General features: G+C 58.8%; 109 protein-coding genes, 2 tRNA genes and 1 riboswitch (1 of these 112 running past the window's edge). Of the genes, 41 read left to right on the forward strand and 70 right to left on the reverse strand.

The genetic code is table 11. From position 1 onward, the window contains the following. Positions 1-229: 229 nt before the first annotated feature. Positions 230-1,180: a helix-turn-helix domain-containing protein gene (locus ACXAH3_RS12015; protein WP_474862332.1), complete on the reverse strand. Its 951-nt coding sequence runs from the start codon at positions 1,178-1,180 to the stop codon at positions 230-232. 127 nt (positions 1,181-1,307) lie between these two features. Here ACXAH3_RS12015 and ACXAH3_RS12020 point away from each other — a divergent pair, with 127 nt between their 5' ends. Further along, entirely contained in the window at positions 1,308-2,204 is an 897-nt protein-coding gene (locus tag ACXAH3_RS12020; RefSeq protein ID WP_474862333.1) for an alpha/beta hydrolase, read from the forward strand. 45 nt (positions 2,205-2,249) lie between these two features. Continuing rightward, the gene (locus ACXAH3_RS12025) at positions 2,250-3,035 is read left to right on the forward strand and encodes an SDR family NAD(P)-dependent oxidoreductase (RefSeq protein ID WP_474862334.1); all 786 of its coding nucleotides are present in this window, start codon (positions 2,250-2,252) and stop codon (positions 3,033-3,035) included. Positions 3,036-4,370: 1,335 nt separating this feature from the next. On the opposite strand, the gene ACXAH3_RS12030 is transcribed toward ACXAH3_RS12025, so the two are convergent. From ACXAH3_RS12030 to ACXAH3_RS12075, 10 genes are all read right to left on the reverse strand, one after another. Continuing rightward, positions 4,371-4,724 (reverse strand): DoxX family protein, encoded by a 354-nt coding sequence (locus tag ACXAH3_RS12030; protein WP_474862335.1) that lies wholly within the window; start codon positions 4,722-4,724, stop codon positions 4,371-4,373. After that, positions 4,721-5,188 (reverse strand): peptide-methionine (R)-S-oxide reductase MsrB, encoded by a 468-nt coding sequence (msrB, locus tag ACXAH3_RS12035; RefSeq protein ID WP_474862336.1) that lies wholly within the window; start codon positions 5,186-5,188, stop codon positions 4,721-4,723. Before msrB ends, ACXAH3_RS12030 begins: the two co-directional genes overlap by 4 nt. A gap of 76 nt (positions 5,189-5,264) precedes the next feature. Beyond that, positions 5,265-5,816 carry a fasciclin domain-containing protein gene (locus tag ACXAH3_RS12040; RefSeq protein WP_474862337.1) on the reverse strand — a complete coding sequence of 184 codons (552 nt, stop codon included), beginning with the start codon at positions 5,814-5,816 and terminating at the stop codon, positions 5,265-5,267. A 74-nt stretch (positions 5,817-5,890) separates the two neighbouring features. After that, complete coding sequence (locus ACXAH3_RS12045) at positions 5,891-6,595, reverse strand: anti-sigma factor (RefSeq protein WP_474862338.1); 705 nt, start codon at positions 6,593-6,595, stop codon at positions 5,891-5,893. Further along, a complete protein-coding gene (locus ACXAH3_RS12050; protein WP_474862339.1) occupies positions 6,592-7,134 on the reverse strand; it encodes a sigma-70 family RNA polymerase sigma factor in 543 nt (180 codons plus the stop codon). Before ACXAH3_RS12050 ends, ACXAH3_RS12045 begins: the two co-directional genes overlap by 4 nt. A 130-nt stretch (positions 7,135-7,264) precedes the next feature. After that, positions 7,265-8,116: a DUF4394 domain-containing protein gene (locus tag ACXAH3_RS12055; RefSeq protein WP_474862340.1), complete on the reverse strand. Its 852-nt coding sequence runs from the start codon at positions 8,114-8,116 to the stop codon at positions 7,265-7,267. A gap of 600 nt (positions 8,117-8,716) precedes the next feature. Beyond that, positions 8,717-10,150, reverse strand: a complete 1,434-nt coding sequence (terL, locus tag ACXAH3_RS12060) for a phage terminase large subunit (RefSeq protein ID WP_474862341.1) — start codon at positions 10,148-10,150, stop codon at positions 8,717-8,719. Beyond that, a complete protein-coding gene (locus tag ACXAH3_RS12065; protein WP_474862342.1) occupies positions 10,128-10,517 on the reverse strand; it encodes a DUF5681 domain-containing protein in 390 nt (129 codons plus the stop codon). The genes terL and ACXAH3_RS12065 overlap by 23 nt, the downstream gene beginning before the upstream one ends. Beyond that, positions 10,510-11,865: a site-specific DNA-methyltransferase gene (locus ACXAH3_RS12070; RefSeq protein ID WP_474862343.1), complete on the reverse strand. Its 1,356-nt coding sequence runs from the start codon at positions 11,863-11,865 to the stop codon at positions 10,510-10,512. The genes ACXAH3_RS12065 and ACXAH3_RS12070 overlap by 8 nt, the downstream gene beginning before the upstream one ends. Next, positions 11,862-12,497 (reverse strand): hypothetical protein, encoded by a 636-nt coding sequence (locus ACXAH3_RS12075; RefSeq protein ID WP_474862344.1) that lies wholly within the window; start codon positions 12,495-12,497, stop codon positions 11,862-11,864. The genes ACXAH3_RS12070 and ACXAH3_RS12075 overlap by 4 nt, the downstream gene beginning before the upstream one ends. 203 nt (positions 12,498-12,700) lie before the next feature. Between ACXAH3_RS12075 and ACXAH3_RS12080 the strand changes: the two genes are divergently transcribed. Together ACXAH3_RS12080 and ACXAH3_RS12085 are read left to right on the forward strand one after the other, a co-directional pair. After that, positions 12,701-13,120, forward strand: coding sequence for a DUF2924 domain-containing protein (locus ACXAH3_RS12080; RefSeq protein ID WP_474862345.1), 420 nt, complete (start codon positions 12,701-12,703; stop codon positions 13,118-13,120). Continuing rightward, positions 13,117-14,787, forward strand: coding sequence for a recombinase family protein (locus ACXAH3_RS12085; protein WP_474862346.1), 1,671 nt, complete (start codon positions 13,117-13,119; stop codon positions 14,785-14,787). Before ACXAH3_RS12080 ends, ACXAH3_RS12085 begins: the two co-directional genes overlap by 4 nt. A gap of 327 nt (positions 14,788-15,114) precedes the next feature. Here the strand turns inward: ACXAH3_RS12085 and ACXAH3_RS12090 are convergent. After that, positions 15,115-15,204, reverse strand: a tRNA-Ser gene (locus tag ACXAH3_RS12090). Between the two features lie 193 nt (positions 15,205-15,397). Between ACXAH3_RS12090 and ACXAH3_RS12095 the strand changes: the two genes are divergently transcribed. Beyond that, positions 15,398-17,287 (forward strand): cation:proton antiporter domain-containing protein, encoded by a 1,890-nt coding sequence (locus ACXAH3_RS12095; protein WP_474862771.1) that lies wholly within the window; start codon positions 15,398-15,400, stop codon positions 17,285-17,287. 38 nt (positions 17,288-17,325) lie between these two features. Here the strand turns inward: ACXAH3_RS12095 and ACXAH3_RS12100 are convergent. Continuing rightward, a tRNA-Leu gene (locus ACXAH3_RS12100) sits at positions 17,326-17,412 on the reverse strand. A gap of 124 nt (positions 17,413-17,536) precedes the next feature. Between ACXAH3_RS12100 and lipB the strand changes: the two genes are divergently transcribed. The 3 genes from lipB (at position 17,537) to ACXAH3_RS12115 (ending at position 20,701) form a co-directional block, all read left to right on the forward strand. Continuing rightward, the gene (gene lipB / locus ACXAH3_RS12105) at positions 17,537-18,220 is read left to right on the forward strand and encodes a lipoyl(octanoyl) transferase LipB (RefSeq protein ID WP_474862772.1); all 684 of its coding nucleotides are present in this window, start codon (positions 17,537-17,539) and stop codon (positions 18,218-18,220) included. 114 nt (positions 18,221-18,334) lie between these two features. Then, positions 18,335-18,832 (forward strand): c-type cytochrome, encoded by a 498-nt coding sequence (locus ACXAH3_RS12110; protein ID WP_474862347.1) that lies wholly within the window; start codon positions 18,335-18,337, stop codon positions 18,830-18,832. A 195-nt stretch (positions 18,833-19,027) separates the two neighbouring features. Beyond that, the gene (locus ACXAH3_RS12115; protein ID WP_474862348.1) at positions 19,028-20,701 is read left to right on the forward strand and encodes a cytochrome c oxidase subunit I; all 1,674 of its coding nucleotides are present in this window, start codon (positions 19,028-19,030) and stop codon (positions 20,699-20,701) included. 67 nt (positions 20,702-20,768) lie between these two features. On the opposite strand, the gene ACXAH3_RS12120 is transcribed toward ACXAH3_RS12115, so the two are convergent. After that, positions 20,769-21,119: a hypothetical protein gene (locus ACXAH3_RS12120; protein WP_474862349.1), complete on the reverse strand. Its 351-nt coding sequence runs from the start codon at positions 21,117-21,119 to the stop codon at positions 20,769-20,771. Between the two features lie 137 nt (positions 21,120-21,256). Between ACXAH3_RS12120 and ACXAH3_RS12125 the strand changes: the two genes are divergently transcribed. Continuing rightward, positions 21,257-21,760, forward strand: a complete 504-nt coding sequence (locus ACXAH3_RS12125) for a DUF2244 domain-containing protein (RefSeq protein WP_474862350.1) — start codon at positions 21,257-21,259, stop codon at positions 21,758-21,760. A gap of 49 nt (positions 21,761-21,809) precedes the next feature. Here the strand turns inward: ACXAH3_RS12125 and ACXAH3_RS12130 are convergent, their stop codons facing one another. Continuing rightward, on the reverse strand, positions 21,810-22,268 hold the full coding sequence (locus ACXAH3_RS12130) for a GatB/YqeY domain-containing protein (protein WP_474862351.1): 459 nt from the start codon (positions 22,266-22,268) through the stop codon (positions 21,810-21,812). A 189-nt stretch (positions 22,269-22,457) separates the two neighbouring features. Here ACXAH3_RS12130 and carA point away from each other — a divergent pair, with 189 nt between their 5' ends. Together carA and ACXAH3_RS12140 are read left to right on the forward strand one after the other, a co-directional pair. Further along, entirely contained in the window at positions 22,458-23,630 is a 1,173-nt protein-coding gene (gene carA, locus ACXAH3_RS12135; RefSeq protein WP_474862352.1) for a glutamine-hydrolyzing carbamoyl-phosphate synthase small subunit, read from the forward strand. A gap of 124 nt (positions 23,631-23,754) precedes the next feature. Further along, positions 23,755-25,761 (forward strand): glycosyltransferase family 2 protein, encoded by a 2,007-nt coding sequence (locus ACXAH3_RS12140; RefSeq protein WP_474862353.1) that lies wholly within the window; start codon positions 23,755-23,757, stop codon positions 25,759-25,761. Here the strand turns inward: ACXAH3_RS12140 and ACXAH3_RS12145 are convergent. Continuing rightward, positions 25,733-26,377: a GntR family transcriptional regulator gene (locus tag ACXAH3_RS12145; protein ID WP_474862354.1), complete on the reverse strand. Its 645-nt coding sequence runs from the start codon at positions 26,375-26,377 to the stop codon at positions 25,733-25,735. The two genes, ACXAH3_RS12140 and ACXAH3_RS12145, sit on opposite strands and share 29 nt — an antisense overlap. Positions 26,378-26,527: 150 nt before the next feature. Here ACXAH3_RS12145 and ACXAH3_RS12150 point away from each other — a divergent pair, with 150 nt between their 5' ends. The 3 genes from ACXAH3_RS12150 to ACXAH3_RS12160 all read left to right on the forward strand — a co-directional run bounded on the left by ACXAH3_RS12150 (position 26,528) and on the right by ACXAH3_RS12160 (position 28,702). Beyond that, positions 26,528-27,211 (forward strand): pyrimidine 5'-nucleotidase, encoded by a 684-nt coding sequence (locus tag ACXAH3_RS12150; protein WP_474862355.1) that lies wholly within the window; start codon positions 26,528-26,530, stop codon positions 27,209-27,211. Then, positions 27,208-28,407: an FAD-dependent monooxygenase gene (locus ACXAH3_RS12155; RefSeq protein WP_474862356.1), complete on the forward strand. Its 1,200-nt coding sequence runs from the start codon at positions 27,208-27,210 to the stop codon at positions 28,405-28,407. The genes ACXAH3_RS12150 and ACXAH3_RS12155 overlap by 4 nt, the downstream gene beginning before the upstream one ends. 94 nt (positions 28,408-28,501) lie before the next feature. Next, on the forward strand, positions 28,502-28,702 hold the full coding sequence (locus tag ACXAH3_RS12160; RefSeq protein WP_474862357.1) for a hypothetical protein: 201 nt from the start codon (positions 28,502-28,504) through the stop codon (positions 28,700-28,702). Between the two features lie 52 nt (positions 28,703-28,754). Here ACXAH3_RS12160 and ACXAH3_RS12165 read toward each other — a convergent pair whose 3' ends face one another. Genes ACXAH3_RS12165 through ACXAH3_RS12175 form a run of 3 tightly spaced genes read right to left on the reverse strand, consistent with a single transcriptional unit; the run spans position 28,755 to position 30,850 of the window. Continuing rightward, complete coding sequence (locus ACXAH3_RS12165) at positions 28,755-29,882, reverse strand: aminotransferase class V-fold PLP-dependent enzyme (RefSeq protein ID WP_474862358.1); 1,128 nt, start codon at positions 29,880-29,882, stop codon at positions 28,755-28,757. A gap of 60 nt (positions 29,883-29,942) precedes the next feature. After that, on the reverse strand, positions 29,943-30,398 hold the full coding sequence (locus tag ACXAH3_RS12170) for an Lrp/AsnC family transcriptional regulator (RefSeq protein WP_474862359.1): 456 nt from the start codon (positions 30,396-30,398) through the stop codon (positions 29,943-29,945). Then, on the reverse strand, positions 30,395-30,850 hold the full coding sequence (locus ACXAH3_RS12175; protein ID WP_474862360.1) for an Lrp/AsnC family transcriptional regulator: 456 nt from the start codon (positions 30,848-30,850) through the stop codon (positions 30,395-30,397). Before ACXAH3_RS12175 ends, ACXAH3_RS12170 begins: the two co-directional genes overlap by 4 nt. A 139-nt stretch (positions 30,851-30,989) precedes the next feature. Here ACXAH3_RS12175 and ilvC point away from each other — a divergent pair, with 139 nt between their 5' ends. Next, positions 30,990-32,012: a ketol-acid reductoisomerase gene (gene ilvC, locus ACXAH3_RS12180; RefSeq protein ID WP_259774025.1), complete on the forward strand. Its 1,023-nt coding sequence runs from the start codon at positions 30,990-30,992 to the stop codon at positions 32,010-32,012. Positions 32,013-32,107: 95 nt separating this feature from the next. Then, entirely contained in the window at positions 32,108-33,010 is a 903-nt protein-coding gene (locus ACXAH3_RS12185; protein WP_474862361.1) for a DMT family transporter, read from the forward strand. Here the strand turns inward: ACXAH3_RS12185 and glmM are convergent. The 8 genes from glmM to ACXAH3_RS12225 all read right to left on the reverse strand — a co-directional run bounded on the left by glmM (position 33,007) and on the right by ACXAH3_RS12225 (position 43,378). After that, positions 33,007-34,353, reverse strand: a complete 1,347-nt coding sequence (glmM, locus tag ACXAH3_RS12190) for a phosphoglucosamine mutase (protein WP_474862362.1) — start codon at positions 34,351-34,353, stop codon at positions 33,007-33,009. The two genes, ACXAH3_RS12185 and glmM, sit on opposite strands and share 4 nt — an antisense overlap. A gap of 15 nt (positions 34,354-34,368) precedes the next feature. Then, the gene (gene folP / locus ACXAH3_RS12195; protein ID WP_474862364.1) at positions 34,369-35,373 is read right to left on the reverse strand and encodes a dihydropteroate synthase; all 1,005 of its coding nucleotides are present in this window, start codon (positions 35,371-35,373) and stop codon (positions 34,369-34,371) included. Further along, positions 35,370-36,269, reverse strand: a complete 900-nt coding sequence (locus ACXAH3_RS12200; RefSeq protein ID WP_474862365.1) for a dihydroneopterin aldolase — start codon at positions 36,267-36,269, stop codon at positions 35,370-35,372. The genes folP and ACXAH3_RS12200 overlap by 4 nt, the downstream gene beginning before the upstream one ends. A gap of 89 nt (positions 36,270-36,358) precedes the next feature. Next, complete coding sequence (locus ACXAH3_RS12205) at positions 36,359-37,015, reverse strand: cell wall hydrolase (protein ID WP_474862366.1); 657 nt, start codon at positions 37,013-37,015, stop codon at positions 36,359-36,361. 71 nt (positions 37,016-37,086) lie between these two features. Then, entirely contained in the window at positions 37,087-39,645 is a 2,559-nt protein-coding gene (ppdK, locus tag ACXAH3_RS12210; RefSeq protein WP_474862367.1) for a pyruvate, phosphate dikinase, read from the reverse strand. Positions 39,646-39,738: 93 nt separating this feature from the next. Further along, on the reverse strand, positions 39,739-41,964 hold the full coding sequence (gene glyS / locus ACXAH3_RS12215) for a glycine--tRNA ligase subunit beta (RefSeq protein WP_474862368.1): 2,226 nt from the start codon (positions 41,962-41,964) through the stop codon (positions 39,739-39,741). Between the two features lie 5 nt (positions 41,965-41,969). Next, positions 41,970-42,407: a DUF6446 family protein gene (locus tag ACXAH3_RS12220; protein WP_474862369.1), complete on the reverse strand. Its 438-nt coding sequence runs from the start codon at positions 42,405-42,407 to the stop codon at positions 41,970-41,972. Positions 42,408-42,433: 26 nt separating this feature from the next. Beyond that, positions 42,434-43,378 (reverse strand): glycine--tRNA ligase subunit alpha, encoded by a 945-nt coding sequence (locus tag ACXAH3_RS12225; protein ID WP_474862370.1) that lies wholly within the window; start codon positions 43,376-43,378, stop codon positions 42,434-42,436. Positions 43,379-43,592: 214 nt separating this feature from the next. Here ACXAH3_RS12225 and ACXAH3_RS12230 point away from each other — a divergent pair, with 214 nt between their 5' ends. Continuing rightward, positions 43,593-45,428 carry a trypsin-like peptidase domain-containing protein gene (locus tag ACXAH3_RS12230; protein ID WP_474862371.1) on the forward strand — a complete coding sequence of 612 codons (1,836 nt, stop codon included), beginning with the start codon at positions 43,593-43,595 and terminating at the stop codon, positions 45,426-45,428. Positions 45,429-45,492: 64 nt separating this feature from the next. Here the strand turns inward: ACXAH3_RS12230 and ACXAH3_RS12235 are convergent, their stop codons facing one another. The 4 genes from ACXAH3_RS12235 to ACXAH3_RS12250 form a co-directional block, all read right to left on the reverse strand. Next, the gene (locus ACXAH3_RS12235) at positions 45,493-46,941 is read right to left on the reverse strand and encodes a TrkH family potassium uptake protein (RefSeq protein WP_474862372.1); all 1,449 of its coding nucleotides are present in this window, start codon (positions 46,939-46,941) and stop codon (positions 45,493-45,495) included. Positions 46,942-46,999: 58 nt separating this feature from the next. Next, positions 47,000-47,227, reverse strand: a complete 228-nt coding sequence (locus tag ACXAH3_RS12240; protein WP_474862373.1) for a DUF1127 domain-containing protein — start codon at positions 47,225-47,227, stop codon at positions 47,000-47,002. A gap of 106 nt (positions 47,228-47,333) precedes the next feature. Continuing rightward, positions 47,334-48,440, reverse strand: a complete 1,107-nt coding sequence (folE2, locus tag ACXAH3_RS12245; RefSeq protein WP_474862374.1) for a GTP cyclohydrolase FolE2 — start codon at positions 48,438-48,440, stop codon at positions 47,334-47,336. A gap of 85 nt (positions 48,441-48,525) precedes the next feature. Continuing rightward, on the reverse strand, positions 48,526-49,704 hold the full coding sequence (locus tag ACXAH3_RS12250; protein ID WP_474862375.1) for an aminotransferase class I/II-fold pyridoxal phosphate-dependent enzyme: 1,179 nt from the start codon (positions 49,702-49,704) through the stop codon (positions 48,526-48,528). 65 nt (positions 49,705-49,769) lie between these two features. Next, a riboswitch (SAM riboswitch) is annotated at positions 49,770-49,848 on the reverse strand. Positions 49,849-49,969: 121 nt separating this feature from the next. Here ACXAH3_RS12250 and ACXAH3_RS12255 point away from each other — a divergent pair. Continuing rightward, complete coding sequence (locus tag ACXAH3_RS12255) at positions 49,970-50,671, forward strand: glutathione S-transferase N-terminal domain-containing protein (RefSeq protein WP_474862376.1); 702 nt, start codon at positions 49,970-49,972, stop codon at positions 50,669-50,671. Positions 50,672-50,691: 20 nt separating this feature from the next. Here ACXAH3_RS12255 and ACXAH3_RS12260 read toward each other — a convergent pair whose 3' ends face one another. From ACXAH3_RS12260 to ACXAH3_RS12280, 5 genes are all read right to left on the reverse strand, one after another. Further along, positions 50,692-51,294, reverse strand: coding sequence for an inner membrane-spanning protein YciB (locus ACXAH3_RS12260; protein WP_474862377.1), 603 nt, complete (start codon positions 51,292-51,294; stop codon positions 50,692-50,694). Between the two features lie 10 nt (positions 51,295-51,304). Continuing rightward, complete coding sequence (locus ACXAH3_RS12265) at positions 51,305-52,207, reverse strand: EamA family transporter (RefSeq protein WP_474862378.1); 903 nt, start codon at positions 52,205-52,207, stop codon at positions 51,305-51,307. Between the two features lie 5 nt (positions 52,208-52,212). Next, on the reverse strand, positions 52,213-53,508 hold the full coding sequence (ftsY, locus tag ACXAH3_RS12270; RefSeq protein WP_474862379.1) for a signal recognition particle-docking protein FtsY: 1,296 nt from the start codon (positions 53,506-53,508) through the stop codon (positions 52,213-52,215). 74 nt (positions 53,509-53,582) lie between these two features. Then, on the reverse strand, positions 53,583-54,221 hold the full coding sequence (locus ACXAH3_RS12275; protein ID WP_474862380.1) for a lysoplasmalogenase: 639 nt from the start codon (positions 54,219-54,221) through the stop codon (positions 53,583-53,585). A 118-nt stretch (positions 54,222-54,339) separates the two neighbouring features. Then, a complete protein-coding gene (locus ACXAH3_RS12280; RefSeq protein WP_474862381.1) occupies positions 54,340-56,025 on the reverse strand; it encodes an NAD(P)H-dependent oxidoreductase subunit E in 1,686 nt (561 codons plus the stop codon). Positions 56,026-56,168: 143 nt separating this feature from the next. On the opposite strand from ACXAH3_RS12280, the gene ACXAH3_RS12285 reads away from it, so the two are divergent. The 7 genes from ACXAH3_RS12285 (at position 56,169) to dtd (ending at position 63,376) form a co-directional block, all read left to right on the forward strand. After that, a complete protein-coding gene (locus tag ACXAH3_RS12285) occupies positions 56,169-57,227 on the forward strand; it encodes an alkane 1-monooxygenase (protein ID WP_474862382.1) in 1,059 nt (352 codons plus the stop codon). 275 nt (positions 57,228-57,502) lie between these two features. After that, a complete protein-coding gene (locus ACXAH3_RS12290; protein WP_474862383.1) occupies positions 57,503-58,387 on the forward strand; it encodes a 5-bromo-4-chloroindolyl phosphate hydrolysis family protein in 885 nt (294 codons plus the stop codon). Positions 58,388-58,404: 17 nt separating this feature from the next. Then, positions 58,405-59,598 carry a toxic anion resistance protein gene (locus ACXAH3_RS12295; protein ID WP_474862384.1) on the forward strand — a complete coding sequence of 398 codons (1,194 nt, stop codon included), beginning with the start codon at positions 58,405-58,407 and terminating at the stop codon, positions 59,596-59,598. Between the two features lie 28 nt (positions 59,599-59,626). Continuing rightward, positions 59,627-60,592, forward strand: coding sequence for a DUF2927 domain-containing protein (locus ACXAH3_RS12300; RefSeq protein WP_474862385.1), 966 nt, complete (start codon positions 59,627-59,629; stop codon positions 60,590-60,592). A 29-nt stretch (positions 60,593-60,621) separates the two neighbouring features. Next, positions 60,622-61,737, forward strand: a complete 1,116-nt coding sequence (locus ACXAH3_RS12305; protein ID WP_474862386.1) for an SPFH domain-containing protein — start codon at positions 60,622-60,624, stop codon at positions 61,735-61,737. A gap of 73 nt (positions 61,738-61,810) precedes the next feature. Next, the gene (locus ACXAH3_RS12310) at positions 61,811-62,926 is read left to right on the forward strand and encodes a TFIIB-type zinc ribbon-containing protein (protein ID WP_474862387.1); all 1,116 of its coding nucleotides are present in this window, start codon (positions 61,811-61,813) and stop codon (positions 62,924-62,926) included. A gap of 12 nt (positions 62,927-62,938) precedes the next feature. Then, positions 62,939-63,376: a D-aminoacyl-tRNA deacylase gene (gene dtd / locus ACXAH3_RS12315; protein ID WP_474862388.1), complete on the forward strand. Its 438-nt coding sequence runs from the start codon at positions 62,939-62,941 to the stop codon at positions 63,374-63,376. Between the two features lie 105 nt (positions 63,377-63,481). Here the strand turns inward: dtd and ACXAH3_RS12320 are convergent, their stop codons facing one another. The 8 genes from ACXAH3_RS12320 to ACXAH3_RS12355 form a co-directional block, all read right to left on the reverse strand. Continuing rightward, positions 63,482-64,417, reverse strand: coding sequence for a 2-hydroxyacid dehydrogenase (locus tag ACXAH3_RS12320; protein ID WP_474862389.1), 936 nt, complete (start codon positions 64,415-64,417; stop codon positions 63,482-63,484). Continuing rightward, a complete protein-coding gene (gene rodA / locus ACXAH3_RS12325; protein ID WP_474862390.1) occupies positions 64,414-65,559 on the reverse strand; it encodes a rod shape-determining protein RodA in 1,146 nt (381 codons plus the stop codon). The genes ACXAH3_RS12320 and rodA overlap by 4 nt, the downstream gene beginning before the upstream one ends. Next, positions 65,556-67,511 carry a penicillin-binding protein 2 gene (mrdA, locus tag ACXAH3_RS12330; RefSeq protein ID WP_474862391.1) on the reverse strand — a complete coding sequence of 652 codons (1,956 nt, stop codon included), beginning with the start codon at positions 67,509-67,511 and terminating at the stop codon, positions 65,556-65,558. Before mrdA ends, rodA begins: the two co-directional genes overlap by 4 nt. Beyond that, on the reverse strand, positions 67,508-68,047 hold the full coding sequence (locus ACXAH3_RS12335) for a rod shape-determining protein MreD (RefSeq protein WP_474862392.1): 540 nt from the start codon (positions 68,045-68,047) through the stop codon (positions 67,508-67,510). Before ACXAH3_RS12335 ends, mrdA begins: the two co-directional genes overlap by 4 nt. Further along, positions 68,044-68,985, reverse strand: a complete 942-nt coding sequence (gene mreC / locus ACXAH3_RS12340; protein WP_474862393.1) for a rod shape-determining protein MreC — start codon at positions 68,983-68,985, stop codon at positions 68,044-68,046. The genes ACXAH3_RS12335 and mreC overlap by 4 nt, the downstream gene beginning before the upstream one ends. A 51-nt stretch (positions 68,986-69,036) precedes the next feature. After that, a complete protein-coding gene (locus ACXAH3_RS12345) occupies positions 69,037-70,074 on the reverse strand; it encodes a rod shape-determining protein (protein WP_474862394.1) in 1,038 nt (345 codons plus the stop codon). A 253-nt stretch (positions 70,075-70,327) separates the two neighbouring features. Beyond that, positions 70,328-71,866, reverse strand: coding sequence for a 2-isopropylmalate synthase (locus ACXAH3_RS12350; RefSeq protein ID WP_474862395.1), 1,539 nt, complete (start codon positions 71,864-71,866; stop codon positions 70,328-70,330). A 257-nt stretch (positions 71,867-72,123) separates the two neighbouring features. Then, positions 72,124-73,662, reverse strand: coding sequence for an MORN repeat-containing protein (locus ACXAH3_RS12355; protein ID WP_474862396.1), 1,539 nt, complete (start codon positions 73,660-73,662; stop codon positions 72,124-72,126). Positions 73,663-73,868: 206 nt separating this feature from the next. Between ACXAH3_RS12355 and ACXAH3_RS12360 the strand changes: the two genes are divergently transcribed. After that, on the forward strand, positions 73,869-75,530 hold the full coding sequence (locus ACXAH3_RS12360) for an NAD+ synthase (protein ID WP_474862397.1): 1,662 nt from the start codon (positions 73,869-73,871) through the stop codon (positions 75,528-75,530). Between the two features lie 19 nt (positions 75,531-75,549). Here the strand turns inward: ACXAH3_RS12360 and ACXAH3_RS12365 are convergent, their stop codons facing one another. From ACXAH3_RS12365 to ACXAH3_RS12375, 3 genes are all read right to left on the reverse strand, one after another. After that, a complete protein-coding gene (locus ACXAH3_RS12365) occupies positions 75,550-76,482 on the reverse strand; it encodes an MBL fold metallo-hydrolase (protein WP_474862398.1) in 933 nt (310 codons plus the stop codon). A gap of 109 nt (positions 76,483-76,591) precedes the next feature. Continuing rightward, positions 76,592-77,425, reverse strand: coding sequence for a glycosyltransferase family protein (locus ACXAH3_RS12370; RefSeq protein ID WP_474862399.1), 834 nt, complete (start codon positions 77,423-77,425; stop codon positions 76,592-76,594). Between the two features lie 75 nt (positions 77,426-77,500). Next, complete coding sequence (locus ACXAH3_RS12375) at positions 77,501-77,896, reverse strand: metallopeptidase family protein (protein WP_474862400.1); 396 nt, start codon at positions 77,894-77,896, stop codon at positions 77,501-77,503. Positions 77,897-77,956: 60 nt separating this feature from the next. Between ACXAH3_RS12375 and gltX the strand changes: the two genes are divergently transcribed. Together gltX and ACXAH3_RS12385 are read left to right on the forward strand one after the other, a co-directional pair. Then, complete coding sequence (gltX, locus tag ACXAH3_RS12380; protein WP_474862401.1) at positions 77,957-79,282, forward strand: glutamate--tRNA ligase; 1,326 nt, start codon at positions 77,957-77,959, stop codon at positions 79,280-79,282. A 151-nt stretch (positions 79,283-79,433) separates the two neighbouring features. Then, the gene (locus tag ACXAH3_RS12385) at positions 79,434-80,834 is read left to right on the forward strand and encodes an MATE family efflux transporter (protein WP_474862402.1); all 1,401 of its coding nucleotides are present in this window, start codon (positions 79,434-79,436) and stop codon (positions 80,832-80,834) included. On the opposite strand, the gene ACXAH3_RS12390 is transcribed toward ACXAH3_RS12385, so the two are convergent. Beyond that, on the reverse strand, positions 80,763-81,383 hold the full coding sequence (locus tag ACXAH3_RS12390; RefSeq protein ID WP_474862403.1) for a gamma-glutamylcyclotransferase family protein: 621 nt from the start codon (positions 81,381-81,383) through the stop codon (positions 80,763-80,765). The two genes, ACXAH3_RS12385 and ACXAH3_RS12390, sit on opposite strands and share 72 nt — an antisense overlap. 96 nt (positions 81,384-81,479) lie before the next feature. Here ACXAH3_RS12390 and gcvH point away from each other — a divergent pair, with 96 nt between their 5' ends. Further along, positions 81,480-81,839 (forward strand): glycine cleavage system protein GcvH, encoded by a 360-nt coding sequence (gcvH, locus tag ACXAH3_RS12395; RefSeq protein ID WP_474862404.1) that lies wholly within the window; start codon positions 81,480-81,482, stop codon positions 81,837-81,839. A 58-nt stretch (positions 81,840-81,897) separates the two neighbouring features. On the opposite strand, the gene ACXAH3_RS12400 is transcribed toward gcvH, so the two are convergent. The 3 genes from ACXAH3_RS12400 to ctlX are packed head-to-tail and all read right to left on the reverse strand — an operon-like array spanning position 81,898 to position 84,800. Then, complete coding sequence (locus ACXAH3_RS12400; protein ID WP_474862405.1) at positions 81,898-82,947, reverse strand: ornithine cyclodeaminase; 1,050 nt, start codon at positions 82,945-82,947, stop codon at positions 81,898-81,900. A 9-nt stretch (positions 82,948-82,956) separates the two neighbouring features. Continuing rightward, positions 82,957-83,886: an arginase gene (gene rocF / locus ACXAH3_RS12405; protein ID WP_474862406.1), complete on the reverse strand. Its 930-nt coding sequence runs from the start codon at positions 83,884-83,886 to the stop codon at positions 82,957-82,959. After that, the gene (ctlX, locus tag ACXAH3_RS12410; RefSeq protein ID WP_474862407.1) at positions 83,883-84,800 is read right to left on the reverse strand and encodes a citrulline utilization hydrolase CtlX; all 918 of its coding nucleotides are present in this window, start codon (positions 84,798-84,800) and stop codon (positions 83,883-83,885) included. Before ctlX ends, rocF begins: the two co-directional genes overlap by 4 nt. A gap of 167 nt (positions 84,801-84,967) precedes the next feature. On the opposite strand from ctlX, the gene ACXAH3_RS12415 reads away from it, so the two are divergent. Next, on the forward strand, positions 84,968-85,393 hold the full coding sequence (locus ACXAH3_RS12415; RefSeq protein WP_474862408.1) for an Lrp/AsnC family transcriptional regulator: 426 nt from the start codon (positions 84,968-84,970) through the stop codon (positions 85,391-85,393). 60 nt (positions 85,394-85,453) lie between these two features. After that, positions 85,454-85,894 carry a thioredoxin TrxC gene (gene trxC / locus ACXAH3_RS12420; protein ID WP_474862409.1) on the forward strand — a complete coding sequence of 147 codons (441 nt, stop codon included), beginning with the start codon at positions 85,454-85,456 and terminating at the stop codon, positions 85,892-85,894. Positions 85,895-85,897: 3 nt separating this feature from the next. Here the strand turns inward: trxC and ACXAH3_RS12425 are convergent, their stop codons facing one another. From ACXAH3_RS12425 to ACXAH3_RS12440, 4 genes are read right to left on the reverse strand one after another with little or no spacing between them, the layout of a single operon-like run. Then, a complete protein-coding gene (locus tag ACXAH3_RS12425) occupies positions 85,898-87,193 on the reverse strand; it encodes a GDSL-type esterase/lipase family protein (protein ID WP_474862410.1) in 1,296 nt (431 codons plus the stop codon). 34 nt (positions 87,194-87,227) lie between these two features. Then, positions 87,228-89,063, reverse strand: coding sequence for a carbamoyltransferase family protein (locus tag ACXAH3_RS12430; RefSeq protein WP_474862411.1), 1,836 nt, complete (start codon positions 89,061-89,063; stop codon positions 87,228-87,230). Between the two features lie 7 nt (positions 89,064-89,070). After that, positions 89,071-89,220, reverse strand: coding sequence for a DUF5989 family protein (locus ACXAH3_RS12435; protein WP_240686454.1), 150 nt, complete (start codon positions 89,218-89,220; stop codon positions 89,071-89,073). 32 nt (positions 89,221-89,252) lie between these two features. Next, on the reverse strand, positions 89,253-89,657 hold the full coding sequence (locus ACXAH3_RS12440) for an SxtJ family membrane protein (RefSeq protein ID WP_474862412.1): 405 nt from the start codon (positions 89,655-89,657) through the stop codon (positions 89,253-89,255). Positions 89,658-89,817: 160 nt separating this feature from the next. Here ACXAH3_RS12440 and ACXAH3_RS12445 point away from each other — a divergent pair, with 160 nt between their 5' ends. The 4 genes from ACXAH3_RS12445 (at position 89,818) to ACXAH3_RS12460 (ending at position 94,101) form a co-directional block, all read left to right on the forward strand. Beyond that, the gene (locus ACXAH3_RS12445) at positions 89,818-91,296 is read left to right on the forward strand and encodes a di-heme oxidoreductase family protein (protein WP_474862413.1); all 1,479 of its coding nucleotides are present in this window, start codon (positions 89,818-89,820) and stop codon (positions 91,294-91,296) included. After that, positions 91,296-92,318: an imelysin family protein gene (locus ACXAH3_RS12450; protein ID WP_474862414.1), complete on the forward strand. Its 1,023-nt coding sequence runs from the start codon at positions 91,296-91,298 to the stop codon at positions 92,316-92,318. Before ACXAH3_RS12445 ends, ACXAH3_RS12450 begins: the two co-directional genes overlap by 1 nt. A 3-nt stretch (positions 92,319-92,321) precedes the next feature. Then, positions 92,322-93,404, forward strand: a complete 1,083-nt coding sequence (locus tag ACXAH3_RS12455; RefSeq protein ID WP_474862415.1) for a DUF1513 domain-containing protein — start codon at positions 92,322-92,324, stop codon at positions 93,402-93,404. 106 nt (positions 93,405-93,510) lie between these two features. After that, positions 93,511-94,101, forward strand: a complete 591-nt coding sequence (locus ACXAH3_RS12460; protein ID WP_474862416.1) for a DUF937 domain-containing protein — start codon at positions 93,511-93,513, stop codon at positions 94,099-94,101. A gap of 3 nt (positions 94,102-94,104) precedes the next feature. Here ACXAH3_RS12460 and ACXAH3_RS12465 read toward each other — a convergent pair whose 3' ends face one another. From ACXAH3_RS12465 to ACXAH3_RS12485, 5 genes are all read right to left on the reverse strand, one after another. Next, positions 94,105-94,470: a GFA family protein gene (locus ACXAH3_RS12465; protein ID WP_474862417.1), complete on the reverse strand. Its 366-nt coding sequence runs from the start codon at positions 94,468-94,470 to the stop codon at positions 94,105-94,107. A gap of 78 nt (positions 94,471-94,548) precedes the next feature. Then, positions 94,549-97,053, reverse strand: coding sequence for a GcvT family protein (locus ACXAH3_RS12470; RefSeq protein WP_474862418.1), 2,505 nt, complete (start codon positions 97,051-97,053; stop codon positions 94,549-94,551). Between the two features lie 109 nt (positions 97,054-97,162). After that, complete coding sequence (locus ACXAH3_RS12475) at positions 97,163-97,819, reverse strand: hypothetical protein (protein ID WP_474862419.1); 657 nt, start codon at positions 97,817-97,819, stop codon at positions 97,163-97,165. Next, positions 97,820-98,353, reverse strand: a complete 534-nt coding sequence (locus tag ACXAH3_RS12480) for a hypothetical protein (RefSeq protein WP_474862420.1) — start codon at positions 98,351-98,353, stop codon at positions 97,820-97,822. Positions 98,354-98,359: 6 nt separating this feature from the next. Next, entirely contained in the window at positions 98,360-99,346 is a 987-nt protein-coding gene (locus ACXAH3_RS12485) for a 2-hydroxyacid dehydrogenase (RefSeq protein ID WP_474862421.1), read from the reverse strand. Between the two features lie 134 nt (positions 99,347-99,480). Between ACXAH3_RS12485 and ACXAH3_RS12490 the strand changes: the two genes are divergently transcribed. Continuing rightward, positions 99,481-100,014 (forward strand): SH3 domain-containing protein, encoded by a 534-nt coding sequence (locus tag ACXAH3_RS12490; RefSeq protein WP_474862422.1) that lies wholly within the window; start codon positions 99,481-99,483, stop codon positions 100,012-100,014. Between the two features lie 45 nt (positions 100,015-100,059). Beyond that, positions 100,060-100,971: a cation diffusion facilitator family transporter gene (locus ACXAH3_RS12495; RefSeq protein ID WP_474862423.1), complete on the forward strand. Its 912-nt coding sequence runs from the start codon at positions 100,060-100,062 to the stop codon at positions 100,969-100,971. Here the strand turns inward: ACXAH3_RS12495 and ACXAH3_RS12500 are convergent. The 6 genes from ACXAH3_RS12500 to ACXAH3_RS12525 all read right to left on the reverse strand — a co-directional run bounded on the left by ACXAH3_RS12500 (position 100,968) and on the right by ACXAH3_RS12525 (position 107,054). Next, a complete protein-coding gene (locus ACXAH3_RS12500) occupies positions 100,968-102,986 on the reverse strand; it encodes a M3 family metallopeptidase (RefSeq protein ID WP_474862424.1) in 2,019 nt (672 codons plus the stop codon). The genes ACXAH3_RS12495 and ACXAH3_RS12500 overlap by 4 nt on opposite strands. Positions 102,987-103,093: 107 nt before the next feature. Continuing rightward, positions 103,094-103,333 carry a hypothetical protein gene (locus ACXAH3_RS12505; protein WP_474862425.1) on the reverse strand — a complete coding sequence of 80 codons (240 nt, stop codon included), beginning with the start codon at positions 103,331-103,333 and terminating at the stop codon, positions 103,094-103,096. A 123-nt stretch (positions 103,334-103,456) separates the two neighbouring features. Next, positions 103,457-104,488, reverse strand: coding sequence for a HesA/MoeB/ThiF family protein (locus tag ACXAH3_RS12510; RefSeq protein WP_474862426.1), 1,032 nt, complete (start codon positions 104,486-104,488; stop codon positions 103,457-103,459). Between the two features lies 1 nt (position 104,489). Then, positions 104,490-104,954 carry a dUTP diphosphatase gene (dut, locus tag ACXAH3_RS12515; protein WP_474862427.1) on the reverse strand — a complete coding sequence of 155 codons (465 nt, stop codon included), beginning with the start codon at positions 104,952-104,954 and terminating at the stop codon, positions 104,490-104,492. A 48-nt stretch (positions 104,955-105,002) separates the two neighbouring features. Further along, positions 105,003-106,202 carry a bifunctional phosphopantothenoylcysteine decarboxylase/phosphopantothenate--cysteine ligase CoaBC gene (gene coaBC / locus ACXAH3_RS12520; RefSeq protein WP_474862428.1) on the reverse strand — a complete coding sequence of 400 codons (1,200 nt, stop codon included), beginning with the start codon at positions 106,200-106,202 and terminating at the stop codon, positions 105,003-105,005. Positions 106,203-106,268: 66 nt separating this feature from the next. Then, positions 106,269-107,054, reverse strand: a complete 786-nt coding sequence (locus ACXAH3_RS12525; RefSeq protein ID WP_474862429.1) for a ChaN family lipoprotein — start codon at positions 107,052-107,054, stop codon at positions 106,269-106,271. Positions 107,055-107,136: 82 nt separating this feature from the next. On the opposite strand from ACXAH3_RS12525, the gene cobU reads away from it, so the two are divergent. From cobU to ACXAH3_RS12545, 4 genes are all read left to right on the forward strand, one after another. Continuing rightward, complete coding sequence (gene cobU / locus ACXAH3_RS12530; protein WP_474862430.1) at positions 107,137-107,679, forward strand: bifunctional adenosylcobinamide kinase/adenosylcobinamide-phosphate guanylyltransferase; 543 nt, start codon at positions 107,137-107,139, stop codon at positions 107,677-107,679. Continuing rightward, positions 107,676-108,260, forward strand: coding sequence for a histidine phosphatase family protein (locus tag ACXAH3_RS12535; RefSeq protein ID WP_474862431.1), 585 nt, complete (start codon positions 107,676-107,678; stop codon positions 108,258-108,260). Before cobU ends, ACXAH3_RS12535 begins: the two co-directional genes overlap by 4 nt. Before the next feature lie 57 nt (positions 108,261-108,317). Beyond that, positions 108,318-109,007, forward strand: a complete 690-nt coding sequence (locus tag ACXAH3_RS12540) for a glutathione S-transferase (RefSeq protein WP_474862432.1) — start codon at positions 108,318-108,320, stop codon at positions 109,005-109,007. Positions 109,008-109,086: 79 nt separating this feature from the next. Continuing rightward, positions 109,087-110,598 carry a YifB family Mg chelatase-like AAA ATPase gene (locus ACXAH3_RS12545; protein WP_474862433.1) on the forward strand — a complete coding sequence of 504 codons (1,512 nt, stop codon included), beginning with the start codon at positions 109,087-109,089 and terminating at the stop codon, positions 110,596-110,598. Here ACXAH3_RS12545 and ACXAH3_RS12550 read toward each other — a convergent pair. From ACXAH3_RS12550 to rsmI, 4 genes are all read right to left on the reverse strand, one after another. Beyond that, positions 110,586-111,497 carry an alpha/beta hydrolase gene (locus tag ACXAH3_RS12550; protein ID WP_474862434.1) on the reverse strand — a complete coding sequence of 304 codons (912 nt, stop codon included), beginning with the start codon at positions 111,495-111,497 and terminating at the stop codon, positions 110,586-110,588. The two genes, ACXAH3_RS12545 and ACXAH3_RS12550, sit on opposite strands and share 13 nt — an antisense overlap. Next, entirely contained in the window at positions 111,494-112,435 is a 942-nt protein-coding gene (gshB, locus tag ACXAH3_RS12555; RefSeq protein WP_474862435.1) for a glutathione synthase, read from the reverse strand. Before gshB ends, ACXAH3_RS12550 begins: the two co-directional genes overlap by 4 nt. Positions 112,436-112,523: 88 nt before the next feature. Continuing rightward, on the reverse strand, positions 112,524-112,877 hold the full coding sequence (locus ACXAH3_RS12560; protein ID WP_474862436.1) for a YraN family protein: 354 nt from the start codon (positions 112,875-112,877) through the stop codon (positions 112,524-112,526). Beyond that, positions 112,874-113,225 carry the final stretch of a 16S rRNA (cytidine(1402)-2'-O)-methyltransferase gene (gene rsmI / locus ACXAH3_RS12565; RefSeq protein ID WP_474862437.1) on the reverse strand. Its footprint extends 506 nt past the window's final position, so the window shows 352 of its 858 coding nt (coding positions 507-858); its start codon lies beyond the right edge, outside the window; its stop codon occupies positions 112,874-112,876. The genes ACXAH3_RS12560 and rsmI overlap by 4 nt, the downstream gene beginning before the upstream one ends.

The following is a 113,225-nucleotide window of genomic DNA, read 5'->3' on the forward strand; positions in this document are numbered from 1 at the left end:
CACCGCAAGCTTGATGATTTCAGGACTGGTTTTGAAATATTTGAACGGGGAAGGCTTGATCATGCGCCGAGAAATCGCAGATCAGGCTTGGATCGGCAAGTTCCTCTGACAGGCCCCCTACACCCAAGGACAAGGAGGATCAGCAATTGATTCAAGGGATCCATTCCTTGACGAAACGTTCGATATACGCTGTTTTTGCGCCGATGGCGGCGATAATCCTGCGCTTTGCTCAAGTCGGTGTGCTGCCAAGGCTCTGCATTCGGTAGTCTCTAGGCGGCATTCCATAAGCTTCGCGAAAGCAACGGCTGAAGTGCTCGACGCTTGAGAACCCTCTGCTCAGGCAGATTTGCGTGACGGAACAATTGCGCATGTCGAGGTTAACCAGATCGTTTCTGGCGGCCTGCAACCTACGCTCTCGTATGATGGTCGCCACGGTGGTGCCCGAATTTTCAAACGCCCGGTTCAACGCGCGCACCGATAGCCCCATTTCTTCGGCAAGCCCTGTTGGCGACAATGCCGCGTCTTGAAAACGTGCATCTATTATGCGCTCGGCGCGTTCCCGCAAGGCTTGACGCGCTGAGATCATCTGATTGGGTTTGATGCCGCCGACGGCGTTGAGAAGGTCGCGAACAAGCGTCGGTCCAAGTTGCCGAGTGCCAGCATCGGCGAAATCGGTGAGTTGCTCGCTCACGCTCCGAATTCTTTCGGCAAACAGCGTGCCGAACCCTCGCGTTGTTTCCAATCGGCCCGTTGGCAGCATCGATACGTCGGTGAATTCTGCAAGGCCATCTTTGCGCATAAGCAACGTGGACTTTTCGATGGGCTCCAAGACTTCGAATTTGATCGGCCTCGCCGCATCCCAAATCAAAATATCACCGGGATACATCTCGATTGACCAATCGTCTTGCTGAACCCGCTCACGCCCCTTGCGAAGGGCCAATACGCCATAGTGCTCGCCTCCGTCGACCTTGACCATGCTTGAGTCCCGAAACCCGGCACATGGATCGCAGTGGCAGTTCACAAAGGTGACGATACCTGAGTCCAGCGATTGTATCGTTGCAGTCCGAAACCCTGTTTCGGACTTCTCCAGCCGCCAAGGCAAATGCGTGGCACTGAGCGTGTCATGCCAGACATCAAAGCGGTCTTTGTATCGGTATTGATCGGTTGACCATGTCAGCACTGAATTCCTCCCTCACCTGGCACGTGCTCGATTGCCGGGTGTCCCGAATTATCAACGTATCTGTCCTATCCGGTCAAGAACGCTGTTCTGCGGATCGCTAGCATGGCTGTCACGAGGAGGAACAACTATGAAAACAGACATATCATTTGACACTGAAGACGGGACGACGCTTGCGGGCTGGTTTTTCGCGGCAACTGATGCGAGGGGCCCCGCGCCAACTGTCATCATGTGCCACGGCTTCTCAGCCACCAAGGAGATGCACCTTGAGGGCTTTGCCAAGACCTTTCAGGCCGCAGGCATGAACGTGATTGTCTATGACAATCGCAATCTTGGTGACAGCGGTGGTACACCCCGGGGCGACATCGATCCGGAACAACAGATTCGTGATTTCCGCGATGCAATCACCTATGCGCAAAGCCGTGAGGATGTGGACGCAGATCGCATCGGTGCCTGGGGGTCAAGCTACAGCGGCGGGCACGTCTTGGTTGTCGCTGCGCGGGATCGTCGGGTTAAATGCGTCGTTTCGCAAGTCCCGTTGGTTCAAGGGTTGGAAAACGCGCGTCGGCTGGTTCGGTCAGATCTCTGGGCGGGCCTGCGCGCTGGATTTGTCGCGGACCGTCAAGCGCGCCTGCGGGGCGACGCGCCCATGACGATGCCTGTGATTGGCGAAACCTTCGGTGACCCCTGTGCCTTGCCAACCGAGGACAGCCACGCGTTCTTCACTGGGCTTTCTGACGAAAACCGGGGGCGTTGGTCAAACGAGATCACACTGCGCTCGATGGAATTGTTCACAGAATACGAACCGGGCGACGCTATTGCCCGCATTGCGCCGACGCCTTTGATGATCGTTGTCGGGCGTGACGATCACCTGACGCCAGCGGACATGACGCTGGCGGCCTATGATCGAGCCCTGGAACCCAAGAAGCTACTGGTTCTGGAATGCGGACATTTCGAGGCCTATACCGACGCGCCTTTCGAGATCTCGGCGCCGACGCAATGCGACTGGTTCAAGTCACATCTGTGACGATCCACAAATAGAACCAAGTTTAAATATCTGGAGGAGAGAACGATGAAACGACTTGAGGGCAAGGTTGCGATTATTACCGGAGCCAGCGGCGGCATCGGCGCAGCAACAGCAAAGCGATTTGCCGAAGAAGGGGCAAAGGTTGTCCTGGCGGATATCGACGAGGCCAAAGTGAAAGAGGTGGCTGACAACATAGGTGGCGGAGCAATTGGCCTGGGCGTGGATGTAAGCGACAAGCAAAGCATTCAGGCTTTGGTGGATACGGCCTCGGAAGCCTTCGGCGGGGTGGACATAGCGGTGCTGAACGCCGGCATGTTCGGCGAAATGCGGACCGTGACAGACTACCCCGAAGAGCTCTTTGACCGTGTCGTGAACGTCAACATGAAGGGCGTGTGGCACGGGTTACGGGCCGTCGTTCCAGAGATGCGCAAACGTGGCGGGGGCAGCATTGTGATCACCTCCTCCACCCAAGGGCTGTCTGGCTACTATGTTTCCAGCCCCTATACGGCCAGCAAGCATGCCGTGGTCGGGATCATGCGGAACGCCGCAGTCGAACTTGCAAGAGAGAATATTCGCGTCAACACTGTGCATCCCGGCATGACGGACACCCAGATGATGGGCCAATTGCATACGACTGCCAATCCGGACAATCCCGATGCCGTAATGGATGTCTTTGCCCAAGCGGCACCAATCGGTCGCTATGCTGACCCACGTGAGATAGCGAATGCCATGCTCTTTCTTGCAAGCGATGAGTCAAGCTATTGCACAGGAAGTTGCCTCGTCGCCGACGGCGGGCTTTTGGCTTACCACGGCGGCCCTGCTCCTGAGTAACGGAACAAGCGAAGCGGCCTGCGGGCCGCTTCAGATTTTCATGAGTCCAGGCATGCATTGGAGTCACGCCCCGATGACGCCGTCGGTTTTGGAGCGAACATGAATCCAAGCGGTCAGCCGGAACCCGACGCCCCAACTTTTCTCTCAGGTAACCGTAAACCGCCCGACATTGTCCATCGTCTCTCTTGTCAAATCAACTGGCAGCAACGACACGGTCTAGGCACAGTCAAATAGCGCTTCAGTGAACGAGAGGTTGGCTGCTGTTTTAACGCTGTAACACCCGGCAATCTCCGGCGACTTCGCTTCGGGGGGCTACATGGCAACCCATTTTCTATGCGCTTCTGCCTTCCGGCACCCAGAAGTTCCGGCTTCACATTCCAATAAACCGTTGAGCCCATTCAAGCCGACTACGTCGTGTCGGTTAAGCCGCATTGAGACAAGGGATTCCGTGGTCTCCCCCATCAGTCCGCGAACAATTATTGTTAGTTGGCGACGGCAAGCGTGGCGATCGGCCAGTTAGCTCAATGCAGTTTCATCGACCGACAGGGTGGCCTTTTTAGGCTTTCCTAAGATGCTGTTGCAGTGAAGGCAGGGAAGAGTTTGGGTCCAAGTTGTTTGAGTTCGTCCAAAGACATATCAGCAGCAAGGGAGATCGGTGGTAAGTGATCGACACTTCCTGCGTGTTGTCCGCAATAAACGCAGGCTCCCTTTATGCCCGCGTCATCCCGTGGGTAGAGGCGATGAACGCGCTGCATGGCGCGATGCCCGGCAAAAGCACTCTTCGATGCCATTAAATCTTCGTGGGCTGTTGGCTTCTTGCGATGGCTTGCATGAAAGATTGCCTGCTGTTCAGTCGGCCACTCAGGACCGGGATTACCTTTTCAGGCGACCACAACCGCACCGTTCTGCCAAGTCAGGTTTCTGCGCATTCCCGGGGCTCGACCCGAAATAAGCTGCAGATGGAGCGAACGGCAGGAAGGTCCCTCTGCCGACCCCGGACCGTTGAAAATGCTACGGCGAGGATGAAAGGCTGCTTCGGTGCCGCCGCACTGCGGCGGCAGTTGCTCGGCTGAAGGTACGGTTTGGGCCGTACGTGTCGGTCGATCTGGGACGACCGGCGAGGATTCTGCGATCGATCTAATGACAGCAGAGAGCCCTTACTACCAGATGCTGCACTGTGAACCAATGTCCGCTCCCTGAGTCCCGGCCAAAAACGTGACAGAATCAAAGGCAGCTTTGCCGAAGGTTTGTGGCACAAGATTTTTCAGCGCTTCCCGTCTCAGCAACGCCTGTGACAAAAACGACCGGTTTGGCGTATAGGTTTTGGCAAGAGGTTTATGTCTCTTGGTCTGATGCGGCTGCGAGGATCAGGCATCCACCCGCAATCGCCCAGTTCTTGATCATGATCGACATTTGCCATGGGTCAGACGGAACAAAATGAAAGATGCTGGTCACAACGCAATACAGGGCTAGCGTTAGGCTAACTGGTCTTAGATACTTACCTGCGATCAACATACCCGCAGCCGCTGTGTTGAATGCAAGAGCGGGCCAGACGAACCACTCGGGAAGCCCAAACCCTGTTAGAAGCGCTTGTGCAGGGCCTGAATCAACGGCCTTCTGTACAGCGCCTGCGCCAAACAGAATCGCCAGAAGATACCGCCCAGCAATCCATTCGATCCGATTGGTCATGCGGCGGGGTCGAAGGCCAGGCTGAGACCGTTCAGGCAATGGCGTTTGCCTGTCGGCGCTGGCCCGTCGTCGAAGATATGGCCCAGATGGCTGCCGCAGCGGCGGCAATGGACCTCGGTCCGGACCTGAAAGATCAAATTGCGGTCTTCTTTTGTCCCGACGGCATTGGACAGGCTTTCATAGAAGCTGGGCCAGCCTGTGCCACTGTCGAATTTCGCCGCTGAACTGTACAGGGGCAGATCGCAGCCCCGGCAGCGGTAGGTGCCGGCGCGTGTCTCGTCGTTCAGCGGGCTGGTGTAGGCGCGTTCAGTCTCTTCCTCGCGCAGGACGAGGTATTCGTTCTGGCTCAGGCGGTCGCGCCATTCGGCTTCGCTGCGGCAAATCTCGAAGTCGCATGTCGCGGCTTGGAGGGGGCCGGTCAGAACGGCCGCGCCTGTCATCAAAAGGAATGCTCTGCGGGTCATGTGTCACCTGTTGGAAGCGTTTTGGGATGAGCCAGCCGATGGGGCCAGCCGGCTCATCCCTGTCGGTCTGCTCGACTTATTTCGGAACGAGGACGGCATTGACCACGTGAATCACGCCGTTTGACTGATCGACGTCGGCAATGGTCACGCGGCTGGCGTTGCCGTTTTCATCATAGATATAGACGTTGTTGCCCTTCACCTGTGCCGAGAGGGAATCGCCCGAAACGGCGTTGAAGTGATAGAAGCCATCGGACGAGGCGCGGGCCTGACGCGCGATCTTGGCGGCGGACCAGTCACCGGCGACAACATGCGCGGTGAGGACTTTGACCAGCATGTCCTTGTTTTCAGGCTTGAGCAGGGTTTCAACCGTGCCATCGGGCAATGCGGCGAAGGCATCGTTAACAGGGGCGAAGACAGTGAAAGGGCCGGGGCCTTGCAGGGTTTCCACCAGACCGGCGGCTTTCACGGCGGCGACAAGGGTTGTGTGATCGGCCGAGTTTACCGCGTTTTCGACGATGTTCTTGTTCTCGAACATCGGCGCACCGCCAACCATCGGGTTTTCAGCATATGCGGCGGTTGCCATGACGAGCGCGGTTGCAGCGGTGGCCAGTTTGGATGCGATTTTCATAGTTTAGTCCTCTCGTGTTGGGTACGATCATTCGCGGTTACGAGAGAAGCCACGAGGCGCGGCCTAAAAGAGTTTCAGCTGGCCTGAAATAATTTTGCGTCGAAGAATTCGTCCGTCGCCAGAATAGCCCCCGTGGGCGCGCCGGTGGGCGAGCCGCCTTTGGGTTCATCCGAAACGGCCAATACGCCGCCGTCGATCAGGGCCGCGATTTCCGGCGTAATTTCGAACAGGCTTTCGCGATCCGCGGGGATCACGCCAAGCGATACGGGCGCCTCAGCCTGTGCGCCGATCACCCAAAGTTCGAAATCCCGTCCTTCGGCAGCGGCGCCCAGTTCGGGGATGACTTTGAACAAATTGCCGTCCGGGTCGTAGCCTGCTTCGATATGCACAGCGCCATCTTCCGAGATCAGCGTCGCGTGGAGCGTCGGCTCGAATGTCGGGCCATAGAGCATCGGGCTGAAGATGAGGAAGGCCGCGACAGCGGCGGCGGTCAATGCGGGCAAGAGCAGCCGGCCCCAAGCCCATCCGCGCCTTGGGCGGGCGGTGTCGCCATCCAGTTTTGCCAGAAGCATGGTCCGGATCGAAGGCGAGGGAACGTCTTCGGGCAGGTCGGTCGCAAGACCGGCGAACTCTGCTTCCCAGAACAGCACGAGCTTGCGCAGGTCTGCCTCCGTCTGAAGCCGCTTTTCAAAGGCGCGCTCTGCGTCCACGTCCAGCAGGCGCAAGACGTATTCGGCGGCCAGTGCCTCGTCTTCCGGTATGTCCTGATGGTCGCTCATCGCGAAAGGCACTCCTTCAAGGATAACAGGCTGCGGCGCAGCAAGGTTCGCATCGTGTTCAGCGGCACGTCAAAGCGGTCCGCAAGCGCTTGGTAGGTTGCGCCGTCCAGATAGGCGGCGCGCACGGCATCGGCGCGCCCGGCGGGGAGTTCTTCGAAACAGGCGCTGATCCTGCGCTGCTGCGAGGCCGCGATACTTGCCGCTTCGGGTCCGGGCCGCTTTTCAACGAGTTCCCCAACGCTGTCGAGGTCCACGGTCGTGCTCTTTCTGGCGCGTAGCCGGTCGATCGACAGATTTCTTGCAACGGTGATGAGCCAGGTCATCGGAGAATGGCCGGTCACCGCGTATCTGTCAGCCTTGGCCCAAATCCGAAGATACACGTCCTGTAGTGCATCCTCTGCTTCGGTCCTGCTTTTCAAGACACGTAAGCAGACACTGAAAAGTTTCCCGCTTGTCGCATCATAAAGCGCGGCCAATGCGGCGCGGTCGCCAAGCGCGACCTTGCCGATCAACTCTTCGATGTCCTTGCGGTCCGTCATGCGTGGGGTGGGCCGTTCAAATAGCTTCTTTTCCTTGCCTGACTGACAGAAATGGCCCCAGACTGCAATCTCTTGCCGCCGGGGCCACCCTGAATTTATACCACTCAACTCATTACCCAATCGCGGCAGACTATTTGCCGAGCGATGCCGCGAATCCAGTGATGCCACCCATTCCGAGATCGGCTTTCATCGTGGCCGCGCCTGTTTCGAGGTCGATCTGGTAAAGCCCGGCGGTGTCGGCCCCTTCCATTTGCAGGATGGCAAGCGCCATGTTCTCACCTTCCTTGGCCGAGACGATGTCGAAGCCACCCATCGGCGCCAGATCGACGGCTGCGCCATCAACCGTGATCTTGCCAATGGTTTCCAGTGTCCCGGCATTGTTGGCCAGGCTCACCAAGGTGTCGGTTTCCGCGTCGAGCGCATACTGGAAGGTCGCGCCCGCCGTCTTGCCGTTGATGGCGTTGGTATAGGCATTGGCGAAGATCATCGGCGTCGTGCCTGCCATAGAGTCCCCATCGGCATAGGCGAGGTTGGTGAAACGGCGCACGGATCCGGCGCGCTCGTCGTTGTCTCCGAAGCCTTCGGGGAAATAGACGAGGTTGTCGCCCGCCGATGTGACGGCGCGCACAGCGTCAATTTTGTTGTTGAAGTCAAACGCAACCATTTTGCCGTCGCCGATCATCGCATAATCCATGAACTTGGCACCCAGATCGGTCATCTCACCCGACATCTGATCAATCATCGCGATCATGCCATCGGAGAAGCCCAGAAGCTCACCGGTTACCGGACGCCAGGCAATCGCCTTCAGGGGTGATGCCAGGCTGTAGGTCATCACGTCGCCTGGGGCATTCACATCGCTCATCACGACGAGCGTTGCGCCATCATCTGCCAAAGCATAGCCGGAAACCGCTGCGTGGCCTGCCGCAAACGCAGGGCTGGCTGCAAGGGCGATCAGGGATGTCAGAAGCGAATGGGTTTTCATCATTTTTCCTTTCAGGTTGGTCTCAGTGCGCAGCTCTTCGGATGCGCTCTGTCTTCAACCACGAAAGGCAGCGCCAGATAGTTTCAGTGCGATCTAAAGAATTCAGAACTGTTCAGCGATGATACCTGACCCAATGTGCAATCTTGGCCAAAACCCGTACGTTTCTGGCCGGGTCAAAATGGACCGATTCTGACACAGCCTTTTCTTCAAAGCTGACCTTGGCGCGTTAGCTGCGAACGCTCACTTTGTCCGCACATTGGACACCCACGACCGAAGCAATTGAGCAGTTGCAGCGAATGTCTGCAATGTGGGCTGCGACCGCAGCCACTGCTTCATCCAGTGGAGGGCGGGTTTGGGCCGTTCCTGAGAGGCGGTGAGGGCTAGATGCGAACCTTTGTTGCGCGAGCTCCGAGGTCGGCAGAGAACCCATGTCGACCGTTGCAGCAAGGTATTTGAGCGACCGCTTTACTCATTGGTTACGATGAGCCAAGAACACTATCTTATCAAATTACCCTATTTGGACCCATAGGCGCTGACGTCAGACAGAAACGCACCCGGATCACATCCAAACACCTCGGCGATTATGCGTGCCAGTCGCGCTTAGTTGACAAAATCCAGCGTATACCGGCTACGAGTTCTGTCCCAATTTAACATCTGCGACAAGGCATCCGCCTGATCGTCATAGCGGCCATTCGGGAAGGCTAGAAGTTCTGTTTTGAGATCTTCGAGCCACGAGGCGCTTTTCGGCAGCAACACCTGCCCCCCTTCGATCATAGCCGAGCACGCAGACATTCGCACAACCTTGTCTCCCTCCGGCTTAATCGCAATCGGATACACCGCATCATCCCGAATATCCTGAAGGAGACTGGTTCCGGACCCCTTGTCTTCGATTAACACATCGACCTTTTTCCACCGCTTTGCTTTCTCAACAACTCGCCGCTTTAGATCAGGATAGTCGAGCTTTTCGCGAACAACATCGACGATGAAGAATTGATCATCCTTAAGCAGTGCGGTGATGCCGACAGAATAGTCGTTCAACTCTCCAGACTTAGAGGCCGTATCCCAGCTTTGCACAACCTTGGTTCGATAATCGTGAACATCCGGCAAAGCATCATACTGCCCGAACCATGCCCACTTGATCATGTTTCCACCAAGCGGCACTGGTTGTTGCTGATACTGCGCTGAGAAGGCTTGTGCGCCCATGGCGTGTTTCATGCGCTCAAGAACGAAGGCGTCGTCTCTTTCTGGATGTAAAAGCTCCCCGGCTGCTCGGAGATAAGTCTTCCCCCTACCGACCGGGATATTAGCAGGGACCTCAGCGATCGCTGGAAGGTCCAGATGCGTCCACCCCCCTTGTTGCAAAACGTGCCCTGCCAGATCATCCACATGCAGCCGCTGCATGACCAGGATGATAGCGCCGGTTTTCTTGTTATCGAGACGAGAAAGCAGAGTTTCGTCAAACCAACTGTTCACCCGAATGCGCGCGGCCTCGGAATTCGCATCCGACGCCTTCATTGGGTCATCAATGATGATCACTGACCCACCGCGCCCAGTAAGAGATCCCCCGATCGTCGTTGTCAGGCGATTGCCCCCTGACGTGAACCGGGTTTCCGTTTCAGAATCCTTAGAGCGATCTATCTTTGTTGCGGGGAACAGCCGCCGATACCAAGGCGCGGCAACAATTCTGCGAAACGCGCCGGCATGAGCGACAGCTAGATCCGAGGAATAAGAGACACAGACAACCCTTTGCGAAGGATCTCGACCAAGCAACCATGCCGGGAACGCGACCGACGCTGAGTGGGATTTCAAACTGCGCGGTGGCATCGTGATCAGCAACCGCTTCACCTCTCCGGCCGCCACACGCCCAAGTTCATAGGCGATCGCGTCAAAGTGCCAATTGGAACTAAACTCCTGCCCAGCATTTACCTCGGCAAAAGCCCGCTCGATGAACAGGCCAAGATCAGCGCGATAGGCCTCATCCATAATCTGGCGCGGGGTCTTCCCCACAAGATCAGATTGCGGCTTGTTCATCATCAAGATCTCCGCGCATACGTGCCAGTATAGCCAAGTCTTCTGGCTCAAGATCCTGCACCTGCGCCTCGGTTTTTGCTTTGAGCTGCGCCTCTAAATCAATATCCCTCATGAGCTTAAGCAATTCACCGCGCGCACGCGCATCGCCCTTCAGCGCATCATTCATCAGACCCTCAATCATGGCATCAAGCTTGGCGAGCTTGCGTTCACCCTGCCCGGTCTTCACACGAACCTTCTTTGAGATCGCTTTCTGCACCGATCCCGCCAAGGACAGCTGGGACTTGGGCCGCCCCTTGGGGTTGCCTGATTGCCCCTTGCGGAACTGCCCCGCTTTTGGCGGGCGACCATACCCAACCTCATAGTCACTCATTGGTTCCATGCCCTCCTTCTCGTTTCTTGCGCAGCGCATCAAAAGTGTCTCCGGTGCGAAGCAATATGGCCTCATCATGGGCATAGGTCTGCCAGCGGGAGATGATCGTATCGCAATAATGCGGATCGATTTCGATACAGCGCGCACGGCGGTTTGTTTTCTGCGCCGCAATCAACGTGGAACCCGCCCCGGCAAAGGGATCGAGCACGATTTCTCCCGGCGCGCTGCAATCCTTCAAAGCATCCGCAATCATCGCCACCGGCTTTACGGTGGGATGCATCTCTAATTCTTCACGTGCCTGCACCGTCCCCGAAGTCACCCCGGGATAATTCCAAACATTCGTGCGATAGCGCCCATGCTGACCAAGCTCAAAACTGTTAGTATGCCCAGCCTCGCCTTGCTTGAACACAAACACCAGCTCGTGGCGCGATCGATAAAATGTGCCCATCCCGCCGCGGTCCTTGACCCAAACACAGAGGTTTTTAAGCGCTGAATAAACCGCCGTCCCCGCTGACAGGATTTCCGGCATATGGCGCCAATCCATGCAGACAAAATGGATCGACCCATCAACACTGAAGGATTTGAGATGTGCGAAGGCCCGCTGTAAGAACGCCGTAAATTCATCGCGCGACATCTCTCCCGAGGCCATTGCAAATTCACGATGTCTGCCCTGCCCCTTGCCAAGAACATGACCATCAATCGGCACATTATAAGGCGGATCTGTGAAGATCAGTTGCGCGCGCTCATCCCGCAGGAGCATTGAGTAGCTTTTTTCGTCAAGCGCATCTGCACATAGAAGTCGATGCGCCCCCAATTGCCATAGATCACCAGGCTTAGTAAGTGCCGGCTGATCAAAGCGTGTAGGCACCACGGCGTCATCTTCTTCCGCCTCGGTGTCTGCATCCACACCGCCAAGATCCAGAACATCATCTAGCTCGGCGATGCTAAACCCCGTCAGGCCAATCTCGAGCTCCGGGCAAATTTCGATGAGGAATTGAAGCTCGCTCGCCAGCACCTCCTCATCCCACCCCGCATTCAAGGCAAGCTTGTTATCAGCCAGAATATAGGCGCGCTTTTCAGCTTCGCTCAGACTGCCAATCCGAAGGCAAGGCACCTCGCTCCACCCCAATGTTTTTGCCGCAGCGACACGCCCGTGCCCCGCAAGGATCATCCCCGCCTCATCAATCAAAACCGGATTTGTGAAGCCAAATCGCTTAATGCTTTTGGCAAGCTGACGGATTTGCTTGGGCGAGTGCGTGCGCGCGTTGCGCCCATAAGGGATGAGTGCGCTGATAGAGCGCGCCACAGTCTTTTGCTCAAAGGCTTGAGTATCTACCGGCTTGCTCATCGCGCCTCCTCCTCTTTCCGTTTGGCCTCTTCATAAAGCCCATAAAGAAGCAGGGCCCATGAGTAGAGCTTGTCGCTTTCTTTCAGTTCGTCGCTCCTCATGCCTGGCGGGAAAGAGTCAGTCAGATCCTCAGATGCCTTAAACTCTCGTGCTTCAAACCGAGCGATGGCACGCATAACAGCCTCTGGGTCGGTGACATCAAATGGGGGCTCAGGCCGAAGCCCAAGCCGCTCATAGATCGCGGATTTCTCTGAGACTTTACCAAGCTCGTCGCGAATGGCCCCGATCGGCAAGGCGTCCAGCATTTTTTCAGCCATCTGAGTGAGCCACACGGCTCCAAACCCAAGTTGCTCAATAAAACTCAGATTCTCCAAACGGCCCCGCTCAACAATCGCTTGATCACAAAGCTCCTGCCCTTCAGCTTTCCAGCGGCGGCGCAATCTGCTGACGTCTTTCTCGTCAACGTCGCTCACCTCTTTCACCAAGCTGGCAAAAACCGGCTTACTTTGATCAATCCATAACCAGGCGACTTTCCGCAAAACTGCGCGATCCGTCTCCTCAAGCTTCGTTGCACCTTTTGGTCTGCCGCGTGGGCGCTTCTGCGGCTTTATATTCTGCGCATCATTCGTCATGCCAGAAAGTTAATGCGCATGGGCACAGCTGAAAAGGTATTTAAAATACGGTGACATACATAAAATATCAACTCATTGATTTTACTAGAGAGTAACCAAAACAGAACTGGACTATCAGCCCCTGGCAGACCAACATCATCTCAGCCTGACCCAGTTCAGGCTCGCCTCCGTACAAAGCATTTTCTCGCGCTTCAGGAGGCAATATGACCAAACACATCCCACCCAAAACCGCACAAGAGATCACAGCGTTTGATCGCACACAGTGCCAGGCCCTATGGCACCATCTGTTCAAAACAAATATGCCGCGACATCTCAGTCTCCCCATCGCACGCCCAGTACTTGCATTTGAGTTTCAAGCGCGACGATCTCGGGGATTAGACCGTCAAACCAAAACCAGCCTCAAAGCGGCAATGTCGCCCTCCAGCAAGCCCAGCAAGGGCAGACTAGCGCCGGGCACCAACTTGTTACGCGACTGGAATGGCACACAGCACAGGGTCGACGTCACGGAAGATGGGTTCATCTGGCAAGGACAGAGGTTTCGCTCTCTTTCCGCGGTCGCCTATGCCATCACCGGTGCCCGGTGGTCTGGTCCGCGCTTCTTTGGCCTAAAGGCCTCCTCATGACGATACCAAAGTTGCGTTGCGCGATTTACACCCGCAAGTCTTCCGACGACGGGCTTGATCAAGAGTTCAACTCGCTTGATGCCCAATATGAGGCCTGTACGGCATACATTCAGAGCCAAAAGCATGAAGGTTGGCGTTTGATCTCCACACGTTTTGATGATGGCGGCATTTCCGGTGGCACGCTTGCACGGCCTGGGCTTCAAGCCCTTCTAGACGCCGTCGATGCGGGCCATGTCGATCGCATCGTTGTTTACAAGATTGATCGCCTAACCCGGTCGTTATCGGACTTTGCCAAGATCGTTGATCGGCTCGAAGCCGCTGGGGCAAGCTTCGTCTCGGTCACACAAAGCTTCAACACCGCCACTTCCATGGGGCGCCTGACCCTCAATATGCTGCTTTCATTCGCGCAGTTTGAACGGGAAGTGACCGCAGAGCGGATCCGCGACAAGATCGCGGCTTCCAAGGCAAAAGGCCTCTGGATGGGCGGCACGGTGCCCCTCGGATATGAGCCCCACCCGGACAAAACCGTCCGAGGCCTTGTGGTCAATGCTGTCGAGGCCCACACCATAAAGACATTGTTTCAACTTGCCCTTGATCATCCCACCCTTCAACGCGTTGCCGACACCGCTGATGGCCTGGGGCTACGCTCCAAGAAGCGAAGCTACGCATCCGGCCAACGACTTGGCGGCACCCCAATGAGCAAAGGTCAAATACATCACATTCTTACCAACCCGCTCTATGCGGGGAAGATTGCTCACAAGGACAAAATCTATCCCGGCCAACACGAGGCCATCATCGATCAAGATCTTTGGGATCGCGTGCAGGCCAAACTATCGTCCAAGGCGGCCAAACAACGAGGCGCCAAATCTTTCCGCCGGTCCCCTGCCCCCCTCAAAGGCAAGCTTTTTGATGAGACCGGAGATCACCTCACCCCAAGCCATACAAAAAAGAACGGTAGAATTCATCGCTACTATGTTTCCAATCGCCTAATCAGCAAGCGTGATCCCAGTGGATGGCGATTGCCAGCAAAAGCCATCGAGACCGCGGTCGGGGGTGCGATCTCTGCGCGTCTCGCCATGCCTGAGATATCGGGAGCTTTGATCGCGCAGGCAAACCACCAGGACATGCAGCTTGTGTCTGATAGGATCTCGGCTCTTGTTGCTTCTGGGCGCTCCGATCCAATGGCTCTATGCGACCTGATTGAGAGGGTTGATCTGACCAATGAACACATGGCACTCAAATTGAACTCCGATGCCATTGTTGAGGTGATGGGCATTCCCCCCGATCAGATACCTGACGGCGTCATCAACTTCAAAACCCCGCTTAAAGTCGCGCGGCGCGGTGTGGGGCAGAGCATCGTCATCGGTGGATTTACTCCCGCGCCCAATCGGGACTTGCTCACCTGCCTGGCCAAAGCGCACACTTGGACGGCCTTGCTCAAGACCGGTCACACGCTCAACGACATCGCAGCCAAAACGGGTGATGAACCGACCTACATTCGCAAGCGCATTTGCCTCGCGAGCCTATCGCCCAAAATCCAGAAAGCCATCACCTGCGGTGATCATCCGCAAAACTGGACGATCGGAATGTTCATACGCATGTCGCTCCCGCTGGAGTGGGCTGAGCAGGACGCATGTCTTTTGGACAAGCAGACAGCTTCCCTGTAATCCGCAAACCATTCCCTGTTCATTCCCTGATAAGTGAAAAAACTTCCCTGTTTCGCGAAGCAGGGAAATTACGGATTTATCCAACTCTATCAATCCACTAGGAGAGGCACTGATAGCCAATTCCCTGTAGATCTTCCCCCTTTCCCTGTTAAAACCCACATAACAGGGAAAACTGGTCCGCCAAAATAGCGTCAGATAGACGAAGCAAGAAATGGTGGGAATACGCAACGCCAGGCACGTCTATAGCGCGGCGTGACATCGGTAAGTCGCGGGAACAAAAAGGAGAAATCACCTCAAACAGGGCTGGAGGAGTATCCAAGAGGTGGGTGGCGGAGACGAAGGGATTCGAACCCTCGAGACGGTTTCCCGCCTACTCCCTTAGCAGGGGAGCGCCTTCGACCACTCGGCCACGTCTCCGTCGACCCGTTTAGCTTCGTCGTCCGGCAGGGGCAAGGGTCAAATGGCACTTTTAGGTCGGTTTTCCGTACAGACGAATTCTCTATTCGGCGGCCGCTTGCTTGACCTGGCCCACAAGGACGGCTTTTCTGAGGTCGACGCCCAGCGCGAACAGGGCACCGTTTCATTCCTAAAAGTTGATTGCGAGGGCATCATGACGGCTGAATTCATGCTGATTACATTTACTCTGTTTCTGGCAGGGGTGGTTGCCGTTCCCATTGCATCGCGCTTTGGGCTTGGGTCGGTGCTGGGGTACCTGGTGGCTGGCATTCTGATCAGCCCGATCCTGCACTGGGCCGGGGCGGACGTAATCGCGCTTCAGCATTTTGCCGAGTTCGGTGTCGTAATGATGCTGTTCATTGTCGGACTTGAGATGAACCCAAAATCCCTGTGGGAGATGCGCAGCCGGATCTTTGTACTGGGCGGCCTTCAGATTGGTATCACAACCGGCGCGGTGCTGGTGGTGTGCTTGGCCTTTGGACTGCCAATGACGGTTGGGCTTGCGATCGGGTTGGTGCTGGCGCTGTCTTCGACCGCGATTGTGAATCAGACGCTGCGCGAAAAGGGGCTTTTACGGTCAGATGGCGGGCAGGCCAGCTTCTCGGTCCTGTTGATGCAAGACATCGCGGTGATCCCGATGCTGGCACTGATCCCTTTGCTGGCCATGCCCGAACTGTCCGAAGCATTGCTTCATGGAAGCGGACATGGCGACGGGCATGATGACGGACATGGCGGCAGCTTGAACCTGAGCCTTGTCGAGGGGCTGAGCGGCTGGCAGACAGCCCTGGTCACCTTGGCCGCAATTGCGGGTGTCATCTTTATCGGCACCTATCTGACCACGCCTATCTTCCGCTTTGTGGCGCGGGCGCAGCTGCGCGAGCTTTTTGTTACCACGGCGCTGATGATGGTATTGGGCATTGCTCTTCTAATGACGATGGTGGGGCTGTCCCCAGCGCTTGGCACGTTCCTTGCTGGCGTCGTTATGGCGGGCAGCGAATACCGGCACGAGCTGGAAAGCGATATCGACCCGTTCAAGGGCATCTTCTTGGGTGTCTTCTTCATCACCGTGGGCGCAGGCATAAATTTCGACCTGCTTGGCAACAATTTCGCAATGATCGTTGGGCTGACCTTGGGCCTGATTGCGCTGAAAGCCACCGTCCTGATGGTGCTGGGCCGCGCCTTCAAGCTGCAAGGCGGGGACAAGTGGCTGTTCGCCCTTGGTTTGGCACAGGCGGGCGAATTTGGCTTTGTCCTGCTGTCCTTCACCGTCGCCAACGCGGTCATTCCCCAAGATATTGCGGACATGTTGTTGCTGGTCGTCGCCTTGTCGATGCTGCTGACCCCTGCCCTGTTCATACTCTATGACCGCGTGATTGCGCCTCGCTATAGCAACCAAGAAGACCGGGAGGCCGACGAGATCGACGGGGAGGCGCCAATCATCATCGCAGGTCACGGTCGTTTCGGAGGCATTGTGAACCGCGCTCTTCGTGCTGCGGGCCACGAGACAACAACATTGGACTACTCATCCGAGCAGCTTGAGATCCTGCGCCGTTTCCACATCAGCGCACATTTCGGCGACGCAACCCGCCCTGATTTGCTGCACGCAGCAGGAATCGCCGAGGCCAAAATCCTTGTCATCGCCATTGACGACCGGCACGCGGTGACTCAACTGGTCCGCTATATGTCAGAACATCACCCCAACGTGCATGTGATCGCCCGCGCCTATGACCGCAATCACGTTTATGACTTGTGGTCGGTTGGTTGCCGCGACATCATCCGCGAGACCTATGACAGCTCGCTGCGCGCGACACGTTCAGCATTCGAAGCGCTGGGGCATTCTCGTGCAGACGCCGAGGCAATGATCGAACATTTCAATGAAGCAGATCGCGAGGTCATGCTGGATCTAGCTGGGCTTTACGACATCAACATCCCCGCGGTCGAGAACGAAGCCTATATGGCGCGAGTCGACGAAATGATGGAGGAATGGGAAGAGCAACTGCGCGGTCGAATGCAGGACGTCAAAGCGCAAAGCCCTGCGCAATAACCTGCTGCAATTGATTCGGGGGGGGAGGCCAACTGATATGGTGCGGTCGGCGGGACTCGAACCCGCACGAGTGTTACCTCACAGCGACCTCAACGCTGCGCGTCTACCAATTCCGCCACGACCGCATGTCAGGCTAGGTGACGCGCTTCATAGCGAAGGGTCTGGTTGTTGTGAAGACCAAAACCGCGCAGTGAAAAGAATTTCCGCGTGCGTTTTGACATGTGGCCCGTCAGGTGCCACATGACGGTCATGGACAACGCTTTGGATATGCCCCCCGTCACGTGGGAAGTCGCATCAGATCTGGTGGAATACAAAGCCGCCGTGGCGCGTATGGAAGCCCATGCCGACGCCATGGCGCGCGGCGAAGCAGGCGAGCTGATTTGGCTTTTGGAACACCCGCCGCTTTACACCGCGGGCACTTCGGCCAATCCGCGGGATCTGGTCGCCCCTGACCGTTTCCCCGTCTACGAAAGCAAACGCGGCGGGCAGTATACCTATCATGGCCCCGGCCAGCGCGTTGCCTATGTCATGCTTGATGTTGGGAAACGCGGACGCGATGTGCGCGCCTTTGTGGCGGCGCTTGAAGAATGGGTCATCAAAACACTGGCCGAGTTTAACGTCACAGGCGAACGACGCGAAGGCCGCGTCGGCGTCTGGGTCGTGCGCGACGACAAACCTTTGACCGCATTAGGACAGCCCCCCGAAGACAAGATCGCTGCCATCGGTGTGCGCCTGCGCAAATGGATCAGCTTCCACGGGATTTCGATCAACGTAGAACCGGATCTCGAGCATTTTTCGGGCATTGTACCTTGTGGAATTTCCGAGCACGGCGTTACCAGCCTTGTGGATTTGGGACTTCCTGTCACGATGGATGATCTGGATGTGGCTCTGCGTCGTATATTCGATGACGTGTTTGGCGCTAATCATCGCTAGCTCGCGTTAATGAACACCTGCGACATAGGTACCACTTCCATTTGAGGTGAAATTAACGCAGGTTCCCCCGGAATTCGCGCCATCCGGCGCGTGTGATCAAGCAAGAGGACTAATATGAAAACGATTCTCTCATCCGCAGCCATGATCATCGCTCTGTCCGGCACTGCATTTGCCGAAGGCGATGCCGTTAAGGGCGAAAAAGACTTCAAAAAGTGCAAATCCTGTCACACCATCGTTGATGACGCGGGCGAAGTGCTTTTCAAAGGCGGCAAAACCGGCCCCAACCTGTACGGCATCATTGGCCGTCAGGCTGGTTCTGTTGAAGGTTACAAATACGGCAACTCGATCGTAGACGCTGGCGCAGCTGGCCTGGTCTGGGACGCTGACAACCTGGCCAACTATATCAAAGACCCCAAAGCCTTCTTGAAGGAAGCTACCGGCGACAGCAAAGCCAAATCGAAAATGACCTTCAAATGGGGCAAGCCCGAGAACATCATCGCCTTCCTGGCCACCTTCTCGGCTGAAATGCCGGCAGATGCTGCTGAAGGCGAAGCAACCGAGGCCGAAGCTGAAGCGACCGACGCAGCAGCCGAATCGACCACCACGAACTAATTCGCCCGACCAACTGGTCGCGTTATTGCGCTAACGGTGCGTCCCGCATGGAATTTATATCCGCGGGACGCATTTTTTTTGGCATTTCGCTGTAATGCAGCGTTGCCCCTGACCCATCCAGCATATTAAACACAGTTAAAAGCCGGGCGGGGTGACTCCCTGCCCTGTCCTCGTTAACCCCAAAGGGAGGGATATATGGCGGACGCAGCCATCCACGACCATGACCACCACGATGATCGTGGTTTCTTTACCCGGTGGTTCATGTCGACCAACCACAAGGACATCGGTATTCTGTACCTGTTCCTTGCGGGTCTGACCGGCCTGATTTCGGTCAGCTTCACCGTTTACATGCGCCTCGAGCTTATGGAGCCCGGCGTGCAATACATGTGCCTTGAAGGCGCACGTTTCTTCGCAGACTCTGCTGCCGAATGTACGCCCAATGGCCACCTGTGGAACGTGATGATCACCTACCACGGCGTCTTGATGATGTTCTTCGTCGTCATCCCGGCTCTGTTTGGCGGATTTGGCAACTACTTCATGCCGCTGCACATCGGTGCGCCGGACATGGCCTTCCCGCGGATGAACAACCTGTCCTTCTGGCTTTATGCTACTGGTGTTGCACTGGGCGTTGCCTCGTTGCTGGCTCCGGGCGGAAACGACCAGCTTGGCTCGGGCGTTGGCTGGGTTCTGTACCCGCCGCTGTCCACGACCGAGGGCGGATACTCGATGGATCTGGCGATCTTCGCCGTTCACGTCTCGGGTGCGTCGTCGATCCTGGGTGCGATCAACATCATCACCACCTTCCTGAACATGCGTGCCCCCGGCATGACCCTGTTCAAGGTACCTCTGTTTGCTTGGTCGATCTTCGTGACCGCATGGCTGATCCTTCTGTCGCTGCCGGTTCTGGCTGGCGCCATCACCATGCTGCTGATCGACCGTAACTTCGGCGGGACATTCTTTGACCCGTCGGGCGGTGGCGACCCAGTTCTGTACCAGCACATCCTGTGGTTCTTCGGACACCCGGAGGTGTATATCGTGATCCTGCCGGGCTTCGGCCTGATCAGCCACGTTATTGGTACCTTCGCCCGCAAACCAATCTTCGGCTACTTGCCGATGGTTTGGGCGATCATCGCCATCGGCGCCATTGGCTTCGTTGTGTGGGCACACCACATGTACACCGTTGGTATGTCGCTGCAGCAGCAAAGCTACTTCATGCTGGCAACCATGGTTATTGCGGTGCCAACGGGCGTTAAGATCTTCTCGTGGATCGCAACGCTTTGGGGCGGCTCGATCGAGTTCACGACACCCATGCTGTTTGCCTTCGGCTTCCTGTTCCTGTTCACCATCGGCGGCGTGACCGGCGTGGTTCTGTCGCAGGCTGGCGTCGACCGTCTGTATCACGACACCTACTATGTGGTTGCGCACTTCCACTATGTTATGTCGATCGGTGCAGTGATGTGTATCTTTGCAGGCATCTATTACTGGATCGGCAAAATGTCCGGTCGCCAGTATCCCGAGCTTGCAGGCAAGATCCACTTCTGGACCTTCTTCATCGGCGTGAACCTGACCTTCTTCCCGCAGCACTTCCTGGGCCGCCAAGGCATGCCCCGTCGTTACATCGACTACCCGGAAGCGTTTGCTTACTGGAACAAGCTCAGCTCGTATGGCGCGTTCATCTCGTTCGCTTCGTTCGTGTTCTTCATCGGCATCGTGTTCTACACGCTGACACGCGGCAAGCGCGTGACCGAGAACAACTATTGGAACGAATACGCGGATACGCTGGAGTGGACACTGCCCACCCCGCCGCCCGAGCACACCTTTGAAATCCTGCCCAAGCAGGAAGAGTGGGATAAAGGCCACTCGCACTAAGCAAGGTGAGTTAGAAACAGAAAAGGCCCGGTTCTTCCGGGCCTTTTTCTTTTTTCGGGGGGAAGGATCAGGGCAGATCCAGTTGGAAACGTGCCTCTCCCCAGCCATCGGCCAAGGTCTTGGCACGAATCCAAACCGTCGTCACACCGTCCGGTACAACAACCCCCGACAGGTTACGAGTAAAGGGCTGTTCATTCACATGCGGATGCGCAAGCACGCGGGTGCCCAGCACCTCGCCACCCTCGGTCTCGACCCGCCAGCCATCAGCATAGTCGTCCCATCCGGTCTCGGCATGGGTTAGGGTCACGCTGAAGCTCCAGCCCGAGCCACTGCTTTTCGCTGTCGCCCCGTCGATCACGGCGTCATGGGCAAATGCAGGTCCCGCCATCAAGACCGCTCCAAGGATCATCATTCGCATCACTTACTCCTGTTATTGTCCCAACCCTGCCCCGCACCCGGCGCAAAGGCCAATCACATCCAAGAGAGGCCCACGCCCCTTGCCAAGCCTGCCCGCTTTTTGCGATGAATTAACCCGTTCAGAAACAAGGACCCCCGATGCCCTATGAATGGGTTCAACCCGACGGGCCAGACGCCCCCAAAGCCGAGCTTCACCTGTGGCCATACCGGTCCCTGCCCCGGCGTGGATTCGTATGGATCATGGGGATGGGGTTCGGGCTTATGCTACTGCCCCTGTTAGGCGTGGTGGGAACCATGGCCCTGTGGGGATTGCTGCCCTTTGGACTGGCTGCCTTGGGCGCGCTGTGGTTCTTTATCGAGAAAAGCTATAAGGACGGCGAAATCTTGGAAGAGCTACGCATCTGGCAAGATCACATAACCCTGACCCGCCACGGCCCCCGCGGCGACTTTCAGGAATGGGAAGCCAATCCCTTTTGGGTCACCATACAGCTGCACAAATCAGGCGGGCCCGTACCGGATTATGTCACGCTGAAAGGCAATGGCCGCGAGGTTGAACTGGGTGCCTTCCTGTCCGAAGACGAACGCCCAGAGATGCATGATGAGCTGTCGCGGCGATTGCTCGAACTGAAATCTTACCAATAAAAAATGCGAGGCAACGGCCTCGCATTCCATCTGTTCACATTTGGTAGGTTCAACCCAGCTTGGCCTTCACCATCGGGCCCACCTTACCAAAATCCATCTGGCCGGTGTATTTGGCTTTCAACGCGCCCATGACCTTGCCCATATCGCGGATGCTTTCGGCGCCCACTTCTGTGATCGCGGCAGCCACGGCGGCGTCGGCTTCGTCGTCGGACAGCTGTTTGGGCAGGAAATCTTCGATCACCAAGATCTCGCCACGTTCCTTTTCGGCCAATTCCAGACGTCCACCTTCTTCATAGGCACGTGCGCTTTCTTGGCGCTGTTTGACCATTTTGCCCAGAATGGCCAATACATCCGCGTCCGAGACCTGCGTCTCTTCGCTTTTGCCGCGCAGGGCGATGTCTTGATCCTTGATCGCGGCATTGATCAGCCGCAGCGTGGTCAACCGCTCGGCGTCTTTGTTCTTCATGGCCGTTTTCAGGGCGTCATTCACCCGGCTGCGCATGTCCATGGGTCCATCCATATTCTGTGGCATTCACAAAGACGGGTGTTTACCCAAAAGCCGCAGAGCATTCAACCAATCTGTCAGGCTCTAACAAAGTAAAATGACCCTGCCGTGCCTTTTCAGCACAAAGCGGGCCTTGACCCGCCCCGGCCACCCCACTAGGTTCGCGCCAATTTGTCGATCGGGAGTCGCCCAATGTCCGCTGCCACCGCCCTTTCTCAGGAAAATGCCAAACCCACCGCCTGTCTTGTCCTTGCTGACGGCACGATCTTCTACGGTCACGGGTTCGGAGCCACCGGCATCACCACCGCCGAGCTGTGCTTCAACACCGCTATGACCGGGTATCAGGAAATCATGACCGATCCGTCCTATGCAGGTCAGGTTGTCACCTTCACCTTCCCTCATGTGGGCAATGTGGGTGTGAACCCGGAAGATGACGAAACCACCGACCCGGTTGCTGCCGGGATGGTCGTCAAATGGGATCCAACCGAGCCGTCGAACTGGCGCTCTACACAACGCCTTGTTGACTGGCTGGCCAAGACCGGCCGCATCGGCATCGGAGGTGTGGATACACGCCGCCTGACCCGCGCGATCCGCCAACAAGGCGCACCTCATGTGGCGATTGCCCACGACCCTGAAGGTAACTTCGACATCGAGCTTCTGATCGCCGAAGCGCGCGGGTTCTCGGGCCTTGAAGGGCTGGATCTGGCCAAGGAAGTGACCTGCGCGCAGAGCTATAGATGGGACGAGATGCGTTGGGCGTGGCCTGACGGCTATCCCAAGCAAGAAAACCCGCGTCACAAAGTCGTCGCGCTGGACTTCGGTGCCAAGCGCAACATCCTGCGCTGCCTTGCTTCGGCTGGCTGTGACGTCACAGTCCTTCCCGCCACCGCAACGGCGGAAGAGGTTCTGGCCCACAGTCCCGACGGCGTGTTCCTGTCGAACGGTCCCGGCGACCCTGCTGCCACCGGCGAATATGCCGTGCCGATGATCAAGACCATTCTGGACACCACGGATCTGCCTGTCTTCGGCATCTGCCTTGGCCACCAGATGCTGGCCTTGGCCCTTGGCGCCCGGACGATCAAGATGAACCACGGTCACCACGGCGCGAACCACCCGGTCAAGGACAACGACACCGGCAAGGTCGAGATCACGTCGATGAACCACGGATTTGCGGTGGACACGGCCAGCTTGCCGGACGGCGTCGTCGAGACCCATGTATCCCTATTCGACGGGTCGAACTGCGGGATCCGTATGGAAACCCGCCCGGTCTTCTCGGTCCAGTACCACCCTGAAGCCAGCCCCGGTCCGATGGACAGCTATTACCTGTTCGAGCGGTTCTCGGACGCGATGGACGCGCGCGCCTAATCTAGGGCGACGTCTCCAAGACGTGGTAAATCAGCACTTAATGATTGTGATGGCGGGTTAGTTAACCCGCCATTAACCATTCAGCACCCAAGCTCGACTGATCTGACAGTTCAACGAGCATAAAATGCCACCCCCAGATCTACCTATCATCCGCTCGAATGATGCGGCTTCGGTTCAGGCAGGGATCGAAGAACACCGCGCATTCGGATCACATGCGGCCCGCCCGGTCGCACCAGCGCCGCCCAGCGCCGCGCCCTGTGGCCGCAAGCCATTGGGCCAGGTGCTGGTGGAAATGGGTGCCTTGTGGCCTGAAAACCTGTCGATGGCCGTGGCCTTGATGGCGCGCGAGGATGCACGCTTTGGCGACATCCTTTTGGCCAATGGCTGGATCAACAAATCTGACCTCTATGCGGCCTTGGCGCTTCAATACAATTGCGAAATTGCCGACCTGTACGCACACAGGCCTGATGTGCGGCTAATCGACCAGATCGGAGCCGAATTTTGCATTCGCAATGGCATCGTACCATGGAAACGTGCGGGCGGGGCCACCATCGTCATCTGCGCGCGCCCCGATCAGTTTGAAAGCCTGTCCAAGGACTTCCCGGCATCATGGGGCAAATGCTATCTGGCCGTCGCACCCGAGGAAGACATCCACACCGCCCTTGTTTCTCTGCGCCACCGCGCCCTTGCGCAACGTGCTGAAACTCGCGTAGCGGCGGAAGACAGCTGCCGCGATTGGAGCCAAGCCGCAGTGCTAAGGTTCGCTCTGTCCCTCGGGTTGATGCTTTGCGCAACTTTTGTGATCTCAAGCTTTGCTGGTTTCGCAGTATTGGTGAGTTGGGCGGTACTGACACTGATCTTGAACTCGTCCCTCAAGGCCATCGCGGCGTGGCAGTTCTGGCGCAAGAAGCGCGACAACAACGGCGCGTTTGTGTCTGCCCGCACATCAAACGGGTTCTTGAAACTGCCCACTGTGTCGATCCTCGTCCCGCTTTATAAAGAGCGCGAGATCGCGGGCCGCTTGGTCAAACGCCTTGAACGTCTGTCCTATCCGCGCGAACTTTTGGACATCTGTCTGGTGGTCGAGGAAGACGACACCCTAACCCAGCAGACTCTGTCCCACTCGGAACTTCCGCGCTGGATGCGCCAAATCGTGGTGCCGCGCGGGGTCGTAAAGACCAAACCGCGCGCGATGAACTTCGCGCTGGATTTCTGCAAGGGCTCGATCATCGGAGTGTATGACGCCGAAGACGCCCCAGACTCCGATCAAATCCACAAGGTCGTACGCCGATTTTCGGAACGCGGGCTGGACGTGGCCTGTCTGCAAGGCAAACTGGATTTCTATAACGCCCGCACCAATTGGCTCAGCCGTTGTTTCACTGTGGAATACGCGACTTGGTGGGGGCTGGTCCTACCGGGGATCGAGCGGATGGGCTTTGCCATTCCATTGGGCGGCACCACCCTGTTTTTCCGACGCACTGCGCTTGAAGAACTGGGCGGCTGGGACGCCCATAACGTGACCGAGGACGCAGATCTTGGCATCCGGCTGGCCCGTCGCGGGTACCGGACGGAACTGATCGACACCGTGACCGAGGAGGAAGCCAATTGCCGTGTTTGGCCGTGGATCAAGCAGCGTTCGCGCTGGATCAAGGGATACGCGATGACCTATGGCGTGCACATGCGCAACCCGCATCAGCTGCGCAAAGAGCTCGGCTGGTGGAAATTCGCGGGCTTTCAGATCCTGTTTCTGGGCGCGCTATCGCAATTCCTGCTGGCCCCCATCCTGTGGACCTTCTGGGCCTTTCCACTGGGCCTGCCCCACCCCTTGCGCGGGGTCGCGCCGCATAATCTGCTGGTCGTGCTGGGGACTGTCTTCATGGCCGCCGAGTTGTTGACGATCACCGTGGGCGTGCAAGCGGTCAGCAATCCCAAACATCGCTGGCTTCGCTATTGGGTGCCTACACTACACTTCTACTATCCGCTGGCATCCCTTGCGGCGATGAAAGGCTTCTTCGAGATCGTGACCAAGCCGTTCTACTGGGACAAAACCCAGCACGGGAAGTTTGATCAACCAACGACCGAGGACACCCCACCAGCGGCGTTCACTCCCCCAGCGACGAATCCAATTTGATGCGGGTCTCGAACGCCAATGAGATGTGATTTCTAAGGGCGATGCGTGCGGCTTCCTGGTCGCGTGCTTCGATGGCGCTGACAATTGCATCATGTTCGGCAATCGCACCCTCGCTGCGCCCCTCGGCAGCCAGCGATGTTGTCGCCAACAGTGCCATCGAGCGGTGGACCAAATCCAACTGCTGCACCAAATAGCGATTGTGTGATGCCAGATGCAGCTGTTTGTGGAAGCGCCGGTTGGCTCGCGACAAGGCGGCTGGTTTGTCCAGCAACCGCCGGTCCTCCTCCACCATATCCCGCAGCACGCGGATTTCCTCTGGCGCGGCATGCTGTGCGGCCAGCGACGCCGCCAGCCCTTCAAGCTCTGCGCGTACCGCGTAAAGCTCGGCCAATTGGCTGTGATCCAGCGAAGCCACGATCAGGCTGCGCCCGTCGCGCGTTAAAAGAGACTGTGTTTCCAACCGCTGAAGCGCCTCGCGGATCGGGGTACGTGACACGCCAAATCGCTCGGCCAGCTCGTTTTCGACCAGCCGGTCCCCGGGCTTGTACGTGCCTGTATCAATCGCATCGAGGATCATCTCGTACGCGTCGCGTTGTCCCTGTTTACCCTCAGCCACTATTCTATCCTTCTTGGCCTTCTTTAATCCGCACAGATAAGCACGCTGCCTTGAACATGGCAAACACCAACCACGCGTCGCGTCGTCGCAGAACCTGTTTTCGTCGAATAAAGCCTTTAACCCGCCCCAACCGCAGTCTATTTTCCCATCATGGTCGCCGATCTGTTCTCTCATGTCAGTCACTGGGTTTTTGACTTGGACAACACGCTGTATCCCCCGCGGGTTCGGCTGTTTGACCAAATCGAGGTGCGCATGACCAATTGGGTCATGGACGAACTTGGCGTGAATCGGGACGAGGCGGATCGACTGCGCCAGAAATACTGGCGCGAGCACGGCACCACACTGGCCGGGTTGATGCGCGAACATGGGGTCGATCCCGGCCCTTACCTTCATGATGTGCACGATATCTCGTTTGACGCGCTGGAACCCGACCCCGATCTGGCCAACCACATAACCAATCTGCCGGGGCGCAAGATTGTGTATACCAACGGCTCTGCCCCTTATGCCGAACAGGTTTTGTCCGCACGGGGACTGTCGGGACTGTTTGACGCGATCTATGGCGTTGAACATGCCGATTTTCATCCCAAACCCGATCGCGCCGCCTTTGATACGGTTTTTGCCCGCGATGGTGTAAAGCCCGACATTGCCGCCATGTTTGAAGACGACCCGCGCAATCTGGCGGTGCCACATGAACTGGGCATGAAAACTGTGCATGTCGCGCCCGAAGCTGAACACGATCCCGCCGAGCACATTCATCATCACACCGATGATTTGACCGAATTCCTGCGCCACCTGAACGAAGGCAACACGCGTCGTCAAAAGGACATGCCATGACTGAACACCGTGCGGATATCTTCATCTCGGGCGGCGGGATCGCCGGTCAAGTCACGGCAGCAGCTTTCGCGGCGGCTGGCTTCAGCGTGGTCATGGCAGACCCTTTTGTGCCCGTCACCACAGCAGACGAGGAAAAGTCCGACCTCCGCTCGACCGCGTTCCTGCGCCCTGCCCGCCAGCTGTTTGATCGCATCGGGCTTTGGCCCCACCTAAGGGACCACGCCAAACCGCTGGATCAACTGGCGGTGATCGACACGACCGGTTGGCCACCCGAAGTGCGGGACCGTCGTGTGTTCCGCTCGGACGATATGGGCGACGAGCCATTTGGCTGGAACCTGATGAACTGGGTCGTTCGGCGCGAGATCTGGGCCTATCTGCAGAACCAGCCGCTGGTCACACCTTTATACGGCACGGGATTTCGTTCATTGGTACAGCGCACCGGCGAGATCATCTTCACCCTGACAAATGGTGACCGCGTGCGTGCCCGCATGGGGATCGCGGCGGATGGCAAGTTTTCCCCTCTCCGTGAAGCCGCAGGGATCACCGTGTCAACCACCCGCTATGGGCAGAAATCGTTGGCCTTCACGGTCACACATGAACTGCCACACGGCAATATCTCGACCGAGATCTACAACGAAGGCGGGCCGTTCACCATCGTCCCCCTGCCCGACATGGACGGCAAACATGCGTCGGCGATCGTGTGGATGAACCAAGGCCCGCGCGCGGTCGAGTTGATGAACATGGATCTGGCCAGTTTCGAGGACGTGATGTTCCAGCGCTCGACCGGGCTTTTGGGTCGGATGCATCTGGAAGGCAACCGCTCGGTTTGGCCGATCATCACGCAAACGGCAGATCAACTGGTCTCGGGCCGCATCGCCGTTGTGGCCGAAGCCGCTCACGCCTTGCCTCCCATCGGTGCCCAAGGACTGAACACGTCCCTAAATGACGTGATCGCGCTGCTGGAACTGGCCGAAGCCAACCCCAGCACCCTTGGCGATCCCGCGATGATGAAGGCCTATGACGCCGCCCGCATGCCCGACATTGCCCGACGCGCACGCACCATTGACCTGTTCAACCGCGTCACGCGATCCGGCGATGGCGTCCTGCAATCCCTGCGCCTTCTGGGCCTGAAAGCGGTGCATGACGTAGCGCCTATGCGCAAGCGCGTGATGCGTGCCGGGCTTGGACCCGACTGACCCACCTGCGGCGCGCTGTCACATGACCGGTTTGTCGCATATCATACCGTGAACAGATACTGCATGTCTTCCGCACGCGAACAGGAGACATGACATGGCACCAGAACTAACCGCCGAAGAAAAGGCAACAGAAGCGCGCGACGAAAGAATGGCGTGGCTGATCATCATCGCAATCATCGCCGCAATGGGCGTCGGATATTTCACCTTGGGGCTGGCCGGGATCGGGATCGTTGCTGTGGCACTTGTGCCGGTGATCTATCTGTTGCTGATCCTGATGGCGGGCGGCAAGGCCTAAGCCCTACGGCGCGACAGAAACGTTGCGGCGCGCATCGCGCGCACCGCGCAGGTTAAAGAACTTTCTTCAACACGTCCGCAAGCCGGGCCACGCTGGCGTCGACATTATAAAGCTTGTCCAGACCAAAGAGGCCAAGACGGAAGGACGAATAATCATCGCCCTCGTCAACCATCAGCGGCACACCGGCTGCGATTTGCACCCCTTCAGCAGCAAATGATTTACCTGCCTTGATGTCCGGGTCCACGGTATAAGACACGACGACACCTGGCGCTTCGAACCCTTCAGCGGCGACGGATTTGATGCCGTTCTCAGCCAACAGAGCACGCACGCGATTGCCTTGCTCCCACTGTGCGTCACGCAGCTTTTCGAACCCGTAGTCCTTGGTTTCCAACATCGCATCGCGGAAGGCGCGCAGCGCGTCGGTGGGCATGGTCGCGTGATAAGCATGGCCTCCGCCTTCGTACGCTTCCATGATCGACAGCCACTTGCCCAGATCCACCGCGAACGAGGTCGAGGTCGCAGCCTTCGCCAGCTCCCGCGCCGTGTCGTTCATCATGACGATCCCAGCAGATGGCTGCGCCGACCAACCCTTCTGCGGGGCCGAAATCAACACGTCCACGCCGGTCGCTTTCATATCCACCCATGCACAGCCCGAAGCGATGCAGTCCAACACGAAGATGCCGCCAACACCGTGCACAGCGTCCGCCACTGCCGAGATATAATCGTCTGGCAAGATCATGCCCGACGCGGTTTCCACATGCGGAGCGAACACGACATCGGGTTTTTCGTCCCGGATCCTCGCGACGACTTCATCGATAGGAGCAGGCGCAAAGGGCGCATCCGGCGCGTTGCCCACACGGCGGGCTTTCATCACGGCTTCAGCGGATGGGATCGCGCCCATCTCGAAAATCTGGCTCCAGCGGAAGGAAAAGAACCCGTTACGGATGACCATCACACGCTTGCCGGTCGCGAATTGGCGGGCAACAGCCTCCATCGCATAGGTGCCACCACCGGGAACAAGGGCCACAGCATCGGCATTATAGACCTCTTTCAACGTGGCGGAGATGTCGGTCATCACGCCTTGAAAGGCCTTGGACATATGGTTCAGCGACCGGTCGGTAAACACGACCGAAAATTCAAGCATTCCATCTGGGTCAATGTCGGGCAGAAGTGCGGGCATATTTGGTCTCCTTCGCTGTGCCGGAACAAATTGGCCCAGATTGCCCGCAGTGGAAAGAGGTCAAATCGGACCTGGGCGACGTTCTTCGGACAAAAGCACGTTGGCTTCCACGTCCCCCACGCCCGGCATGGTCATGACCCGGCGGCGCAGCACGCGTTCGAAATCGGCAATGTCGCGGGCGACCACACGCAGGCGATAATCATACATGCCCAGCACATGCTCAACTGTCTGCACTTCGGGGATGGCCGACACGGCGCGTTCGAAATCGTCCAGACTGATACGGCCCTTGGTGGCCAGCTTCACGCCCAGAAATACGGTCACGCCGAACCCAAGTGCTTCGCGGTCCAGATCAAGCCGCCGTCCAGCAATCACGCCAATATCGGTCAACCGCTTGATGCGACGCCACGCGGCGGGCTGGCTTAACCCAACTTCGCGCCCTAAGGCCCCGGCAGATTGCGTGGCATCCTCGGCCAGCAGACGCAAAAGCACACGGTCGGTTTCATCAAACTCGATCATAGCGGCAGGCTTTCGTCTGATTTGATCCGGGCAACATGCATCAATGCCTCGATATCCGCGATATGCGGCAGCGCAAGGATCTGATCACGGTAAATACCTTGGTAATGCGGCATATCACGGGCAATCACGGACAGGCGCACATCGACGCGACCTACGAAAGTCTGAATTTCGATCACTTCCCGGATGGCGCGGGCGGCATCGATGAAATCATCAAAGGCGCGCGGCTGTGTCTTGTCGAGCGTGACGCGCAGGCTGACCTCGACCTCATAGCCCAAGGCGCGCCAATTGATCACCGCACGTGGCCCACGCAGAATCTTCTGATCGCGCAGCCGTTCGACCCGGCGCGACAGACGGGCTGCGGACAGACCCACACGGTCTGCCAGTTCCGTCCCGCCGAGAGTCGGGTCCGCCTGCATCTGTCTAAGAATGCGTCTGTCGAGATCATCAAGCATGATTTATTCATTATTCGATCAACTAACGAATAGCTACCCCCAACATTAGCCGTATCTTATACATTTCACATCTCGAACACCGCGCATCCATGCCTATGATGCGATCCAGAATGAAAATCCATGCAACGGAGCACCTGATATGCGCGTTTACTACGATCGCGATTGCGACATTAACCTGATCAAAGACAAAAAAGTTGCCATCCTGGGCTATGGCTCGCAAGGCCACGCCCATGCGCTGAACCTGCGCGACTCGGGTGCCAAGAACCTTGTTGTCGCCCTGCGTGAAGGCTCGGCTTCGGCCAAGAAAGCACAGGCTGAAGGTCTGGAAGTCATGGGCATCGCCGAAGCAGCTGCTTGGTGTGACGTCATCATGTTCACCATGCCCGACGAACTGCAGGCTGAAACCTATAAGAAATACGTACACGACAACATCAAGCCGGGCGCAGCCATCGCATTCGCTCACGGCCTGAACGTTCACTTCGGCCTGATCGAGCCGAAAGAAGGCGTTGACGTGATCATGATGGCCCCGAAAGGCCCGGGTCACACCGTACGCGGCGAATACGTCAAAGGCGGCGGCGTTCCCTGTCTAGTCGCTGTAGACACCGACGCAACCGGCAAAGCGCTGGAAATCGGCCTGTCGTACTGCTCGGCCATTGGTGGCGGCCGCTCGGGCATCATCGAAACCAACTTCCGCGAAGAATGCGAAACCGACCTGTTCGGTGAGCAAGCTGTTCTGTGCGGCGGTATCGTTGAGCTGATCCGTTGCGGTTTCGAGACCCTGGTTGAAGCCGGCTATGCACCGGAAATGGCATACTTCGAGTGTCTGCACGAAACCAAGCTGATCGTTGACCTAATCTATGAAGGCGGCATCGCGAACATGGATTACTCGATCTCGAACACTGCCGAATACGGCCAGTACGTCACCGGCCCGCGCATCCTGCCCTATGAAGCCACAAAGAAAGCCATGAAGGAATCGCTGGAAGACATCCAGACCGGTAAATTCGTGCGTGACTTCATGCTTGAGAACGCTGTTGGTCAGCCGACCATCAAAGCAGCCCGTCGTCACAACGACGAGCACCAGATCGAGGTCGTCGGCAAGAAACTGCGCGACATGATGCCTTGGATCTCGGCCGGTAAGCTGGTTGACCAAGAAAAGAACTAAGACCCAAAGCGGTCACGCGATGGCTTGATTTTCATCGCAACAAAAGATCAAGTGGGGCGTCCGATTTCGGGCGCCCCTTTTCGATGAGATTACCAATGACAGACAATCCCACATCCCGCGACTGGGCGGGCGTTATCACCCTTGGCCTGATCTGGGGTGGTACTTTCATGGTCGTTGCCATCGCGCTTGAAGGTTACGGCCCCGTGACAGTCGCCACGGCACGCACAACGCTTGGGGCAGTCGCATTGATGGGACTTGTCATGGCAACCAGACGCCGCATGCCGAAATGGGATTCTGCCCTGTGGTGGTCGATCGCGATCATCGGCATTCTGTCCACCGCACTGCCGTTCATGCTGCTTAGCTGGGGCCAGCAATATGTGCCGTCCGCCTTTGCTGGGCTGTCGATGGCCGCAATCCCGTTGATGGTGTTGCCACTGGCCCACTTCTTCTCGGACGAGCCGCTAAACGCGCGTAAACTCATCGGGGTAACGCTTGGCTTCTGCGGCGCGTTGGTTTTGATCGGGCCGGGGCTGGCGCAGCTTGGGCAAGGCACAGAGCCCTTGGCGCAACTGGCCTGTCTCGGGGCGGCACTTTGTTACTCTGTGTCGTCGATCCTGACCCGCCGCTGTCCACCAATAGATCCGGTCGTGCTGGCGGCCCTGACCCTTGTGGTTGGCTCGGTCATTCTGTTTCCGATCATGCTGGCAACCGAAGGCTGGCCTGAATGGGAAGGCCCGCGCGCCGGTCTTGCCATCGTTGCCTTGGGGCTTTTACCCACGGCGCTGGCAACATTGTTGCGAGTCTCGATCATCGTCAGCGCGGGTTCGGTCTTTATGACGTTGGTGAACTATCAGGTGCCCGTTTGGTCCATGGTTTTCGGCGCATGGATCCTGTCCGAAGCCCTGCCCCTACGGTTCTTCGCTGCCCTCGCCTTGATCCTGACCGGCCTTGCCATTAGCCAATGGTTCAGCCTGCGGAAAATGCTTCTAGGGCGCTAGGCGGTTGCCGCTTCAACCTCGGCCACGATTCCATCCACGACCTGTGACAGCAGCGCGTCATCCTCGCATTCTGCCATCACGCGGATCAGGGGTTCTGTACCCGATTTTCGGATCAACAGGCGACCTTTGCCGTTCAGCTTAATTTCCGCGTCTGCAATCACTGCCTTGACGCTGTCCACGTCCAACGGCGCCTGCCCAAGCGAATAACGTACATTCTTCAAAAGCTGCGGCACGGTATCAAAGACCTGACACAGCCCGGATGCAGGCTTGCCGGTTTCAACCATACAGGCCAAGAACTGAAGCCCGGCCAGCAGGCCATCGCCGGTGGTCGCATAGTCGGTCATCACGATATGGCCTGACTGCTCGCCGCCCAGATTAAACCCGCCATGGCGCATCGCCTCGACCACGTGGCGGTCGCCGACCTTGGTGCGCAAAAGCTCAAGCCCTTGCCCAGCCATATGACGCTCAAGGCCGAGGTTCGACATCACTGTCGCCACCAGTTTGCCGCCCTTCAGACGATCCTCGGACGCCCAATGCGAGGCAAACAGGGCCATGATCTGATCGCCGTCGGCCACTTGGCCTTTCTCGTCGATGATCATGATGCGGTCGGCATCGCCATCCAGACAGATGCCCAGATCAGCTCCTGTTTCCAGCACCGTACGCGCGGCCAAAGCGGTGTCGGTCGAGCCACACCCCTTGTTGATATTCGTCCCGTCGGGCGCGACGCCCACGGGGATGATATCCGCCCCAAGTTCCCAAAGCGCATCAGGTGCAGCGCGATAGGCTGCCCCGTTTGCACAGTCGATCACGACCTTAATGCCATTCAAACGCTTGTTCTTCGGGAAGGTGGTCTTCAGATATTCGGTATAGCGCTGGCGTGCTTCCTCGATCCGCTTCGCGCGGCCAATGTTCTGAGGCTGCACCGGATCGACGCCTTCGTGCACCAAGCGCTCGATCTCAGCCTCGTCTTTATCCGACAGCTTGAACCCGTCCGGGCCGAAAAACTTGATGCCATTGTCATGAAACGGGTTGTGCGAAGCCGAGATCATGATCCCAAGATCTGCCCGCATCGAATGGGTCATCCGCCCCACCGCCGGCGTCGGCACCGGCCCCAAAAGCAACACGTTCATACCGGTCGAAGTCAGCCCCGCCGTCAGCGCATTTTCCAGCATATAGCCCGACAGGCGCGTGTCCTTGCCGATCACCACCCGGTGACCGTTGGAATGATCCCGGCGGAAGTGACGGCCCGCAGCCGCCCCCAGTTTCAACGCCATTTCCGCTGTCATGGGCCAAGAGTTCGCCAGCCCGCGCACCCCGTCGGTTCCGAAGAGTTTTTCCACCATACTGCCGCCTTGTTCTTACTTTTTCTCGGTCATGGCTGCGTGAAGGCGCAAAGCCTGCCGTGTTTCAAATGTATCATGGACCCGCAAAATCTGCATCCCTTGCGCAATGCCATGCATCGCAACCGCGACGGATCCGGCGACCCGATCCCGGGCCACCTCGGCCTGTCCGATGGTGCCGATGAAACGCTTGCGCGACACACCCAGCAGAACCGGAAGACCCAGATCATGTAGCAGCGACAGGTTGCGCAGCAAAGTCACATTGTGTTCCAAAGTCTTACCAAACCCGATGCCCGGGTCGGTGATAATCCGCTCACGCTTGATGCCTTTTCCTTCCGCGAAGCTAATGCGCTCCTCGAGGTAATCCATCACGTCGAACAGCACATCATCATAGCGCGGGTCATTCTGCATGTCCTCGGGCTGGCCCTGCGAATGCATCAGGCAAACGGGCACATCGCGTTCCGCGACAAGGTCAGCAAGCTCGGCATCGAAGGTGAAGGCGGACACATCGTTCACAATGTCCGCGCCCGCGTCCAACGCGGCCTCGGCAACGCGGGCTTTGCGGGTGTCGATGGAAATGGGCGTGGTCACGCCAGCCGCCCGGATGGCTTCAATCACGGGGGCGGTGCGGCGAATTTCTTCCTGAATATCAACCTCTTCCGCGCCAGGTCGGGTGCTTTCTCCGCCGATGTCCAGAATGTCGGTATCGCCTGCCATCTGACGTGCACGGGTCACGGCAGCCTCGATCGTATCCAGCTCTCCTCCGTCCGAGAAACTGTCAGGTGTCACGTTCAAGATGCCCATCAAACGCGGCTGGTCCAGCGTCAGTCCGCAAAGGGTCGGTCGCTTGGCGGATAGGCGGTCGGCGGTGGCAGCGTCCAGATCGGCGAAGCCGACGGTCATTGCCTCGCCACCGCGCTGGCGCTGCAATGCTTGGTCAAACCAAAGGCTGTCGCTGCCACATAGCGGCTGCCCTGAATACGGACGGCCCGAGCGGGCGATGGGTTGAATGCGCTGGGTCATAGCAGCTCCTCTAACATCACAGATTGAGTTGAGATGCCGGGCAGTTCGCGCGCCTCGCAGCCCACCCACAGGATCTGACACGCCTGCATCTGCTCGGCAAACCAAAGCGTCAAATCAGCAAGATTGGTTGACGGCGGCGCATCCACCGCATCCAAAACCATTTTGGACGGAGCCCAAACACTTTGCTGCCCGTTCTTTAGCCCCCAATCCAGTTCCGTCCGTGTCCCAACTGGCACGACACGAGGGTCAGCAGATGCCAGCGCCCAAGCGGCTTGATCGGCCTGAAGAAGCGCAATATTGCGGGCGGGCCAATTGCCATCCGTCACGGAAATGTCCGCATCGACCACCAGAATGATCGGCGCGCCATCATGTTTCATTTGGTCAAGAAATGGTCCAAGAGCGTCAGTTTTTTGAGCCTGCAATGACAGGAAAGTTAAAATCGGGGCAGGCGCGTCTTGGGCCGAGACTTCAGCCTCGGCACCCGCGCGGTCGCGCACGATCTCGACCCCCAGCTTCCCCGGGCCACGGTCCAGCTTTTCGATCCGCACAAAGACGCGCTGCGGCTGTGGAGCCTGCAAAAGACGTTGCGCGATCCGCTCTGCCAGCGTTTCCAAAAGGTTCAGTCGCTCGGCCTCAAGCTCGGCCATGATGGCTTCGGTGATCGTGTCGTAAGACAAGATGTCGTCCACATCATCCGTGTCCGCGCCTCCGTGATCCGAGACCTCGACCACCACGGAAAAGCTTAGCCGCTGGGTCACTCCCCGTTCGGCTTGAAAAGCTCCGATTTCGACATCAACCACATGATCACGCACAGAAATTCGATCGGCAGGGGCACCCGCAGCCATCGCCCGCGCGCGTGCTTCCAAATCAGAAAATGCCAAGCTGGCCTCGGTCATAGCATGTCCCCTTTATCTTGGCAGGACCATGCCCCGAACCCACCCGGAAACGCCAGCCCAAAGCGACGGATCGATGGGATCAGGCGCCGTTATCCAGGCATCCGATAGAAGCGATGCACGCCGATGGATGCAGTTCTTTGAAACCGGCTGGCCCAACGTGGTGTCACCGCCGTCGTGTGGTAATGCGTGGCCCCAAAGGTCAGATCACGCGGCGCGCCATCAATCATTGCCCGTGCGATGCGACCCAAGCGGTCATGAATTGCACGCTCGTTGATCACTTCTTCGCGGCCATCACAGGTATAGGTAAACTGGCAGGCGTATTTCTTGCCGGTCCCTTGATTGATCACCCCGCAAATCGAGTTCGGAAAACGTGGGTGATCGACCCGATTCAGGATCACCTCGGCCACCGCGAACTGACCTTGAACAGTTTCACCGCGGGCTTCGAAATACAGCGCCTCGGTCAGGCAACTCCATTCGGCATCTTGTTTGGGGGTGGGCTGCGCGGACAACCAAGCGACCGAGTGCTCGAAGCCAGTGGGCGCGGATTTCACCGCCTCTCCTGCTTTCGGCAGCGCAGCAATCGCAGACAGCTTTTCGCCGTCCATCGCGCCAAGGCCGGAATGTTCTTGAAGAAGCGCCGCACCAAAGGGATTCGTTGCGGAATGTGTATCGGACCAAGCCGGCATACATGACCCCGCCACCACGGCCAGAACGGCAAAAAACCGAGTTTTCCACTGAATACCCATCAAACACCACCTCCCAGGCACTTGCGGGGGAGTCTTATGCGATCAACTGCGCGACGTCGAGTCTTGCGCAATCAGGCCGTTTCGGGTTTGGGCGACGTGATCGCCAGATGCGCCGCAGCCAACCGTGCCACCGGAACCCGAAAGGGCGAGCAGGACACATAGTCAAACCCCGCGTCACGGCAGAAGCGGATGCTTTCGGGATTGCCACCGTGCTCGCCACAGATCGACAGGGTCAGATCGGCGCTTTCTTCGCGCCCTCGATCCGCGCCCATTTCAAGAAGCTCGCCCACTCCGTCGGCATCCAGCATGTGGAACGGATCTTCTTCATAGACGCCTTGCGCCACGTATTCGCCCATGAAACGCCCCGCATCATCGCGTGACAGGCCATAGGTCATCTGGGTCAGGTCATTCGTACCAAAGGACATGAAAGACGCGTGTTGGGCGATCTCGCCGGCACGCAGGGCTGCGCGGGGTGTTTCTACCATCACGCCCAAACGATAGGTGAAATCAGCGCTTTGTTCGATCCGCACCGCAGCCGCCACAGCGTCAATACGCGCCTTCACAATCTCGACCTCGCGCTTTGCCGAGACCAGCGGAATCATCACCTCGGGCACCACAGGTGCGCCAGACTTCGAGGCTTCGATGGTGGCTTCAAAGATAGCGCGGGCTTGCATGTCATAGATCTCGGGTACGGTTAAACCGAGGCGCACACCACGCATTCCCAGCATCGGATTGAATTCGCGCAATCCAGCGACCCGGCGCTCGACATCCTTCAGGGGCAGATCCAACGCCTCGGCCAATTCGCGCAATCCCTCGCGCCCGTGCGGAAGGAACTCGTGCAGGGGCGGGTCGAACAGTCGGATGCAGACCGGCTGACCTTGCATGATCTCAAACAGGTCGGTGAAATCCGCGCGTTGCATGGGCAACAGGCGATCAAGTGCAGCCCGACGATCATCGGTGTGATCGGCAAATATCATCTCGCGCATTGCCAGAAGGCGGTCATCGTCAATGAACATATGTTCGGTTCGGCACAGGCCGATGCCTTCTGCGGCAAACATCCGAGCGTTACGTGCATCCGGCGGCGTATCGGCGTTGGCGCGCACGCCAATGTCGCGCAGTTCGTCCGCCCATGTCATCAAGGTTTGGAAGCTTTCGCCCAGTTCCGGCGGCAGCATATCCACTGAACCGACCAGCGCCTCGCCAGCGCTGCCGTCGATGGTGATCACGTCCCCTTCACGCAACACGCGACCATCCGTCGTGCGCAATCTGCCTTTGCGTTTGTCCAAGGTCAGATCACCCGCCCCCACCACACAAGGAAGGCCAAGGCCGCGCGCAATCACGGCGGCGTGGCTGGTGATGCCGCCGCGAATGGTCAGAATACCTTTGGCTGCATGCATTCCGCGAATGTCCTCGGGGCTGGTTTCGCGGCGCACCAGAATGCAGTTTTCGCCCTGCGCCGCCAACGTCTGCGCGGCGCGGGCGTTGAATACGATCTTCCCGGTGGCCGCACCCGGGCTGGCCGCGATGCCACTGGCAAAGTGATCGCGGGTGCCGGCCGGGTCAATCTGAGAGTGCAAAAGCTCGGTCAAGGCGCGGGGCGGGATACGCAGCACCGCGTCGGCCTTTGTGATGATATCATCCTTCGCCAAACTGACCGCAATACGCACATTGGCCCGTTCCGAGCGCGACACACGAACAGCATCCAGAATGAACAGCTCTTCGTTTTCGATGGTGAATTCAATCTCCATCTCTTCGCGCAATCGGACCCGGCACAAGTCGCCGTAGCGCACAAGATCGGCGAAGTTCTGAGGCAACACTTCCTCGATCGACCGACCACGTGAATCTTTCGTCAGATACATGACATCGCGATCTTCCGCATCCGCCAGCGCATCACGCCCTTGGCTTTTGCACAGATACCTTCCGCGAATTTCACGGTGTCCAGTGGTGCCGTTTACAAACTGAATGACGCCAGATCCACAGATCTCTTGCCCGACGCCCAACACCATCTTTTGCACCACGAGCCCAAGCCCTGCATCCGCAGGCGCGCCTTTGGCCTGACGCAAAAGCCGTGCCGTGGTGCCTTCCCACGCCCGCGCCATCGAGCGCAGGATTTCCGCCAGTTGGACCTTGGGGTCTTGCGGGAAATACTCGTCGGTCTCTTCTTCGTAAAGCTCTAGCGCTTCACGCAGCGTGTCCGCTGTGGGGGCCGACAACACGTCAAACTCGTCCGGATCCAGACGACCGACATGCACCGCATAGGATTGAATAAAGCGCAGATACAACGCATTCGCGGCGGTTTCCCCATGGGTCTTGATCAGGCCGGCGTGAACCTTGTCGTTCATACCGATGTTCAGAATGGCCCCCGGCCCGCCCCAATCTGGATCCTCCGAGGACGGACGCACCGACACCAAAGGATCAGAGCCAAACAGCGCCAGCATCGCCGCAAGATCTGGCATCTCGCCCGCCGAAACCCCGTGGACCGCGTCGAAATCCAGCGCGACCGTGCGCGGGACAGGCATGTCCAGTCGGATCAACCGTTGAAGACACTTCGCCCGACCGCCATGACGGTTCGCCTCGATCTGGGCCGAGGGGGTGATTTCCGTGAAACCTAACGCCTGATCTTTCTGCACCGCAGCACCGCCTTTCATCCGCCACCATAGCGCGGATCATCTGTCACACAAGGGTTACATGCGTGCCAAAAAATCAGAAGAGCGGCCCGTCCCCTAGCCTTCGATACGGGACAAATCGGCCACGCCGCCACAGATGGTGCGGATGCGTGACAACAGGTTCAGACGATTGCGTCGGATCACTTGGTTGTCCGAGTTGATCTGCACCGCCTCAAAGAATGCGTCCGTCGGCGCGCGCAGGGCGGCCATTGCGGTCATCGCGGCGGCGAAATCTTCGGCTTCCATCGCGGGGGTGATCGCGGCTTCAGCTGCGTCAAGGGCTGCGAAAAGCGCCTTTTCGCTGTCATCCTCGGCGAACTTCACGTCGGCCCCATACGAGTACTCAACACCGTCTTTTTCTTCGGCCTGTGTCAGGATGTTCGAGGCGCGTTTCACACCTTGGATCAGGTTTTCGCCATCCTCGGTCGACAGGAACGTGGTCAACGCTTCGGCCCGCTTCACCAGCAATGTCAGATCATCATTGCCCGGCATGGCAAGGCAGGCGTCGATCACGTCGTGGCGGACACCTTTGTCACGCAGGTAAACTTTCAAGCGGTCGTGGAAGAACGACAGAAGATCGCGCGATACGTCCGGCAGGCTGTCCTTAACTTCGGACAGATGCTTCGACAGGTCACCGTCGAAATGATCAAGAATGGTGCGGATGGCCGCGCCAAAGACGCCGTGATCCGCAATTTCATTGTCCAGATCGCGCAGAAGGGCAATGCGCACGTCGCCATCTTCATTCAGCGCGATCTGGTGCCGCAGAAGTTGGGCATCAAACAGCTTGTCCAACTCGACCCGCAGGTTGTTGTCCAACACCAAACGGATCACGCCCAGCGCAGCGCGGCGCAATGCAAACGGGTCTTTCGATCCAGTGGGTCTTTCGTCAATCGCCCAGAAGCCGGTCAGTGTGTCCAGCTTGTCGGCCATGGCGACGGCAACCGAAACGGGGGCCGAGGGCACGTCATCTGACGGCCCAAGCGGCGAATAATGTTCAAGTGCTGCATCGGCGACCTCGGTCGGATACTCGGCAGGCGCGGCATAGTATTTGCCCATAAGCCCTTGAAGTTCGGGGAATTCATAAACCATTTCCGACGACAGATCGGCCTTGGCCCAACGGGCAGCCTTTTCCGACAGATCCGCATCTGCGCCGATCGAAGGCGCCAAGGCGCGCGCCATCGCCGCGATGCGGTCGATGCGTTCGGCTTGCGTGCCAAGCTTGTTGTGGAAGGTCACGTTCGCAAGGCTGTTCAGCCAAGGCTGTCCACCCGCCTCGGCCACGCGAATGTCGTTTTCCCAAAAGAACTTGGCGTCTGCCAGTCGGGCGAACAGCACCTTCTGGTTTCCGGCCAGAATGGTCGCACCGTGATCCGCGGTTTCGCGGTTTGCGACGGTGATGAACTTCTCGATCCGGTCCGTTTTCGGGTTCTTCACGGAAAAGAACTTCTGATGCTCGCGCATCGAGGTTTGCAGCACTTCGGGCGGCAGGTGAATGAAGTCATCCGCGATGTCGCCCATCAGGACGACGGGCCACTCGACCAGTCCTGCGACCTCTGCCAGCAGGCCTTTGTCTTCAACGATCTCAAGTCCCTGCGCGAATGCGGCGTTCTGTGCCTCGGCCCAAATGTGATCCGCACGCTCGGCAGGCGACAGGATCACTTTGGCGGCTTTCAGCTTGGCCTCATAATCGGCAAAGCCGGTCACAGCGAACCGTCCCGGTGCCATGAAACGATGGCCTTCGGTTGTGTCACCCGAGGCAATGCCGTCCACGTCCAGCGCTACCACGGTGGCCCCGGCTTCATCCGACAGGATGCACAGGATCGAGTGCAGCGGACGCACCCAGCGCAAGCTGCCTGATCCCCAGCGCATCGACTTGGGCCACGGGAAGTTGCGGATGGCGTTTTCCAGCACTTCGGCGATGATTTCAGCCGCCGGACGGCCCTGTTTTTCGATCGTGGCGAAGTAAACCGCACCCTTGGGGGTGTCGCGTTCTTCCAGCTGATCTCGGGTCACGCCTGCGCCACGCAGGAAGCCCTCGATGGCTTTATCCGGCGCGCCCACTTTCGGGCCTTTACGCTCTTCCCTTGTGTCCGGCGACTGAGCCAACAGGCCTTCGACCGCCAGCGTCAGGCGGCGCGGTGTCGACAGAGCTGCAGCGCCCGCATAGGTCAGGCCAGCTTCGACCAGACCATCCGTCACCAGCTTTTTCAGATCCTCTGCCGCACGCGTCTGCATACGGGCCGGGATTTCTTCGGAAAAGAGTTCAATCAGCAGGTCAGGCATGGTGCTTACTCGCTATATTTTTCGTTCAGCTGATGCCAGGCAAAGCCCCGGCCGTCAGGATAGAAGGCGACAACACGGTCGACCCCATCTTTGATGTTGCGTTCGCCAAGAAAGGCCAGAGCTTCACCGCTTTCGATATCCGCGCCAATTTCAACCGCATCAAAGCAGTCAAACCAACCGGGCGCGGTCAGGGGGGTGGCGTCTTCATAATGCTCGAACGTCTCGGTCACCATGGCAAGGCTCATCGTCGTCGTGAAACAACTACGATAGCGCAAGGGCGAGCTGTCCGCGTCGATGCCCTCGAAGCTGTCATAAATAACAATCTCCGGCTGCCCGGTGACCAAATTGGTCATACGGATGCCATCCTCGGCCGACACTTCGTCGTAAAAAGCATAGAGTTGCAACCAATAGATCGCAACGCCGGCAATAAGGGCAATTCCCACGATGAAACTCCCTACCAAACGGCCGCTCACGCCGCGTCCCCATCAGCGGTCCAGCCACCCGCGCGCGTCTGCACGAAAGCATCGGCGCATAGCTTGGCCAGCGCACGTACACGCCCGATATAGGCTTGACGTTCCGTGACCGAGATCACGCCGCGCGCATCCAGAAGGTTGAACAGGTGGCTTGCCTTGATGCACTGGTCATAGGCCGGGTGTGCCATGATGATACGTTTGCCGGTTTTCGGGTCCACGTGCTCTTGATCTAGGATCGCCTGACACTCGGCCTCGGCTTCCTCGAAATGGCGCAGCAATACATCCGTGTTGGCCGTGTCGAAGTTCCAGCGGGCATATTCTTCTTCAGTTTGCTTGAACACATCGCCATAGGTCAGCGCGATCGGTGCATCCGGCGCGTTAAACGGCATATCCATCACATGATCGACGCCCAGCACATACATGGCCAGACGCTCCAGACCATAGGTCAGCTCGCCCGAGACCGGCTTACAGTCATGGCCGCCAACCTGTTGGAAATAAGTGAACTGGCTGACTTCCATCCCATCGCACCAAACCTCCCAGCCCAGACCCCAAGCGCCCAGCGTCGGGCTTTCCCAGTCGTCTTCCACAAAGCGAATGTCGTGCAGCTCCATGTCGATGCCAATGGCTTCGAGCGACCCCAGATACAGCTCCTGCAGATTGGGCGGGCTTGGTTTGATCAGAACCTGATACTGATAGTAATGCTGCAAGCGGTTCGGGTTCTCGCCATATCGCCCATCCGTCGGACGACGCGACGGCTGCACATAGGCAGCCGCCCAAGGTTGCGAACCCAGCGAACGCAACGTGGTGGCCGGGTGGAACGTGCCTGCACCAACCTCCATGTCATAAGGTTGCATCACCGCGCAGCCCTTTTCGGCCCAGTAGTTCTGAAGCCGCAGGATGATTTCCTGAAAGCTCTGCGGTTTGATCTTGGTCGTGGCCATGGTGCTGCCCTGAACTGGTTTGTACAAAGTCTGCCACTCAATACGGCCTGCCCCCGACAGGGTCAACGCGGGAAACGGGCACAAAGGTTGGGTTTTCCAGCCCCAACCCACCATAAATTTCCGAAAGGCGGCGCGGCGATATTGACCTTGCCTTATGCGGGTGTGTTACTTGCGCGAAATTCAGACCATTTCGCCTTATTGGCTACGAGGATCCATGACCAAACAATTTGCCCTTGCAGTGGCCACCGGCCTTCTTCCCGCAATGACCCCGGTTGCGGCCACCAGTTTGGCGGCCATCGTGGCGGCTCAACCGGCCCAGGCACAGCAAGCGACGAATTCACAGTCGGTGCGCTGGATCCAGGTCGAGGCTCAGCCATCCCTGCGCGAGGCAGAGGCCCGCGCCCGCGCCTATGCCGGCCGCCTTGATGGCGTGAATGGGTTTCGTCTGAACGGCAATTGGTATGCGATTGTTTTGGGGCCGTACACGGAACGCGCTGCCGAGGTGCAGCTGCGCAGCCTGAAAAGCGCGGGCCTGATCCCGCAAGACAGCTTCATCGCGTTTTCCCGCCAGTTCCGCCAACAATTCTGGCCCGTGGGCGAAAGCACCCTGACCGCCGCCCCAATCGAGGCTCCGACCGCTCCAGCAGCCCAACCCGAACAGGAAACCCAATCCCAGACTGCCGCGCCCACGACACCCCCCGCGCCCGTTGTTTTGGATCAGGACGAAACAAAACGCGAAGCTTTGGCCAGCGAACGCGCCTTGGACCGCGATGCGCGTAAGGCCCTTCAGGTCGCGCTTCAATGGGAAGGCTACTATACCTCGGCCATTGATGGCGCGTTCGGCCCCGGCACCCGCCGGTCCATGGCCGCTTGGCAGGCTGATTACGGCTATGACCCAACGGGCATCCTGACCACACGCCAACGCGCAGCACTTTTGGACAATTATCAATCCGTTCTGCAATCGCTTGGCATGGCACCTTTCGAAGATCAGAACGCAGGCCTTGCGATGGCCATTCCCGGTGGAATGGTCGAATTCGACCGCTACGAAGCGCCGTTCGTGCATTTCAAAACCAAGGGCGACAGCGGCGTGCAACTGGTGATGATCAGCCAGACAGGAGATCAAAACACCCTGTTTGGCCTCTATGACATCCTGCAAACGCTGGAAATCGTGCCCACCGAAGGCCCGCGCAACCGTGGCAAAAACGGGTTCACCATCGAAGGCGAGAATGACAAGATCACGTCCTTCACGCAGGTCAAATTGGTGGATGGAACCGTGAAAGGCTTCACGCTGGTTTGGCCCAAAGGTGACGAAAAACGCCGTGATCTTGTGCTGGGGGACATGAAGGCGAGTTTCTCGTCGCTGGGTCCGCAGGCGCTGGCGGATGACGCGGGGCTGGATGCGTCGACACAAAGCCTGGATCTGCTGTCCGGGCTGGACATCCGCACCCCCGACTTCTCGCGCTCGGGCTTCTATGTGGACAATGCAGGCCGCATCCTGACCACGGCAGAAGCCGTGAAATCCTGCACACGCGTATCCATCAATGACGCCTTCGACGCGAACGTGGTTGCCACGGACGAGACTCTTGGCCTGGCTTTGCTGGAACCGACCACGGCCCAAGCGCCAATCTCGTACGCGTCCTTCCTGACCACGCCGCTGCGCCTGAAATCAGACGTGGCCGTTGCGGGCTTCTCGTACCAAGGCCGCCTTAGCGCACCCAGCCTGACCTTCGGAACCCTCTCGGAACTGACTGGGCTGAACGGCGAGGCCGAACTGTCCCGCCTGACCCTGACCACCCTGCCCGGAGACGCAGGCGGTCCGGTTCTGGACGCAGGTGGGTCGGTGATGGGAATGCTTCTGCCCGCTGGCGGCGACAAGGGCCGCACCCTGCCCGCCGATACCAGCTTTTCCATGGATGCAGACACCGTAGCTACGTTCTTGGCCGCAAATGGTGTGACCACCGACACCACGGACAGCGTGGCCTCGATCGATCCGGTCGAACTGAGCACCAAAGCCGCCGACATGACGGTTCTGGTCAGCTGCTGGAACTGAGGCTCAGTTTATAGAATACAAGAAAGCCCGGGCGGATCGCTCCGGGCCTTTTCTTTCGCTGCGCTCACCCCCGCCAGAAGCTCACTGTGAACAGCACGAACACCGCCAGAAGCTCTAGCCGTCCGATCAGCATCGCGGCGATCAGGATCCACTTGGCGGTGTCATTCAGTCCTGCGAAGTTGCCAGCGGGGCCGATGTGATCCCCCAGCCCCGGCCCAATATTGGCCAGTGCCGCCGCCGCGCCTGACAAAGACGTGGTGAAGTCCAATCCGGTTAGCCCCAAGGCAACAGCAGTCACGCCCAAGGTCACCACGAAGAACACGAAGAACCCCATGACCGAGGACAAGACGTCGTCGTCGACACGACGCCCTCCAAACCGCGGCGTGAAGATCCCGTGCGGCGAGTGGATTGACTGAATCTGCGCTTTGATCGACGACAAAAGCAGCTGATAGCGGAAAATCTTGATGGAACAGGCCGTTGAGCCAGCACAGCCGCCAACGAGACCCAGAAAGAAGAAAATCACAACGGGAAATGTACCCCAAAGCTGGTAATCAACACTGGCATATCCCGTGCCGCTGATAATTGACGTAACATTGAAAAGACCCTCACGAAATCCGTGTTCTAGATGATCACCGTTCGCCACCAACCGATAGACTGTCATCATCAAGGTCACCGAAATGATGGTTAACAAATAAGCGCGCACCTGAGGGTCTCGCCACATAGGAAGTGCGGTCCCAGCCAGCATTTGAATATAGCGCACAAATGGAAGGCTGGCGAAAATCATGAAAACCGACGCGACATATTCCGGCGCGCCTTGAAACGCACCAAAAGACGCATCACGCGAAGAAAACCCGCCGGTCGAAAGAGTTGTCAGCGCGTGATAGACCGCTTCATAGGGCGGCATTCCTACTGCCAAATACGCCAAGGCGCATAAAAGCGTCAGGAAGAAATAGATTTGGCTTATTCTGCGCGCAATCTCAGCCGCGCGCGGCAGAACCTTCCCCATCGTATCAAACGCCTCTGAACGGAATATTTGCATTCCGCCAACGCGAAGTTCAGGAAGGAAAACCATCGCCACAACAATGATACCAATACCACCATACCACTGGAGAAGCGCGCGCCAAAACAACAGACCTTTGGGCATGTCGTCTAACCCAGACAAGACCGTTGCCCCCGTTGTGGTCAAGCCCGACATAGCTTCGAACAACGCATCAACAGGACGCGCGTCGATTTCGGCCAAGATTAACGGAATTGCGCCAAAAATTGGCAGCGCCACCCAAACACCGGTGGTTAGAAGGAAGGTCTGTTGGATCGTCAGGCCTTTGCCCACGCCATTTGCTGTGGACAGGGCCATGGCCCCACCGACCAGCATCGTCACAACAGCGCTTTGTAAAAACACCTGCCAATCAGAATTGTTATCGACCAGATCTATCCCGAAAGGGATGAGCATCGTGGCCCCAAGTACAGCGACAAGAAGCCCGATAACATAGATGATAGGTCGAAAGTCCAACATGGGCGAAGGGTTGGCCCCCTACGCCCATGGTGTCAAGCGTCGTAAATGCCGTCTTTGCTTAGACGTACATCAAATCCTGGAAAACATGACGCACGATGTCTTCGCGCTTCAAGCCGCGGGCGGCCAGCTCTTCGTCTGTCATCGCTTCTAATGCTTCAATCCGGCGCATGCGCGACGAGTTTTCTGCTGCCGTGATCATCGCCTGACCAAACAGTGCGAAAAACTTGCGGATCGGTGCGAACAGCGAAAACGCTGGTGTTTGGATATTTGTAGTTTGCGTAGCCATTGGAAACCTCATGTCAAAGCTGTTGGGTTTCCTCCCTGCTTTGAATATAGGTAAGTACCCCTGACACAACCAATGCTAATTTTGCAAACCTGCTATGCGCTAACAGTCAACCCACATGGTACAACGTTGAAAAAAGCTTGGGATCAAGGCTTTCGGCTTCGAACGTGTCACCTTCGATCAGGATCGAAACGGCGTCATGGCTGTGCAGGCTTTCTTGGTGACTGGCGACGATGCGGAAATCTCCGATTCGGTCGTCCTGCTGCAACTGCTCGCAGAACAGACGGGCAGCATCCTCGACAAAGATCGGGTTTACGGCGTTCAGCTCGGCAAAGGCCTGTTCGTCTTCGCGTTTGACCATCACTTGTGTTTCTGTCGGCACAGCGACACGGCACAAATCAATCAGATCCTCGAACCACAACGTGCCCGAGGGCTGGTGGATCTTCTCGACCGAAATCCGCGCGACCGAGCGCTGCGAATGCGGCGTTGCCAGCTGCCCGCGCATCTGGCGGGCGTGTTCGGACAGTTCCAGCGAACACGGGCAGGTCGAGCTGTAAACATAGTCCAAATGCATGAACTTGCGCCGTTTGCCGCGATGTTCGACCAGCTCAAGCGCAATGTCGTAATACTGATAGCCCGACAGGCCCGAGCGCAGGCTTTCCACCCGCGCGGGGTAGGAAAAGCGCATTTCAATCCGGGCATCCAGACTTTCCAGATCGGTCTTATAATCGTCCAGCGCGGCCTCGATCACGTCAAAGCTGAAGGTCTTTTCCGCATGGCCATAAAAGCTGCGCATAATGCGCGACATGTTGATGCCCTTTTTGCCCGCCTCAAGACTGACCGACCCCGTGACAGAAGTTTCCAGCGTCACATCTGACCCGTCGCGGGTGTGATAGCGGATCGGCAGGCGAAAATTCGAGATCCCCACATGCTGAATATGCCGTTTGGCGCCTTGGATCAGGCTGGCGGGACCGTTTTGCAGATCGGGCATCGACGCCTTATAGTCCGCATCCGGCGCGAAATCGTGCGGGTAGGTACGGCTAAGCTCGGGATAGTTCGGCAAATCAGCCGACGGCAAAAGCCGTGCAATAGCCGGGTCAAGCGCGGCGACTTCAACCGGATCCGCCTTGGCCGCCCAGTTGCGCAAAACATCAAGAGCATCCTGTGCCTGCGCGGCATCCACCGCGTCACCGCTTTTGCGCTTCATCTGGTTCATATCGAACCCCCATCCTGCCGTCGCACGCCTATAACATAGCTATTTGACAGATAAACGCCAAACGCGATGCACGAAATGCGACAGATCAGGCCGCGTCCAAGCCGTTCAGAAGGTCCTTGATCAAATCGTCCACATCTTCAAGCCCGATCGACAGGCGCACCAGACCATCCGAAATGCCCAGCATGTCCTTCTGTTCTTGCGGAAGGCGTTGGTGGGTCGTCGTGGCCGGATGGGTCGCGATGGACTTCGCATCCGCGAAGTTGTTCGAGATCGTGAAGATCTGAAGCGCGTTCAGGAAGCGGAAACAGGCCTCTTTGCCGCCATCCACTTCGATCGCCAGTACTGTGCCACCTGACGGGGCTTGCTGAATCGCAATGTCGTATTGCGGGTGCGATGGGTGGGTCGGATAGCTGATGCGCGACAGTTTCGGATGACCTTGCAGCGCTTCGGTCACTTTCAACGCGCCTTCTGCCTGAACCCGCACACGAAGGTCCAGCGTTTCCAACGCTTTCAGATGGGTCCATGCGGCGAACGGGTTGATCGCGCCGCCCGTGTGTTTGACATAGGTTTCGATCGGGCCGCGGATCAGCTCGCGTGAGCCACAAATCGCGCCGCCCAGCATACGGCCCTGACCGTCCACATGTTTGGTCGTGGAATAGACCACCAAATCCGCGCCCATTTCAGTCGCATACGAGAAAACCGGCGTCGGCATGGCGTTGTCGACCACCACCAAAGCGCCGTTTGAATGGGCCAGTTTCACAACATGGGCCAGATCGATCACTTCCAACGTCGGGTTCGAGATCGCCTCGAGGAAAACAACCTTCGTATCCGGGCGAATCGCATCTTCCCACGCCTGATTGTCAGTGCCATCAACCAGCGTGATTTCCACGCCGAACCGGCCCAGAATCTCTTCAAGCACATACAGGCACGAACCAAACAGAGCGCGCGACGACACAACGTGGTCGCCCGCCTGTGTCAGCGCCATCAGCGCACCATTGACCGCAGCCATGCCCGAGGCGCAGGCAAACGCGTCTTCGGTGCCTTCCATCGCAGCAATCCGGTCTTCGAACATCCGGTTTGTGGGATTGCCATAACGTGCATAGATGAATTCGTCCGGGCCACTTTCGATAAAGCGCGCCTCGGCGTCTTCAGCGGTCGGATAGACAAAGGCCTGGGTCATGAACATGGCCTCGGACAGCTCGTTATACTGGCTGCGGCGCACGCCACCATGCACGGCTTCGGTCCGTTTTCCCCATTTTGTCATCGCGCGTTCCTTTCGCACAAAAAAACCCCCACCGCTGCGAGCGTCGGGGGATTACAGCACGGGATGCCGCGCCTGCCCTGACCTCTTTAGCGGAATATTTCACGAGGCCCGCAATCCGGTGGACAAATCGCCTCGGGGACAGCCCTAGCGCTTGCAAACTTAGGCGTCAAGAGCGTCAAAAGATTCGCTCGCCATATCGTGAGATTTGCATGCTTGCCATTTCGTTGGGGACTGCCATGTTCATTGGGACGCGAAAGGAAATATGATGTCCAATCCCATAGAACTTTACTATTGGCCTACCCCTAACGGCTGGAAAATCTCGATCGCCTTGGAAGAAATGGGCCTGCCTTACGAGGTGAAGATGATCAACATTGGCGCGGGCGATCAATTCGAACCCGAGTTTCTGAAGATCGCACCGAACAATCGGATGCCGGCGATCATCGATCCGGACGGACCGGATGGTGCACCCATTTCTGTGTTCGAAAGCGGAGCAATCTTGCAATATCTCGCCCGCAAAACAGGAAAGTTCTATGGCGAAACCGAGCGAGACCGGGTTGCTGTCGAAGAATGGCTTATGTGGCAAATGGGCGGGCTGGGGCCGATGGCCGGACAGGCGCATCACTTCCTGAAATACGCGCCGGCGATGGAGCCACCGCAGGATCTGCCTTATGCCAAGGACCGCTATCGGACCGAGGTCGCGCGGCTGTATGGTGTAATGGATCGACGTCTGGCCGAGAACCGCTATCTGGCAGGCGACTTCTTCTCGATTGCAGACATGGCATGTTGGGGCTGGGCGTCACTTTGGGAAGGTCAGCAGCAGGATTTGGATGACAAACCGCATTTGGCGCGGTGGTTGGACGAGGTCGGATCTCGCCCCGGTGTTCAGCGCGGACGTTCCGTTGCCGCGGAGGCGCGCAGCAATCTGGAAGAGGATCGAAAGGCGCAGAATCTTCTGTTCAAGCGATAAGCCCTTGCGGCGGGACGGATTTACGAGGCTTCCTCGTCCGTCCCGAACCGCTTGAACAGCCCAGCTTGAGACATGAAGAACCCGAAGGTTGCCGCAGGCAGGCCGAAGGTTTTGAAGTTTACCCACGCATCCGTGGACATCATGCGCCAGATCGCTTCGTTTGCGACGGCGAGCAGAAGGAAAAAGATGGCAAGACGCTTGGTTAAGAGCATCCAGCCCTCGCGCTCTAGCGGCAGGGCTTTGTCCATCACCGCCTCAAGATAGCTTTCACCGCGCATCAGGCCAAAACCCAGAAGACCAGCGAACAACAGATAAATCATCGTGGGTTTCATCTTGAAGAAACGTTCATCGTTGAACCAGATCGACAGACCTCCGAAGCCAATCACCAAGACAAGGGTGACGATCTGCATCTTCGATAGGTGGCCTGTCAGCTTCCACATCGCCAGCGTGGCCAGAACCAGCACCGGGATGAACATGGCCGTCACCGCAACGAAACCGGAATACTCGGTCCCTGCAACCACGAAAGCCTGATCCTTCAGGAACGTATACGCGGCGAAGAACAGGATGATCGGTCCATATTCCAAAGCGCCTCGTAGGGCGGGATTTACCTGTTTCTCGGTCATGGGAACTCCTTCATCCGCCCAATTCGACTAGCACGGCCCCTGCCGCAATCAAAGCCATCATTATCAGCCGTCGTGGCCCCACCTTTTCACCCAGCACGATCCAGCCGATCAAGGCCGCAAACACGGTCGAGGTTTCGCGCAGCACCGCCGCTTCGCCCACGCTGTCCAGCCGGGTGGCCAGCATGATGGACCCGAAGCTGGCGAAGGCCACGAAGGCCCCCAACACGCCGCGCCCCATCAAGGGGGTAAGCGCAGGCCGCGCGGCCATGTTCTTCCATCTAAGGGCTGCGATGACCGGCATGAAGAACCCGTCGATAAAAAAGAACCACGCAAGGAAGGTAAACGGGTCGGCGGTGGCGCGGATGCCATAGGCGTCATAGGTCGTGTAGGCAGCGACGAAGCCGCCCGTTAGAACGGCCATGGCGATGGCGGGTTTCAGCTTGTCCCTGCCAAGCGGCCAGTAGCGCAGGTTATAGGCAGCCAGCGCGAAGATACCGGCAACCAGCGTCAGTACGCCGGCCCATTGCACACCCGAGAATGTCTCGCCAAACAGGAAGCCAGCGCCGATGACGGTGAACAAAGGCCCAGTGCCGCGCACCACCGGATAGACCACGGTGTAAGAGCCCAGCACATAGGTATAACTCTGCGCGAGTTTATAGCCCACATGGATCAGCCAAACGACGGCGAAGATCGGCCACATATGCGGCTCGGGCCACGGGACCAAAAACAGCGCAAACGGGGCGGCGATCAGGCCATAGCTGAAATCAATCGCGCCACGCGACAGCCACGGATCATGCCGCCCTTTTTGCAGCGCACCAAAGAGCGCGTGCAAAAAGGCCGCGGTCAACGCAAGGATCAGCGCAAGCGTCCGCCCGTCTGCCGTCCCCTCGAGCGAGGTGAGCCAAGCACTCATCCCGATCAGTCCGTGATGCCGATCAGCGCGCGGGCGAACTCCTCGGGGTCGAAGGGGGCCAGATCGTCGATCTGTTCGCCCACACCGATGGCATGAATTGGCAGTGCGAATTTGTCAGCAAGTGCGACCAGCACGCCGCCCTTCGCGGTGCCATCGAGCTTGGTCATGACAAGGCCGGAGACATCCGCGAGGTCTTGGAACGTCCCGACTTGGGACAGCGCGTTCTGACCCGTGGTCGCGTCCAGAACCAGCAGAGTATTATGCGGCGCGGTCTCGTCTTTTTTCTTGATGACGCGGACGATCTTGGCCAGCTCCTCCATCAGGTCAGAACGGTTTTGCAAACGCCCCGCCGTATCGATCATCAGAAGATCGGCGCCGTCAGCCTCGGCCTGCGTCATGGCATCGAAGGCTAAAGACGCGGGATCAGATCCTTCGGGCGCGGTCAGCACGGGCACGCCTGCGCGTTCGCCCCAGACCTGAAGCTGCTCGACCGCGGCAGCGCGGAACGTATCGCCGGCGGCGATCACAACCTTCTTGCCTGCCGCCGTAAACTGGCTGGCCAGCTTGCCAATGGTGGTCGTTTTACCTGCTCCATTGACGCCGACGATCAACACGACCTGCGGGCGTTTGGGGTAAAGCGGCATGGGCACGGCAACGGGCTCCATGATCCGGGTGACTTCTTCAGCCAGCACAGACTTGATTTCTCCGACCGACAACTTCTTGCCGAAATGACGTTCCGAGATGTTGGCAGTGACGCGCATTGCCGTGTCCACGCCCATGTCAGACGTGATCATCAGATCCTCTAGGCTTTCCAGCATGTCGTCATCCACGGTGCGGCGTACGACTTTCTGCGCCTCGCGACGACCGAACATACGGCCCAGCAGACCCGGTTTCGCAGCGGGTTCAGGGGTGGGTTCGGGGGCGGCTTCGACAAGGGCATCAACGGGCTGGGACGCGGGTTCCGGTTCCGGTTCCGGTTCCGGTTCCGGTTCCGGTTCCGGTTCCGGTTCCGGTTCCGGTTCCGGTTCCGGTGAAATCTCGACCGGGTCTTCCACAATAGCAACAGGCTCAGGCTCAGGCTCAGGCTCAGGCTCAGGCTCAGGCTCAGAAGCGGCCTGTTCTACAGGGGCAGGTTCGTCAACAGGGGCGGGTTCGGGTGTCTCAACCGGTGCCTCAGTCTCTGTCTCTGCGGCCTCGACCAACTCTTCCTCGCCGCCATCTTCGACGATCGCCTCAAGCCCTTCCTCGAGCTTCGAAGAGGATTTGAACAAGCGTTCTTTGAGTTTCGAGAAGAATGCCATTCCAGCGCCCTTTTAATCACTTTCTTTCCAAGTAAGGCACATTGGGGTCGGATGGAAGGGGGCAGGCCCACAGATCACGAGAGGAGTAGCCCACCCCGTAGGATCAACATCTGCCCCGCGATATAGAGCCCCCAAATCGCATAGCCCGCTTTCAGCCGGTGGTGATGGGTGTCGGACATCCGAAACAGGCTGATCGCTAGAATGATATCCGACAGGATGAACAGCCCCGCGCCAATCACTGTCAAGCCAAAGGGCAGCGCCAGAGCAGCCAGCCCCATCACGCCGATGATGATCACATAGATCCGCACAGGCCATTGCAGGTGGCCGGTATGGGTTGCCAACCACATCTCGGTCGAGACCATCAGGCCGACCAGTATAATGGCCGGGATGGGCGCGGTCGAGAATGCCTCGAATATCGAGGCGTCGGACAGGCCCAGAAAATGCAGGATATAAAGCAAATGAGCCAAGGCAAACGCGGACAGGCCGTACAGAAACGGGCCATCCCCTTCACGCGATAGACCGAAATCGCCCAGCGCGGACAGGAACAGACCTGCGACCAGAAAAGCAGCCCCCCCGCCCAGATAGGCGGCGAGCGAGAACGCCAACAACGGTATGGTCTTGATGATCGAGCGTGGCCAAGACGCCGAATTCGACGTCAAAGGAAGATAGGCCAGCGCGACCAGACAACCAAGAAAGAGCAACGGGTGAGCCATGACTTTGCCTAGTACAGCAGGGTTAACAACGCGTTGACCACCACCAACACATACAAAGCCAACATACGTCCAACCAACCCGCGCGCTTCGCGCGGGTCAAGCATGACGTGGAAGAAGCTCAGACTTCTTCTGGGAAATGCTTCATTGTCAGACGGATCGGGTTGGGCGCCGCTTGGCCCAGACCACAGATCGACGCGTCGACCATCGTCTGGCTCAGCTCTTCCAATAGACCCTGATCCCATTTATCCGACTGCATCAGCTTCACAGCTTTCTCGCAACCGACGCGGCACGGTGTGCATTGACCACAGCTTTCATCCTCGAAAAACCTCAGCATGTTCAGCGCAGCTTCTTTCGCGCTGTCCTTATCGGACAGAACCACCACGGCAGCAGAGCCTATGAACGTGCCATGTGGCTGCAGCGTGTCGAAATCCAGCGGAACATCGTTCAGCGTGGCGGGCAACAGACCCGAGGACGGGCCGCCCGGTTGATACGCTTTGAAGCTGTGGCCATTAGCCATGCCGCCCGCAGCCTCGATAATGTCCAGAATGGTTGATCCGGCAGGCAGAAGGTAAACACCCGGCTGCGCGACACGGCCCGAGACCGAGTAGTTGCGCAGCCCCGTGCGCCCATTCTTTTCAGTGCTGTTCAGCACTTCGGGCCCAAACCGCGTAATGCGGGCCACCCAATAGAGCGATTCTACGTTGTGCACCAAAGTCGGGCGACCAAAGACGCCAACTTGGGCCACGAAGGGCGGGCGGTGACGGGGCTCGCCACGCTTGCCTTCAATCGATTCGATCATCGCGCTTTCTTCGCCGCAGATATAAGCCCCCGCACCACGGCGCAGATCGATATAGCCTGGTGCGACGATGCCCGCTTCCTCCAGCACTGCAATCTCGCGGCGCAGTATTTCCAGAACGGCGGGGTATTCGTCGCGCATATAGATAAAGCAGGTCTCGGCCTCGACCGCCCAGGCGGCGATCAACATGCCCTCAAGAAACATGTGCGGTTCGCGCTCCAGATGGTGGCGATCCTTGAACGTGCCCGGTTCGCCTTCGTCGCCGTTCACAGCCAGATAGCGCGGGCCTTCATTGGCGCGTACGAAGCCCCATTTGGTGCCCGACGGAAAACCTGCACCGCCTAGGCCACGCAGCCCAGCCTCTTTAACCTTAGCCTGAACATCTTCCCAATCGCCGCTGTCGCGCAATTCAGACAGAACGGAATAACCGCCATCCGCTTTGTACTCCGCAAAGCATTGATAGTCAGGGATTTCGGGATGAGTTTCGCCCGCGTGAATGGCGGCTTGGATCTTTTCAACCGTCGCGTGATCAATGTGATTGTGGCCCAGTTCGACCGTCGGCGCAGTGTCGCAGCGCCCCATGCAGGGCGCGCGCAAGACGCGGACTTCGGACGGGTCCATCCCGTCTTCCAGCGCCATTTTCAGCGCTTGTGCCCCAGCCAATTCGCACGACAGACTGTCACAAACCCGAATGGTCAGCGCGGGCGGAGGTGTCTCGCCTTCCTTCACCACGTCGAAATGGGCATAGAAGCTTGCGACCTCGTAAATCTCGGCCTGACCCGTGCCCATTTCCTGCGCAAGCGCGCGGATGTGGTCGGCAGACAAATGGCCGTATTCATCTTGAATAAGGTGCAGAAACTCGATCAGCAGATCACGGCGACGCGGGCGATCCCCTAGCAACGCCTGCACACGTTCCAGCGCATCCATATTCAGCTGACGGCCCTTAGGCGTACGACGCCCTTTGCCCTTGCCTGATTTCCAGATGCCTTTTTTTTCATCCAGCGCCATAATATTCCCCTAATAGCACCCGTTCATCATAGCGCCGGCCAAAGCGCGCGCGCCATTCAAAAACGACATGCGCATGACGGATTGCGTAGATCCTGAAATTCACGTTTACATGCCTAAACAGTGTTCAGCGTCAAAGGTGTTACGTGTCTCACCCCCTACGGTTCTTTGCCATCGTTGCGGGCATTCCCGCATTGCTGATTGCCGCGGCCAGCGTTTTCGGCAGCGTTTTCTGTGTCGCTTTGGTGGTTTACATGACCGTTATTGCCTTTGGGTTGGACCAAGCCATCACCCGCCTTTCCCCCGCGTTGGCAGAAGACAATATCGCCCAAGAGGCCAACCGGCTGTCCGTCGCCATAGCGATCGCGCATTTCATCGCTCTTGTGTTGGTCATCATTGCCGTTTCGGGGCACACGGGCCTGACCGGGTGGGAGCTTTTTGGCTTGATCTGGGGGGCGGGGCTTTATTTCGGGCAGGTCTCGAACTCAAACGCGCACGAGCTTATCCACCGCGCCGACAAACGCCTGCGACTTTTAGGCGTCTGGGTCTATATATCGCTTCTGTTCGGCCATCACAGCTCGGCTCATCCCAAGGTACATCACCGCTTTGTCGCCACGCCCGACGACCCCAACACTGCGCAGGAAGGCGAGAGCTTCTATGCCTTCGCATCGCGCGCATGGAAGGGCGCGTTCGTCGCGGGGTACGAGATGGAGCAGCACGATCTGGAACGTGCCGGACGCAGCGCCCTGCACAACCCTTATTTTGTCTATATCGCCGGGAGTGTTCTGATGGTGGTCTTGGCCACGACCATAGGGGGATTCTTCGGCCTTTTGGGCTATCTGCTGATCTGCGCCTATGCCCAGATGCAGCTTCTTTTGTCGGATTATGTGCAGCACTACGGATTGATGCGCGAAATGCGTGAAGATGGACGGCCCGAGCCGGTCGGCCCGCAGCACAGCTGGAATGCCCCGCATTGGTTCACCACCCATCTGATGCTGAACGCCCCGCGCCACTCCGATCACCACGCCCACCCGATGCGTCCCTATCCGGCCCTACGCCTGCCAACCTCGCAAGAAGCGCCAATGCTGCCCTATTCGCTGCCCGTGATGGCAACTTTGGCCTTAGTGCCGTCATTGTGGAACCGTGTCATGGGACGCGCCCTTCGTCGGTGGCGCGCGCAATCAGCTCGGCTTGGGGCAGAGTGACTTACCCACCCAGATCGTTAATCCGTGCCAAGGGGGAGCCTGCAATTGCATTCCCCCTTGTTTATCACGCGGTCAGGCTTATTCTTCCAATTGATACAAATTCATGGAACGTGTTGTTCTAAAAGGCCGCACGGCGTGTGATCGTGCCTTGGCATTAGGCGAAATCAACACCGTTTCTGGAAGGGGGCGAACGTGTCTGAAAACGGATTGCAGAAGACTGCGTTCTTTATGCTTGTTGCGCTGATCCTCTATGTCTCGATCATGGGGGGTGCGTGATGGCCCAGCGTTTTGGGGGCGAATTCAGCCCCGGTGGACAGCCAAAAAAGACACCTCCGACCCGCCGTCCTTTTGATGGACAGGAGCCGGCCCGCAGTGCTGGGCGCGTGAACTTTCTGTTCTTGGCCCCCCTACCCCTTGCCATCCGCGCGTTTTTTCAAGCGCCGACAGAAATGGCCCTGACGCTTGTGGCGTTTGGGCTGCTAATTGCCTCGGCTTGGTTGACCCGTGACGGCGTGATTGCCCACCAAGCTTATGACGCGCGCAAAATCGCACGCCGTCCTGCTATCCCACGCAAGCTCTTTGGCTCGGTGCTGATGGGCGCGGGTCTGGCGCTTGTGGGCTTTGCGGGCGGCTCGTTCCTGAATGCGGTGATTTTTGGCGCACTTGGCGTAGGTCTGCATTTGGCCGCCTTTGGCCCCGACCCCCTGCGCAACAAAGGAGCCGAGGGCGTGGACGAGTTCCAAACCGACCGCGTGGCCCGCGCGGTGGGCGAAGCTGAGAGACACCTGAATGCAATGCGCGAGGCCGTGTCCCGCATCCGCGACCGCCGCGTCGAGGCGCGTCTGGACCAGTTCATCACTACTGCCCGTGATATGTTCCACACCGTCGAGGACGACCCGCGCGATCTGACGTCCGCCCGGAAATACCTGGGCGTCTATCTGCTGGGCGCACGTGATGCGACGACCAAGTTTGTCGACATCCACTTACGCGATCCGCAAGGCGGCGCGCTGGCGGATTACGAGACACTGCTGGATGACCTCGAGGCGAATTTCGCCGCGAAAACCCAACAGTTTTTGAAAGACGATCGCAGCGACCTTGATGTCGAGATCGAGGTTCTGCGCGAACGACTGGCACGCGAAGGCGTGCGATCTGATGATTAAGTGACGAGGATAATTGAATGACCCAGACCACCCGCGAACAGGCACAGGCTGCACTGAAAGAGATTGAAGAAACCGCCGCTGTGATTCTTCCCGAGCCCTCGACCGCTTTGGTCCCGCTTGCTGAAGCCGACAAACCCACCAGCGCTGAGATTCAAAAGCGCATGGACGAGATCGACATGGCAAACTCGCAATCAATCATCGAGTTCGGCTCGGCAGCGCAGTCCGAGCTTCAGGTGATCAGCCAAGACATGCTGCAAGGCGTGCGCAACAAGGATGTTGGCCCGGCGGGTGACAGCCTGCGCAACATCGTAACCACGATCCGTGGCTTTTCGATCAGCGAATTGGACATGCGCCGCAAGCGCAGCTGGTGGGAAAAGCTTCTGGGTCGTCTGGCCCCCGCTGCCAAATTCATGGCGCGTTATGAAGACGTTCAGGGCCAGATCGACAAAATCACTGACAACCTGCTGAACCACGAACATGTCCTGCTGAAAGACATCAAGTCGCTGGACAAGCTCTATGAGAAGACGCTTGATTTCTACGACGAACTGGCACTGTATATCGCCGCCGGCGAGGCCAAACTGGCCGAGTTGGACGAAACCGTGATCCCCGCCAAAGTGGCCGAGGTTGAAGCCGCCCCAGAAGAGGAAGGCGTGATCAAAGCGCAAGAGCTGCGTGATCTGCGCGCTGCCCGCGACGATCTGGAACGCCGTGTGCATGACCTGAAACTGACCCGCCAGGTGACGATGCAATCGCTACCGTCAATCCGGTTGGTGCAGGAAAACGACAAGTCTTTGGTGACCAAGATCAACTCGACCTTGGTGAACACCGTGCCGCTGTGGGAAACCCAACTGGCGCAGGCCGTGACCATCCAGCGCTCGGCAGAAGCGGCTGTTGCGGTGAAAGACGCCACCGACCTGACCAACGAGCTGCTGACCGCCAACGCCGAAAACCTGCAAGAGGCCAACCGCATGGTCCGTCAGGAAATGGAGCGCGGCGTCTTCGATATCGAAGCGGTGAAATCGGCCAACGCCACCCTGATCGCCACAATCGAGGAAAGCCTGGCCATCGCCGACGAAGGCAAAGCCAAGCGCGCCGAGGCCGAAGAAGAGCTGATCAAGATGGAGGCCGAGCTGAAAGACACTTTAGCTGCCGCCAAGGCACGTGGCACTGCATCGGGTCACAATCTGGCGGAAGCCGTGTCGGACAGCTAAGAAGGGTGAAAACCCGAAAGGCGTATTGGTGAACAAAACCGCATTTCAGAATTTCACAGGGGCCGTCTTTGCGATGACGGCCCTGACTGCTGTTGCGGCGTGCACCATGCAAGAACCCGACCCGACCCCGGTCGAGCGCCCGGTGGTGAACAAGCCTTTGGCACCATTGGTCGTGCCCGCCGCCCCGTCTGGGGGCAGCGTTTACTACAAGAATTATTACGCCAAGATCCAAAGCAGCCTTTTGGTCCATGACCAGTTGCGCCGTGACGGAGGCGGGCCGGACACGCCCTATACTGCCGACATGCTGGCGCGAAATTTTGAACGCATCGCCTTCAACAGTGAATACAGCACCATCGGTGATCGCCGCATCTCGCAGGAACGCGCGGTTAAACTGACCCGCTGGGCAAAGCCGGTGCGGTTCTCGGTCACGTTTGGGGATCAGGTGCCGGAAGAAAGCCGGGACAAGGACCGCAAGACATTCTCGAAATACGTTACCCGGCTGGCACGCCACACCGGCCATCCGATCAGCGAAACGGCCAGTGGTGGCAATTTCAACGTCTTCATCCTGACCGAAGACGAACGGCGCGCGTTCGGCCCCAACCTGCGCGCCGCAATCCCCGGCATCAGCCCGTCTGACCAGCGCGAGATCATCAGCCTGCGCCGTGACACACAATGTGTGGTGTTGGCCGCTGACCGGGACGACGACAACCTGATCGAGCGCGCAATCGCCGTCATCCGGGCCGAGCTGCCCGACCTGATGCGCGCGGCCTGCATCCACGAAGAGCTGGCACAGGGTCTTGGCCTGCCCAATGACAGCCCCGAGGCCCGCCCCTCGATTTTTAACGATTCCGACGAATTTGGGCTTCTGACCTCGCATGACGAATTGCTGTTGAAGATGCTCTATGACGACCGCCTGCAACCGGGCATGACTGCCGACGAGGCGCGCCCGATCTTTACCAAAATTGCTGCCGAACTTATGGACGGCACGGCATGACCCCATTTGCCCCCTAGGAGGATTTGACCATGGGTATTCTTGATTTTCTGACTGGCGAATTTATCGACGTCATTCATTGGGTGGACGACACGCGCGACACGATGGTCTGGCGGTTTGAACGCGAAGATCACGAGATAAAGTACGGCGCGAAGCTGACCGTACGCGAGGGTCAGGCGGCTGTGTTCGTGCATGAAGGCCAGCTGGCGGATGTCTTCACGCCCGGCCTTTACATGCTGGAAACCAACAACATGCCGATCCTGACGACGATCAATCATTGGGATCACAACTTCAAATCGCCCTTCAAGTCCGAGATCTATTACGTCAACACGACGCGCTTCAACGACCTGAAATGGGGTACCAAGAATCCGATCATGCTGCGTGATCCCGAATTTGGTCCAACCCGTATTCGCGCCTATGGCACCTATTCTGTCCGTGTGACGGACCCGGCGAAGTTCCTTGTGGAAATCGTTGGCACCGACGGCGAGTTTACGATGGACGAGATCAGCTTCCAGATCCGCAACATTATCGTTCAGGCGTTTTCACGTGTGATCGCGGGCGCGGGTATTCCCGTTCTGGATATGGCCGCCAACACCGCCGATCTGGGCAAGATCGTTGCTGCGGAAATCACTGGCATTATCGCCGAATACGGTTTGTCGATCCCCGAGTTTTATATCGAGAACATCTCGCTTCCGCCAGCAGTGGAAGAGGTCTTGGACAAGCGCACCTCGATGGGGATTGCGGGCAATTTGGACAACTATATGAAGTTCAACGCAGCCGAGGCAATGGGGGCCGAGAACTCGGCCATGGCGTCGTCGATGGGCGCGGGCATGGGCGCAGCAATGGGCATGGGCATGGCCGGTCAGATGCAGCCCGGCCCTTGGGGCGCTGCCCCGGCGGCACCTGCCACACGCGTGCAAACGCCACCGCCGCCCCCGCCGGTCGAGCATGTCTGGCATGTGGCCGAGAACGGCCAGACCAAGGGGCCGTTTTCCAAGGCTGCAATGGGCCGCATGGCCGCTGAAGGCGAATTGACCCGCGACAGCCATGTCTGGACGCCCGGTCAAGACGGCTGGATGCGGGCCGAGGACGTCGCTGAGCTGGCGCAACTTTTCACCATCTTGCCCCCGCCCCCGCCGGGTGCCTAAGCCCGCCTACAATCAGGTATGGGCGGCCTGACTGGGTCGCCCTCTTCCTTTCGTTGACACAAGGTTTCACCGGATGGCCTATCCGCGCGAAGACACGCAAACGCCGATCGAAGAACATCGCTTCCCCTGTGATCAGTGCGGAGCGGATCTGCGGTTCGATCCCGAGCACAACCAACTGACCTGCGATCACTGCGGCTTTCACGCGCCGATCGAGGATCGCCAATCCGCTTTGGCCGTTATCCGCGAGCTGGATTTGAAACGTGCCCTTTCTGCCGATCTTCCTGATCACGAAATGGAAGAAACGCGGGTGGTCTCGTGCCCCAATTGCGCGGCCCAGTTCGAGTTTGACGCGGCCACCCACGCCGCGGAATGCCCCTTCTGCGCCACGCCCGTGGTAACCGACACCGGCACACATCGGCATATCAAACCCAAAGGACTGGCCCCGTTCGAGATCGAAGAACGTGAAGCCCGTAAGGCCATGACCGATTGGCTTGGCCGGTTGTGGTTCGCGCCCAACGGCCTTCAGGATTATGCCCGAAAGGGGCGTAAGCTGACCGGCATTTATGTGCCCTATTGGACTTTTGACGCAGACACCAAGACACGCTATGCGGGCCAGCGCGGGATCGTGCATGAACGCACCCGCACCGTCCGAGTGAACGGCAAAAGCGAACAACGGACGACGCGCACTGTGCGCTGGACATCCGTGTCTGGCCGCGTGGCGCGGTTCTTTGACGATGTGCTGGTGCTGGCCTCGCGTGGGTTGCCCAAGAAATACACCGATGCGTTGGAGCCGTGGGATCTGTCCCGCCTTGAACCCTACCGCCCAGAGTTTCTGGCGGGTTTCCGAGCCGAAGGCTATACGGTCGAGCTGAATGACGGGTTTTCGGAAGCGCGCGATTACATGAACCGCGTGATCCTGCGCGATGTGAAGTTTGACATTGGCGGCGACCGTCAGCGCGTCACGTCGATGGACACGGATATGTCCGATCTGACCTTCAAGCACATCCTGCTGCCAGTGTGGCTCGCGGCGTATAAGTATCGCGGCAAGACCTATCGGTTTGTGGTGAACGGACAAAACGGACGGGTGCAGGGGGAACGTCCCTACTCGGCTTGGAAAATCGCCTTTGCGGTGGTTTTGGGGCTGATCGCGGCCGGTGTCATCGGCTATCTATCGGCGCAAAGCCAGTAGAAAGGGCCCCAGATGAGAGCTTTGATCCAACGCGTTAGCGAAGCTGCCGTTCGTGTGGATGGCAAGGTTGTGGGCGAGATCGGCCCAGGCCTTCTGGTGTTGGTCTGCGCAATGGAGGGCGACCTCGAGGCAAATGCCGACACGCTGGCGGCCAAGATTTCAAAGTTGCGGATTTTCAAGGATGACGCCGACAAGATGAACCGCTCGCTTTTGGATACGGGCGGCGCGGCGCTGGTGGTCAGTCAATTTACGCTGGCGGCCGACACATCACGCGGAAACCGTCCGGGGTTTTCCACGGCGGCCCGCCCGGAGGAAGGCGAGCGCCTGTACGAGTACTTTGCAGATCAGTTGCGCGGCCACGGGATTGAGGTCGCACAGGGCCGCTTTGGGGCGGACATGAAAGTGTCTCTGGTGAATGACGGGCCTGTCACAATCTGGATGGAATTCTAGCGCCAAAGGGGGCTCACTTCGTGAGCCTGCAGGGGGCGTTGCCCCCGCGCGAGGCCCACTGGCCCTCGCGTTCCCCCAAGGTGTTTATGGCAAGAGGAAGGGGGTTTAGTAGCCCGCTTTTTTGTCGACCAGATGCAGGTAGGGTTCCTTGGCCTCGCCGCGCCGGATATTTTCAGCGATGACCTTCGCAGCCGTATCTGGGCGTGTATCCGATGCGATATGCGGCGTGACGGTCACTTTGGGATGCGCCCAATAGGGGTCGTCATCCGGAAGCGGTTCGACCCGGAATACGTCCAGCGTTGCGTGGGCGATGTGGTCACGGTCCAGTGCGTCCAGCAAGGCTGCATCGTCAATCAGCGGGCCGCGGCCCGGATTGATGATCACAGCGCCCTTGGGCAGCATCGCGATCCGCTCGGCGTTCAGGATGTTTTCGGTCGCCTTGGTGGCGGGCAAGAGCAGGACCAGAATGTCGGAATCACGCAAGATCTGATTAAGCCCCTCGTCGCCATGCAGGCAGGTCACACCGTCGATGGATTTGGCCCCGCGGCTCCACCCGGTCACGGGGAAATTCAGATCGGTCAGGGACTTGGCCGCGACCCGGCCCAACTCTCCCAACCCCAGAATTCCCACGCGGCGATCGCGCGCCAAAGGGGGTGCGAGGCGGCCCCAAGCGGGGGTGGTGTTGTGAATGTCTTGGTCCATCTCCAGATGGTGGCGCAAAACGTGGCCAACCACCCATTCGGTCATGCCCTCGCTTAATCCTTGATCCACCATGCGCGCATAGGGTTGGGTCAACGTCGGGTTATAAACGATCCGCTCGACCCCCGCCCACAGGCCAAGCACCGCCTTGGCGCGAGTAAAGGGGGTGAAATCCTGAAGCGTGCTGCCGGGATCATATATGATGTAATCGACCTGATCGGCGGGTATATCGCAAGACAAAGTGGCCTCGATCTGGATCGCCTCGAGCGCTTTGGTGATTTCCGCTTGATAGACGTCCCAGCGTTTGGGATTGCCGGCATACAGGATATTGATGTTGTTCACTTTTGTCTCGCTCTGTGGACATGTGCGCTTTGGACCAGACCGAAGCCAACCAGCAGCACCAACATGGCGGACCCGCCATAGCTGACCATCGGCAACGGCACCCCGACCACCGGGGCAAGGCCCATTACCATGGACATGTTTACTGCAAAGAACAAGAAAAACGTAACCGCTATGCCAAGGATCAAAAGCGAGCTGAACCGGTCCTTGTTCTGGAAAGCCGAGACGGCACAGAAGGCCAGGATCAGCACATAGAGTGTCAACAACGAGGCACCGCCAAGAAAGCCGAACTCTTCCGCCAGCGTGGTGAAGATAAAATCAGTGTGTTTTTCAGGTAGGAAGTTCAGGCGCGATTGTGTGCCTTGCATGAAGCCCCGCCCCGTCCAGCCCCCCGACCCCAGCGCGATCTTGGACTGCGTGATGTGGTATCCTGCGCCCAGAGGGTCCGAGGACGGGTCCAGAAACGTATCGATCCGGCGGTACTGATAGTCTTTCAGCAACTGCCATTCCGTTCCGCGCGACATAAACACAGACGTCACCAGTCCGATGCCCGATGCAATCACAGCTGCGAAGTACCATAGACTGACACCTGCCAAAAACATGATCACGCCGCCGCCCGTCACCAACAGAATCGAGGTACCAAGGTCCGGCTGGCGCAACACCAAAAACGTCGGCAGCAGGATCAGGATCAACGGGACCAGCACCCAAAGCGGGCGGGAAACCTTCTTGATATCCAGCCAGTCATAATAAGCGGCCAGCATCATCACCAAAGTGATCTTCATCAGCTCGGACGGTTGCAGACGCATAAAACCAAGGTCGATCCAGCGCTGCGCGCCCATGCCGACGGAACCGATCACTTCGACCAGAACCAGCAGGGCCAACGAGATCAAGTATCCCACACCGGCCATGTTGCGCCAAAACCAAATGGGCACCATGGCGACGATAAACATCAGCCCCATGCCCAAGGCAAAGCGCTTCATCTGCGCCATGGCCCATGGATCCATGCTGCCGCCCGCGACCGAGAACAACATCAGAAAGCCCACACTGGCGACAGCAGTCAGCAACAGCACCAAGGACCAGTTCAGGTAAAGCACCTTACGCAACCCGGACGGCACGTATTTAACGTTGTACTCAAGATAGCTCATGCCCGGCCCTCGGCGGCTTTCACGCGATCCGCGTGGGGCATTTCCAGCATCTCTTCTATGTCGCGTTGGCGCGACCGGATCGTACCGCGTTGGTTCGAGGGATAGGCTTCCAGCGGCGGTTGCCCCTGATAGGCAGCCTGCAACATGATATCGCGCGCGATAGGGGCGGCGGCTGTGGAGCCTCCTCCGCCATGTTCCACGACGACCGTCACCGCGTAGCGTGGGTTATCATGTGGCGCATAGCCGACAAACAGCGCATGGTCGCGCCGTTCCCACGGCAAGTCTTCGTTGCGGAACACACCGCGTGCGCGCTCGGCCGCCGTGATATTGCGGACCTGACTGGTGCCGGTTTTCCCCGCCATCCTCAAATCATCACCGACGATCTTGGACCGTCCAGCTGTCCCGCGCCTTGCGTTTACGACCTCGTACATCCCATTGCGAATAGCCTTCAAATTGCTTGTGCTGATGTCGAGGGGGCCATCATTGCGGACAGGTGTTTCGACCCCGTTGACCGAACGGACCAGCCGCGGATGGATCGCCTGCCCTGTCGCCAAACGTGCGGTCATCACCGTCAACTGCAAGGGCGAGGCCAGAACGAAGCCCTGCCCGATCCCGGCGTTCAGGCTGTCGCCGATCACCCAGTCCGCACCACGCGCTTCGCGCTTCCACGCCTTGGTCGGGATCAGCCCTTGAGCGATTGCAGACAAGGGCAGATCGTGACGTTCGCCCAAGCCCAATTTGTGCGCCATGGCGGCAATCTTTTCGATCCCGACGCGCTGGGCGATCTCGTAGTAATAGATGTCACAACTTTCGCGAAGGCTTTTCGCCAGATCGACTGGCCCGTGACCTCCGCGTTTCCAGCAGTGAAAACGACGCCCATGCACTTCGACGTGACCATAACACTTGATGGCTTCACCGGGCGCAATGACGCCTTCTTCCAGCGCGGCCAGCGCGGTGACCATCTTGAACGTCGATCCCGGCGGGTAGGTACCTTGCGCCGGTTTCGCCGCCAGCGGACGGTAGTTGTCGTTCAAAAGCGTGTTGTAATCCTTGCTGGAAATCCCACGCACGAATTTGTTGGGGTCAAAGGTCGGGGCCGAGCCGATGGCCAATACATCGCCCGTGACCGTATCCATTACAACCGCAGCCGCACTTTCGCCCGCCAGCCGCGCCTGCACATAGGCCTGCAAATCTGCATCCACGGTCAGCTGGATATTGTCGCCCGCGCGGCCTTCCTCGCGGCCAAGCTCGCGCATTTCACGACCCACCGCGTTCACCTCGACCTCGCGCGTGCCAGCCGAGCCGCGCAGGTCCAGCTCCATCTTCGCCTCAACACCGCTTTTGCCTATCTGGAAACGTGGAATTTGCAGCAGAGGATCAGGGTCCTCCAGCTTGGACAAGTCGTAATCCGAGACCGGCCCCACATAACCGATCACATGGGCGAAATCATCAGCCCGGGGATAGCTGCGCGACATGCCGACCTCGGCGGTGATGCCGGGCAACGCCGGGGCGTTCACGGCGACTTCGGCGACGTCCTCCCACGCGACGCGGTCGGCGACAGTGACGGGAACAAAGGGGCTTCGGCGGCGCATCTCGTCCAGAGTGCGCTTAACCTCGTCGTCGTCAATCCAGATGATCTTGCGCAGGCGTTCCAGCACCGCTTCAGGATCGTCTGCATCCTCGCGCACGATCACGATGCGATAGTTCTGCTCGTTCCCTGCTATCAGAACGCCATTGCGATCATAGATCAGCCCACGCGCGGGCGGAATCAGCGAAAACTTCACGCGGTTTTCTTCGGCAAGATTGCGATATTCGTCGGCCTGTTCGACCTGCATATAACGCATCCGCCCAACCAACATTGCAGCAAACGACACCTGAAGCCCGCCCAAAAGCAGACCTCTGCGGGTGATCTTGCGGGCGCTGACCTCGGTATCTGCGGGGGAACGTTTCATGCTGCTTGGCTCCGCACTGGGTCATCGCCGGGTTGCAATTTCTCGATCCCAAGAACGAAGATCGAGACGAAGACCACAACCGGATAGGCGGCAACCGTGGTTACATATTGCAATAGCGCACGGCCAAACGGGATTTGGTCCACGAAGAACACCATCAACAAGATCCGCTCGCCCAGAAGCATCGCCAAAAGCACCGCAGAAACGGCGCCCCATTCGACCAGAAAGGGCTGTTCGCGCAATCCGGCCTCGCGACGTCGAAGCATCTCAAGCCCGATGACAGCCATCAACGCACCCACAGCCGGAATGTCTTGATACAGAAGATCGGTCAGGAAGATCAGAATGGCGACCAAAAGGATGGGCACATAATCCGGGCGACGCAGCATCCATGCCATGACGATAGCCATGAAGATATCAGGCCCGGGAAAACGCCCAGCGCTGAGGTCCAGTGGCAAAAGCCTTACGAACAACAAGCCCGCCGAGATCGCGACGAGCACCCCCCAAAAGGCCCAGCGCAGAAGGGTGATGCGATCGGTCATTCACTGCCTCCCTCGTCCGTGACCTCGGAGATTTCTTCACCGACTTCATCCTCGATGACGGGCAAAGGCGGCACAGCGGGCGTCGACACGATCAAGCTGCCCTCGCCTTCGACCATTTCGCCGGGGTGGCTGCGCAGCACACGCAGGAACTCCATCCGCTCGTAATCCGCAGACAGGCGCACGCGCAGGCGGCGGTCGCTGCCCATGGCAACATGGCCCACCAGCAGGCCTGCCGGGAACACGCCGCCATCGCCAGACGAGACAACCCTGTCACCGGGTCGCACCTTTTCGGGGCTTTCCAGAAACTCGATCGGCGGCGCGGCAGAGTTGTCACCAACCAACAGCGCGTTCTGGCCCGAGGGCTGCACCATGATCGGAATGCGGCTGTTACTGTCGGTCAAAAGGATCACGCGGCTGGTGCGTTTGCCCACACCTGCGATTCGTCCGGCCAGCCCTAAACCATCCGTAGCAGCCCACCCATCGACCAGCCCGTCACGGGTGCCGATGTTCAAAAGCACCGACTGGCGGAAGGGCGACCCGCTATCGGCCAGCACCACTCCGGTTACATAGCTAAGCTGCGCATCAAGCCGCACGTTGTTCAGATTCAGAAGCTGGGCGTTTTCTTGTTCAAGCTGAAGCGCTGCTTCTTTCCACGCCTTCATCTGCTGAAGCTCGCGGCGCAGCTCTTGGTTTTGTTCGTAGATCCGGGTGTAGGATTGAAAATCCTCGACCATTCCGACCATCTTGGTCACCGGCACCAAGGCCCAGTCAAAGCTGGGAACCACCGTGTCGATCAGATTGGACCGGAAGCGTTCAACCCGAGGGCTGTCGATCCGCCAGACCAGAAAGATCAGAAACAGGCACAGCATGAGCAGGCCGACAAACAGCCTGCGCAGCGGACGGCCATATTCCTCGGTCTGGTTCGGTTTACGTGCCAATTATGCTCTCCGGTCCCCTGACGGGCGCCACCACCGGTGGGGCAGACCCGATCAGCTGTCGTAGTCGATGACGTGGCGCAGCTGTTTTTCGAACTCCAGCGCTTTGCCGGTGCCCAGAGCCACGCAGTTCAGGCTCTCATCCGCGACGGAAATCGACAAGCCGGTTTGCTCGCGCAGGGCAAGATCCAGCTCGCCCAGCAGCGCGCCGCCACCTGTCAGCATGACGCCACGGTCCACAATGTCAGCGGCCAGATCAGGCGGCGTGGCTTCCAGCGCGGTCATCACGGCTTCGCAAATTTGCTGCACCGGTTCGGCCAAAGCCTCGGCCACTTGGGCCTGGTTGATCTCGGTCTCTTTAGGGACGCCATTCAAAAGGTCACGACCACGGATCTGCAACGAGGTGCCGCGTCCATCATCGGGCATCCGTGCGGTGCCAATGGTGGTTTTGATGCGTTCTGCGGTGGTTTCCCCGACCAGAAGGTTTTGCTGGCGACGCAGATAGCTGATGATCGCGTCATCCATGCGGTCTCCGCCAACACGGACCGAGCGTGCGTAAACGATGTCGCCCAGCGACAGAACCGCCACTTCGGTCGTCCCGCCGCCGATATCCACAACCATGTTACCGGTTGGATCGGTGATTGGCATCCCGGCCCCGATGGCTGCTGCGATGGGTTCGGCCACCAGACCGGCGCGACGTGCGCCCGCCGACAGAACCGACTGACGAATAGCGCGCTTTTCAACAGGGGTCGCCCCGTGCGGCACACAAACGATGATTTTCGGCTTCGAGAAGGTCGTGCGTTTATGCACCTTGCGGATGAAGTTCTTGATCATCTCTTCCGCACTGTCGAAATCAGCAATGACGCCTTCACGCATCGGGCGGATCGCCTCGATCGAGCCGGGGGTCCGGCCCAGCATCAGCTTGGCATCTTCACCCACGGCCAGAACCTTCTTCACGCCATCCTTGACGTGATAGGCGACCACCGAAGGTTCGTTCAGAATGACGCCCTTGCCCTTCACATAGACCAACGTGTTCGCCGTCCCGAGGTCAATCGCCATATCCGATGAAAACAAACCTGAAAGCCCTGCCATTTGGATGCCTATCCCGTTCAAATACCCTTAATGCCCGCGACTCCCCAAAGGTGCAGACCGTGGGATATATAAGCCTCGAAGCGTTGCGGTGAAAGCCCTAATAAAAGCAGGCAAGCGGCTTATCGCCGTGACCATACAAAAATCAAACAATTCAAACGAAAACGCCCCTTTGAGGGGGCGCGCAATTGTCACTTTTCGAACAAAGAGCCTGTAACGCGGGCAAAAATTAATTCGCCCGCGCACTGTTTGAGGGTTAGACGCTGTCCGGCTTGGTCTTTTCGCGACGCGTGATCAGATTGTTCAGCGCGTTCACGTAAGCCCGTACAGATGCCAGGATTGTATCCGTGTGCGAGGACTGGCCGGTCACGATTTTACCGTTTTCCTCCATCCGCACAGACACAGTTGCCTGTGCGTCGGTGCCTTCGGTCACGGCGTGAACCTGATACAGCTGCAAACGTGCTTCATGCGGGAAGATCATCTTCACGCAGTTGAACGCCGCATCCACCGGGCCATCCCCTTCCGAGGTCACTTTATGCTCAACCCCGTTTACGGTCATGGTCAGGTCAGCGGTGTTCTTTTCTTCGCCGCCTGCAACCACGCGCAGAGATTTGACCTGCAACTGGTCATTGGCGTCGTCGGTGCCGTCGGTCATCAAGGCGACGATATCCTCGTCGAACACCTCTTTCTTCGTGTCGGCCAGATCCTTGAAGCGCACGAAGACGTCTTTCAACTGGTTGTCGCCCACATCAAATCCCAGATCGTTCAGCTTGGCCTTCAACGCCGCACGGCCCGAGTGCTTGCCCAAAGGCAAAGACGTGCCAGCCAGACCGATATCCTCGGGGCGCATGATCTCGAAGTTTTCGGGGTTCTTCAGCATGCCATCTTGGTGAATGCCGCTTTCATGGGCGAAAGCATTCTTGCCGACGATGGCCTTGTTAAACTGCACCGCAAAGCCCGACACCTGCGCCACGCGGCGCGAGATGTTCATGATCTTCGTGGTGTCGATCTGCGTTTGGTACGGCATGATGTCGTTTCGTACTTTCAGCGCCATCACGACCTCTTCCAGCGCGGTGTTACCCGCCCGTTCACCCAAGCCGTTGATCGTGCATTCAATCTGACGCGCGCCGGCTTCGACCGCGGCCAGAGCATTCGCGGTCGCCATGCCCAAATCGTTGTGACAATGGGTGGCAAAGACGATTTCATCCGCACCCGGCACACGTTCGATCAGCATGCGGATCAGGTCAGCACTTTCGCGCGGGGCGGTATAGCCCACCGTGTCAGGGATGTTGATCGTCGTGGCGCCTGCCTTGATCGCAATCTCAATTACGCGGCACAGATAATCATGCTCGGTTCGCGTGGCATCCATCGGCGACCACTGCACGTCATCCACCAGATTGCGCGCGTGGCTGACGGTTTCGTGGATCAAATCCGCCATCTCGTCCTTGCTCAGGTCGGGAATGGCGCGGTGCAGGGGCGAGGTGCCAATAAAGGTGTGAATGCGCGGCTTCGCAGCTTTGCGCACAGCTTCGGCGCAGCGGTCGATGTCTTTGAAATTCGCACGACTCAGGCCGCAGATCACCGAGTTCTTTGAACGCTCGGCAATCTCGGACACCGCAGCAAAATCGCCTTCCGAGGCAATCGGGAAGCCTGCTTCGATGATGTCGACGCCCATCTCGTCCAGCATCTCGGCGATTTCCAGCTTTTCATCATGGGTCATGGTTGCGCCGGGGCTTTGTTCACCGTCACGCAAAGTGGTGTCGAAAATCAACACGTGATCCGAGGGATTGGTCATGGTCTTGGTCTCTTTAGATATAAGGTCTTAGCCGGGTGGCCCATATGTTCGGGCCGGTTCGTGGCGCGGTTGGCGGATCCCCTGAGCGGTCGCGCCAAAACGGCACGCTCAGAGGCGGCTAAGCAGTAGCAGAAGGCCCAGAGCAGGGCGGAAAGTGATATGGTTCTGCGTTTTCATGAGCGCGACTATACGGCGGTTTTCCCCAAGTTAAAGCCCTTTTTTGGGAAATCGCCCGAACGCGACCATCTAGAGGGGCGTTATTCGCTGGTCGCGTCATCAGCCGGTTGATCGTCCGGCTGTTCATCAGCAGGCGCGTCATCCGCCCCCGCAGTCGAGGCAGCACCTACCGCTTCCGCCGCTGCTGCTGCCGCGTCGCTGTCCAAAGCTGGTGCAGGTGCCGTTTCGATGGCGTCGGCAAGCACCCCATCTTCCCAAGTGCCTTCTTCTTGGCTGCCATCCGCACGATAGACCACGCCGTGCCCGTTGCGTTTGCCTTCCTTGAAGCTGCCTTCATAGCGGTCGCCGCCGGGATAGATCGCGATGCCCGGCCCATCAAATAAACCCGAGCGCCATGCGCCGTCATAGCTGAACCCGTCTGCCGTCACGAACTTGCCCTGCCCTTCGCGTTTGCCGCCGACAAATGACCCCTCATAGATCGAGCCGTCTGCCAGTTTCGAAAGACCCTGACCGTGGAACATCCCAGATTGCCACTGGCCGACATAGCTGGCCCCATCCCCGGTAACCAATGAGCCTTCGCCGTCGAACAACGCCTCTTTGAAAGACCCCTCATACCGTGCGCCATCAGCCAGCAGGGCGACGCCCTCGCCTTCGATCACGCCGCCTTTCCAACCGCCTTCAAAGCTGCTGCCATCGGGATAGGTGATCATCCCCGTGCCATCGGCCAACCCAGCCTTGAACTGACCCTTATAGATTGACCCATCGGGATAGGTCACGCTGCCGTCACCCTCGATCACGCCTGCAACCCAGCTGCCTTCGTAGCGATAGCCGTCGGCTCCGACAAAAACACCCTGACCGTGGCGCTGATCGGCGTCAAAGCTGCCTTCGTACCGATCTCCATTGGCATAATCGACCGTCCCGGCCCCTTGGCGGGCGCCTGCCTGAAACTGACCCGAGTAGACATCGCCATTGGCCTGCGTCAGCACGCCGTCGCCGTGCATTTGGCCCTGCGTCCAATTGCCTTCATAGGTCATGCCATCCGGCTGGGTCAGCTTACCTGCGCCGTCGCGTTCTCCGCCCCGCATGCCACCTTCGTAGACAGAGCCATCTGCATAGGTCGACCGCCCTCGGCCTTCTTTCACGCCAGCGACCCAATCGCCTTCATAGATATAACCTGACGGACTTTGCAGCCGTCCCTGCCCGTGATGCATCGCGTTGCGAAAGCCGCCTTCATACTGAATGCCGTTGGCATAAAGCGCCTGACCCGATCCGTTGATCTTGCCATCCACCCAGTCACCTTCAAAGCTGGCGCCATCCGCAAAGGTAATCTTTCCGAACCCTTCCGGCTTGCCCTTCACAAAGCTGCCCTCGTAAATGGACCCGTTGGGGAAGCGCGCGACGCCTTGGCCGACGATCTCGCCGTCAATGAACTCGCCCGTGTATTCGTAACCTGACGGCAGGGTCAGCGTGCCCATCCCGTGCTGCAATCCGCCCTTGAAGGTGCCTTCGTAAACTGATCCGTCCTCGTACTGCTTGGTTTCGACCTGCGCCACTGCCATGACCGGCAAAACAAGCGCCAATGCGACCAATCCGCGAAATCCGATTTTGGGGCGTTGCATCTCGAAACCTCGTTTAAATACTTTGACTTGTTATTGGACCGCCGAAGCGCGTTCGCGCCCAGACTATGCCGTCCAAAAAGCCGAGACAACGCTTTTCCCGCCGCCCCAACAATCCAGCCCCTTTATCCTGCGGGCAAACCTGCTACATCTGTGCCGAACCCTCCCCGGCTGGGCCGGACAAACGCACGGGCAGAAGGACAAGCGCGATGAGTGATATTTTCCGCCTGACACTGGCACAACTGAACCCAACCGTGGGCGCGATTGCGGGCAATGCCGACAAGGCGCGGGATGCGTGGCACGCGGCGAAAGAGGCCGGCAGCGATATGCTGGCCCTGCCCGAGGCCTTCGTGACCGGATACCAGACACAGGATCTGATAATGCGCCCGCAGTTTTACCGCGACGCGATGGAGGCGGTTCAGACTTTGGCGGAAGACTGCGCTGACGGGCCCGCAATGGGCATCGGTGCGCCCTATCACGACGGCAAGGACCTGTATAACGCCTATTACATATTGAAAGGCGGCAAGATCGCCTCGCGCATCCTGAAGCAGCGCCTTCCAAACGAAACCGTCTTTGACGAGGAACGGCAGTACACCTCCGCAGACCCGCAAGGCCCGTATTCCATGGGTCCGATCCGCATTGGCACGCCGATCTGCGAGGATGCATGGCACGCTGATGACGTCTGCGAAACGCTGGCCGAAAGCGGGGCCGAGTTCCTGCTGATCCCCAATGGCTCGCCCTATTATCGCAACAAATTCGACGTGCGCCTGAATCATATGGTGGGCCGCGTGGTCGAGACCGATCTGCCGCTGGTTTATTTGAACATGGTCGGCGGGCAGGATGATCAGGTGTTCGACGGTGGCACCTTCGCGCTGAACCCCGGAGGAGAGCTGGCCCTAAAGATGGGCGTCTTTGACGAAGAGCTTGCACATATCGAACTTCGCCGCACCGATGACGGCTGGCGCATCACGCAAGGCCCCATCGCAGACCACGCGGATGAATGGGAGCAAGACTACCGCGCCATGGTCGAAAGCCTGCGTGACTATATGGGTAAAACCGGCTTCAAACAGGTGCTTCTGGGCCTGTCCGGCGGGATCGACAGTGCGATTGTCGCCACGATTGCTGCTGACGCGCTTGGCCCGGAAAACGTGCGCTGCGTGATGTTGCCGTCCGAATATACATCGCAAGGTTCTTTGGACGACGCGAAAGACATCGCAACCCGTTTGGGCTGCACCTATGATTTCGTCCCGATCAAAGAAGGACGCGACGCGATCACCAACACACTCGCTCCATTCTTTAAAGACACCCAGCCCGACGTAACCGAAGAGAACATCCAGTCCCGCCTGCGCGGGTTGCTGTTGATGGCGCTGTCCAACAAGACCGGCGCGATGCTTTTGACCACAGGCAACAAATCCGAAGTGGCTGTGGGTTATGCCACGATCTATGGCGATATGTCGGGCGGCTATAACCCCATCAAAGACCTGTACAAGACCCGCGTGTTTGAACAATGCCGCTGGCGCAACGCCAATCATCGCGACTGGATGAAAGGACCAGAAGGCGAGGTCATCCCAGTCACGATCATCGACAAACCGCCGTCGGCCGAGCTTCGTCCAGATCAGAAAGACGAGGACAGCCTGCCGCCTTACGAGGTGCTGGACGCCATCCTTGAAGGGCTTATTGATGACGAAAAATCAGTGGCCGAACTGGTGGCCGAGGGCTTTGACCGCGCGGTCGTAAAGAAGGTCGAGCACCTAATTTACATCAGTGAATACAAACGCTTCCAATCCGCACCCGGCACCCGCCTGACCAAGCGCAGCTTCTGGTTGGATCGCCGCTATCCCATCGTGAACCGTTGGCGGGACGGCTCGTAAGCCACCCCGCCCACGTGTTTTAGCTCATCAACAGCTGATAGCTGTGGGGCACGTATTGGAAACCCTGATCACGGGCCTCGACATAGCCAATTGCTGGGAAGGGCATGTGGTAGCCGATGAAGGGCATCTTCTCGGCCGCCAGCATCCCAAGCAGGGATTTGCGGGTTTCGGCAGCGGCTGACTTGTCCATATCGAACTTCACTTCCCAATCTGGATATCCCAGAGACCAGACATAGTGGTTTGCGAAATCCGCCGCGATCAGAAGCGACTGCCCGTCGCTGTCCAGACGGTACCCCATGTGCCCGGGCGTGTGTCCGAAAGCCCCTACGGCCTCAATCCCGGACAGGACGGCATCGCCCGGATTCAACATGGTCATTTGTTCAGCCAGAGGAGCCACCTTGGCGTTGAACCCATCGTTGCCTGCAGCTGCCCAGTGATCATATTCGATCGCGCCGGTGACATAGCGGGCGTTCGGGAAGGTTGCGCCCGCGTCGCCCATCAACCCACCAATGTGGTCGCCATGCATATGGGTAATAACGACAACGTCCACGTCATCAGGCGAATATCCAGCAGCAGTGACAGCCGCGCTGATCCCTTCCGGGTTCAGGCCGGTGTCAAACAGCACCAAATCCACGCCTGTATTCACCAAGGTCGGCGTAAAGAAAAACTGTGCCGCATCCGTGGGGATATTGGCGCCTGCACTGGCCTTGCCAAATTCATCCGCGCCGACATTCATGCCAAAGATGGTCTGAGGATCTGGCACTGTACGAGTGCCTGCCAGCAAAGTTGTCACCTCGAACGACCCAAGCTTGAACCGACGCGCATCAATGGTCTGCGCGCCAAGTTGCGGGGCCATCGCCCGCGCAGGGGATGTCGCGGCAAGGGCCGGAAGGGCTGCACCCAAGGCCAAAAGGTGGCGGCGCGACAGATGAGGGATGGGGAATTTGGTCATGAGACACTCCAATTGCGAGGTTGTGTTTACAGGTCTTGCAAGGAGTATACGTTGCTATTGTGAATTTCCGGCGCTGGTCACGAGATCGTGAAACGCCTGCCGTGTGGTCTTACAACACGTCAGAAAAACGATCCGGCAACGCGACAAACGAGTTTTTGCGCACGCGACCGGGTTTGTTCCACGCATAGACCGGCCGCATGCTGGACATCTTGCGGCGGGCGCGGGCGAACGCCTCGTCCCCATCTTGCGGCGTTTCGCTGCGCAGTTGGTGGAACACTTTCTCGCGACGTTCCTGATGGCCGGTCCAGCCCTGCTCCACGCGATCCTCGCCGGTGCCAATCACCTTGGCAATCACTGCGTCGATCATGCCGGTGTGTATCATAAAGAGGTTCGGATCGATGCGGAAGTTACGGCCCTTGATCCGGTGCATCCCGCTGCCCCAATTCAGCGGCTTAAAGGTGATGCTGGGCTTTGTATACCGCGAGGCCAGTTGCGCATAGCGGCGCTGCGACAGCCATTTTGCCTCGGGCTGAATTTCTTGCTCTTCATCAAGATGCTGGATCACGTCCAGACCCAGACAGGACAGACTTTCGTCTTCATCCACCTCAGACAGATACGCGCCAAGGCTTTGGCCCAAATTGGGATCGACGATAATAAATTCGTCAATATCGGTGGCAATAACTGCGTCATAGCCTTGGGTGAACAAAAGCCGCGCCTGCGCCGACAGATATGCTGCGCGCCGTTTCTCGCCGGGGACACGGGGCAAGGGGCGATGCGGGATGGTGATAAAATTCACCGCCGTTCCTTCGGGGCGCGGTTCGTCTTCGCCATCCAGCGTGACATACAGGTTTTCCTGTCCGAACTGCTGCCCGTAATAGTCGATCCATTTCGGCAGGAAGATACCACCGTTGCGAACCGTCGAGATCACCGCAATCTTTTTCATAACCACCTTGGCCTTATCGCCCGTTATCGGGCTGCTTCGTACACCTTATCGAACCCAAGTGGAACCGAATAGTCGTCACTCCCACCAGTGGTCAATCCTGGCGATATCTTCGTCAGACCAGCCGAAATGATGGGCGAATTCATGCACAACAATATGGGTTACAAGCTCGGCCAAAGTCACATCGCCACGCGCTGCGAATTCGTCCAAAATAGGCCGCCGGAACAGCCAGATCGCATCCATCGCGAGCGGCTGATCGCTTGGGAATTTCTCGGTCATAGGGACGCCGACATATAGACCGGTCAAAGTGTAAGGATCATCAATATCGTGATCCGCCATGATGCTGGCATCCGGGATCTCGGCCACATGGATTCCGACATCCAAGGCGGGCTCGGCGAAGGGGTCGGGCAGATGGGCACGCGCTTCCAGCGCCAAGTGCTCGATCTGCGCCAAACTTGGGGCAGACGTTTCCATGGGAATATTATGGACAAATCCGGGCCAATATGAAAGAGGGACCGCCAAGGAGATCAACCCATGACCACCACCCGTTTCGCCCCCTCGCCCACCGGCTATATCCATGTGGGCAACCTGCGCACCGCGCTGTTCAACTATCTGATTGCTGCCAAATCGGGTGGCCAGTTCATTCTGCGCTTGGATGACACGGACCCGGAACGCTCGAAGCAGGAATATGCGGATGCGATCATGGAAGATCTGGAATGGCTAGGTCTGACATGGGACCGCGTGGAAAAGCAGTCGGACCGTCTGGACCGCTATGAGGCCGCCGCGCAAGAGTTGCGTGAAATGGGCCGTTTCTATGAATGTTTCGAGACCCCGACCGAGCTGGACCTGAAGCGCAAGAAGCAGCTGAACATGGGCAAGCCGCCGGTCTATGACCGCTCGGCGCTGGCTTTGTCCGACGACGAAAAAGAAGCCTTGCGCGCCGAACGTGGTCAGGGCCACTGGCGCTTCAAGCTGGATCACGCGCGGATCAACTGGACCGACGGTATTCTGGGCGACATCTCGATCGACGCTGCATCCGTGTCGGACCCGGTGCTGATCCGGGGTGACGGGCAGTTCCTGTATACGCTGGCGTCCGTATGCGACGACATCGACTTCGGCATCACCAACGTGGTGCGCGGGTCCGATCACGTGACCAACACCGGCACGCAGATCCAGATCATTGAAGCATTAGGCGGCACCGTTCCCAACTTTGCGCATCATTCGCTTCTGACCGGCCCGCAAGGCGAAGCTTTGTCCAAGCGTCTTGGCACGCTTGCCATTCGCGACCTGCGCGAACAGGGCGTGCAGCCGATGGCGCTGCTCAGCCTTCTGGCGCGTCTGGGTTCATCGCAACCGGTCGAACTGCGCAGCTCGCTGGATGAGATTATCGAAGGCTTTGACCTGTCGACCTTCGGCTCGGCCCCAACCAAGTTCGACGTCCAAGACCTGTTCCCGCTGACCGCCCGTCATCTGGCATCTCTGCCGGTCGATGCTGTGGCCGATAAGCTGGACGCGATTGGAGTTCCCGCCAACATGGCCGAACCCTTCTGGTCCGTCGCCCGCGAAAACATCACTACGCTTGCCGATCTGGAAGGCTGGTGGGTGCTTTGCCGCGACGGTGCTGAACCGCTGATCGACGACGAAGACAGCGATTTCATCGCCCAAGCCATGACCCTGCTGCCCGACGCGCCTTACGACGCTGACAGCTGGTCGAACTGGACGTCCGCCGTGAAAGAGGCCACCGGCCGCAAAGGCAAAGGCCTGTTCATGCCCCTGCGCAAAGCCGTCACCGGCATGGAGCGCGGCCCGGACATGTCGTCGTTGATGCCTCTGTTGCAGGTTGTGCGCGCGAAAGGGTAAGTCCCAAATACGCTAAACGCGAAAAGGCCGTGCGGTATCGTGCGGCCTTTTTCTTTCCCCTATCTCCGCACAGGCTCTGTGCGCCCCGGCCTCTGGCACTGCTTCGCTTTCTGCGTCATGCTGCCCCCGGTGAACAGTTAAGGTAACAATCATGGCCGAAACTCAGGCGAAGTTTCTGGAAGGCAATCTTCTTCGGCACATCACTGTGATGTCGCTGACCTCTTCTGTCGGGTTGATGGCCATTTTCCTTGTAGACCTCGTCGACATGATCTTCATTTCGATGTTGGGCCGGGACGAATTGGCCGCTGCGGTTGGATACGCAGGCGCGATTCTGTTCTTCACTTCGTCATTCGGGATCGGCATGTCCATTGCGGCGGGTGCGCTGGTCGCGCGGGCATTGGGCGAAGGTCAGCCCAAAACCGCACGCCGCCGGGCCGCTACGGCCCTGCTTTACGGAGTGGTCATCGGGGGCGCTTTTGCCGCCCTTGTCTGGACATACACACCACAATTGGCGGGATTTTTGGGTGCGTCAGGCGAGACGCTTGCCCTTGCGACCACTTACCTTCGGATCATCCTGCCCAGCTTGCCCGTTCTGATCATCGGCATGGTCGGCGGTGCCATCCTGCGCGCGAACGGAGACGCCCGCCGCGCGATGATGGCGACCATCGGCGCGGGCGTTGTGAACGCAGTGTTAGACCCGATCCTGATTTTCGGACTAAACCTTGATCTGGCCGGGGCGGCGCTGGCATCTGTCGCTGCGCGCCTGACCATGGCGTTCATGTCGGTCTATCCGGTCTTTCGCCACCACGGCGGGCTGGACCGACCCACACGGGCCGAGTTCCGCGTGGACTTCCCCGCCATTATGACCATCGCCCTGCCCGCCATCCTGACCCAATTCGCTACCCCCGTGGGGCAGGCCTATGTCACCCGTTCTATGGCCGAATTCGGCGAGGACGCCGTCGCAGGAATGGCCATCATTGGGCGCCTGATACCTGTAGCTTTTGGAACCATCTTCGCCCTGTCCGGGGCCATTGGTCCCATCGTTGGGCAGAACTTCGGCGCAGGTAAAATGGACCGTGTGCGTGGGTCGATCCGCGACGGGCTTTTATTCGTTTTGGTGGTGACGCTGGTCGTCACCGCGATGCTCTATCTGGCGCGCGGCGCCATTGCGGACGTGTTCAACGCCGAGGGCCTTAGCCGAGAATTAGTTTTCCTTTTCTGCGGACCGCTCGCACTGGCGTGGTACTTCAACGGCGTGATTTTCGTCACCAATGCCAGTTTCAACAACCTTGGCTACCCGTTCTATTCCACATCGGTGAATTGGGGGCGGCAGACCCTTGGCACCATCCCATTGGTGATGATCGGAGCGGCCTACTGGGGTGCGCCCGGTGTCTTGATCGGGCAAGCCATCGGAGGCGTCGCTTTCGCGGGTATCGCGATGGTCCTTTCCGCCCGAGTGCTGAACAAGGCCGAAGTCGGTCTAAGCCCCGGTGCCGCGCATCCGTACCAGCGACAGACCCGTCTCATCTCGCTCTTTCACAACCGCCGATAGCCGCGCGAGGCCTTCGTCGACCAAAGCCGTTTCTTCCGTGCTCAGCACCTGCGCGCGCGGGTAAATCGGGTCAGCGCGGTCGTTTAGGATGGGGGCATTCCAGCCCTCGGTCGTTTCAAAGAAATGGGTCACGCCATCCGACCCAAACTCGCGATAATAGCCCTGCACGACTACATCCAGATAGCTTAGCAACACCGGATTATCGTCGGTCGGCGCGTGATGCTCGCCGGGCGCAATCGCATAGATCGCCACATCCAGATCACCGCCGTCATGACGGATCTCGGGGCCCAAAGCCACGCGCGCATAGGCGCGCTCGCGCTCGTCCAAGGCATCCCAATCTGCACCGGGGACCGAGGCGATCAGCCCCTCGATATAATCTGCACCGTCCGGCACCGCGGTAAGGTAACACAGCGCCCGATGCGGCGACCGTCGCCACGCCCGATGCCACCCCGTCACACGTGCGGCGCGGGGGTTCTCATAGCTGTGCGTCTGGCGGTTCACCAAAGAACCATAGCCAAAGAAATGCGGGTCGTTTGCAGGCGTATTCATGCAGCACAGATTGCACCCCTACCCAGCAAGACACAAGCTCTTGCCGCCACGCGCGGGCGGCGATACGGTCAGGGAAATACCAGCAGGAGACACCGAATGTATTACACCGAAGAACACGAATGGCTGCGCGAAGAAGACGGCGTTTACGTGGTCGGTATCACCACCCACGCAGCCGAGCAGTTGGGCGATGTGGTTTTTCTGGAACTGCCCGAAGCGGGCGACACCGTGTCGAAAGATGACGAGATCGTGGTGATCGAAAGCGTCAAGGCAGCGTCCGATATCCTGAGCCCACTGGATGGCGAAATCACGGAAGTGAACGAGACTATGGTGGACGAACCCGGCAAGGTGAATGACGACCCGGAAGGCGACGCATGGCTGTTCAAGATCAAGGCGTCCGACACCGATCCGCTGGGCGACTATATGGATGAAGCGGCGTATAAGAACTTCATCGCCTGATTGGTCTTCATTAAAAAGAAGGGGCGCGAACCAGACCGGTGTGCGCCCCTTTTCCATGTCAGTTTTTCGACCGTTCCAGCATCCCGAACAGATCACGCGGATCATCCGGGTCGGCCAGCATGTCCAGCCGGGTGAAATAGGCTGTGCCCTCGATCGCTTTCGAGACGTAGCGCAGCGCCGAGAAATCCTCGATCGCGAAGCCCACACTGTCGAAAAGTGTGATCTGCTTGTCAGACGTGCGCCCCTTAGCTTGACCGGTGATCACTTTCCACATCTCGGTGATCGGGTGGCCATGGTCCAGCTGCTGGATCTCGCCCTCGATCCAGGTTTGTTCGGGGTATTCCACGAAGATGTCCGAGCGCAGCAGGATGTCGCGGTGCAGTTCCGTCTTGCCCGGGCAATCGCCACCGATGGCGTTGATATGTACGCCCTCGCCGACCATGTTGTCGGTCAGGATCGTGGCATATTGCTTGTCGGCGGTGCAAGTTGTGATGATCTCGGCACCTTCCATGCTTTCCTCGCCAGTTTTGCAGGATACAACGTTCAGCCCATGACCCGACAGGTTTCGCGCGGCCTTTTCAGTCGCCGCCGGGTCGATGTCGTAAAGCCGAACCGTGTCGATGCCGCAGATCGCTTTGAACGCCAGACATTGGAACTCCGACTGCGCGCCGTTGCCGATCATCGCCATGGTGGTCGCGCCCTTGGGGGCCAGATGTTTCGCCACCATCGCGCTGGTCGCAGCTGTGCGCAGCGCGGTCAGCACGGTCATCTCGGACAGGAGCTTCGGATAGCCCGAGTTTACATCCGCCAGAAGCCCAAAGGCCGTGACCGTCTGCAACCCTTCTTTGGTATTCTTCGGGTGGCCGTTCACATATTTGAACCCGTACATCTCGCCATCCGAGGTCGGCATCAGCTCGATCACGCCAACATCCGAGTGGCTGGCGACGCGGGGGGTCTTGTCGAAAAGCTCCCAACGTTTGAAGTCGGCTTCGATTTCATCGGCAAGGTCACGCAGCACGGTTTCGATGCCGATATGGTGGACCAAGCCCATCATATGCTCGACCGAGACGAAGGGGACATAGGCAAGTTCGGAAGGAAGGGGGGGCATGGTCGCTCCTTAATAGCTGGTGGTGAAACGGTCGAGCACACGGCGGCCAAACAGGCTTGCCGTCAAATCGACCATCAGACGGGCCGTGCGACCGCGTTCGTCCAGAAAGGGGTTCAGCTCGACCAGATCGAGCGATGTGACAAGGCCACTGTCATGCAGCATCTCCATGATCAGATGCGCCTCGCGGAAGGTAGCACCGCCGGGGACGGTGGTGCCCACGGCGGGGGCAATCTGTGGCTCAATGAAATCCACATCGAGACTGACATGAAGCAGCCCGTTCGCCTGTGCGACCTCGTCCAGAAACGGGCGCAAGATCCGCGCCACGCCATGTTCATCAATGGCACGCATGTCATGGGCCTTTACGCCCGAGCTTTGTAGAAGGTCGCGTTCTTCCCGGTCAACCGAGCGCAGGCCGATCATACACAGCTTTGTCGGATCCAGACGCGCGGGCAAGGGTTTGCCCAGCAGATCCGGGAAACCATCGAGCCCACAGGCAAAGGCCATCGGCATCCCGTGGATATTTCCACTGGGCGAGCTTGCGGGCGTGTTAAAATCAGAATGGGCATCCAGCCACAAAACGTATTGCGGGCGCCCAAGCTGGGCTGCCGCCGCCACATGGCCTGTCACTGTGCCCAGCGCCAAAGCGTGATCGCCACCCATATAGATCGGCAGCGCATCGCCTTGTGCTTGCTCGAACGCTTGTTCGTGCAAGCTGCGAGTCCAACCGGCCACTTCGGGCAGGAATTTCAGGTGGCTGTGTTCGGTCTGGATCGGACCGGTGTCGACCCGCTGCACATCGCCCAGATCGGTGACGCCATGACCCAAAGCGGCCAGTTCCTCGGCCAGACCAGCGGTGCGATAGGCAGCAGGCCCCATGATGCAGCCACGCCGGCCAGCGCCTTCCTCCATTGGGACGCCTAACAGGTGAATATTAGTCATGCGGCGGCTCCTTCTACTTTGGCTTCTGGCCGGGGGCTCAGATGGATGCCCGCGATTGTACAGCGAACCGATCCACCAGCCATTTCGAGGGTCGGAATGTCCAAGGGCAGGATCTTCAGATGCGCTTCGATCCGCCAGCGCTGTTCCGCCTCCAATGCAGCAAGCGCGCGCGATGACATTGCCAAAACACGCCCGTTTTTGCCCTGCAACTCAATGGCATTCCCCGCAAACTCGGCGATTTGCTTTTGGGTAAGGGCGATCACTTCCCGCCCGCCGCGCGTCAGACGTTCCCGAACTTCCTCTCGTCGGTTCGTGTCCAGAATTGTGTCCAGCCCGATCAGCGCGACCTCGGTCCCGATACACATCAATACATTCGTATGATAGATCGGCAGCCCGTCCGCGTCATGGGCGTCAAACACCATGGGTTCATAGTTGAAATGCGTGCAGAAGCGTTCCAACAGAACCTCGCTGGTGCGCTTGGACCGCGCGGCATAGGCCACGCGCTCAACGTGATCCAACACCATCGCGCCGGTGCCTTCCAGAAACAGATCGTCTTGCTCTAGCCCGGAATAGTCGATGATATCCTGCACGCGATACCGCGTCTTCAGCATTTCCAAAACGTCCTGACGACGTTCGATCCGGCGGTTTTTGGAGTACATCGGATAGACCGCAACGTGCCCGCCCGGATGCGTCGAAAACCAGTTGTTCGGGAAGACAGCATCGGGGCGATCCTCGCGCGGGTCTTCAAACAGGTTCACCTCGATCCCTTCGCTGCGCAGGGCGTCCACCATGCCGGTGACTTCGTCATGCGCGCGCTTGGCCAGCTCTTCCGTCGATGCGTTCAAATCCGAGGTCTGGAACCCGTTGTCCTGCGCCGTTTCCGCGTTGGGCTGGAAATGATGCGGACGGATCATGATGACGGCGCTTGGCGCTTGGAGAGAGTTTTGGGGCATTATTGGCGGTGCTCACATTGGGGATTGTGAACAGTTTAACAATTTCAAGATTTTATAAACTATGACCTTATTGGGTCATGTACCCGCCAAATTTTGACAAATTGCTAATTATAACTTATCATTTTGCCATGCATATCTTTGATGATCTAGATCGAGACCTGATTGCCATCCTGCGCGAAGACGGGCGCGCCCCAGTGTCGAAACTGGCAACAATCCTCGGGGTGTCCCGCGCTACGGTTCAATCCCGACTGGACCGCCTGCAAGACAGCGGCGCGGTGCTGGGCTTTACCATCCGCGCACGTGAGGACCACGGGCCGGACGGCGTGCATGCGATCATGATGATCGAGGTGTCGGGGCGGTCCACCACTGCTGTCATCAAGCGTCTTCGCGGGTTGCCTCAGCTTCGGTCGCTTCACTCGACCAACGGAAAATGGGATCTGGTGGCGCAACTGACAGCCGACAGCTTGACCGATTTCGACCGTGTATTGCGAGAGGTCCGCGTGGTCGAAGGCATCACCAACAGCGAAACCAGCATTTTGCTTAGCACCGTGTGACCTTGACGTGGTCGCAGGGGGATCACATATGCACCGTACCGTATGTGAGCGAGGCCCGAGATGTCCAAAGCCCTGAAGATGACCTGTCTTGAATGCGGCGCAGTGAACCGCGTGCCGAAAGACAAACTGTCGGCCGGGCCCAAATGCGGCACCTGCGGGACCAAGCTGAATGACGGCAAGGTGCGCCAGCTGGATCCGGCCACGCTGGCCAAGGCACAGCGCAATGACGAGACACCGCTTTTGGTCGATTTCTGGGCACCGTGGTGTGGCCCGTGCCGGATGATGGCCCCGGCGTTTGAGCAGGCCGCCCGGTCCGTCGCGCCCAACGCCCGCTTCGCCAAGATCAACACGGAAGACCACCCAAATGTCTCGCGCAAATTTGGCATTCGCGGCATCCCAGCACTGATCCTGTTCCAAGGCGGTAAGGAAATCGCCCGTCAGGCCGGTGCCGTTCCCGCCCCGGCGATCGAGCAATTTGTGCGATCCAAGGCACAGATCTAGGGGTTAATTCGCCAAGTGCTCTAACACCGCCTGAGCTGCCAGACGCGCGCCTTCGTCGTTGAAATGCGCGTCCGGTGCATAGACGGAGCGGGGCGACTTTTGTGCTTCGATCACTGGCACCAGATCAACAAAATCGATCCCAGCCTGACCCGCCGCATCCCGCACGCGGAAGCGCAGCTCGTCATAGATGGATGCACTGGGCAGCATCCCCACAAAGCGGTCGACTTGCGGGATATAGACCAGTGTCAGCTCTCCGTCCCACTGATCAACAGTTGATCGCGCGGCCTTGAGAATCTGCAAATAGACCGGCTTGTCCACTGTCGCCTTGGGATAATGCAGCCCCATCACCAAAGCTGATTGTTGCAGCGCGAAGAAATTACGGCGCCACGATCTGCGACTCAGAAAACCTTCAAGCGTTTGTCGCTGTTCGCTCCACCATTTGGTCAGCAATTGGTCAACAGCCTCGGGGCTGTTTACGTCACTTGCCACAGGCCCCACGGGCTTTGCGGGGTCAAACGCATCGGTCAGAAAAGGAAAGGTCAGTTCTTTTTTGATGTTCTGCCAATCGTTGCCTTCGAAAAAGAAGATGACTGCGTGTTCAGGGCGCAGCTTCTCGCCCCAACGACGCAACACAGCAAGTTCATAAAGCGGCCCGGCCCCGCGTGTGCCGGTATTCACCATGGCAGGTTCTTCGGCGCGGATGTGACTGGCGATATCCTCGCCATCCGGCAGGCAAATGCCTTCGGTGAAGGAATCCCCAAGCAGCAACAGCTTCACTGGTCCGTCATGCACCTCGTCCGGGTTTCGCAGCCCAAAGCGATCCGCGACATAGCTTATGGGTTCTCCGCCGCGCGTACACAGCAGCACCTCTTCCCCCGGCACCGTGCCCATTATCATCTCGGCAAGACTGGGCACCTTCAAGTCGCGGTTCAGCGCCTTCAGCGTATAAGTCGGCGGCACGGAACGCTGATACCGTTCATACGAGGCATCCTCGTTCTGCATGAACCCTGCCAATCCAATCGACCCCTGAATCGAGCGCCATGTCAGAAACGCCTCGAAGGCGAATAGCCCGATCAGAGTGGCGACAGAGTAGATCCCGATCAGAAGTCTTTTGTCGCCTTTCACGAACAGCGCGGCCAGCAGAAAGATCAGCCCAATCGACCCCGGCGCGATGACGTATCGCATAAGCCGCGCCGTCCCCACCGCATAGTCCGAGGCGTTCAGCAGCGCATAGCCTGCGGTTGCCAGAAAATACCCAGCCATGATCAGGCACAGGATTGATCCAATCCGCGAAATCATGTCGATGCTCCTTTTCCTTTCCGCTCCCGCACCCCTAGTCCAACTCGTATTTCGAGGTGTAATCCTCTGACAACGCAGGGTCCTGATCCGGTTTGCGCAGGATCACATTGCCAATCGCCAGCATGTCCATTTCGGTCCCCATGAAGCAGCGAAAGGCGTCTTCCGGAGTGCAGACAATCGGCTCGCCCCTCACATTGAACGAGGTGTTCACGACAACCGGACAGCCCGTCATTTCTTTGAACCGCGAGATCAGCCGGTGATAGAGTGGGGTGGTGTCCGCATGTACCGTCTGCACCCGAGCCGAGTAATCCACATGCGTGACTGCTGGGATTTCAGACCGCGGGACGTTCAGCTTGTCGATACCAAACAGCGCCTCTTCCGCAGCACTCATCTGCTTCTTCCGCGCCTCGGCAACATCCGCGACGATCAGCATATACGGGCTGTCATCGTCCAACTGGAACCAGTCAGCCACATCCTCGCGCAGGATCGACGGGGCAAAGGGGCGGAAACTTTCGCGGTATTTTACCTTCAGGTTCAATGTTTTCTGCATCTCGGGCGACCGCGGATCGCCAAGGATCGACCGCCCACCCAATGCGCGAGGGCCGAATTCCATCCGACCTTGGAACCAACCTATTGCCTTGCCGTCGGCGATTGCGCTGGCGGCTTCTTCGATCATTTCATCTTGCGTGTGCACAGTATAGGCCGCGCCCAGCCGATCCAAATCGGCGCAGATCTTCCCGGTGCCATAGACCGGACCCAGATAAGACCCCTTCATCCGATCACCATCCGTGGGCGGACGCGGATTCCCAAGTTCTTGATGCCACGCCGCAAGCGCAGTCCCCACCGCGCCGCCCGCGTCACCTGCGGCAGGCTGTACCCACAGCCGCTTGAACGCGCCGTCGCGCAGGATCTTGCCATTGGCCACACAGTTCAGTGCAACGCCCCCCGCCATGCACAGGTTATCGATCCCATACTCAGCCGCCGCCGCACGGGTCATCCGCAAGACAACCTCTTCCGTCACGGCTTGGATCGAAGCTGCGATGTCCATGTGGAACTGTGTCAGCTTGTCGGCCTCGGGCGCGCGATGCGGCTCGCCGAACACCTTGGCGAAGGCGTTGTTGGTCATGGTCAAACCGGCGGTATAGTTGAAATAACTCTGGTCCAGCTTGAACGACCCGTCCTCTTTCAAATCCACCATGGTTTCAAGGATCAGGTCTTTGTATTTTGGCGCACCATAGGGTGCCAGCCCCATCACCTTGTATTCGCCCGAGTTCACCTTGAACCCGGTGTAGTGGGTAAAGGCGGAGTAGAGCAGGCCAAGTGAATGCGGGAAGTGGATTTCCTTTAGGATCTCCAATTCGTTTCCGCGCCCAATCCCCAACGTTGTCGTGGCCCATTCGCCCACGCCGTCGATGGTCAGGACCACCGCCTCGTCAAAAGGCGAGGGATAGTATGCGCTCGCTGCATGGCTAATGTGATGTTCGGAAAACAACAGTTGCGACATGTCGAAATCGGCCGACAGCTTTTGCAGCTCTTTCACCAGAAACCGGCGCAGAAACAGCTTTTCCTTAAGCCAGATTGGCATCGCCACCCGGAAAGAGGCAAAGCCCCGCGGGGCTGTCGCCACATAGGTCTCAAGCAGCCGTTCGAATTTCAGAAACGGCTTGTCATAGAAGGCCACGTGATCGACATCGGACAGGTTGATACCTGCCTCGTCCAACACATATCGGATTGCATGTTCAGGAAACCGCGCGTCGTGTTTCTGACGGGTAAACCGTTCTTCCTGCGCCGCTGCCACAATGTCTCCATCATGGATCAAGGCCGCGGCACTGTCGTGATAAAGCCCTGAAATGCCAAGGATATAAGTCATGGCACCCCTAGAAAAGAGGATACAGGAACGGGGCGATGGCCGACCCTTGGCTTAGCACGATAAGACCCCCGAAAATCACAAGGATCAGAAAAACCGGAGCCAGCCAGAACTTTTTTCTGACCCGTAAGAACGACCAGAGCTCTCCTAGAAATGACATTTCTTCGCCTCCACCCAATGAAGCAATTTAAGTTAATACTGCCGGGACATGCTTTCCGGTTTGGTTTCCCGCGGCTTCCAATATGACTGTGCCCCACGATCAAATTGCCGGTCTAAAGGGTCGGATCCCTTCAGGCGGAAGATCAGCGCGATGGGCACAAAGGCAATCACGAAGACCATGAACATCACCACGGGCGAGATGATCGAATGCAGCAACAAACCGAATTTGAACCACAGCCGATTCAGCGGGTTCAGAACGGCCGACCGCACAAAAGCCAACGCAAAGAACGCCGCTGCGATCAGCCCCGTCGCGGGCCAAAACGCCCCACCCCGGACCAACAAATACAGGGTGAATAACCCGGCGACGCAGCCAAAGACCAAGCCAAAACTTTTGTCGGACCCCATGGTCACGTCGGTTTTCGAAATATGTTCAGACATAAAAATTGCCTCGTAATCAGATACGAGCGTAACCCATTTCTTTGAAATCGCAAAACACTGTTCCGGAATGGGATCGGGGTCAAATTCAGAGTGTTTCTGTCAACTATCTTTACCTTCCCCGACCAGCCCCCTAAAACGCCCCAGAAGCAGGAGCAAACCGATGCGCAGAACAGTGATATTGGCAGGGATGATGACGGCGGCCGCGCCATGTCACGCCGAGGCTCTTGGCCCATGGGGTGAACCCCACCTGTCCCCAGAGCCCCGCTCCGAAGCCGAGATCACACGCATTCAAGAGGCCCTCGCACCGGATGCCTCGGCATTGAACCCGTTTGAAACCCGCAGTGCCGGGGCGGCCACGCAAATGGATCCTCAGCCACGCGCGCTGTTCTCTTCCCCCTTCCCCACTTTGCCCGCAGATCAAAAGCTTGATTTTACATTGGGCGAAGCGATGTTTGAAAAGCTTTGGGTGCAGGCACCGGCCTCGACCATTTCGTCGGACGGGCTTGGGCCGCTTTACAACACGCGCGCGTGTTCGGCCTGTCATGTGAATGACGGGCGGGGCGTTGTGGTCGGACCGAATGATCACACCGGTCTGGTGTTGCGCCTGTCCGTGCCCGGTGAAGGGATGCAGCCCGAGCCGACCTATGGGTTCCAACTGCAAACCCGCGCCATTTCCGGCCATCAGGCCGAGGGACAATTGAGCATCACTTATGAAGACGTGCCGGTCACGCTGGGCGACGGAACCACCGTCACGCTCCGCGCGCCGCATTATTCTGTTCAGGATGGCACCCAAGGGAAACTGGCGGCTGACGTGATGACATCGCCCCGGATTGCGCCGCAGATGATCGGACTGGGCCTTCTGGAAGCCATCCCCGAGGCCGACATTCTAGCCGGTGCCGATCCGGACGATGCAGATAGCGACGGCATCTCGGGTCGCCCCAACGTGGTCTGGTCGCGCGAGTTTGACCAGCCCATGCTGGGCCGCTTCGGCCACAAAGCAGGCAGCCCGACCCTGCGCCAGCAATCCGCTGATGCCGCGAACGGAGACATTGGCCTTTCGTCCACCTTGTTCCCCGCCCATTGGGGCGACTGCACCGAAGCCCAAACCGACTGTCGCACCGAACGCCATGGCGAGACTGAAGCGCAAGATGGGGTTGAACTGGGCGACAAGGCTTTGGAACTACTGACCACCTATGTTGCCATGTTGGCCCCTCCTGCCCGCCGTGACGCGGGCGACCCCGAAGTGCTGCGCGGGAAAGAGCTGTTCCACCAGTCCGGTTGTACTGCCTGTCACACCCCCGCCTTCGTCACCCATCGCTTGCCCGACGATCCCGCACGCTCATTCCAAATGATCTGGCCCTACAGCGACATGTTGTTGCACGACATGGGAGAGGGGCTGGCGGATCACCGGCCCGAGTGGCAAGCTGACGGGCAAGAGTGGCGCACGCCGCCTTTGTGGGGCATTGGCCTAACTGCCGAGGTAAGCGGCCAAAGCAGCTTTTTGCATGACGGGCGCGCGCGCACTTTACTTGAAGCCATCCTGTGGCATGGCGGCGAAGCCCAAGCTGCGCGGGAAACTGTGCGCCTGATGGACCCGACCGACCGTGCTGCACTGATCACATTTCTGGAGTCGCTCTGATGCGCCTTTTCACCTTTGTTGCTACCTGCCTTTTGCCCGCACAAATTCTGACCGCTCAGACCGACCAGCCGGTTGACCATTCCGCAATCGCGGCCCGCGTCATATCCGTGTTCGACGGCCAATTCGGTGCGTTCCGCGATGAAAGCGCGGGGCTGGCGGACGCCTCTGCCACGTTTTGTGACGGAGGTGCACGCGCACCCGTTCTAGAGGCTCTGGAAGCCACGTGGTTGGCATGGGCACCGTTGGACGCTTATCAATTCGGCCCGATCGAACAACAGGCTGCTGCCCTGACTGTAAACTTCTTTCCCGATAAGAAGAACTTCACGGGTCGCGCCCTGCATCAACATCTGAAACGGCCCGAAGCAGAACAGGGCGATCCCGCCATCGTCGCGGCCTCAAGCGCAGCGCTGCAAGGGCTTCCCGCCATAGAACGGCTTCTGTTTGAAGATCTTCAAACCTGCCCCGCACTGGTCGGCGTGACCGGCAATTTGGCCCGCATAGCAGGCGATCTGTACGATGGTTGGTTTGCGCCCGATGGTTGGGCCGATCTAGTTCGCACTACCGGACCGGAAAATGCCGTTTACCTTTCAAACAGCGAGTTCACCAAACAAGCGCTTACCGCCATCGACTTTTCGATCCTGCGCCTGAAGGACCATCGACTGGGTCGCCCGCTTGGCTCATATGAACGTGCATTTCCCAAGCGATCCGAGGCATGGCGCGCCGGGTTGACCAACCAGATCATGACCGCTCAGCTAATGGGCATTGCAGCCTTGATCGACCAAGGCTTTGGTGAAGCGGTGTCAGCCCCCGCACGCGATGAGGCGAGCAAGATAATTGCAGACTTGCGCACCCGCATCGAGGGCATAGGAGCGCCGCTGGCCGAGGCTGTAGAAGATCCGCTGATGCGCGTACGTATTGATGGCGTAATGACGAAGCTGGACCAACTGAAGTTCTACTTTGACGGCAAGATCGCCCCCAGCCTGGGGGTCGAGACAGGCTTCAGCGCGGGCGACGGAGACTAACCCATGCATCGCCGTGATTTCTTTCGCAGTGTGGTCGCCGGGCTTGGCACCGCCGCCCTGCCCCTTCCGGTATGGGCCGATGCTGGCGCACCGGATTTCGTGACCGCTGGGAACAAGCCCGACAACTCGACCTGGCTGGTTGGGTTAAGCGTTGCGGGCGACGTCCGGTTCCAAATCCCGATCCCCGGACGCGGCCACGCCGCATCACTTCACCCGACCCGGCCCGAAGCCGTCGCCTTCGCGCGCCGCCCCGGTCGGTTTGCCGTCATCATCGACTGCGCGGAAGGGGCCGAGTTTGCCCACTTGGAAAGCCCAAAGGGGCGGCATTTCTATGGCCACGGGGCGTTTTCACCCGACGGATCCCTGCTGTACACCACGGAAAACGACTATGACGCGCCCGCTGGTGTTTTGGGCATCTGGGACGCCTCGGACGGTTATAAACGGATCGGAGAGCTGCCCTCGGGCGGCATTGGACCGCACGAGGCTCTCACCCTGCCCGGCGGCGGGCTGGTCGTCGCGAACGGAGGCATCCAGACCCATCCCGACATGGGTCGCGCCAAGCTGAACCTTCCAGTGATGCAGACCAATCTAACCTATCTGGACGCGGGTGGCGTGATCACGGATCAAGTCGCGTTGGACGGCGAGATGCACCAGAACTCGATTCGCCATATCGCGCTGGATCATCAGGGTCACGTGGTTGCAGCACTGCAATGGCAGGGCGCGCCCACCAAGCAGGTGCCGCTGGTCCTGCGCCATGCACGAGGCACAGCGCCCGAGCTTCTGTCCCACCCGAACGAAACCCGTTTGAAAAACTATGCTGGGTCCATCGCCACCTGCGCCGACAGTGGCGAGATTGCCGTGACCGGTCCCAAAGGCAGCCATGTGCTGTTTTTCAACGCAGACGGCACGCCCAACGGATCGGCGCAGCACGGCACAGCCGCTGGGGTGGCCCGGTCACGAAACGGAGGCCTGATGATCACACGCGACGGAGGGCTGGTGCATCGCGTGGACGGAGTGGAAACGCTGGTTCCTGTGGCGGGCGATTGGGCATGGGACAACCATTTGGTTCCGATCTCCTCGGCCTGAATGCTCCTTGCTGTCTCTGCGAATGGTTAAGATATCTTCCACTTTCCCCTTATCTGAACGCAAAACGCACGTCATTCTGACCGCGATTTAGACAAGGAGTTACGACATGTCCCTTTTGCAATTGCTTCAACAAGCTCAGAACGGTCAGGGTCTTTCGGCGCTGGCAGAAAAGGTCGGTCTGGACGCAACACAGGCCGGAGATTTGACAAACCTGCTGGCCCCTGTGATCGGCAAAGCGGCGAAACAGCAAGCCGAAGGTGGCGAACTGGATTCTGTTCTGGGTGCACTGAAAGGCGAAGATCAAGCCGCAATGTTTGACGACGCCACCCAAGCCGCCAGCCCCGAAGGTGCTGCGCAGGGTGCAAACTTCCTGAACGGTCTGCTGGGCGAAAACGGCACCAACGCGCTGGCCGAGCAAGCCGCCGAACGTACCGGAATTGACATGGAACAGATCATGGCCTTCCTGCCCTCGCTTGGCGCGATGGCCCAAGGCGGTCTGCAAAAACAGGTGCCCGATGCCTCGATCGACGCGCTTCAGGCCACACAGTCGCAAGGCGGCGGCCTGATGGGTCTTGTTAGCGGCCTTCTGGGCGGCGGAAAAGAAGGCGGCCCGGACCTGTCCGCGCTGACCTCGCTTCTGGATGCAGATGGTGACGGTTCCGTGGTGGACGACATCATGGACAAGCTGAAGAAATAGGACCTAGTCCATAAACTCCCAACTGTCCGCCCCGTCAAACTGGCGGACAGTTGACGCGTCAATGACCCTAAGCGGCGCCATCCGCAGGTTCACCGCAAACCGATCTTGATCGGCGTTCTTTCCCGCACCCCAATGAGTGATACACCCACATGTTTTACAGGCGTGGAAGTCGATCATGTGATCGCCCCAGCTGTAGATCTTTGTATGATCCTGCCCGGTAAGGATCGCGCCTTCGTTGGGTGGGCAATGCGCCCACAGCGCACCATATCGACGGCACATGGAACAGTTGCAAGACACCACGAATTCCGGCTGGCTCACTTCAAACGTGACCGCACCGCAATGACACGCGCCTTGGATTCTACCGGACATTAGACACCTACTGCGCAACAGGTTGCACAACAAAAAAGGCCCCGCAATCGCGGGGCCTTTTGCCTGTGTCTAAACCGATCAGCCGTTCACGCGGATCGTTTCATTTTTCGGGTCATAGGGGCTGTCGACCGTGACCTCGGCGTCATACAGCGCGCCCATGATCTTGACCTTCAGCTTCTGGCCCGGCACCGCCAGTTCCGGCGGCAGATAGCCCATGCCAATCGACTTCTCAAACGCAACCGAATAACCGCCCGAGGTCAAGCGACCCACCTTCTTGCCATCCAAGAACAGCGCCTCGCGGCCCCACGGATCGGCATCATCCGGCCCGTCGATCAAAAGCGTGCAGCATTTGGCACGAATGCCGGTCGCCACCATGGCCTCTTTACCGTGGAAGTCTTTTTCCAGATCGATGAAACGCGGTAGGTCGGCCTCGGCCGGGGTTGCATCGCGGCCCAGCTCGGTTCCAAAGGCACGATAGGATTTTTCCTGTCGCAGCCAGTTCTGCGCACGTGCGCCAACCAGCTTCATGCCGTGTTTTTCGCCCGCATTCACCAGTAGATCCCACAGATAATTCTGCATCTCGATCGGGTGGTGAAGTTCCCAACCCAGCTCGCCGGTATAGGCCACGCGGATCGCATTCACCGGGCACATGCCCAGCTCGATCTGTTTGGCGGACAGCCAAGGGAACGCTTTGTTGGTCAGAGCGTTCTCCGGGTCTGCGTCAGTGATAATCTCTTTCAGAACGTCGCGCGATTTCGGACCGGCGATAGCAAAGACGCCCCACTGGGTGGTCACGTCTTGGATCTCGATATAGCCGAACTCCTCCATCTTATCCTCGGCCGCCTTGCGCAGGAAGTCGGCGTCATACTCTGTCCATGCACCGGCTGAGACGAGGTAGTAGCTGTTCTCGCCGTTGCGGACGATGGTGTATTCGGTGCGGGTGGTCCCTGCCGAGGTCAGCGCATAGGTCAGGTTGATCCGGCCAACGCGCGGCAGTTTGTTACAGGTGAACCAGTCCAGGAACGCGGTTGCACCGGGGCCTTTGACGACGTGCTTGGTGAACGCGGTTGCGTCAATCAGGCCAACGCCTTCCCGCACGGCTTTTGCCTCGTCCACGGCATACTGCCACCAGCCACCACGGCGGAACGAGCGGCTTTCTTCGTCGAAGTTCGAGGGCGCGTCGATGGGGCCGTAATAGTTCGGGCGTTCCCAACCATTTACCCACCCAAACTGAGCGCCTTTTTCTTTCTGGCGGTCATAAGCGGGCGAAGTACGCAGGGGCCGACAGGCCGGACGCTCTTCATCTGGGTGGTGCAGGATATAGACGTGCTCATAGCATTCTTCGTTCTTGCGTGCGGCGAACTCGGTCGTCATCCAGTTCGACGAATACCGTTTGGGGTCAAGCGACGCCATGTCGATCTCGGCTTCGCCATCGACCATCATCTGGGCAAGGTAATAGCCGGTGCCGCCAGCCGCGGTGATCCCGAAGCTGAAGCCTTCCGCCAGCCACATGTTGCGCAGGCCGGGGGCCGGACCCACCAGCGGGTTGCCGTCGGGTGTGTAGCAGATCGGGCCGTTGAAGTCGTCTTTCAGGCCCGATTCAGCGCAGGACGGTACGCGTTCGGCCATCGCCATATACTGGTCTGCAATCCGGTCCAGATCCAGCGGGAACAGGTCGGCACGGAAACTGTCCGGTACGCCATGCTCAAAGCGCGCAGGGGCACCGCGCTCATAGATGCCCAAGATCCAGCCGCCGCGCTCTTCGCGGGCATAGCTTTCGTTGTCGGCGTCGCGCACAACGGGGTGCTCGGGGTTGCCGGCTTCACGCCACTTCACCAACTCGGGATCTTTGTCCATGACGATGAACGTGTGCTCGACCGGGATGGCGGGCATTTTGATGCCCAGCATCTTGGCGGTGCGCTGCGCGTGGTTGCCTGATGCGGTCACGACATGCTCGGCGGTGATCACGACTTGCTCGTCCGACTCGATCAAGTTGCCGCCCTTCTCCACCATCTTGGTGCAGGTGACTTCCCAATGCGTGCCGGTCCAGTTGAACGCATCGGCTTGCAGCTTGCGCACGATTTCCACGCCGCGCTGACGCGCGCCTTTGGCCATCGCCTGCGTCACATCCGCCGGGTTAATGTATCCATCTTCCGTGTGGTACAAAGCGCCCTTCAGGTCCGAGGTTTCAATCAGCGGCCAGCGTTCCTTGATCTGGTCTGGGGACAGGAATTCGTAGTTGATGCCAACGGTATCCGCGGTCGAGGCATAGAGCTGATATTCATCCATACGCTCGTCGGTCTGCGCCATACGCAGGTTGCCTACCACGGCAAAACCCGCGTTCAGGCCGGTCTCTTCTTCAAGCGTTTTATAGAACTTGACCGAGTAGTCGTGGATGTGTGTCGTCGCATAGGACATGTTGAAAAGCGGCAGCAGACCGGCCGCGTGCCAGGTCGATCCCGAGGTCAGCTCGTCCCGCTCGATCAGCATCACATCATCCCAGCCCGCTTTGGCAAGGTGATAGGCGATCGACGTACCGACGGCGCCACCGCCGACGACAAGCGCTTTTACATTGGTTTTCATGGGGCGACTCCCTTGGGAAAAATCTGTTGCATCATAGATGCCGAAAGGCGCACGCAAGGTCCGAACCTGCCCGACCTTACACAGAATGAAAACGACATTCCTGTCAGTTTCAGCGTGCCAGTGCGTCCGCCAACTGGTCCACGGGGATCACGGGCGTGATCAGAGCCTCAAGCTCTTTGCGGCGTGGGTGGTCCGGAACGAACAGCGTCATGCACATATAGTCCTCGACCAAGGCCGCCTGCCCTTCGAAATTGTACGACAGAAACGCGCCGGGTTCGCGGCCCGGCCAGTAATAGGGATCGCCGGGCTGAAAGCTCTCGGCGCCTGATTTATAGGGGGTATAGCCGGTGCGGTCGCGGTTTTGCCATTGCCAGACATGCACCAGCTCATGCGCCATCAAAAGCGCGTGGGGCATGGGCAGACTTTTGGGCCAGCCTTCGAACATGTCATCGCGATAGTAATCGCGTTTCAGATAGATCTGATTCCACAAGACGAACCCCGCCGGGAAGGTCCATTTTCGGTCGGGTTGCGCCACGCGATCACAGACGGTTTTCGGAATCTCTCGCGCTGCGGTTTTGGGCGCGCCCTCGGGAATCGGATCCGGTTTTGGAAGTGGCAGAGCGCCGACCCCGGCGCGGACGCGGACCTTGCTGGTGTCGAGGCTGTCGCCAAACAGGGTCCGCGACATCTCGACCTCGTTGTCTGACAAGGGGCGCGAGCAGGCGGTTAAACAGATTAACGCGACAAGGGCGGCTTGTTTGAACATCTAAGACCCTTCGGATGGGTTCATTAAAGGTATCCGCCGCGCCGAACGCACTTTCGCGCCCACATAGAGCAACCCGACCGCCAGCCCGATAATCCCCGCCAGATACGAGGTATCATGCAACATCGCCGCGCGTCCAAATCCGATTGGGTCAGCAGCGGCCGCGGGGACCGGGATATGGTCCATCGGCGGAGTGAAGGCGAGGCTGACCAAGCCCAGCGCCAAAGTGATCGCAACCACCAGAAATGCCGCCTGCAAAAACACCCGCAGCGCCCGAGCGGGCGACGGGATGCCCAGCGTCATGACTGCAATTGGAATGCCGATTACCAACCCCATCCACCAGCTGGCTTGCCAGCCCACATAGCCCACACCAATGCGGCTCTGCAAAAGCTCGGGGATGCGAAACTGCTGGAACTTGAAGGTGTGAAAATAGTCCGGCCCGACTGTGAAACTAATCTGGTTATGCAAGATGCCATAGCCCCCTGCCAGAACACAGTCGAAGCTGACCATCACCGGAAGTGCCAAAAGGCGGTGCATAACGGATTACAGCGTCCCCGGCACGACCTGATCGGGCGGACGGTGGCCGTCGGCGAAGGTCTTGATGTTGATCAAAACCTTCTCGCCCATCTCGACGCGGCCTTCGATCGTGGCCGAGCCCATATGCGGCAGCGCCACCACGTTTGGCAGGTCACGCAGACGAGGGTTGATATCATATCCATGTTCGTAAACGTCCAGACCGGCGCCTGCGATCTCTCCGGCGCGGAGCATCCGGGTCAAGGCGTTTTCGTCGATCACCTCGCCGCGCGATGTGTTTACGATCACAGCGTCGGGCTTCATCAGCTTCAAACGCCGCGCATTCATCAGGTGGAAAGTTGACGGCGTGTGCGGGCAGTTGATCGACAGGATGTCCATCCGCGCGACCATCTGGTCAAGGCTCTCCCAATAGGTCGCCTCGTACTGTTCTTCGATCTGCTGGTGCAGCCGTTTGCGGTTGTGGTAATGCACCTGCATCCCAAAGGCCCGCGCCCGCGCGGCGACCGCCTGACCAATGCGGCCCATACCCAAGATGCCTACGCGACGGCCCTGAATGCGGTGGCCCAGCATGGCGGTAGGGGACCAGCCCTCCCACTTGCCGGACGCCATTACACGGATGCCCTCGGGGAAACGCCGGGTGACGGCAAGGATTAGCGCGATGGCCATATCCGCCGTGTCATCAGCTGACACGCCGGGCGTGTTCGATACCAGAATGCCACGCTGACGGGCCGAGCCCACATCAATATGATCAACCCCCGCGCCATAATTGGCGATCAAGCGCAGACGCTCGCCTGCGCCTGCCAGCATATTGGCGTCGATCTGATCGTTGATGGTGGGGACCAGCACATCACAGCGCTTCATCGCGTCTGCAAGCTCGGCTTGTGTCATGGGGCGGTCATCGTCCCGAAGCTCGACGTCGAACAATTCCATCATCCGGGTCTCGACAACTTCGGGCAACCGTCGCGTCACGACAACACTCAGACGTTCAGCACTCATGCCAGGCCTCCCTGTGGCTTTTCTTTTGCGCGTGTCCCTGACAAAGTGACAAGGAACGAGGCAAGGTACAAGCTCTCACCGGATCGTAGGCGAAATAAAATTACGCGGGCGGTGTTGGGCAGCAGGAGATCGGCGTGAGTTTTCGATTAGGCATCCGTTTTGCGGCGAGTGTTTTGGCCGTGTGTCTGGCTGTGCAGGTGGGGCACGCGGAATCTGAAACCGCGCCCGAGATTAAGCAAAAGCGTGGCGTTGTCACCAACCTGCCGATTCCTCGGTTCGTGTCCCTGAAAGGGTCAGAAGGCAACGTACGCCGCGGTCCGTCCCTGCGCCATCGCATCGACTGGGTGTTCAAACAGCGCGGAATGCCCCTGCGTGTCATTGGTGAATACGAACATTGGCGGCAAGTTCAGGATCGCGACGGCGTCGGCGGATGGGTGCATTACTCGCTTCTGTCGGGCGTGCGTACGGCAATTGTCGATCAGGATTTGATGCCGCTATACAGCCGCGCAGACCCGGAGAGCCAGATCAACGCCTATCTCGAGGCGGGCGTTGTTGCACGGATCGAAAGCTGCGGTCCGGTGTGGTGCCGCCTGAAGGCAGACGGCATTCGTGGTTGGACCACCAAAGAAACGATCTGGGGCGTTGGCCCGGATGAAGAGATCAAGTAGCGCTGACAACTTGCGCGCCTCGACTACGTGGGCTAGCCCAGACATATGAACAAACCTGACAGCACCAAACTGAATCTGTCCGCAGGCGCCGCATCGGCGCTTGTCGCAGTGACGCTTGTGGCGCTGAAACTGTGGGCGCTGGGGGAAACGCAGGCGCTTTCAGTTGCCGCGTCGCTGGCGGACAGCGCAATGGATTTGATGGTCTCGCTTGGGGCTCTGGCCGCGATCTGGTATGCAGCACGACCCGCAGACGAAGATCACGCCTTCGGCCATTCCTCGGCCGAGGATCTGGCAGCACTGGGGCAAAGCCTATTCATTTTGGTATCCGCCGGGATCATTGCATGGGCCGCTTTGGCGCGTCTGTTGTCAGGAGAGCCCGCACCGATCATGTCCCATGAAAGCGGGATTTTAGTGATGGTCGTGTCCATCGTGCTGACGCTTGCCCTTGTCTTGTGGCAGCGCCACGTGGCCACGCGCACAGGATCCGCAGTCGTGAAGGCCGACAGCCTGCATTATCTGGGCGACCTAATCCCCAACATTGGCGCGATCCTATCCCTTTGGGCCGCCGCGTGGTTCGGAATGGAGCAAATCGACAGCGTCGTCGCAATCGGAGCGGCGATCATGCTGGCCGTTGGCGCGCTGCGCATTTTCAAAACCGCGTGGGACGGGCTGATGGACCGCGCCGCTGATCCGGCCGTGATCGAAGGGGTCGAGTCCATTGCCCGCAACCACCCCGGCATTCACGGGTTTCACGATCTAAAGACCCGCCGGTCAGGCTCAATCACCTTTATCAACTTGCATATCGAGCTGGATGGGAGCCAAACGTTGGACGAAGCGCATTCCATCGGCGCCAGCCTGCGCCGCGCCATTCTGCACGCCTATCCCAACACGGATGTGTTGATCCACAAGGATCCTGTGGGGGTCGAAACACATCCGGACGACCCCCAAAAGACTTAAGCCAACCCGCGCCCTTTCAGAAGCGGCTCGACCCCGGGCAAACGCCCCCGGAACGCGGTGTAAAGGTCTGCCGCATCGATCGATCCACCTTTGGACAGGATGTGTTCCTCTAACTTCTCGGCCATCGCGGGGTCGAACGCATCGCCGGTTTCGGTGAACGCATCAAAGGCGTCGGCGTCCATGACTTCGGACCACATGTAGCTGTAATAGCCCGACGAATAGCCGTCGCCCGCGAAGACATGGGCGAAATGCGGGGTAGCGTGGCGCATGCGGATCGCGGCGGGCATATCAATGCGGGCCAGCGTTTCGGCCTGCGCCTGCATCGGATCGGCAGGGGCCGCGCCGTCATGGAAATCCAGATCCACGATGGCCGAGGACAGAAACTCGACCGTTTGGAACCCGGTATCGTGCGTGGACGCGGCCAACAGCTTGTCCAACAGCGCCTTCGGCATCGCCTCGCCCGTTTTGGCGTGGGTGGCAAACTTGCCCAACACTTCGGGCACCTCCAGCCAGTGTTCATACAGCTGGCTTGGCAGCTCGACGAAATCTCGTGCCACGGACGTGCCCGAGATCGACGGATAGGTCACATCGGACAGCATCTGGTGCAGCGCGTGGCCAAACTCGTGAAATAGCGTCCGCGCATCATCCCAAGACAGAAGGCCGGGCTGGCCGTCCTCGGGCTTGGCGAAGTTGCAGACGTTTACAACGATGGGCCGGATGTCGCCTGCCAGCTTCTGTTGGCTGCGCATCGCTGAACACCACGCGCCCGAGCGTTTGGACCCACGGGCAAAATAGTCGCCCACGAAAACCGCGATATGTTCGCCATCGCGGGTCACTTCCCACGCGCGGGCATCCGGGTGATAGAGCGTCACATCCAAAGGCGAGAACTCCAACCCAAACAGGCGGTTTGCAGTGTCAAAGGACGCCTCGATCATGCGGTCCAGTTGCAGGAATGGTTTGATCTCGGCCTCGTCCAGATCATGTTCGGCCTCACGCCGGCGTTCCGCGTAAAAGTGCCAGTCCCACGGCTCCAAATCACCATTATGACCGTCAGCATGCAGCATATCTGTCATTCTGGCCGCATCTTTGTTCGCGGCGTCGCGGGCCGGTTCCCAGACTTGCATCAGCAAATCGCGCACCCGGTCAGGGGTGCCCGCCATCTCGGTTTCCAGTTTGAAGGCAGCGAAGCTATCATAGCCCAAAAGCCGCGCCCGTTCCTCGCGCAGTTTTAGTGTTTCAGCAGCAATAGCACGGTTGTCCGTGTCGCCGCCGTTTGCGCCACGCGCGGTGTAGGCTTCATAGGCTTTCCGGCGCAAATCGCGACGGGTGGAGTGCTGCAAGAACGGCGTGATGACCGAACGCGATAGCGTAACGGCAGGGCCATCCACGCCCTTCTCGGCCCCAGCAGCGCGGGCGGCGTCCAGTACGAAATCGGGCAGACCTTCCAAGTCACCTTCGCCCAACGGCATGAACCAGCTACGCTCGTCCGCCAAAAGGTTCTGTGTGAATTCGGTTCCCAGCGTGGCGAGGCGCTCTAACACCTCTTTCAACCGATCCCGATCCGCGCCTTCAAGCAGCGCGCCCGAGCGCACGAAACGGCGGCGGGTCAGCATTAGAACACGCGCCTGTTCATTAGTCAGACCCAGCGTGTCGCGGGCCTGCCACAACGTCTCGATCCGCTGAAACAGCGCCGCGTTCATCGTCACCTCGGACGAAAACGCCGCCAGAAGGGGCGAGAATTTGCGCTGCAATTCCTCACGCGCAGGGCTGCTGTCAGCGCCCGCCACATTGTAAAACACACCCAACACACGGTCGAGCGGCGCGTCGGAAAGCTCTAACGCTTCGATCGTATTGGCAAATGTCGGCGCATCCGGGTTGTCCGTGATGGCTGCAATCGCCGCACGAGTATCGTCGAGTGCCGCATGGAACGCCGGTTCGAAATCAGCGTCGGTGATCTGGGCGAAGGGCGGCAGGTCAAAGGGCGTGTCCCAAGCGGACAGAAGCGGGTTGGTCATGGGGATCTCCTTTGAGGGAAAGCTAGGGGGAGAGGGAGGGGAATGGAAGGGGGACCGTCAAGGTGGTTGCGAGACATCGTTTTAGCCAACGACAATCGGCCACTCAGTCAATCGCCTCCGTCTCCATCCCCATCGGAGTCCCATGCTCCGCCCGGCTCTGATGGATCTTGAAGCGATGTTCTTTCGCCGCCGTGCCATTCAATCCAGACATAAACACCGTCACCACGGCGACGAAGAGACTTACGGCGGACACGATTTCGATAGATTGTGAACGTCAACACACATGCGACCAAAACCGCGCCAATAAAGCTGAACTGCCAGCCATTTTCGGAATCCCAGCTAAGCAATAGCCTCTCCTACAATGTTGCTATTCTTAATCAGTTGCAACCCTGACGCGAGAATGCAAGTCTCATGATAGACATCATGATCACGAGCAGCACAAATCGACGCGACAGCAGTTTTTTCTCGCATCAACCACAACACTCGCACCCCTCGCGCCGCTTCGTCTTGATCACTCGCGTCTCGGCATACATCGCGTCATAGATCAGCATCCGACCGCGCAGGCCCTCGCCCGCGCCGGTGATTTCTTTCACCGCCTCCGTCGCCATGATGCCGCCGATGATGGCAGGCAGCGGACCTACGACGCCGGCTTCTGAACAGGACGAGGCCAAACCGGGGGCCGGGGCTTCGGGGAAGATACATTGATAGCAGGGCGCGCCGTGGGCCGGGTCGAAGGTCGAGACCTGCCCTTCCCATTGGCTGAGCGCGCCACCAATGACTGGCTTGCCCAGTTTGGCGGCGACGCGGTTCACCAGATATCGCGTCTCGAAATTGTCCGAGCCTTCGAGGATCAGATCGTAATCCGCCAGAAGATCCTCGGCGATGTCTTCGGTCAGTCGGCGATTATAGGGCTCTACCTCGATCGCAGGGTTTTGGGCGCGCATGGCGGCCTCGGCCGAGAAGACTTTAGGAATGCCGACGTCGGCGTCGCGGTGGATCACTTGCCGTTGCAGATTGGAATTATCGACCACATCATCGTCAATCACGCCAATGGTGCCGACGCCTGCCGCAGCCAAATACAAAAGCACGGGCGAGCCAAGACCGCCCGCGCCGACGACCAGGACGCGGGCCTCTTTCAGGGCAACCTGCCCCGGCCCGCCGATCTCACGCAGTACGATATGGCGGGCATAGCGGTCCAGCTCGGTATCCGTGAAGGGGCCGTCATCAGTGTCGGCTTTGGGGGCCGCAGGTGCGCGGGCGCGAAGCCACGCCAGCCCGCGCGCATAGAGCGCCGCCAGACCGATCCCGGCAAAGAACACCGCCCAGATGGTGAAGTTCCCACCAAGGCTGGCGGTGATTGGATTGCCCGCAGGCAGGACCGAAAAGCTAAGCAAGATGACTGCCGCCATAAGCCCGGTCAGGAACCAGCGCTGCAGCTTCGAGAAGCCCATATACGCACCGCCCAGCCAGATCAGCGCCAATATCAGCAGCACCCAAATCATGTCAGCCGCGCCCGGTGGACCCAAAGCCGCCCGCGCCGCGCGAGGTGTCGCTGAGGTCACCCACCAAGGTAAACCCTGCCTGTTCCACGGGCGCAACAACAGCCTGCGCGATGCGCTCGCCATGACCGATGGTGAAGGACTCGGCACCCAGATTGATCAGGATCACCCCAAGCGGCCCGCGATAGTCGCTGTCGATTGTACCCGGCGCATTGGCCAGCGTTACGCCATGCTTGGCCGCAAGGCCCGAGCGCGGACGGATCTGCATTTCAAACCCATCCGGGATCTCAACACGCAATCCGGTGGGCACGATGCGCCGCTCCATCGGAGCCAGAACCCAGCCCTCAGTCCTATCCGCCTCGGGCAGGTTGGCACGCAGATCAGCGCCAGCGGCCCCAGTCGTCTCATACGATGGCAGCGCCACGGACACATCCGCGCCGTCGTCCCGAACTACTTTGATTTGCGGCATCTGCCCCTCATTTTCTTGTCCCAAATACCTCCGCCGGAGGCATGAAATCTAATCCGCCAGCTCATCCGCGATCCGCGCCGCCAGTTGGCGGGCGACGTCATCCTTGCTCATGCGCGGCCAGACATCCGCGCCGCCTTGACTGATCAGGGTCACAGCATTTTCAGACCCGCCCATGATCCCGGTTTCCGGGCTGACATCATTGGCGACGATCCAATCACAGCCTTTGCGTTCGCGCTTGGACGTGGCGTTGGCCATGACGTCATCGGTTTCGGCGGCAAAGCCCACAACCAGCTCGGGGCGGCCCTTCTTCATCTTGGAGACCCGGGCAAGAATATCCGGGTTTTCGTCAAACTTCAGAACCGGCAGGCTGCCCTTGCCATCTTTCTTGATCTTGCTTTTCGACGCCGATGCGACACGCCAATCGGCCACAGCGGCTGCAAAGACGGCGGCATCGGCGGGCAAAGCGGCCTTCACGGCTTTCAGCATTTCTTGCGCGGTTTGCACTTTTACCACATTCACCCCCTCGGGCGGCGGCACGTCCGCCGGGCCGGTGACAAAGGTCACATCCGCCCCAAGCGCTGACAAAGCGCGGGCAATTGCCGTTCCCTGCGCCCCGGACGAGCGGTTGGCGATATAGCGCACCGGGTCGATCGGTTCATGCGTCGGGCCCGAGGTGACAAGCACATGCTTGCCTGTCAGGGGGCCATCCATCAGGGCCGCTTCGACGGCCGACACAATCTCAAGCGGCTCGGACATGCGGCCCGGACCGAACTCGCCACAGGCCATGGCGCCTTCGTTCGGGCCAACGAACAGAACGCCGTCGCCTTTCAATGTTTCGACATTGCGTTGACAGGCAGGGTGTTCCCACATGCGCACATTCATCGCCGGCGCAACCAGCACGCGCTTGTCCGTCGCCATCAATAGGGTCGAGGCCAGATCATTCGCAAGCCCCCCCGCCATCTTGCCCAGAAGGTCCGCCGTGGCGGGCGCGGCGACCACCAGATCGGCCGCGCGCGACAGCTCGATATGGCCCATCTCGGCCTCGTCGGTCAGGTCAAACAGGTCAGTATATACCTTGTTGGCCGCCAGTCCCGACGCGGATAAAGGCGCCACGAATTCCTGCCCAGCTTTGGTGATCACGGGCGTCACCTCGGCCCCGCGTTCGCGCAGACGCCGGATTAGGTCCAAGGATTTGAAGGCAGCGATACCGCCGCCGATGATCAGAAGGATGTGTTTGCCTGCCAGCATGGGGATCCCCTTTGAAGTATCTTCAAACAGTTACGGGACCGCAGCCTGCCTTTCAATGGGCAGGTTCTATTTGAACTGATCGCAAGGGTCCGGTCGTTCAGGCGCGGCGGCGTCCAGAATGATGTCAAACCCACCCTCGGGCGGCACGCCATCCTCGCCCTGCCCGACCGCAATCACGTCCAATTCCGGCGCGACGCGCGACAGATAGGATGGCACGCCCCAATCCTTGCGCGCATGGCCGTTGCCGGTAATGACGACGACTGGCCCGTCGGTTTGGTCAACCGCCTGCACCACACCTGCTGCCAGCGTCGCATCGCGCAGGCGCTGCACTTCGATCATGCCGCCCATCATCTCGCGTGGCATGGCGTCGCAATGGGCTTGAAACTGAAGCTCGATACGTTGGGAGCGTTGATCTTCCGGCAAGTCATCCACCAACCCATAGGCAACTGCATCCCCTTGAAAATGCGCGGAAACGCCTTCGGAATAGGTAGCACGCGCGACCTCGCGCGGGACGGCAGCACCAACGATCGGACCAGTATGGGCCTGAAAAATCGGCAGATACATCTGGAAATCAGGCCAACCGGTTTCGGCCCAAGCGTCGGCATAGCCCGCGGGGTTAGCCGCCAAGTCGGTGGCATCCTCGGCCCCCAGCATCTCGATCACCAGAGCGGCGGGCGACAGGGCGTCGACGATCTGTGCCTGTGTGGCGTGGTGGGTGGGGTTGTCGTGCACCTCGCCCACGATCACGACATCAGCAGCCTTAAGGCGCGCCAGATCATCGGCGGTCAGCGCAATGTCTTGCGCAAGTGCAGGGGTCGCAAGCGGGATCAGGGCGACAAAAAACTGTTTCATGGCCTGACGTTAGGACGGACAGCCGCAGACCACAAGCGGTTTCGCCTTGACGCACTATAGCCGGCAATGTCACGTCAATTGCATGAGCATTTCTCTTCCTCACTTGACCCTTGTTCTGGGCGGCGCGGCCTCTGGCAAGTCGGACTATGCCGAGCGGCTGGTCACAGCCACCAAGCGCCCGATGCTGTATATCGCCACGGCGCAGTCCTTTGACGCGGAAATGGAAGATAAGATCACCCGCCATCAAGCGCGGCGCGGGGACGGGTGGCGAACTATTGAGGCGCCGATGGACGCCGCAGACGCCTTTAATTGCGCACAGGAAAACGAAGTCGTCTTGTTCGATTGCGCGACCATGTGGCTGTCGAACCAATTGTTCGCCGAGGCTGATCTGGGCGCGGCCGAGACCGCATTGTTCACGGCCATGTCCGACTGCGCGGCCCCCGTCGTCGTCGTCTCGAACGAAGTCGGCGCGGGCATCGTGCCGGAAAATGCTCTGGCACGACGCTTTCGACAGGCGCAAGGAGAGCTGAACCAGCGGATCGCACAGCGCGCGAATCTGGTGGTCACCGTGATGGCGGGGCTACCTTTGACCCTTAAAGGTACTCTCCCGGACGGCGCGCCATGACAACGCCGGTCACATGGTGGTGGGTGCGCCACGGACCCACACACGCCAAGAACATGGTGGGGTGGCGGGATTTGCCTGCGGACTTGTCGGACACGGCGGGTTTGGCCCGGCTGTCAAATCATCTGCCCGACGATGCTGCAGTGGTTTCCAGCGACCTGATCCGCGCCACCGCCACCGCAGATGCCATTCAAGCCGGGCGTACGCGTCTGTCGCATCATCCTGACCTGCGTGAGTTTCACTTCGGCGATTGGGACGGGGTCGGCTGGAACGAGATCGCGACCCGCGACCCGGACCTGTCGCGCGCTTTTTGGGAAACGCCGGGCGATCACCAAGCGCCCGGTGGTGAAAGCTGGAACCAGCTGTCAGCACGGGTTTCGGGTGTGGTGGACCGGCTGAACGGCGCGGGTCACAGCAACATCATCGCCGTCGCCCATTTCGGTGTGATCTTAACCCAGATTGCGCGGGCGGGTGGCATGACGGCCTATCAGGCGCTGGGTCATAAGATCGACAACCTGTCTGTGACGCGCCTGAATTGGGACGGGGCCGGCTGGTCTGTTGGGGCGATCAATCACCTGCCGTGAACGATAGCGTCACAAATTGGAAATTGCGCGCGTCGCATCCATCGTTACGCTAAGCCCATGACCTATGACCTTTATATCGGAGACCAGAGCTTTTCCAGCTGGTCCCTGCGCGGTTGGTTGATGTTCGAGGCATTCAACATCCCCTTCCGCTCGCATCTGGCGGGGCTGTATAGCGGCACCTTGAAAGAAGATCTGGCCGAACTGGCCCCGGCCCGATTTGTGCCGGTAATGAAAACGCCTGAAGGTGTACCCGTGGGCGACACGCTGGCGATGGCCGAAACCTTGGCCGAGCGTCACCCGGATGCGGGACTGTGGCCAGCAGACCCTGCAGCGCGCGCCTTGGCGCGGTGGCTGGTGGCGGAAATGCACTCGGGCTTTGGTGCGTTGCGCGGGGATTGCCCGATGCAGCTGTTAGGTGTTGTCGAGGGTTTTAAACCTTCAGACGCGGTTCTGGCAGATCTGGCACGGATCGAAGAACTTTGGACCACCGCGCGCGCGAAATTCGGACGCGATGACAGCCCATGGCTGTTCGGGGATTACTCGCTGGCGGATGTGTTTTACGCCCCCGTTGCCGCGCGGATTGCCGGTTTTGGCTTACCTGTCAGCGCAGACGCTCAGACCTATGTCGCGGCGCATCTGGCAGAACCCGCGTTTCGAAAATGGCGGGCCGAGGGGCTTTTGAAGTCCTATGACCCGGTGCCCTATATCGACGGTTTACCCCTGTCGGATTGGCCCGACCCCGCTTAAACACTGTTGTTGATCGGGGCGCGTTAACCCTTTGATAACCATGCCGGTCTAGCCTGCCCGAAAAGGGGCAGGTTGGATCATGGTCGCACGTATCAGCACGGTAGCGTTCGAAGGCATCGACGCCAAAATAGTCGAGGTCGAATGCGCCCTATCGCCCGGCTTGCCGGGCTTTGCCATCGTCGGACTGCCGGACAAGGCCGTGTCGGAAGCCCGCGAACGCGTGCGCGCGGCGTTGGCGTCGATGTCGGTCGCCCTACCGCCGCGCAAAATCACAATCAACATGTCCCCCGCCGACATGCCCAAGGAAGGGTCGCATTTCGACCTGCCCATCGCGTTGGCCCTGCTGGCCGAGGCCGGATTGATCCCGCGCGAAGAACTGGCAGGCACACTGGCCATCGGAGAGCTGTCGCTGGACGGTTCCCTGATCCCCGTTCTGGGCGCCCTGCCCGCCGCGCTGGCCGCTGCCGAACATGAGCTGGATTTGATCTGCCCCAAGGCCTGCGGCGCCGAGGCCGCGTGGATCGATGCCACCAAAGTACTTGCGGCAAACAGCCTTGCGGGCATGTTGCAGCATTTCACCGGCCAGTCGCCGATCGTGCCAGCCACAGCCGGGCAGGTCACGACGCAAGCCACCTCCAAGGACATGGCTGAAGTGAAAGGGCAAGAACGCGCCAAGCGGGCGCTCGAGATCGCTGCCGCCGGACGTCACCACCTGCTGATGATCGGACCGCCAGGGTCCGGCAAGTCAATGCTGGCCGCGCGCTTGCCCGGCATCCTGCCACCTTTGTCGGCACGCGAAGCGCTTGAAACATCTATGATCCATTCCGTATCCGGCCTTCTGGATGCGGGCGGGATCTCGAAAACCCGTCCTTTCCGCGCGCCGCATCACACGGCTTCCATGGCAGCGATTGTCGGCGGCGGACGGGGTGCAAAACCGGGTGAAATCAGTCTGGCCCATAACGGCGTGCTGTTTATGGATGAGTTCCCCGAGTTCAACCGCCAGACATTGGAAACCCTGCGCCAGCCTTTGGAAACCGGAGACGTCACCGTCGCCCGCGCCAACGCACATCTACGCTATCCCAGCCGCTTCCTGCTGGTGGCCGCCGCGAACCCCTGCAAATGCGGATACCTGACGGATGCGGCGCGTGCCTGCAACCGCGCACCAAATTGCGGAGCGGACTATATGAGCAAGATCTCGGGGCCATTGCTGGACCGGTTTGACCTGCGGCTCGAAGTGCCTCCGGTCAGCTTTCAGGATCTTGATCTGCCCGCAACAGGAGAGCCGTCCTCGGTCATTGCCAACCGCGTGGCCGAGGCGCGGGCGCGTCAATTGGAGCGCTACGCAGACCATCCAAACGTGACCACAAACTGCGACATCGAAGGCGATCTGCTCGGACAGGTGGCAACGCCCGATCAGGACGGGCGCGAGATTTTGAACAAGGCTGCTGACCGGTTCGGCCTATCCGCACGTGGCTACCACCGCGTGCTGCGCGTGGCGCGCACAATTGCAGATCTGGACGGGGCGGATCATGTGGGCCGTAGACATGTCGCCGAGGCACTAGGCTATCGACTTGTCGGTCAGTCGGCCTGACCCTCAAGCGCCGTCGTAATCGCCTGCGCGATACGGGTAACGGATTGATTTGCTTCAGGCAATTTCCCTGCAAACATCTGCCAGACATGGGGCAGCCCGTCGGCCTCTTGCAAATCAACAGACACGCCCTGTTCTTTCAGCACCTTCGCCATGCGGCGCGCGTCATCCAGAAAAATCTCGGACCGGCTAACGGCAATCAGCACGGGCGTCGCCCCGGCAAACTCGGCAAAAAGCGGACTGGCGCGGGGGTCACGTGGGTCGGCTTCACCAAGGTAATAGGTGGCCAACTCGCCCATCCGTTCGGCGGGCAGGACCACTTCGGTTGCGTCATTATCGCGAATGGATGCACCGCTGGCAGTCATGTCGGTTAAAGGGGAAAGGGCGATGGTCAGAACGGGTTTCGGCAAGCCCAGCGCAGTGATTTGCGACAGCAACACCAGCGCCAATCCACCGCCGGCGCTGTCTCCACCAAGGATGATAGGTCGGTCTGGATGGGCCGTTATCACATCGCGATAGACGGCCAGCGCGTCATCCGGGGCGGCGGGAAAGAGATGCTCGGGGGCCAGTCGATAGTTGGGTAAAAGCGCCCGCAACCCTGCCGCCCGCGCGATACGCCCGACCATATTGCGCACGGTATTGGGCGAGCCGAAGAAATAGCCTCCTCCGTGGAAATACAGCAAGATCGGCGCGTTGTCGGATACACCCGGATCAATCTCCATCACCGGGCGGGTCATGTCATGCCACGTGAATCGCAACCCGCGCGGAGGGTGCAGCGAAAGGCGCGTCACCCACTCGAACCGTTTGCGCACGCGATCCACGGTTTCGGGCGTGGCGCGAGTCAGCGCCCGACGTTCCGTCAGGCGCAGCCACAAGTTCAAGGGGCGGCGTAACCAGCTCATGCGCGGCGGGCTTCGATGGCTTGCCAGATCTTCTCGGCGACATTGGTGCCGTCGAACCGCTCGAGCTCTTGAATGCCGGTGGGCGAGGTCACGTTGATCTCGGTCAGATAGTCTCCGATCACGTCAATGCCGACAAAGATCTGACCCTTTTCACGCAGAAGCGGGCCGATGGCCGCGCAGATCTCGAGGTCGCGCTCGGTCAGGCCGATCTTCTCGGGCCGTCCGCCCACATGCATGTTCGAACGCGTCTCGCCCGCAGCTGGAACGCGGTTGATGGCGCCCACGGGTTCACCATCCACAAGGATCACGCGCTTGTCACCGTTCGAGACATCGGGCAGGAATTTCTGCGCGATCAAAGGCTCACGATTGATACCTGCGAACAGCTCGTGCAGGGACGCAAGGTTGCGGTCGTTTTCGTCCAGACGGAACACGCCTGCGCCGCCATTGCCGTAAAGTGGCTTCAGGATGATGTCGCCATGAGCGTGTTTGAACGACTTCAGGGTTTCGAAATCGCGGGCGATCATGGTGGGGGGCGTCAGGTCGGGGAATTCCAGAACCAGCAGTTTTTCGGGATAGTTGCGAACCCAGAACGGATCATTCACCACCAGCGTGTCGGGGTGGATCATATCGAGGATATGGGTCGTGGTGATATAGCCCATGTCAAAGGGTGGATCCTGACGCAGCCAGACCACATCCATGTCTGCCAGATCAATGTCCTGAAGCTCGCCCAGCGTGAAGTGATTGCCCTGCTCGCGCCGAACAGACAGCGGCCAGCCGCGCGCTATGACGCGACCCTCGCGATAGGAAATCTGATCCGGCGTATAGTAGAACAAACTATGCCCGCGCGCTTGTGCTTCTTCCGCAATGCGAAAGGAACTGTCGGCATTGATGTCGACATGTTCAATCGGGTCCATTTGGATGGCAACTTTAAGCGACATTTGGGGCTCCGTCTGAATTCAGTCCCCCATAAATGGGGCAGAGCGGCCTGCGGCGCAATGGGGTCAACGCCCCATTTCAGCATCGCTTTCAGTATCCCAGCGCATTTTCGACGATTTGGATTTCCCCAGCACCGTTCACAAGCGCCACATCGAAGCGGCTGGGGGTCAGATCCCCTTTGGGTTCGCCACTCAGAAATTCAGCAGCCGTTTGATGCAGCCGCTTGATCTGCGCTTTGGACAGGGCTTCGGCAGCGCGCAGGAAATCGCGAGATTTCTTAACCTCAACGAAGATGACTTCGTCGCGATCTCGCACAATCAGGTCAATCTCGCCCCGTTTGCCGCGCCAACGGCGAAACGCAATTTGCCGCCCACCGTCCTGATATACGCGCGCCACGCTGTCTTCGGCAGCGATGCCGGACAGGTACGAGACCATACCGCTCATCCCTTGCGGTCCAAAGTTAGCGCGGTTTGATAGACCTTTCGGCGTGGCAGGCCGGTGGCCTGTGTCACCATCGCAACCGCATCTTTCATCGTCATATCTTGCAAGGCTGTCCCCAGCATCTGTTCAAGATCCACTTCTTCATCGCCCGCTTCGGCTGGCCCCAACACAAGGGCGATTTCACCCTTCAACGTCATGTCCGCGATTTGGTCGTTCAGGTCTTGGACCGTTCCGCGTCGGATTTCTTCGAATTTCTTGGTCAGCTCCCGACAAATGGCAGCAGAGCGTGACTTGGCTTCAGTTGAGCACAAATCTGTTAGCAGCCGGTTAATGCGCTTGGGGCTTTCATAG

This window comes from Aliiroseovarius sp. ABM4_368, from assembly GCF_056161205.1.

Bases quoted from the DNA above. Each gene is read 5' to 3' on its own strand.
- ACXAH3_RS12020 (WP_474862333.1), top strand. From the start codon at position 1,308: ATGAAAACAGACATATCATTTGACACTGAAGACGGGACGACGCTTGCG.
- ACXAH3_RS12025 (WP_474862334.1), top strand. From the start codon at position 2,250: ATGAAACGACTTGAGGGCAAGGTTGCGATTATTACCGGAGCCAGCGGC.
- ACXAH3_RS12030 (WP_474862335.1), bottom strand. From the start codon at position 4,724: ATGACCAATCGGATCGAATGGATTGCTGGGCGGTATCTTCTGGCGATT.
- msrB (WP_474862336.1), bottom strand. From the start codon at position 5,188: ATGACCCGCAGAGCATTCCTTTTGATGACAGGCGCGGCCGTTCTGACC.
- ACXAH3_RS12040 (WP_474862337.1), bottom strand. From the start codon at position 5,816: ATGAAAATCGCATCCAAACTGGCCACCGCTGCAACCGCGCTCGTCATG.
- ACXAH3_RS12045 (WP_474862338.1), bottom strand. From the start codon at position 6,595: ATGAGCGACCATCAGGACATACCGGAAGACGAGGCACTGGCCGCCGAA.
- ACXAH3_RS12050 (WP_474862339.1), bottom strand. From the start codon at position 7,134: ATGACGGACCGCAAGGACATCGAAGAGTTGATCGGCAAGGTCGCGCTT.
- ACXAH3_RS12055 (WP_474862340.1), bottom strand. From the start codon at position 8,116: ATGAAAACCCATTCGCTTCTGACATCCCTGATCGCCCTTGCAGCCAGC.
- terL (WP_474862341.1), bottom strand. From the start codon at position 10,150: ATGATGAACAAGCCGCAATCTGATCTTGTGGGGAAGACCCCGCGCCAG.
- ACXAH3_RS12065 (WP_474862342.1), bottom strand. From the start codon at position 10,517: ATGAGTGACTATGAGGTTGGGTATGGTCGCCCGCCAAAAGCGGGGCAG.
- ACXAH3_RS12070 (WP_474862343.1), bottom strand. From the start codon at position 11,865: ATGAGCAAGCCGGTAGATACTCAAGCCTTTGAGCAAAAGACTGTGGCG.
- ACXAH3_RS12075 (WP_474862344.1), bottom strand. From the start codon at position 12,497: ATGACGAATGATGCGCAGAATATAAAGCCGCAGAAGCGCCCACGCGGC.
- ACXAH3_RS12080 (WP_474862345.1), top strand. From the start codon at position 12,701: ATGACCAAACACATCCCACCCAAAACCGCACAAGAGATCACAGCGTTT.
- ACXAH3_RS12085 (WP_474862346.1), top strand. From the start codon at position 13,117: ATGACGATACCAAAGTTGCGTTGCGCGATTTACACCCGCAAGTCTTCC.
- ACXAH3_RS12095 (WP_474862771.1), top strand. From the start codon at position 15,398: ATGACGGCTGAATTCATGCTGATTACATTTACTCTGTTTCTGGCAGGG.
- lipB (WP_474862772.1), top strand. From the start codon at position 17,537: ATGGACAACGCTTTGGATATGCCCCCCGTCACGTGGGAAGTCGCATCA.
- ACXAH3_RS12110 (WP_474862347.1), top strand. From the start codon at position 18,335: ATGAAAACGATTCTCTCATCCGCAGCCATGATCATCGCTCTGTCCGGC.
- ACXAH3_RS12115 (WP_474862348.1), top strand. From the start codon at position 19,028: ATGGCGGACGCAGCCATCCACGACCATGACCACCACGATGATCGTGGT.
- ACXAH3_RS12120 (WP_474862349.1), bottom strand. From the start codon at position 21,119: ATGCGAATGATGATCCTTGGAGCGGTCTTGATGGCGGGACCTGCATTT.
- ACXAH3_RS12125 (WP_474862350.1), top strand. From the start codon at position 21,257: ATGCCCTATGAATGGGTTCAACCCGACGGGCCAGACGCCCCCAAAGCC.
- ACXAH3_RS12130 (WP_474862351.1), bottom strand. From the start codon at position 22,268: ATGGACATGCGCAGCCGGGTGAATGACGCCCTGAAAACGGCCATGAAG.
- carA (WP_474862352.1), top strand. From the start codon at position 22,458: ATGTCCGCTGCCACCGCCCTTTCTCAGGAAAATGCCAAACCCACCGCC.
- ACXAH3_RS12140 (WP_474862353.1), top strand. From the start codon at position 23,755: ATGCCACCCCCAGATCTACCTATCATCCGCTCGAATGATGCGGCTTCG.
- ACXAH3_RS12150 (WP_474862355.1), top strand. From the start codon at position 26,528: ATGGTCGCCGATCTGTTCTCTCATGTCAGTCACTGGGTTTTTGACTTG.
- ACXAH3_RS12155 (WP_474862356.1), top strand. From the start codon at position 27,208: ATGACTGAACACCGTGCGGATATCTTCATCTCGGGCGGCGGGATCGCC.
- ACXAH3_RS12160 (WP_474862357.1), top strand. From the start codon at position 28,502: ATGGCACCAGAACTAACCGCCGAAGAAAAGGCAACAGAAGCGCGCGAC.
- ACXAH3_RS12165 (WP_474862358.1), bottom strand. From the start codon at position 29,882: ATGCCCGCACTTCTGCCCGACATTGACCCAGATGGAATGCTTGAATTT.
- ACXAH3_RS12170 (WP_474862359.1), bottom strand. From the start codon at position 30,398: ATGATCGAGTTTGATGAAACCGACCGTGTGCTTTTGCGTCTGCTGGCC.
- ACXAH3_RS12175 (WP_474862360.1), bottom strand. From the start codon at position 30,850: ATGCTTGATGATCTCGACAGACGCATTCTTAGACAGATGCAGGCGGAC.
- ilvC (WP_259774025.1), top strand. From the start codon at position 30,990: ATGCGCGTTTACTACGATCGCGATTGCGACATTAACCTGATCAAAGAC.
- ACXAH3_RS12185 (WP_474862361.1), top strand. From the start codon at position 32,108: ATGACAGACAATCCCACATCCCGCGACTGGGCGGGCGTTATCACCCTT.
- glmM (WP_474862362.1), bottom strand. From the start codon at position 34,353: ATGGTGGAAAAACTCTTCGGAACCGACGGGGTGCGCGGGCTGGCGAAC.
- folP (WP_474862364.1), bottom strand. From the start codon at position 35,373: ATGACCCAGCGCATTCAACCCATCGCCCGCTCGGGCCGTCCGTATTCA.
- ACXAH3_RS12200 (WP_474862365.1), bottom strand. From the start codon at position 36,269: ATGACCGAGGCCAGCTTGGCATTTTCTGATTTGGAAGCACGCGCGCGG.
- ACXAH3_RS12205 (WP_474862366.1), bottom strand. From the start codon at position 37,015: ATGGGTATTCAGTGGAAAACTCGGTTTTTTGCCGTTCTGGCCGTGGTG.
- glyS (WP_474862368.1), bottom strand. From the start codon at position 41,964: ATGCCTGACCTGCTGATTGAACTCTTTTCCGAAGAAATCCCGGCCCGT.
- ACXAH3_RS12225 (WP_474862370.1), bottom strand. From the start codon at position 43,378: ATGGCCACGACCAAGATCAAACCGCAGAGCTTTCAGGAAATCATCCTG.
- ACXAH3_RS12230 (WP_474862371.1), top strand. From the start codon at position 43,593: ATGACCAAACAATTTGCCCTTGCAGTGGCCACCGGCCTTCTTCCCGCA.
- ACXAH3_RS12235 (WP_474862372.1), bottom strand. From the start codon at position 46,941: ATGTTGGACTTTCGACCTATCATCTATGTTATCGGGCTTCTTGTCGCT.
- ACXAH3_RS12240 (WP_474862373.1), bottom strand. From the start codon at position 47,227: ATGGCTACGCAAACTACAAATATCCAAACACCAGCGTTTTCGCTGTTC.
- folE2 (WP_474862374.1), bottom strand. From the start codon at position 48,440: ATGAACCAGATGAAGCGCAAAAGCGGTGACGCGGTGGATGCCGCGCAG.
- ACXAH3_RS12250 (WP_474862375.1), bottom strand. From the start codon at position 49,704: ATGACAAAATGGGGAAAACGGACCGAAGCCGTGCATGGTGGCGTGCGC.
- ACXAH3_RS12255 (WP_474862376.1), top strand. From the start codon at position 49,970: ATGTCCAATCCCATAGAACTTTACTATTGGCCTACCCCTAACGGCTGG.
- ACXAH3_RS12260 (WP_474862377.1), bottom strand. From the start codon at position 51,294: ATGACCGAGAAACAGGTAAATCCCGCCCTACGAGGCGCTTTGGAATAT.
- ACXAH3_RS12265 (WP_474862378.1), bottom strand. From the start codon at position 52,207: ATGAGTGCTTGGCTCACCTCGCTCGAGGGGACGGCAGACGGGCGGACG.
- ftsY (WP_474862379.1), bottom strand. From the start codon at position 53,508: ATGGCATTCTTCTCGAAACTCAAAGAACGCTTGTTCAAATCCTCTTCG.
- ACXAH3_RS12275 (WP_474862380.1), bottom strand. From the start codon at position 54,221: ATGGCTCACCCGTTGCTCTTTCTTGGTTGTCTGGTCGCGCTGGCCTAT.
- ACXAH3_RS12280 (WP_474862381.1), bottom strand. From the start codon at position 56,025: ATGGCGCTGGATGAAAAAAAAGGCATCTGGAAATCAGGCAAGGGCAAA.
- ACXAH3_RS12290 (WP_474862383.1), top strand. From the start codon at position 57,503: ATGGCCCAGCGTTTTGGGGGCGAATTCAGCCCCGGTGGACAGCCAAAA.
- ACXAH3_RS12295 (WP_474862384.1), top strand. From the start codon at position 58,405: ATGACCCAGACCACCCGCGAACAGGCACAGGCTGCACTGAAAGAGATT.
- ACXAH3_RS12305 (WP_474862386.1), top strand. From the start codon at position 60,622: ATGGGTATTCTTGATTTTCTGACTGGCGAATTTATCGACGTCATTCAT.
- ACXAH3_RS12310 (WP_474862387.1), top strand. From the start codon at position 61,811: ATGGCCTATCCGCGCGAAGACACGCAAACGCCGATCGAAGAACATCGC.
- dtd (WP_474862388.1), top strand. From the start codon at position 62,939: ATGAGAGCTTTGATCCAACGCGTTAGCGAAGCTGCCGTTCGTGTGGAT.
- rodA (WP_474862390.1), bottom strand. From the start codon at position 65,559: ATGAGCTATCTTGAGTACAACGTTAAATACGTGCCGTCCGGGTTGCGT.
- mrdA (WP_474862391.1), bottom strand. From the start codon at position 67,511: ATGAAACGTTCCCCCGCAGATACCGAGGTCAGCGCCCGCAAGATCACC.
- ACXAH3_RS12335 (WP_474862392.1), bottom strand. From the start codon at position 68,047: ATGACCGATCGCATCACCCTTCTGCGCTGGGCCTTTTGGGGGGTGCTC.
- ACXAH3_RS12345 (WP_474862394.1), bottom strand. From the start codon at position 70,074: ATGGCAGGGCTTTCAGGTTTGTTTTCATCGGATATGGCGATTGACCTC.
- ACXAH3_RS12350 (WP_474862395.1), bottom strand. From the start codon at position 71,866: ATGACCAATCCCTCGGATCACGTGTTGATTTTCGACACCACTTTGCGT.
- ACXAH3_RS12355 (WP_474862396.1), bottom strand. From the start codon at position 73,662: ATGCAACGCCCCAAAATCGGATTTCGCGGATTGGTCGCATTGGCGCTT.
- ACXAH3_RS12360 (WP_474862397.1), top strand. From the start codon at position 73,869: ATGAGTGATATTTTCCGCCTGACACTGGCACAACTGAACCCAACCGTG.
- ACXAH3_RS12365 (WP_474862398.1), bottom strand. From the start codon at position 76,482: ATGACCAAATTCCCCATCCCTCATCTGTCGCGCCGCCACCTTTTGGCC.
- ACXAH3_RS12370 (WP_474862399.1), bottom strand. From the start codon at position 77,425: ATGAAAAAGATTGCGGTGATCTCGACGGTTCGCAACGGTGGTATCTTC.
- ACXAH3_RS12375 (WP_474862400.1), bottom strand. From the start codon at position 77,896: ATGGAAACGTCTGCCCCAAGTTTGGCGCAGATCGAGCACTTGGCGCTG.
- gltX (WP_474862401.1), top strand. From the start codon at position 77,957: ATGACCACCACCCGTTTCGCCCCCTCGCCCACCGGCTATATCCATGTG.
- ACXAH3_RS12385 (WP_474862402.1), top strand. From the start codon at position 79,434: ATGGCCGAAACTCAGGCGAAGTTTCTGGAAGGCAATCTTCTTCGGCAC.
- ACXAH3_RS12390 (WP_474862403.1), bottom strand. From the start codon at position 81,383: ATGAATACGCCTGCAAACGACCCGCATTTCTTTGGCTATGGTTCTTTG.
- gcvH (WP_474862404.1), top strand. From the start codon at position 81,480: ATGTATTACACCGAAGAACACGAATGGCTGCGCGAAGAAGACGGCGTT.
- ACXAH3_RS12400 (WP_474862405.1), bottom strand. From the start codon at position 82,947: ATGCCCCCCCTTCCTTCCGAACTTGCCTATGTCCCCTTCGTCTCGGTC.
- rocF (WP_474862406.1), bottom strand. From the start codon at position 83,886: ATGACTAATATTCACCTGTTAGGCGTCCCAATGGAGGAAGGCGCTGGC.
- ctlX (WP_474862407.1), bottom strand. From the start codon at position 84,800: ATGATCCGTCCGCATCATTTCCAGCCCAACGCGGAAACGGCGCAGGAC.
- ACXAH3_RS12415 (WP_474862408.1), top strand. From the start codon at position 84,968: ATGCATATCTTTGATGATCTAGATCGAGACCTGATTGCCATCCTGCGC.
- trxC (WP_474862409.1), top strand. From the start codon at position 85,454: ATGTCCAAAGCCCTGAAGATGACCTGTCTTGAATGCGGCGCAGTGAAC.
- ACXAH3_RS12425 (WP_474862410.1), bottom strand. From the start codon at position 87,193: ATGATTTCGCGGATTGGATCAATCCTGTGCCTGATCATGGCTGGGTAT.
- ACXAH3_RS12430 (WP_474862411.1), bottom strand. From the start codon at position 89,063: ATGACTTATATCCTTGGCATTTCAGGGCTTTATCACGACAGTGCCGCG.
- ACXAH3_RS12435 (WP_240686454.1), bottom strand. From the start codon at position 89,220: ATGTCATTTCTAGGAGAGCTCTGGTCGTTCTTACGGGTCAGAAAAAAG.
- ACXAH3_RS12440 (WP_474862412.1), bottom strand. From the start codon at position 89,657: ATGTCTGAACATATTTCGAAAACCGACGTGACCATGGGGTCCGACAAA.
- ACXAH3_RS12445 (WP_474862413.1), top strand. From the start codon at position 89,818: ATGCGCAGAACAGTGATATTGGCAGGGATGATGACGGCGGCCGCGCCA.
- ACXAH3_RS12450 (WP_474862414.1), top strand. From the start codon at position 91,296: ATGCGCCTTTTCACCTTTGTTGCTACCTGCCTTTTGCCCGCACAAATT.
- ACXAH3_RS12455 (WP_474862415.1), top strand. From the start codon at position 92,322: ATGCATCGCCGTGATTTCTTTCGCAGTGTGGTCGCCGGGCTTGGCACC.
- ACXAH3_RS12460 (WP_474862416.1), top strand. From the start codon at position 93,511: ATGTCCCTTTTGCAATTGCTTCAACAAGCTCAGAACGGTCAGGGTCTT.
- ACXAH3_RS12465 (WP_474862417.1), bottom strand. From the start codon at position 94,470: ATGTCCGGTAGAATCCAAGGCGCGTGTCATTGCGGTGCGGTCACGTTT.
- ACXAH3_RS12470 (WP_474862418.1), bottom strand. From the start codon at position 97,053: ATGAAAACCAATGTAAAAGCGCTTGTCGTCGGCGGTGGCGCCGTCGGT.
- ACXAH3_RS12475 (WP_474862419.1), bottom strand. From the start codon at position 97,819: ATGTTCAAACAAGCCGCCCTTGTCGCGTTAATCTGTTTAACCGCCTGC.
- ACXAH3_RS12480 (WP_474862420.1), bottom strand. From the start codon at position 98,353: ATGCACCGCCTTTTGGCACTTCCGGTGATGGTCAGCTTCGACTGTGTT.
- ACXAH3_RS12485 (WP_474862421.1), bottom strand. From the start codon at position 99,346: ATGAGTGCTGAACGTCTGAGTGTTGTCGTGACGCGACGGTTGCCCGAA.
- ACXAH3_RS12495 (WP_474862423.1), top strand. From the start codon at position 100,060: ATGAACAAACCTGACAGCACCAAACTGAATCTGTCCGCAGGCGCCGCA.
- ACXAH3_RS12500 (WP_474862424.1), bottom strand. From the start codon at position 102,986: ATGACCAACCCGCTTCTGTCCGCTTGGGACACGCCCTTTGACCTGCCG.
- ACXAH3_RS12510 (WP_474862426.1), bottom strand. From the start codon at position 104,488: ATGATTTGGGTGCTGCTGATATTGGCGCTGATCTGGCTGGGCGGTGCG.
- dut (WP_474862427.1), bottom strand. From the start codon at position 104,954: ATGCCGCAAATCAAAGTAGTTCGGGACGACGGCGCGGATGTGTCCGTG.
- coaBC (WP_474862428.1), bottom strand. From the start codon at position 106,202: ATGCTGGCAGGCAAACACATCCTTCTGATCATCGGCGGCGGTATCGCT.
- ACXAH3_RS12525 (WP_474862429.1), bottom strand. From the start codon at position 107,054: ATGAAACAGTTTTTTGTCGCCCTGATCCCGCTTGCGACCCCTGCACTT.
- cobU (WP_474862430.1), top strand. From the start codon at position 107,137: ATGAGCATTTCTCTTCCTCACTTGACCCTTGTTCTGGGCGGCGCGGCC.
- ACXAH3_RS12535 (WP_474862431.1), top strand. From the start codon at position 107,676: ATGACAACGCCGGTCACATGGTGGTGGGTGCGCCACGGACCCACACAC.
- ACXAH3_RS12540 (WP_474862432.1), top strand. From the start codon at position 108,318: ATGACCTATGACCTTTATATCGGAGACCAGAGCTTTTCCAGCTGGTCC.
- ACXAH3_RS12545 (WP_474862433.1), top strand. From the start codon at position 109,087: ATGGTCGCACGTATCAGCACGGTAGCGTTCGAAGGCATCGACGCCAAA.
- ACXAH3_RS12550 (WP_474862434.1), bottom strand. From the start codon at position 111,497: ATGAGCTGGTTACGCCGCCCCTTGAACTTGTGGCTGCGCCTGACGGAA.
- gshB (WP_474862435.1), bottom strand. From the start codon at position 112,435: ATGTCGCTTAAAGTTGCCATCCAAATGGACCCGATTGAACATGTCGAC.
- ACXAH3_RS12560 (WP_474862436.1), bottom strand. From the start codon at position 112,877: ATGAGCGGTATGGTCTCGTACCTGTCCGGCATCGCTGCCGAAGACAGC.